The organism is Ruegeria sp. HKCCA5929, from assembly GCF_013034525.1.
Classification (GTDB): Bacteria; Pseudomonadota; Alphaproteobacteria; order Rhodobacterales; family Rhodobacteraceae; genus Ruegeria.
In genome coordinates this window covers 402,643-496,281 of sequence record NZ_WQGE01000003.1, presented here as the reverse complement: position 1 = coordinate 496,281, position 93,639 = coordinate 402,643, and the positions used below count along the sequence as shown (strand labels likewise).

76 protein-coding genes, 1 tRNA gene, 2 pseudogenes and 1 riboswitch (1 of these 80 only partly in view) are annotated in these 93,639 nt (G+C 55.7%); of the genes and pseudogenes, 45 read left to right on the top strand and 34 right to left on the bottom strand.

Annotated features, from left to right (window positions below; all coding sequences use genetic code 11):
- Positions 1-2,144, bottom strand: a 2,144-nt coding sequence (locus tag GOV90_RS11015; RefSeq protein WP_171172848.1) for a M10 family metallopeptidase C-terminal domain-containing protein, incomplete at its 3' end; no start/stop codon positions are given.
- Between the two features lie 328 nt (positions 2,145-2,472).
- On the opposite strand from GOV90_RS11015, the gene GOV90_RS11010 reads away from it, so the two are divergent.
- A complete protein-coding gene (locus tag GOV90_RS11010; RefSeq protein ID WP_171094949.1) occupies positions 2,473-2,691 on the top strand; it encodes a transposase in 219 nt (72 codons plus the stop codon).
- 495 nt (positions 2,692-3,186) lie between these two features.
- Here the strand turns inward: GOV90_RS11010 and GOV90_RS11005 are convergent, their stop codons facing one another.
- Both GOV90_RS11005 and GOV90_RS11000 read right to left on the bottom strand, forming a co-directional pair.
- Positions 3,187-3,873 (bottom strand): bifunctional 2-polyprenyl-6-hydroxyphenol methylase/3-demethylubiquinol 3-O-methyltransferase UbiG, encoded by a 687-nt coding sequence (locus tag GOV90_RS11005; RefSeq protein ID WP_171094947.1) that lies wholly within the window; start codon positions 3,871-3,873, stop codon positions 3,187-3,189.
- Between the two features lie 72 nt (positions 3,874-3,945).
- Entirely contained in the window at positions 3,946-4,656 is a 711-nt protein-coding gene (locus GOV90_RS11000) for a class I SAM-dependent methyltransferase (RefSeq protein WP_171094945.1), read from the bottom strand.
- A gap of 692 nt (positions 4,657-5,348) precedes the next feature.
- Here GOV90_RS11000 and GOV90_RS10995 point away from each other — a divergent pair.
- Positions 5,349-8,321, top strand: a complete 2,973-nt coding sequence (locus GOV90_RS10995) for a glycoside hydrolase family 99-like domain-containing protein (RefSeq protein ID WP_171094943.1) — start codon at positions 5,349-5,351, stop codon at positions 8,319-8,321.
- Positions 8,322-8,545: 224 nt separating this feature from the next.
- Here the strand turns inward: GOV90_RS10995 and GOV90_RS21175 are convergent.
- Positions 8,546-8,723 (bottom strand): annotated as a pseudogene (locus GOV90_RS21175) (IS3 family transposase); the annotation flags it as partial.
- Positions 8,724-8,986: 263 nt separating this feature from the next.
- On the opposite strand from GOV90_RS21175, the gene GOV90_RS10990 reads away from it, so the two are divergent.
- Positions 8,987-10,156, top strand: a complete 1,170-nt coding sequence (locus tag GOV90_RS10990; RefSeq protein WP_171094941.1) for a hypothetical protein — start codon at positions 8,987-8,989, stop codon at positions 10,154-10,156.
- A gap of 255 nt (positions 10,157-10,411) precedes the next feature.
- Here the strand turns inward: GOV90_RS10990 and GOV90_RS10985 are convergent.
- Both GOV90_RS10985 and GOV90_RS10980 read right to left on the bottom strand, forming a co-directional pair.
- Positions 10,412-10,488 (bottom strand) — tRNA-Pro (locus tag GOV90_RS10985).
- 106 nt (positions 10,489-10,594) lie between these two features.
- Positions 10,595-11,710, bottom strand: coding sequence for a class I SAM-dependent RNA methyltransferase (locus GOV90_RS10980; protein WP_171094940.1), 1,116 nt, complete (start codon positions 11,708-11,710; stop codon positions 10,595-10,597).
- Positions 11,711-12,008: 298 nt separating this feature from the next.
- Between GOV90_RS10980 and GOV90_RS10975 the strand changes: the two genes are divergently transcribed.
- From GOV90_RS10975 to nqrF, 6 genes are read left to right on the top strand one after another with little or no spacing between them, the layout of a single operon-like run.
- On the top strand, positions 12,009-13,352 hold the full coding sequence (locus GOV90_RS10975; protein WP_171094937.1) for a Na(+)-translocating NADH-quinone reductase subunit A: 1,344 nt from the start codon (positions 12,009-12,011) through the stop codon (positions 13,350-13,352).
- Between the two features lie 5 nt (positions 13,353-13,357).
- The gene (locus GOV90_RS10970; RefSeq protein WP_171094935.1) at positions 13,358-14,566 is read left to right on the top strand and encodes an NADH:ubiquinone reductase (Na(+)-transporting) subunit B; all 1,209 of its coding nucleotides are present in this window, start codon (positions 13,358-13,360) and stop codon (positions 14,564-14,566) included.
- Positions 14,559-15,386 (top strand): Na(+)-translocating NADH-quinone reductase subunit C, encoded by an 828-nt coding sequence (locus GOV90_RS10965; protein WP_171094933.1) that lies wholly within the window; start codon positions 14,559-14,561, stop codon positions 15,384-15,386. The genes GOV90_RS10970 and GOV90_RS10965 overlap by 8 nt, the downstream gene beginning before the upstream one ends.
- Complete coding sequence (locus tag GOV90_RS10960; RefSeq protein WP_152460184.1) at positions 15,386-16,039, top strand: NADH:ubiquinone reductase (Na(+)-transporting) subunit D; 654 nt, start codon at positions 15,386-15,388, stop codon at positions 16,037-16,039. Before GOV90_RS10965 ends, GOV90_RS10960 begins: the two co-directional genes overlap by 1 nt.
- Positions 16,039-16,647 carry an NADH:ubiquinone reductase (Na(+)-transporting) subunit E gene (nqrE, locus tag GOV90_RS10955; protein ID WP_050603817.1) on the top strand — a complete coding sequence of 203 codons (609 nt, stop codon included), beginning with the start codon at positions 16,039-16,041 and terminating at the stop codon, positions 16,645-16,647. The genes GOV90_RS10960 and nqrE overlap by 1 nt, the downstream gene beginning before the upstream one ends.
- A gap of 10 nt (positions 16,648-16,657) precedes the next feature.
- Positions 16,658-17,881, top strand: coding sequence for an NADH:ubiquinone reductase (Na(+)-transporting) subunit F (nqrF, locus tag GOV90_RS10950; protein WP_171094931.1), 1,224 nt, complete (start codon positions 16,658-16,660; stop codon positions 17,879-17,881).
- Between the two features lie 57 nt (positions 17,882-17,938).
- Here the strand turns inward: nqrF and GOV90_RS10945 are convergent, their stop codons facing one another.
- Positions 17,939-18,952 carry an NAD-dependent epimerase/dehydratase family protein gene (locus tag GOV90_RS10945; protein ID WP_171094928.1) on the bottom strand — a complete coding sequence of 338 codons (1,014 nt, stop codon included), beginning with the start codon at positions 18,950-18,952 and terminating at the stop codon, positions 17,939-17,941.
- Positions 18,953-19,234: 282 nt separating this feature from the next.
- Between GOV90_RS10945 and GOV90_RS10940 the strand changes: the two genes are divergently transcribed.
- The gene (locus GOV90_RS10940) at positions 19,235-19,900 is read left to right on the top strand and encodes a metallophosphoesterase (RefSeq protein ID WP_256367937.1); all 666 of its coding nucleotides are present in this window, start codon (positions 19,235-19,237) and stop codon (positions 19,898-19,900) included.
- Between the two features lie 2 nt (positions 19,901-19,902).
- Here the strand turns inward: GOV90_RS10940 and GOV90_RS10935 are convergent, their stop codons facing one another.
- On the bottom strand, positions 19,903-20,427 hold the full coding sequence (locus GOV90_RS10935; RefSeq protein WP_171094924.1) for a CBS domain-containing protein: 525 nt from the start codon (positions 20,425-20,427) through the stop codon (positions 19,903-19,905).
- 375 nt (positions 20,428-20,802) lie between these two features.
- Here GOV90_RS10935 and GOV90_RS10930 point away from each other — a divergent pair, with 375 nt between their 5' ends.
- The 6 genes from GOV90_RS10930 to GOV90_RS10905 all read left to right on the top strand — a co-directional run bounded on the left by GOV90_RS10930 (position 20,803) and on the right by GOV90_RS10905 (position 27,914).
- Complete coding sequence (locus GOV90_RS10930; RefSeq protein ID WP_254429073.1) at positions 20,803-21,828, top strand: FAD:protein FMN transferase; 1,026 nt, start codon at positions 20,803-20,805, stop codon at positions 21,826-21,828.
- A 14-nt stretch (positions 21,829-21,842) separates the two neighbouring features.
- The gene (gene nqrM / locus GOV90_RS10925) at positions 21,843-22,079 is read left to right on the top strand and encodes a (Na+)-NQR maturation NqrM (RefSeq protein ID WP_171094920.1); all 237 of its coding nucleotides are present in this window, start codon (positions 21,843-21,845) and stop codon (positions 22,077-22,079) included.
- A gap of 70 nt (positions 22,080-22,149) precedes the next feature.
- A complete protein-coding gene (locus tag GOV90_RS10920) occupies positions 22,150-23,820 on the top strand; it encodes a sulfatase-like hydrolase/transferase (RefSeq protein ID WP_171094917.1) in 1,671 nt (556 codons plus the stop codon).
- A 102-nt stretch (positions 23,821-23,922) separates the two neighbouring features.
- The gene (gene gpmI, locus GOV90_RS10915) at positions 23,923-25,440 is read left to right on the top strand and encodes a 2,3-bisphosphoglycerate-independent phosphoglycerate mutase (RefSeq protein WP_171094915.1); all 1,518 of its coding nucleotides are present in this window, start codon (positions 23,923-23,925) and stop codon (positions 25,438-25,440) included.
- Positions 25,437-26,567 (top strand): murein hydrolase activator EnvC, encoded by a 1,131-nt coding sequence (locus GOV90_RS10910; protein ID WP_171094913.1) that lies wholly within the window; start codon positions 25,437-25,439, stop codon positions 26,565-26,567. Before gpmI ends, GOV90_RS10910 begins: the two co-directional genes overlap by 4 nt.
- 6 nt (positions 26,568-26,573) lie before the next feature.
- A complete protein-coding gene (locus tag GOV90_RS10905; protein WP_171094911.1) occupies positions 26,574-27,914 on the top strand; it encodes a S41 family peptidase in 1,341 nt (446 codons plus the stop codon).
- A 112-nt stretch (positions 27,915-28,026) separates the two neighbouring features.
- Here the strand turns inward: GOV90_RS10905 and GOV90_RS10900 are convergent, their stop codons facing one another.
- The 3 genes from GOV90_RS10900 to GOV90_RS10890 all read right to left on the bottom strand — a co-directional run bounded on the left by GOV90_RS10900 (position 28,027) and on the right by GOV90_RS10890 (position 30,764).
- Positions 28,027-29,553, bottom strand: coding sequence for an MFS transporter (locus GOV90_RS10900; RefSeq protein WP_171094908.1), 1,527 nt, complete (start codon positions 29,551-29,553; stop codon positions 28,027-28,029).
- Between the two features lie 78 nt (positions 29,554-29,631).
- Entirely contained in the window at positions 29,632-29,991 is a 360-nt protein-coding gene (locus GOV90_RS10895) for a hypothetical protein (RefSeq protein ID WP_171094906.1), read from the bottom strand.
- An 11-nt stretch (positions 29,992-30,002) separates the two neighbouring features.
- Entirely contained in the window at positions 30,003-30,764 is a 762-nt protein-coding gene (locus GOV90_RS10890) for a DUF6478 family protein (RefSeq protein ID WP_171094904.1), read from the bottom strand.
- Between the two features lie 249 nt (positions 30,765-31,013).
- Here GOV90_RS10890 and GOV90_RS10885 point away from each other — a divergent pair, with 249 nt between their 5' ends.
- From GOV90_RS10885 to GOV90_RS10870, 4 genes are read left to right on the top strand one after another with little or no spacing between them, the layout of a single operon-like run.
- The gene (locus GOV90_RS10885) at positions 31,014-34,121 is read left to right on the top strand and encodes an ABC transporter transmembrane domain-containing protein (protein ID WP_171094903.1); all 3,108 of its coding nucleotides are present in this window, start codon (positions 31,014-31,016) and stop codon (positions 34,119-34,121) included.
- On the top strand, positions 34,114-34,998 hold the full coding sequence (locus GOV90_RS10880) for a CPBP family intramembrane glutamic endopeptidase (protein ID WP_171094900.1): 885 nt from the start codon (positions 34,114-34,116) through the stop codon (positions 34,996-34,998). The genes GOV90_RS10885 and GOV90_RS10880 overlap by 8 nt, the downstream gene beginning before the upstream one ends.
- A gap of 60 nt (positions 34,999-35,058) precedes the next feature.
- The gene (accD, locus tag GOV90_RS10875; protein WP_171172847.1) at positions 35,059-35,988 is read left to right on the top strand and encodes an acetyl-CoA carboxylase, carboxyltransferase subunit beta; all 930 of its coding nucleotides are present in this window, start codon (positions 35,059-35,061) and stop codon (positions 35,986-35,988) included.
- Positions 35,985-37,259 carry a folylpolyglutamate synthase/dihydrofolate synthase family protein gene (locus tag GOV90_RS10870; protein ID WP_171094896.1) on the top strand — a complete coding sequence of 425 codons (1,275 nt, stop codon included), beginning with the start codon at positions 35,985-35,987 and terminating at the stop codon, positions 37,257-37,259. Before accD ends, GOV90_RS10870 begins: the two co-directional genes overlap by 4 nt.
- Before the next feature lie 62 nt (positions 37,260-37,321).
- Here GOV90_RS10870 and zapE read toward each other — a convergent pair whose 3' ends face one another.
- Complete coding sequence (gene zapE, locus GOV90_RS10865; protein WP_171094894.1) at positions 37,322-38,380, bottom strand: cell division protein ZapE; 1,059 nt, start codon at positions 38,378-38,380, stop codon at positions 37,322-37,324.
- A gap of 148 nt (positions 38,381-38,528) precedes the next feature.
- Here zapE and GOV90_RS10860 point away from each other — a divergent pair, with 148 nt between their 5' ends.
- Positions 38,529-39,764 carry an MFS transporter gene (locus tag GOV90_RS10860; protein ID WP_171094892.1) on the top strand — a complete coding sequence of 412 codons (1,236 nt, stop codon included), beginning with the start codon at positions 38,529-38,531 and terminating at the stop codon, positions 39,762-39,764.
- A gap of 98 nt (positions 39,765-39,862) precedes the next feature.
- Here the strand turns inward: GOV90_RS10860 and mtnA are convergent, their stop codons facing one another.
- The 5 genes from mtnA to GOV90_RS10835 all read right to left on the bottom strand — a co-directional run bounded on the left by mtnA (position 39,863) and on the right by GOV90_RS10835 (position 44,860).
- Positions 39,863-40,957, bottom strand: a complete 1,095-nt coding sequence (gene mtnA, locus GOV90_RS10855) for an S-methyl-5-thioribose-1-phosphate isomerase (protein ID WP_171094890.1) — start codon at positions 40,955-40,957, stop codon at positions 39,863-39,865.
- Positions 40,958-41,078: 121 nt separating this feature from the next.
- Positions 41,079-41,534 (bottom strand): YaiI/YqxD family protein, encoded by a 456-nt coding sequence (locus GOV90_RS10850; RefSeq protein ID WP_171094889.1) that lies wholly within the window; start codon positions 41,532-41,534, stop codon positions 41,079-41,081.
- Entirely contained in the window at positions 41,531-42,988 is a 1,458-nt protein-coding gene (sthA, locus tag GOV90_RS10845) for a Si-specific NAD(P)(+) transhydrogenase (RefSeq protein WP_171094887.1), read from the bottom strand. Before sthA ends, GOV90_RS10850 begins: the two co-directional genes overlap by 4 nt.
- A gap of 3 nt (positions 42,989-42,991) precedes the next feature.
- Positions 42,992-43,825: an S-formylglutathione hydrolase gene (gene fghA / locus GOV90_RS10840; protein ID WP_171094884.1), complete on the bottom strand. Its 834-nt coding sequence runs from the start codon at positions 43,823-43,825 to the stop codon at positions 42,992-42,994.
- 105 nt (positions 43,826-43,930) lie between these two features.
- A complete protein-coding gene (locus GOV90_RS10835) occupies positions 43,931-44,860 on the bottom strand; it encodes an AEC family transporter (protein ID WP_171094882.1) in 930 nt (309 codons plus the stop codon).
- A 147-nt stretch (positions 44,861-45,007) separates the two neighbouring features.
- On the opposite strand from GOV90_RS10835, the gene GOV90_RS10830 reads away from it, so the two are divergent.
- On the top strand, positions 45,008-45,640 hold the full coding sequence (locus GOV90_RS10830; RefSeq protein ID WP_171094880.1) for a TetR/AcrR family transcriptional regulator: 633 nt from the start codon (positions 45,008-45,010) through the stop codon (positions 45,638-45,640).
- Between the two features lie 93 nt (positions 45,641-45,733).
- Here GOV90_RS10830 and GOV90_RS10825 read toward each other — a convergent pair whose 3' ends face one another.
- The 3 genes from GOV90_RS10825 to GOV90_RS10815 all read right to left on the bottom strand — a co-directional run bounded on the left by GOV90_RS10825 (position 45,734) and on the right by GOV90_RS10815 (position 52,125).
- Complete coding sequence (locus GOV90_RS10825) at positions 45,734-47,104, bottom strand: HlyD family type I secretion periplasmic adaptor subunit (RefSeq protein WP_171094878.1); 1,371 nt, start codon at positions 47,102-47,104, stop codon at positions 45,734-45,736.
- Entirely contained in the window at positions 47,101-48,861 is a 1,761-nt protein-coding gene (locus GOV90_RS10820) for a type I secretion system permease/ATPase (RefSeq protein WP_171094876.1), read from the bottom strand. The genes GOV90_RS10825 and GOV90_RS10820 overlap by 4 nt, the downstream gene beginning before the upstream one ends.
- Before the next feature lie 63 nt (positions 48,862-48,924).
- Positions 48,925-52,125 carry an S-layer family protein gene (locus GOV90_RS10815; protein ID WP_171094874.1) on the bottom strand — a complete coding sequence of 1,067 codons (3,201 nt, stop codon included), beginning with the start codon at positions 52,123-52,125 and terminating at the stop codon, positions 48,925-48,927.
- Between the two features lie 362 nt (positions 52,126-52,487).
- Between GOV90_RS10815 and GOV90_RS10810 the strand changes: the two genes are divergently transcribed.
- Complete coding sequence (locus GOV90_RS10810) at positions 52,488-53,462, top strand: LysR family transcriptional regulator (RefSeq protein ID WP_171094872.1); 975 nt, start codon at positions 52,488-52,490, stop codon at positions 53,460-53,462.
- A 126-nt stretch (positions 53,463-53,588) separates the two neighbouring features.
- Positions 53,589-55,037: a phosphonoacetaldehyde dehydrogenase gene (phnY, locus tag GOV90_RS10805; protein ID WP_171094870.1), complete on the top strand. Its 1,449-nt coding sequence runs from the start codon at positions 53,589-53,591 to the stop codon at positions 55,035-55,037.
- On the opposite strand, the gene GOV90_RS10800 is transcribed toward phnY, so the two are convergent.
- Positions 55,031-55,732, bottom strand: a complete 702-nt coding sequence (locus tag GOV90_RS10800; RefSeq protein WP_171094868.1) for a GntR family transcriptional regulator — start codon at positions 55,730-55,732, stop codon at positions 55,031-55,033. The two genes, phnY and GOV90_RS10800, sit on opposite strands and share 7 nt — an antisense overlap.
- Positions 55,733-55,812: 80 nt before the next feature.
- A complete protein-coding gene (locus tag GOV90_RS10795) occupies positions 55,813-57,174 on the bottom strand; it encodes a formimidoylglutamate deiminase (RefSeq protein WP_171094866.1) in 1,362 nt (453 codons plus the stop codon).
- 84 nt (positions 57,175-57,258) lie between these two features.
- On the opposite strand from GOV90_RS10795, the gene hutI reads away from it, so the two are divergent.
- From hutI to GOV90_RS10730, 13 genes are all read left to right on the top strand, one after another.
- Positions 57,259-58,470 (top strand): imidazolonepropionase, encoded by a 1,212-nt coding sequence (gene hutI, locus GOV90_RS10790; protein ID WP_171094864.1) that lies wholly within the window; start codon positions 57,259-57,261, stop codon positions 58,468-58,470.
- Positions 58,467-60,005: a histidine ammonia-lyase gene (hutH, locus tag GOV90_RS10785; protein WP_171094862.1), complete on the top strand. Its 1,539-nt coding sequence runs from the start codon at positions 58,467-58,469 to the stop codon at positions 60,003-60,005. The genes hutI and hutH overlap by 4 nt, the downstream gene beginning before the upstream one ends.
- On the top strand, positions 60,002-60,796 hold the full coding sequence (gene hutG, locus GOV90_RS10780; protein ID WP_171094860.1) for an N-formylglutamate deformylase: 795 nt from the start codon (positions 60,002-60,004) through the stop codon (positions 60,794-60,796). Before hutH ends, hutG begins: the two co-directional genes overlap by 4 nt.
- On the top strand, positions 60,793-62,475 hold the full coding sequence (hutU, locus tag GOV90_RS10775; protein WP_171094858.1) for a urocanate hydratase: 1,683 nt from the start codon (positions 60,793-60,795) through the stop codon (positions 62,473-62,475). Before hutG ends, hutU begins: the two co-directional genes overlap by 4 nt.
- 143 nt (positions 62,476-62,618) lie before the next feature.
- On the top strand, positions 62,619-63,668 hold the full coding sequence (gene nadA / locus GOV90_RS10770; RefSeq protein ID WP_171094971.1) for a quinolinate synthase NadA: 1,050 nt from the start codon (positions 62,619-62,621) through the stop codon (positions 63,666-63,668).
- 6 nt (positions 63,669-63,674) lie between these two features.
- Complete coding sequence (locus GOV90_RS10765) at positions 63,675-65,243, top strand: L-aspartate oxidase (RefSeq protein WP_171094856.1); 1,569 nt, start codon at positions 63,675-63,677, stop codon at positions 65,241-65,243.
- Positions 65,240-66,088, top strand: a complete 849-nt coding sequence (gene nadC, locus GOV90_RS10760; protein WP_171094854.1) for a carboxylating nicotinate-nucleotide diphosphorylase — start codon at positions 65,240-65,242, stop codon at positions 66,086-66,088. The genes GOV90_RS10765 and nadC overlap by 4 nt, the downstream gene beginning before the upstream one ends.
- A gap of 114 nt (positions 66,089-66,202) precedes the next feature.
- Positions 66,203-67,183, top strand: coding sequence for a biotin synthase BioB (bioB, locus tag GOV90_RS10755; RefSeq protein ID WP_171094852.1), 981 nt, complete (start codon positions 66,203-66,205; stop codon positions 67,181-67,183).
- Positions 67,180-68,313, top strand: coding sequence for an 8-amino-7-oxononanoate synthase (locus tag GOV90_RS10750; RefSeq protein ID WP_171094850.1), 1,134 nt, complete (start codon positions 67,180-67,182; stop codon positions 68,311-68,313). The genes bioB and GOV90_RS10750 overlap by 4 nt, the downstream gene beginning before the upstream one ends.
- On the top strand, positions 68,310-68,930 hold the full coding sequence (gene bioD, locus GOV90_RS10745; protein WP_171094848.1) for a dethiobiotin synthase: 621 nt from the start codon (positions 68,310-68,312) through the stop codon (positions 68,928-68,930). The genes GOV90_RS10750 and bioD overlap by 4 nt, the downstream gene beginning before the upstream one ends.
- Entirely contained in the window at positions 68,927-70,213 is a 1,287-nt protein-coding gene (gene bioA, locus GOV90_RS10740) for an adenosylmethionine--8-amino-7-oxononanoate transaminase (protein WP_171094846.1), read from the top strand. Before bioD ends, bioA begins: the two co-directional genes overlap by 4 nt.
- Positions 70,210-70,830 (top strand): DUF452 family protein, encoded by a 621-nt coding sequence (locus GOV90_RS10735; protein ID WP_171094844.1) that lies wholly within the window; start codon positions 70,210-70,212, stop codon positions 70,828-70,830. The genes bioA and GOV90_RS10735 overlap by 4 nt, the downstream gene beginning before the upstream one ends.
- Entirely contained in the window at positions 70,827-71,582 is a 756-nt protein-coding gene (locus GOV90_RS10730) for a methyltransferase domain-containing protein (RefSeq protein ID WP_171094842.1), read from the top strand. Before GOV90_RS10735 ends, GOV90_RS10730 begins: the two co-directional genes overlap by 4 nt.
- A 4-nt stretch (positions 71,583-71,586) precedes the next feature.
- Here GOV90_RS10730 and GOV90_RS10725 read toward each other — a convergent pair whose 3' ends face one another.
- Positions 71,587-72,360 (bottom strand): DeoR/GlpR family DNA-binding transcription regulator, encoded by a 774-nt coding sequence (locus tag GOV90_RS10725; RefSeq protein WP_171094839.1) that lies wholly within the window; start codon positions 72,358-72,360, stop codon positions 71,587-71,589.
- A gap of 215 nt (positions 72,361-72,575) precedes the next feature.
- Here GOV90_RS10725 and GOV90_RS10720 point away from each other — a divergent pair, with 215 nt between their 5' ends.
- The 7 genes from GOV90_RS10720 to GOV90_RS10690 all read left to right on the top strand — a co-directional run bounded on the left by GOV90_RS10720 (position 72,576) and on the right by GOV90_RS10690 (position 80,934).
- The gene (locus GOV90_RS10720) at positions 72,576-73,511 is read left to right on the top strand and encodes an ABC transporter substrate-binding protein (RefSeq protein ID WP_171094837.1); all 936 of its coding nucleotides are present in this window, start codon (positions 72,576-72,578) and stop codon (positions 73,509-73,511) included.
- A 74-nt stretch (positions 73,512-73,585) separates the two neighbouring features.
- Positions 73,586-74,608 (top strand): glycine betaine/L-proline ABC transporter ATP-binding protein, encoded by a 1,023-nt coding sequence (locus GOV90_RS10715; RefSeq protein ID WP_171172846.1) that lies wholly within the window; start codon positions 73,586-73,588, stop codon positions 74,606-74,608.
- Positions 74,605-76,596 carry a proline/glycine betaine ABC transporter permease gene (locus GOV90_RS10710; protein ID WP_171094834.1) on the top strand — a complete coding sequence of 664 codons (1,992 nt, stop codon included), beginning with the start codon at positions 74,605-74,607 and terminating at the stop codon, positions 76,594-76,596. The genes GOV90_RS10715 and GOV90_RS10710 overlap by 4 nt, the downstream gene beginning before the upstream one ends.
- Position 76,597: 1 nt before the next feature.
- Entirely contained in the window at positions 76,598-77,479 is an 882-nt protein-coding gene (locus GOV90_RS10705) for a phosphotransferase (protein ID WP_171094832.1), read from the top strand.
- An 8-nt stretch (positions 77,480-77,487) separates the two neighbouring features.
- Positions 77,488-79,932, top strand: coding sequence for an FAD-dependent oxidoreductase (locus tag GOV90_RS10700; RefSeq protein ID WP_171094830.1), 2,445 nt, complete (start codon positions 77,488-77,490; stop codon positions 79,930-79,932).
- Positions 79,933-79,942: 10 nt separating this feature from the next.
- The gene (locus GOV90_RS10695) at positions 79,943-80,182 is read left to right on the top strand and encodes a hypothetical protein (RefSeq protein ID WP_171094829.1); all 240 of its coding nucleotides are present in this window, start codon (positions 79,943-79,945) and stop codon (positions 80,180-80,182) included.
- Positions 80,161-80,934 carry an inositol monophosphatase family protein gene (locus tag GOV90_RS10690; RefSeq protein ID WP_171094827.1) on the top strand — a complete coding sequence of 258 codons (774 nt, stop codon included), beginning with the start codon at positions 80,161-80,163 and terminating at the stop codon, positions 80,932-80,934. The genes GOV90_RS10695 and GOV90_RS10690 overlap by 22 nt, the downstream gene beginning before the upstream one ends.
- A 49-nt stretch (positions 80,935-80,983) precedes the next feature.
- Here GOV90_RS10690 and GOV90_RS10685 read toward each other — a convergent pair whose 3' ends face one another.
- Entirely contained in the window at positions 80,984-83,395 is a 2,412-nt protein-coding gene (locus GOV90_RS10685; RefSeq protein ID WP_171094825.1) for a YbcC family protein, read from the bottom strand.
- 14 nt (positions 83,396-83,409) lie between these two features.
- Positions 83,410-84,960: a proton-conducting transporter membrane subunit gene (locus GOV90_RS10680; protein ID WP_171094824.1), complete on the bottom strand. Its 1,551-nt coding sequence runs from the start codon at positions 84,958-84,960 to the stop codon at positions 83,410-83,412.
- Between the two features lie 115 nt (positions 84,961-85,075).
- Here GOV90_RS10680 and GOV90_RS10675 point away from each other — a divergent pair, with 115 nt between their 5' ends.
- Entirely contained in the window at positions 85,076-85,954 is an 879-nt protein-coding gene (locus tag GOV90_RS10675) for a LysR family transcriptional regulator (protein WP_171094822.1), read from the top strand.
- 14 nt (positions 85,955-85,968) lie between these two features.
- Here the strand turns inward: GOV90_RS10675 and GOV90_RS10670 are convergent, their stop codons facing one another.
- From GOV90_RS10670 to GOV90_RS10635, 9 genes and pseudogenes are all read right to left on the bottom strand, one after another.
- Entirely contained in the window at positions 85,969-86,979 is a 1,011-nt protein-coding gene (locus GOV90_RS10670; RefSeq protein WP_171094819.1) for an iron ABC transporter permease, read from the bottom strand.
- Position 86,980: 1 nt separating this feature from the next.
- Complete coding sequence (locus GOV90_RS10665) at positions 86,981-87,931, bottom strand: ABC transporter substrate-binding protein (RefSeq protein ID WP_253284769.1); 951 nt, start codon at positions 87,929-87,931, stop codon at positions 86,981-86,983.
- A 12-nt stretch (positions 87,932-87,943) separates the two neighbouring features.
- Positions 87,944-88,720, bottom strand: a complete 777-nt coding sequence (locus tag GOV90_RS10660) for an ABC transporter ATP-binding protein (RefSeq protein WP_171094817.1) — start codon at positions 88,718-88,720, stop codon at positions 87,944-87,946.
- Complete coding sequence (locus GOV90_RS10655) at positions 88,717-89,073, bottom strand: DUF1636 domain-containing protein (protein ID WP_171094815.1); 357 nt, start codon at positions 89,071-89,073, stop codon at positions 88,717-88,719. Before GOV90_RS10655 ends, GOV90_RS10660 begins: the two co-directional genes overlap by 4 nt.
- Before the next feature lie 238 nt (positions 89,074-89,311).
- Positions 89,312-89,510: riboswitch (cobalamin riboswitch) on the bottom strand.
- 99 nt (positions 89,511-89,609) lie between these two features.
- The gene (locus tag GOV90_RS10650) at positions 89,610-90,275 is read right to left on the bottom strand and encodes a D-lyxose/D-mannose family sugar isomerase (RefSeq protein ID WP_171094813.1); all 666 of its coding nucleotides are present in this window, start codon (positions 90,273-90,275) and stop codon (positions 89,610-89,612) included.
- Positions 90,276-90,290: 15 nt separating this feature from the next.
- A complete protein-coding gene (locus tag GOV90_RS10645) occupies positions 90,291-91,217 on the bottom strand; it encodes a carbohydrate kinase (protein ID WP_171094811.1) in 927 nt (308 codons plus the stop codon).
- A gap of 39 nt (positions 91,218-91,256) precedes the next feature.
- A complete protein-coding gene (locus GOV90_RS21170; protein WP_371732126.1) occupies positions 91,257-92,237 on the bottom strand; it encodes an ROK family protein in 981 nt (326 codons plus the stop codon).
- A 45-nt stretch (positions 92,238-92,282) separates the two neighbouring features.
- Positions 92,283-93,584 (bottom strand): annotated as a pseudogene (locus tag GOV90_RS21165) (GH1 family beta-glucosidase); the annotation flags it as partial.
- Between the two features lie 2 nt (positions 93,585-93,586).
- Positions 93,587-93,639, bottom strand: partial view of a LacI family DNA-binding transcriptional regulator gene (locus GOV90_RS10635; protein WP_171094807.1) — the 3' portion only. Its footprint extends 979 nt past the window's final position; the window shows 53 of its 1,032 coding nt (coding positions 980-1,032); its start codon lies off the right edge, out of view — the gene reads right to left on this strand; its stop codon occupies positions 93,587-93,589.

The following is a 93,639-nucleotide window of genomic DNA, read 5'->3' as shown; positions in this document are numbered from 1 at the left end:
TGTATGGCCTGCCATCCGGGGTAACTGTTGGGGCCAGCGTTTGCCCCGTTGAGTGTCAGATCGATGGCGTTGTTGATCACGTACACACCACGGGTCGATGCATCGAGAGTTGTCGCGCCATTTGACTCGATGGCTGTCGTCGTGTGGCCGATCGTGCTGTCGTTGTTCAGATCGACGTTGTAGAAGGCCTCGACATCTACAACGTTGGAAACGGCACCACCACTGACAAATTCACCGGTCCCGTCCACAATCCATTCGCTGTAGCTGCCATCGGATTTCTTCCAAAGAACCCGGAAGTCACTGCCGTCGGCCTCGGCCTGTATGGCCTGCCATCCGGGGTAACTGTTGGGGCCAGCGTTTGCCCCGTTGAGTGTCAGATCGATGGCGTTGTTGATTACGTAAACGCCACGGGTCGACGCATCGAGAGTTGTCGCGCCATTTGCCTCGATGGCTGTTACCGCGTGGCCGATCGCATTGTCGTTGTTCAGATCGACGTTGTAGAAGGCCTCGACATCTACAACGTTGGAAACGGCACCACCACTGATAAATTTGCCGGTCGCGTCCAAAGTCCATTCGCTATAGCTGCCGTCGGATTTCTTCCAAAGAACCCGGAAGTCACTGCCGTCGGCTTCGGCCTGTATGGCCTGCCATCCAGTTAAGGAAAATTTGCCTAAGGCCTGACCTTGGTAAACCACGCCCAAGTTCAAACCACCCGCATCCAACACGTAGAGACCATGCGCCGCATGTTTGAGTGTTGTACCCTGAAGGTCGATATCTTCAGTCAGTTGCATCGCTGCCTGGATATCGTTCTGAGTGTACTTCTGGTTTCCGTTAAGGAATTGAATTCCCTCAACATCGCTTTCGACGGTAAAGGAAACACGCGATACGACGTCGAGAAACACATACGAGGTGCCGTTGTCGAAGAAAAGGTAGTTGCTGACAGCGCTGACAAACCTGACGGTGTCTGATCCGCTACCTCCGGAGAACGAACCGCCATTCACAGTAACGATGGCAAGATCACTTCCTTGGCCACCAAGCACTCGGTCAGCGCCAGAGCTGACGGCGAGGTAGAATACGTCGTTGCCTAGACCACCGTAGAGCGTATTGTCGTTAGTCCCATTTGACTGCGACACAATAACGTCGTTTCCGTTGTTCCCCCATAGAATATTCTGAGCGGCGTTGCCGATAATGGTGTCATTACCTGATCCACCGGATGCGTTCTCGATGACAACGCCGTGCGCAATTGTAAAACCACCCTTTACTCCGCTAACGTACGAGACAAGCCCACCGCCTTTGTCGCTGTAGTCCAGAGTGGCGGGCCTTAAGTCGATATTGGCCCCCGTTCCGCCAACATGCTGAAGGGTGTCGTTGCCACCTGCGTCCCAAATCGCCTGATAACCAGTACCTGCGACGTTTGCGGACGGCAGAACATAGGTATTGTTACCCGTATTATATGTCGTATTTGCACCGTACATTGCCTGCAGTGCGGCAATATCCAATGCTCCGAACCCCGTTGATCCGCCATATGTAGCATCAACTCTCAGAGACCCGTTTTGAGACGTCCAGCCATCATTGTAGGACATCACGGTGAACACACCCTGATTGAGGTTCCCGGTTCCAAATGAATCGAACGCCGAGGTTACTCCGTTTAGTATCGTTGTACCCAGGCCGGTGTCGTGGGGGTGTCCCAACCCCAGTGCGTGGCCTAATTCATGGATCAGGGTAGTAAAGAAAAAACCGCCCGGATCCCCGTTGCCACCAAGGCCAGAATTGGCCTTCCAATACGCGGTGTTATAAGCTCCAAAAAAGGGGCCAGAGTTATAGATGCTTGTTGGCACAAAATGGTAGCCAAGGGTATTGGCGTTGCCGAAAAAACTCCCTGGCGCGATGACTTCAACTAAGTCTGCGCTGGCGCGGCCGGTTTCCACGAACCTTATGTTGGCAACCTTCTCAATTTCCGCCAGAGCTACGCGAAACTCGGCTTTGTAAGCTGCTGTCCAAGCCTGCGAACCGGACTGCGTGGAAAAGGAATAATTGATGTAAGTGACCGTAGACGGATTCCCGTCACCATGTGCCACTCCGCCTTGAATCGAGCTGACAGGAGAACTGGAAGGGGGTTTTGGAATTGTCGTTAAGGATGTCATGTCACAGCCTTGAATTTCGCTGACTCTGTTCGCGCTCTAGTTGCTCGACCAAGTTGTTCTTAATGTGGCAAGCTCCCGAGAATGCAAAAAATGTTCAAGAGCCTGCGGTGAATATAGAGTAGTCCGCCTGTTTTAGAAAACCCGTTTAACAGGACGGTCGTCGCTACTGAATAGTTTATGTTCAGTTCCGATGGATTTTTTGCGGCTTCTTCGGGGCGTTACGTTAAGGCGTTATGAACCGAAACCGAATAGGAGATGTTGGAATTGACCTGAGCCGCTGGATCACCTCCAGTTATGTTTTAAGTCTGCCCAACTTTACGACGGACCAATGAAGACGAGATTCACCGATGAGCAGATCATTCAGATGATCAAGCAACAAGAGGCTCGCGAGAAGACAGTTGACGTGTGCAGACGCTATGAGATCGGCCCAAGCAGTATCTACAAATTCAAGAGTAAGTATGGGGGGATGGCACCATCGGATGCGAAGGAGCTCAGTGCGCTGGAAGCCGAGATCAAGCCGCCCATCGACAGCCTCGGATGTAGTTAAGGTGACGTTCTCGCAGAAACGATCAATAGGTTATCCAAGGCAAGAGCTGTTCAAAGACGTTTTCCATAGCGCTGCAAACATCGGCGCAACGAAGATCTATCAGGTGCTGAATCGATCGGTGCAAATTTTTTAGACAGTCGTCTGGCAGCAGCTATTTGTACCACCGGAACGCGACAATCATGGCCTCTTCTTCGCCGCTGAGAACGGTTCTATTGGGCCGGTCTTCAGATCTTATACAGTTTGGCGTTTACACCACTTGGCGATCGATTTTGGATCGATCTCAAGTTCCCGGCGCCGCTCCGTGATCGAAGCATGCGCCTCTCGGGGTATTGTTTCGCCATACCCTGCAAGCCAATGGGCTGTAGTATTTCTACCGTGACGGCAGGCATGGTCCTGACGCTACCAAGACGAGTTTATCCCACTAGGTTTCCTTCAATTCCAACGAAAGGATCACACCATCAAATAGTGGGGTCAAACAGCTGGTCTTCACCATCTTTAGGGTGTTTTTCGCGCCGTTAGTGCGTGGGCTGCAGGGAAGGATACAACTTGAATTCCAAGCTGAGTAAATCCGGCGCGTGCAAGATATGTCCAAGCATCTGCTCCGAACTCAGTGTGAACAACATAGTCATCGTTGCCCATGGACGGGTCACCGTGGAAGCTCTTCGGCATGCCTGCTCGGGATCGGGTTGCACGGCCAACCACGATTGGAACAGTGTAGCACAACCACCCGCCGGGTCGCAGTACGCGCATGCATTGATTTAGGCCAACGAGAGGATTAGGAACATGTTCAAGGGTGTCAGAATGAAGTACTACGTCAAAGCTGTTTTCCGCATAAGGAAGGTTTTGCATGTCAATTTCCGGGTAATCCCCTCGAACATAACCGGAGAGTCCGGACAGAACTTCAGAAATAACCTCGGCACCATTCAGATCTAGAATAGTGATATTTGGTTTTGCCTCGACAATTTCCCGAATTGTTCTTTGGTCGCCAATTGCAGTTCGAAACGCGTTGCCAAGAGCGATATGCCTTAAGCTCGCGTTGCAGTTGATGCATCGTTCGCCCTGCTGTCTGTCAATGTAGTCGGCTTCATGGGGCTCCAATTCCCATTCAGCGATCAAATCCGGCCAAAGAACACGATTGCTAACAAATTTTTGGCCACCGCAAATCGAGCAAGTCAATGTCATCTCTTCATTTCCATTCTACGGGAATAGTGCAAAGTTGTTCTTCGATCTTTCGCGCCGAAGTCTACCAGACGTTTATGCGTATTTGGTAACTACAAATACTTCACGGAACTTTCCGATGACACCCATTCTGGTATCGTTCAGCGTAACCATGTTGACTCCAAAGTTCGGAACCCAATCCTGAATTAGGTCGGCAAAGTCTGAACCATAGTGGAACGTCACCAACGCACCGGACTGATCAATTGGATTGCCATGGTACTCTGGCTCGGCAAGAAATTCGATCCCGTCATCCTTGTAGCGGGCGCGCCGTTCAGTCTTAACTTTACCCTCGTAAATCGGAGTAGTGAATATCAATTTCCCACCTGGTTTGAGCGTACGGTCCATTTCTTTGAAGCAGCTTTCCGGATTGTTGACGTGTTCTAACACATCCAAATGACAATGCAGGTCAACGCTGCTATCCGCAAAAGTCAGATTTTCGAGATTTTCACAGCGGAACCCATTGAGTACTTTGCCCAAAGGTACATCCGTAAAATAATGTGTACCAATGTAGTGCGGCGCTTGCCGCATCATTATACCGGAAATTGAACGATCAACCGGTGAGCTTTCGTGAAGAATCAGCTCCCTCCAGTTTGGCGCAAAGGTATCCAGAGCCCATGCAAACGCGCGCTCTCTGGGGATCGACTTGCAGTGGTCGCACAGCAGGAAATCCCTAAACCAATCTATGTCGCTGCGAAACACCGTTTCTTGGCGACAGACTGGACACCAACCTTCAAACTCAAATTTCATAGTCTATCTCTTGTGCCATTCTTGTAGGCTTTGATGGTCTGTTGGCGTTTGAAGTCAAAAGCAAGTTAGAGACGGCTCATCGCAGTGACCTTGCCGCTCCATGAGTTCAAAGGCAAAATGAGCTCAAAGGCAAACTGTTTTTCCAGCAGCCACACTTTTGGCGTAAGCAGCGTGGGGCACATGTACACCAAATGACCCTGAACCTTGTGAAGGATCTCAATGGCCTGCTTCAACCCGTGAACTTCCTTTCTAGCGGGTTCATATTCTTTGCCTGCTCGGTTACGACGCCACCACACTAACCAGTGTCAATCTCGACCAACTTGACCTGCCCATTCAGCGAATGCTGTGCGCATGCAATATTAACGAAATTCGCAAGATTGCCGCCCAAATGTTCTCTGACTACCCGGTGCCGTCCAATACCATCCGTACACCACGCTCGCGTGCTTTCGGTGAATACTTGCCCAGTGTCATTTTAGTGATCCTCGTTTCTGCTCAAGAGTTGGCACCTACGGTAAACCCAGCACGGTTCAAAATATTCGTGGTACTCTCCTGAGTTCAGTCTACAAAGCCTGAATAGAGAATCGCACCACTCACGGTAAGTGGCTGCGAACTAAGATTGCGCTGTTGCATACCGCCCATTCAGCGGATTATTAGCGACATTCAGGACGAAGATTTGTTAAGAAAGAACTTCAATGACTAAGGACGGCAAGGATCAACCTGCGAAGCTTCCAGCTGATGGAGAGCGGTATCTTCCTGAATTCCAAGGGACGATTGAGCTAGAACATCTTCATCGATATCAACTTGCACGTAGTCTGGCCGATGGATTGGACGTCTTGGACATTGCCTGCGGCGAAGGCTACGGCACAGATATTATTGCCGCAAGTGCTAAGTCGGTTATCGGAGTGGACGTGAGTGCGTCGGCTGTCGAACATGCAAAGTTCCATTACCGCGATCCTCGTTTGTGCTTTCGCGCCGGAAGCGCCACGGATATTCCCATTCCAGATCAGTCTGTAGATTTGGTCGTTTCTTTCGAAACGATAGAACACCTTGAAGAGCACGACCGCATGATCCAAGAGGTGCGTCGTGTACTTCGACCTGGCGGTCTATTGCTCATCTCAAGTCCCAATAAGTATGAGTATTCAGACAAGCCTGGTTATAGTAACCCCTTTCACGTAAAGGAGTTGTATACAGACGAATTTTTGGAACTTATTGGCCGCTATTTCCCAAATACATGCCACTATGGTCAGCGACTTAGCGCGGCGTCGCTCATCGCGAATAAACAGACTTTGCCATTTCGTGTTTTTTCTGGCAGCGGTGTCCGGGATGGTATCCCGAATGCGCGCTATGACCTTGTTCTCGCCTCTGACAGCGAATTACCAGAATTGCCAAACTCGGCTTACGAAATTCCTGGTGGTTCGCTCGAGCCCTATGCTGCTGAAGAAGCGCTAAAACACACGGCTGAACTGCAACGTGCTCAGATTGAGCTCAAAGAGACTCTCTCAGAGCGCGACGAGATTATTTCAGAGCGCGACGAGATTATTTCTCATTTGATCGGATATCTTCAGAATATGACGATTTCCGCCAACGAAGTGGTGCAAAGTAAATGGTGGCGCGGCACTCGCCTGAGGCGCCGATTGTCAAACAGCCTACGTAAACGCCGAGGGCGTCCCAAGAAAATTTGGCCCAAAAAATTCGAAACACCGGAGCTCGTCGACCGTATCGTCGCCGGTGCTACCGGTGTGGAATTGGGCCTAACAGACCGGCGCGCTGCAGCAGCCGAGGGAGTTGTTTCACCATTTGGTCGCTACGGAACAGGACCGGATGTACCCGTAGTTCAATATTCTGAGGTTCAAGAACGCTTTGTTGACTATGTCTCACATGACAAGCTGGAAACCGACGTTAAGGCAATAGCCTTCTATCTTCCGCAATTTCACCCCTTTCCTGAGAATGACAAGTGGTGGGGCAAAGGCTTCACAGAATGGACTAATGTAGGTAAAGCACGTCCTCTTTTTTCAGGGCATTATCAGCCACATTGCCCAATCCATTTGGGATACTACGATCTTCGCCTTCCTTCAGTTATGGAAGAGCAGGCGAAATTGGCTCGCAATTACGGCGTATCTGGATTCGCTTATTATTTCTATTGGTTTGCCGGTAAGCTGCTTATGGAAAAACCGCTGGAAGCCATGCGCGATAACCCCGACGTGGACATGCCGTATTGCATGATTTGGGCCAACGAAAACTGGACCCGCCGATGGGACGGTTTAGACCAAGAAATCCTGATTTCCCAGGATCATTCTCTGGAAGATTCACGTGCTATGCTCCTGTATCTTGAAACTTACATGAAAGATTCAAGGTACATCCGCATCAACGGGAAGCCTCTGTTCATCGTTTATCGGGCCCACCTGATTCCTGACTTTAAGGAAACCGTTCAGATGTGGCGGGAGCAAGCAAAAGAGATGGGTTTAAGTGGCTTATATATTGTATCGGCGCAGACAGACGATGGTGTAACTGCGGAAGAACTTGGGCTAGACGCGGTTATGCAGTTCCCACCCCATGCAGTAAATGCCAAAGATGTCACCCGGCTTGTTGATAACCTAACGAGTGGATTTGAAGGTGGCATCTACGATTACGATGATATCGTTTCTAAGGAGGTTCGAAAGAAACCCTCTGCTAAAAAGACTTTCCGAACTGCAATGTTATCTTGGGACAACACTGCCCGGCGTGGTTTGAAAGCATCTGTGTTTACTGACTTTAGTTTGACTCGATACAGTCAGTGGCTATCGGCGAACATTGAAAACACGGCCAAAAACCCTGTCCTCACGGATGATGAACGTATCGTTTTCATCAACGCATGGAATGAATGGGCCGAAGGAACTCACCTGGAGCCTGATCAACACTACGGGTACGGATACTTAGACGCCACGCGTAAGGTACTGGCCGACTACGATTCTTCCGCGGCGCGTTTCCTGCGCCCTGAGATTCCTAAGACTACGGATGCAAAGTATGCTATCGTCGCGCATGTACACTACGCGGATACATGGCCGGAACTAAAGGAACTCATTGATGAGCTTCCTCAAGGTATGGTCGACGTTTATGTAACGGTTACAAGCTTGGAAACGGCGTTGACTGTAAGTAAAAGCATGCCGGAGGCACATGTTGAACTTGTAGACAACCGTGGCCGAGATGTTCGCCCGTTCCTGTTGACGATAAAGCGCATCGCGCATTTGAACTACAGAGCGTTGTGCAAGGTTCATGGAAAGAAATCAGTATACCGTGTCGATGGGGATAAAATCCGCAAGAGCACGTTGAGCGCGCTAATCAATAAATCGGCTTTCACAAAGTTTGAAACAGACCCAAGCTTGGGAATGCTTGCGTCGCCAGAATCAATCCATAAGCACGACTCAACCAATATGCATCACAACCTTGAAAACGTTAAAAATATTTCTCGTCAGATAGGTATTGAATACAAAAAGGGAAAATTTGTTGCTGGAACCATGTTTTGGATCACTCCTGCAGCGATCGAACCTCTTTTGAAGCTAGATACTGACGATTTTGACGTCGAGCGTGGTTTGGCTGATGGGACACGTGCCCACGCTATAGAGCGAATATTCGTCAACCTTGTTGAGAATTTGGGATTTCGTTTGGAACCCTTTGAAGGTCGGTAATTTAGTTTCCCAGCATGTGGAGGTGCAGACCGGTGCGTGGCATTGGTCTCTTGCTTCTTAAGAGCAGAGCGGATTGTCTCTTTGCACGGCTCCAGTTTTCTGACAGCTGATTTTGAGCCTACCCAATTTAACTGGCCCACTGCTATGAACTGTATCGGGTTTAACGGAGGCGCCAACTCTTGAATTGGACGGAGCATCGTAGATCTTTCGCGTTTTCGTGCCGCTCACTTGCTCATTTGGGTCGCTTTCCTCTCGAAAGCGATCGGGCTTCCAGCCTAATGCTGGGCGCCGCCGACTTGGAATGTAGAAGCCATTGATGTGCTTGAAGATGGCCATTTCAGTGCTTTGGCGCATTGGCCATGAAGTACGCTTGATAAGGTCTGGTTTGATCGTTTTGAAGAACATGTTTGTCCAGTGATCGAAGCTCGCGCTTCTCGCGACACTGCGCCGGCTAGTAGATCGCTGTATTGCTTTTCCGACGACTTGCTTGGACGCGATGCTACCATGACGAACTTGCCCAAAAGGCTTCCTTCCATTCCAGCGAAAGGACCACAGTCGAAATTTGGGATCGGCCAACTAGGCTGACGTGTACGTTCACTAAGTTTGACCTCGCAACTATTGCGTTCTTATACTAATGAAACCCCCAATGGTATGGGACAAGTGCATTGCAAGAAAAGCCAAAAACTCTCTTCTTTCACATAGGACATGGAAAGACCGGCACCACCGCTACGCAAAACATGTTATCTATAGTTTCTCCGGAATTGAAAGAGCAAGGCATTTGTTATCATGTGCCGCCTGAAATGAAGGCCCTAGCTAAATCTGGAAAAATCCAGAGCGGTAACTTAATGGTTCGTTTGGATTTGGATATTGAAGATGCAGATCGGGAAGTCACCAAACGTATCACAGACGTTACTCGAGAAAATCCTGATTGCGATGCTTTCATATTTTCCAGCGAGTATCTTTTCGACAGATTTCCGAATACTCTTCCGAAAATTCACCAAGAGTTTGCGTCAAAATACAATATTGTTGTAATTGTTGTGGTTCGTGAGCCAACAGAAATGCTCACGTCACTCTACTCTCAATTAGTAAAACGTCATGGTTTTTACGGCGAGGTGGAACAGGCCGCCGAATTGGTTTTTCATCTTACTGGCGCGGCCAATGTTTTAACAACCTGTAAATCTCTTGGGGTGCAAGCTAACGTGCTCAATTATTCTGTTGAAAAGAAAAATATCTCAGCGAGATTAATGTCTATTTTTGGCGTACCTGATTTGCTACAGGCTGAAGCCGAGAAGGTTTTGGTGTCTCCCAGCAATCGATCATTAACGTATTGGGAGACGGAGATTATTAAGTCAATAAATCGCGTATTTGGGGCTAAGCACGGCTTAAAAACCTCCGATGCCCTCGTGGAGGGCTTGCCAGATATTTCAAGCGAAGTGATTGAGGTCTCCTCAAGTGCTGTTGAAAAAGTTATTAGACAAAATGCTGAAGCCGCCAAAGTGGTAAACGAGTATCTCGATGCGAACAAGAAAATAAGACTTTTAAATAAGGTAGGCCAGAGTCCCGCAAAACACGCGGACCTAACTGAAAAACAATTCGACACAGTCTTTGAGGCTCTGCATCAGAGTATTGGCGATGAGGAACAGTTGCAGCGCGATAATGAGCAGTTGCAGCGCAATAATGAGCAGTTGCAGCGCGATAATGAGCAGTTGCAGCGTGACAATGAGCAGTTGCAGCGTGACAATGAGCAGTTGCAGTACGAAAAAAGACACGCACAAAAGTACCCGTGGAAGTATATCAGAAATGCGTGGCAGGTTCGTTTTGGGAAAGGCAGCTAGGTGTTCAGTCTTGGTGAACCAGCCCCCTGAAATCAGGCAATTGAGGTGTTCGTAATTCTTCCAATCAAAGGATGGGCTATGAACTGCAGAATTTCAGACGAACAGATCATCAGAATGATCAGAGAAAATGAAGAGAGTGTTAAGGCGCAAGAACCGTGCCGCCACTAAGGCCGCTGAGAGCAATTTATCTTGGGCTGGCCTTAGATAGCGCCAGCGGCAGAATCTACAAAGGCGCCCTTGGGCGCCTTGTTTTATTGGTCGGAGTGAGAGGATTCGAACCTCCGACCCCTGCCTCCCGAAGACAGTGCTCTACCAGGCTGAGCTACACTCCGACCGTGGCGGGTGATCTATACCCGGCGTTTGGGATGCGCAAGAGGTTTCTGAGACGTGGGTGCTGGAAATCGCGCGTGAAAAATACTCGGGCTCGAATGTTCGGAATCAGCGAAGCGGATCCGTTTTGTAAAGGCGGATTTTTGTTCCGCCATGGTCGACGACCGGGCCGGGCGCTAATAACGGCAGGCGCGTTGACCTTGCCAGGGACGGGGCGCTTGTCACTATTCCAACCCGCCACCCCTGAAATCGGCTCATCAGGGCTTTGCCCATTGCACCATAGACCGAGCGCAGCCTTTTTTCGTCCCCGATCCGCGCACCATAAGGCGGGTTCACAATTACCAGCCCCTTTGGGCCTTCCGGGGGTTTCATGTCACTGACCGACTTTAACTGAAACTGTGTCGCTTGGCTCACTTGCGCTCGCTTGGCGTTCGCAATGGCGGCTTCAATCGCACCTGCATTTCTGTCTGAGCCGTAGAAGGTTAGCCCAGTTTCCTTGCTGGTGGTTCCATCTCGCATTGATTGCCAATGGCTGCGATCAAAACTGGCAAGATCTTCAAAAGCAAAGCTGCGCAACCGGCCGGGCAGCAAGCCCAGGGCGATTTCGGCGGCCTCGATCACAAATGTGCCTGACCCGCACATTGGATCAAGGACAGGTTCGTTACCGGTGTAGCCGCAGTCGTGCAGAAACATGGCGGCCATCGTTTCCCGCATCGGCGCTTTGGCTATCGCTTCCTTATGTCCGCGCTTGTGCAAAAGCTCGCCTGAGCTGTCGATCGACAATGTGCACATGTCTTTTTCGATTCGCAGAAGGACCCTTAGGCTGGCTTCAGATGAGATCGGAGCCCCCAATGTCTCGGATATCGCGCGTTCGATCCTTTGTCGGGCGGCTCCGGCATGGTAAATCCGGGATTTGCGGCTTGTTGCCTCGACCTTGATAGGAACGTCCGGGCGCAGGAACTCTTTCCACGGAAATTTGCGGGCCCGTTTGTCCAGCTGAGCCAGATGCACCGCCGGAAAGCTACCCAATCGCACAAGAACCTTGTTCGCACCCCTCAAGGTCAGGTTGGCTCGCCAGGCTTCGGACCAAGATCCTCGGCACGTTACGCCACCTCGAACCTCTTTCGCCTGGGCGAATCCGTTCGACTGCGCCTCGGCGCATAAAGGCGCTTCGAGGCCCGGCGTCGCAATTAGAAAGATGTCGAGGTCTGCGTTTTGTTCCATTCTGGTTGCTTACACCGGAACCTTCGCGGGTGCGACACGCTTTTTTTGGCGCTAGAAATGTGTCACTTTGCCGAATAAATAGCGGGAAAGTGCGGTTTCAAGATAACTTTTGGCGGTAACAGGTTTGCGTTTAGAAGCGTCCCCGCGTAAAGGGTCCGTGATCGGAATTATGCCTGCGGAATTTGGACCCATTTTGTCGCTTTCGCGACAAGTGGTATGAATTTCCGCGTTATTGCATGGCCCCAACTGGCGTCAGCAATGCAGGCGCAGCAATGAAGGCTTGGAAGAACGTAGCGACATGCAAACTTTCAAACTTAAAAAAGGGTTGGATCTGCCGGTTGAAGGCGCTCCTGACCAGACCATCCATCCGGGGCCGGACTACAAGACCGTCGGCGTTTTGGGTGGAGATTATATCGGCCTGAAGCCCAAGATGTTGGTGCAAGAGGGTGAGGAGGTTCAACGGGGTGCACCGTTGTTCTGTCACAAGGACGCACCAGAGGCGATGATGGTTGCGCCGGTAAGCGGTAAAGTGGTTGCCATCAACCGGGGTGCCCGCCGTGTCCTGCAAAGCGTTGTGATCGAAGTGTCGGATGCAAATGACAACGGCGTCGATTTTTCGAACGTTGGCGATGCAGACAGCGCAGAAGGTGTGACCGCCAAACTGTGTGCCGCTGGCCTGTGGACCGCGTTTCGCACGCGGCCCTATTCGAAGATGCCGCAGCCGGGCAGCGCGCCGACGGCAGTCTTTGTAACTGCCATGGACAGTGATCCGCTGGCCCCAGATGCCGCGTCGATCATCGCTGAAGCGCCCGAGGCGTTCAACTCGGGTCTGGCAGCGATCACCAAACTGACCGAAGGAAAAACCTTTCTGTGCCAGAAGGACGGCGATGCGATCCCCGGAGCAGATGTTCCCGGCGTAGAAGCGGCGGCGTTTTCTGGTCCGCACCCGTCTGGTCTGGCGGGTACCCATATCCATTTTCTCGAGCCTCTGGCTGGTGAAAAGCAGGTCTGGACCATCAGCTATCAGGATGTCATTGCAATCGGCCGCCTGATGCAAACGGGTCATTTGGATCCCAATATTGTGATTGCTTTGACCGGACCCGGGGCGCGTCAGCCGCGCCTAGTACGCACCGTTATGGGTGCATCCACGGATGACCTGACCCGTGATGAGGTGAACGTGGACGGCACGCCGCGTATCATCTCGGGCTCAATCCTGTCTGGTCAGCAAGCTGATGGACCGACAGCCTATCTGGGTCGTTTTGCGCGCCAGATCAGTATCATACGTGAAGATCACGATCAAATTCCGATGGGCTGGATTCGTCCAATGCCGTCGAAGTTTTCCGTTCAACCCGTTCTAGGTTCAGCGTTTGCCAAGAAGCTGTACGCTTTTACATCCAACCTGAATGGCGGGCGTCGCGCGATGGTGCCAACCGGTGTCTTCGAGGAACTGATGCCGCAGGATTACCTGCCGACTCAGCTGCTGCGCGCTTTGTTGGTTATGGATACCGACACGGCCCAAGCCTTGGGGGCGTTGGAGCTGGATGAAGAGGACCTGGGCCTTGTGGGCTTTGCCTGTCCAGCGAAATATGAATACGGGCTGGCGCTACGCGACTGCCTGAGCAAGATTGAAAAGGAGGGCTGATCCAAATGGGTTTGCGCAGCTTCTTCGATCGGATCGAGCCGAACTTTACCAAGGGCGGCAAGTACGAAAAGTATTTCCCCATCTACGAGATGGTCGAAAGCTTTATCTACACTCCGAAAACTGTGACCACCGTTGCCCCTCATGCGCGGTCTTACGTGGATATGAAGCGGATCATGACCTATGTCGTGATCGCGACGATCCCGTGTATCCTGTGGGGAATGTACAATACCGGCTATCAGGCCAATTCGGCTATTGCCACGCTTGGGCCTGATTCCGCAACTGGATGGCGGATCGCCATTCTGCAGATGTTTGGCATTTCGCTGAACCCGGAAAGCATTTTTGCCAATGTTATGCACGGGCTGATGTATTTCCTACCGATCTATATCGTCACGCTGGTCGCCGGTGGTATTTTCGAGGTCATCTTCGCAACCGTGCGCGGGCACGAGGTGAACGAGGGTTTCCTTGTCACATCAATGCTCTATACGCTGATCATGCCCGCAACCACGCCCCTGTGGCAAGTTGCTTTGGGGATTATCTTCGGTGTCGTGATCGGTAAAGAAGTGTTTGGTGGGACAGGCAAGAACTTCCTCAACCCGGCGCTGGTTGGCCGGGCTTTCTTGTACTTCGCTTATCCTGCGCAGATGTCGGGCGATGCGGTTTGGACCCCGGTTGATGGGTTCTCGGGTGCAACTGCACTGGCGGTTTCGGCGGCTGACGGCGTTCAGGCGCTGGCGGCTGAAGGCATCACCTGGTCAAGCGCGTTCTTCGGACAGATCCAGGGCAGCTTTGGTGAGACATCGACCTTGGCGTGTATGATCGGTCTGGCCTTCCTGCTGACGACGAAGATTGCCAATTACCGGCTGATTGTGGGCTGTCTGGCCGGAACTATCGGCTTTACCCTGCTGCTGAACCTCATCGGCTCGGACACGAACCCGATGTTCGCGATGCCATGGTACTGGCACATCGTTCTGGGCGGTTATGCCTTTGGTCTGGCCTTTATGGTAACGGAACCTGTTTCGGCCAGCCACACCAACGTGGGTCGCTATATCTACGGCGCTCTGATCGGTGTCATGGTTGTGATGATCCGCGTGATCAATCCGGCTTTCCCCGAAGGTATGATGCTGGCAATCCTGTTCGGGAACGTCTTTGCACCGTTGATCGATTACTTCGTCGTTCAGGCCAACATTAAACGGAGGGCGCGTCGCTATGTCTGATACGCAATCCCCAGATCAAAACGAGGCACCTAAAGGCGCGATTGCCAAGTTTCTGGCGGCCTCGCCGGACTCGGTTGGCAAAACGATCTTCATCGCCGTCGCCGTTTGTCTTGTCGCCTCGATGGTCGTTTCCGCCGCTGCGGTCAGCTTGCGCCCGGTACAGGAAACCAACCGACTGAAGGATAAACAGGTCAACGTTCTGCAAGTTGCGGGCGTTTTTGAACCCGGCATCGACGTGACCGAAGCCTTCGCTGCGTTTGAGCCGCATGTGCTGGAACTGTCCACCGGCGACTTCGTTGATGACCAGTTCGATCCGGCCACCTTCGACGACATCGCTGCTGCCAGCGACCCCGAGTTGAGCGTTGCGCTGGATGATGATCCCGCAGGCATTGGCCGAAAGTCGAAATACCGTGTGATCTATCTGCTGCGCGACGACGCAGGCGATCTGGACAAGGTGATCCTGCCGCTGCACGGCTATGGTCTATGGTCCACGCTTTATGGCTTTATTGCGCTGGAGAATAACGGCAACGATATCTACGGCCTGCAATTCTATCAGCACGGCGAAACCCCCGGCCTTGGGGCCGAGGTGGATAACCCGCGCTGGAAAGCGTTGTGGAATGGCAAGAAGTTGCGCGATGACAATGGTGATCTGCAAATCACTGTGTCCAAATCGCAACCTGCGGCCGGACCTGATTTCTATATCGATGCTCTGGCAGGGGCGACCCTGACCTCGGTAGGTGTCGATAACCTGGTGAAATTCTGGATGGGCGACGCGGGCTACGCTCCGTTCCTGGCCAAACTGCAAGCAGGAGAGTTCTAATGTCTCAGACCAAGAAAGAGATGCTGGTCGACCCGCTTGTCGACAATAACCCGATCACTTTGCAGGTGCTGGGCATCTGTTCAGCGCTGGCGGTGACCTCGTCACTGCAGGTGTCGATGGTGATGGCGCTGGCGGTGATCTTCGTGACCTCGTTCTCGTCCTTCTTCATCTCGTGCCTGCGCAACCAGATCCCCGGTTCGATCCGGATCATCGTACAGATGGTGATCATCGCCTCGCTGGTGATCCTCGTGGATCAGATCCTGAAAGCCTATGCGTTCGAGATCTCGAAAACCCTGTCGGTTTTCGTCGGCCTGATCATTACCAACTGCATCGTGATGGGCCGCGCCGAGGCGTTTGCGATGAAGAACCCGCCGGTTGCGTCCTTTATCGACGGCATGGGCAATGGCATGGGCTATGGTCTGATCCTGCTGCTGGTCGGCTTCATTCGTGAGTTGTTCGGCGCCGGGTCGCTGTTCGGCGTCACCATTCTGGAGACCGTCAACAACGGTGGCTGGTATGTGCCCAACGGCATGCTGCTGCTGCCACCGTCAGCGTTCTTCATCATCGGTCTGATCATCTGGGCCTTCCGCACATGGAAGCCGAACCAGGTGGAAGAGCGTGAATACAAAATTCAGCAGGTAGAGGCCCACTGATGGAAGGTCTGATCTCACTGGCCGTAAAGGCCATCTTTGTCGAAAACCTTGCGCTCAGCTTCTTCCTGGGGATGTGTACCTTCATCGCCGTGTCCAAGAAGATTTCAACCGCGCTGGGTTTGGGTATTTCGGTCATGGTCGTGCAGGCCATCACCGTGCCCGCGAACAATCTGTTGCTGAACTACTTGCTGAAACCGGGCGCACTTGCCTGGGCTGGCTTCCCGGATGTGGACCTGACTTTCCTTGGCCTGATCTCGTATATCGGCGTAATCGCGGCGATGGTTCAGATCCTCGAGATGGTTTTGGACAAGTACTTCCCGCCGCTTTACAACGCGCTGGGGATTTTCCTGCCGCTGATCACAGTGAACTGCGCCATTCTGGGTGGCTCGCTGTTCATGGTGGAACGTGATTATAACTTTGCCGAGGCCGCAACCTATGGTCTGTCTTCCGGCTTTGGCTGGGCGTTGGCGATCACTGCGATGGCGGGTGTTCGCGAAAAGCTGAAATATTCGGACATTCCCGACGGCCTACAGGGTCTGGGCATCACCTTCATCACCGCAGGATTGATGGCCATGGCCTTCATGTCCTTCTCGGGCGTGAAACTGTAAGGAGGCGTCAATGGAAACCTTTACCCTAGGCGTAGCTCTTTTCACCGTCATCGTTCTGGCACTGGTGGCCGTCATCATGGCCGCCCGGTCCAAGCTGGTGTCGACCGGCAACGTGAACATCACCATCAATGGCGAGAAAACCATTTCCGTACCAGCTGGCGGCAAATTGCTGCAAACGCTGGCGGCCGAAAAGCTTTTTGTTCCTTCGGCTTGCGGGGGTGGTGGCACCTGTGCGCAATGTCGGGTGCGCGTGCATTCGGGTGGTGGGTCGATCCTGCCCACTGAGGAAAGCCATATCACCAAACGCGAAGCCTCGTGCGGTGACCGACTGTCCTGTCAGGTGGCCGTGAAGCAGGATATGGACATCGAAGTCCCCGAAGAGGTCTTTGGCGTCAAGAAATGGGAATGCACGGTGCGTTCGAATGAGAACGTGGCAACCTTCATCAAGGCGCTGACGCTGGATCTGCCGGAAGGCGAGGACGTGAACTTCCGCGCGGGTGGCTACATTCAGATTGAAGCCCCTGCGCACGCGTTGAAATACACTGATTTCGACGTGGAAGAGGAATATCGCGAAGACTGGGACCGCTTCAATCTTTGGCAGTACGAGTCGGTTGTCGCGGAACCGATCGAGCGCGCCTATTCGATGGCCAACTACCCGGACGAGAAGGGCATGATCATGCTGAACGTCCGCGTAGCTTCACCGCCTCCGGGCTCGGAAGGTATCCCTCCGGGTCAGATGTCATCTTACATCTTCAACTTGAAGCCGGGTGACAAGGTCACAATCTCGGGTCCATTTGGCGAGTTCTTCGCGCGCGAGACCCAAAAAGAGATGGTGTTCATCGGCGGTGGTGCGGGCATGGCCCCCATGCGCAGCCACATATTTGACCAGCTCAAGCGCCTCGAAAACCGCGATCGCAAGATCAGCTTCTGGTATGGTGCGCGGTCGAAGAAAGAGATGTTCTTTGTCGAAGATTTCGACCAATTGGCCGAAGAGTTCGACAATTTCGATTGGCATGTTGCGCTTTCGGATGCGCAGCCCGAGGATGACTGGAAAGGCTATACCGGTTTCATCCATAACGTCCTGTTCGAAGAATACCTCAAGAACCATCCCGCGCCAGAAGACTGCGAGTTCTACATGTGTGGTCCGCCCATCATGAACCAGTCGGTCATCAACATGCTGCTGGATTTGGGCGTGGACCGAGAAGACATCATGCTCGACGATTTCGGCGGGTAAGAAAACAAGAACCGGCGCTTCAAGCGCCGGTTTTTTCGTTTTGGCCGTCACACGACGCTATTTTCCGTAATAATCCCGATACCAGGCAACAAACTGGGCTATGCCGTCTTTCAGGTCCGTCTGTGGACGGTAATTGGTCAGCCGCTGCAACAAACGGTTGTCAGCCCATGTCGCATGAACGTCGCCCATCTGCATCGGCATAAAGTTCTTGATGGCCTCCTGTCCAACCGCCTCTTCGATAGCTTCGATGAAATCCATCAAGCGCACTTTGTCGCCGTTTCCAATATTGACGATACGATAGGGTGCTACGGGTGACAGGCTGTCGCCGTCCTCAATGTCTTCACGGCTGGCCGGCCGGACCGGGGGCACATCGATTAGCAATCTGATCCCGCGCACAAGATCCTCAACATGGGTGAAGTCCCGATACATGTCTCCATGATTGTAGATATCAATGGGACGACCTTCCAATATGGCCGCCACAAACTTGAAATAGGCCAGATCGGGCCGACCCCAGGTGCCATAGACCGTAAAGAACCGAAACATCGTGGTCGGCAGATTCCACAGATGTGCATAGGAATGCCCCATCGCCTCATTCGCCTTTTTGGTGGCAGAGTAGATGGTCAATTGCGTGTCCGCTTTTTCCGTTTCGGTAAACGGCATTTCTTCGTTGGCACCATAGATGGACGAGGTCGAAGCCATCAACAGATGCTCGACCTCATGCTGACGCGCGATTTCCATTACGTTGAACGTGCCAACGACATTAGATTCGATATAGCTTCGGGGGTATTCGAGGCTGTGCCGAACACCTGCTTGGGCCGCCAGGTGGACGATGACATCGGGCTGGAACTCGTCCGCCACTTGCACCAGACGGTCATAGTTTTCCAGCCGATCTTCGGTCGCGGTAAACCCCGGGGTTTGCAATAGGATCTGATGTCTGCGCTGTTTCAGGGTCACATCGTAATAATCGGTCATTCCGTCATAGCCATGCACCCGGAACCCTTCTGCCAGAAGCAGCTTGGCCAGATGGAAACCGATGAACCCCGCAGAGCCCGTAATCAATACCCGCTTCATAAAACCCTCTGAACGCTCCGCAAAACCATGACTGACCAAACGGCTTTGGCCCACGAACCAGACCAAGGGCCATGACCATTTTCAAGGCCATATCGGACAACCTAAGGCCGTTGGTCAACACTTTGCCTGTTCAATCAGTTGTTCATTGCCGCCAATAGGCGAGAAGGGTAGGGAACAGACCGTATGATAAGCAATTGGATCAGACAGCGACTTCAACGCAAAACAGGGCGAGCAACCGATACCTTCCCCTGTGACATCGCCCCCACCACGCGAGTGACGGCGGTGGCTGATATTCATGGCCGTCTGGATTTGTTGCATGCGTTGTTGCCACGCTTGGATGATCAAAGCCCTCTGGTTTTTGTTGGAGACTACATTGACCGGGGGCCTTTCAGCGCGCAAGTGTTGCGCCATCTGCACCATCTGAGCGACGCATCAGATCGGCGCGTCCATTGCCTTCTTGGTAACCATGAAGAGATGTTGTTGCATTTCTTGGATGATCCAGAACGCCATGCGAGGCTCTGGTTTCGAAACGGAGGTCTGCATACGCTGGCGTCATTCGGGCTCAAACCAACTGGAGATCTGGAAGACAGCCGGAAAGTCAAGGAACTGGCCGAAGGCCTGCGAAAAGCGATGGGTCAGGAATTGCTGGAATGGCTGACAAAGCTGCCCCTGACCTGGACCAGTGGCAACGTCACTATTGTTCACGCGGCTTTGGACCCTCGTCGCGCTATCGAAGCTCAGGACCGTCAGATCTGCCTTTGGGGACATCCCATGTTCCCAAGGACCGCGCGCGGCGATGATCAATGGGTGGTGCACGGTCACACAATCGTAAACCAGCCCCGTGTCAGAAACAGGGTCCTGTCGATTGACACGGGCGCTTTTGCCTCAGGCCGGTTGACGGCCGCGGAGATCGAGGACGGAGGCGTCAGGTTCCTTTCGACAGGCTGATCCTAGCCGACGATCATCTGCTTCATCCGAAGGGCTTCGTATTCCAGCTCTTTCAAGCGGAAATGCACGACGTCTCCGATAGTGATGACGCCACTCAAATGGCCGTCACGCAGAACGGGCATATGGCGGAAACGGCCTTCGGTCATCGTCTTCAGGACATCGTTTAGCAGATCGTCTGGTGTACAGGTCTTGACCTCTTTGGTCATCAGGTCTTCGACCGCTTGCGGCAAGGTCTGGCCGGGTGTGTCTGCCATGCGCCGTACAATGTCGCGCTCTGACAGGATGCCTTGCAATGCACCGTTCTGATCGGTCACCAAAACGGCCCCGATCCGCTTGTCCTTAAGCGTGTTGACCACGGAATGGATCGTATCGTTTGGCCGTACCGAAAATACCGCGTCCCCTTTTCCCTCAAGCAGTTTGGCCACGGTGGTCTGTGAGTGCGACAAGTTCGATTCTGCCGATTGGCTATACGTCGTCTTGTCTGCCTTGTCGCCGCGTGTTGGTGACTGGTAAGAGGTTGGGGCCATGGGCAATCTCCTTATGGTTCTTGCAATGTCTTTCCCTTTCACCTTAGCGCAGCTAAACGACCTGTATAGGGTGCAAATGCCCGAATGCTCGAAATCTGTGGTCAACAAAGGACGATCAAGCTTGTGAGTGGACTCTACCTTACACCGCCTGTGGCCGCTTTGATCTTCTTTGCGGTTGTCGTGTGTGGTCACAACTTTCGCATGGCCTGGAAGCAACAGGCCCCGGGGTGGCAGAAGCGAGCGTGGTTGTTTGGAGTTCCGGCTGGGGTTGGGCTTTTGGTATTGGGTTTTCTGCCGTTAAAACTCTAATGTCGATTTGACTCTGACGAGGGTCACTGGCATATGCCGGGCACAGAAATTCCCGGAGCTCGCCCTATGCGTCTTTTGCCTTTTGTGGCCCTTGTTGCCCTTCTTTCCGGCTGCTTTTTGGACAAGGAGCCCGAAGTGGTTCGCCTGTCCGGTGAAACGATGGGGACAACCTTCAATATCACTGCCATAGGCGAAGATCTGGACGAGGCCAAACTTGCAGCCTCGGTCGATGAGACATTGGCTGAGGTCAACGCGAAGATGTCGAACTGGGACCCGAATTCCGAGGTCTCTGTCTTTTCGGCGTCGGCCAGTACAGAGCCGATGACTATCTCGGACGAATTCGCTTTGGTCATCGCTGCTGCCAACGACGTGCACGAAAAAACCGGTGGAACTTTCGATGTGACCCTTGGCCCACTGATCGAATTATGGGGGTTTGGCCCTCGTAAGCCCGAAGATCCGGTGCCATCTGATGCTGACATCCAAGCCGCGTTAAACGGCGTCGGCCAAAGCCGTCTGCTTACGCTGGATACCGAAGCCGGAACTCTTGCGAAATCTGACGCCAGCGTCGGTATCAACCTGTCTGCAATTGCCAAGGGATATGGCATCGATGCGGTAGCCGAAACCTTAAGGGACGCCGGAATCGAGAATTACCTGGTTGAAATTGGTGGTGATCTGGTTGCCATGGGTCAGAACGAAAAGGGCGAAGCTTGGCGCATCGGCATCGAAAAACCGGAAACGGGCAGTCAGAGCATTCAGCTGATCGTGTCAGTGAATGACCTGGGCATGGCCAGCTCGGGCGACTACAAGAATTTCTTCGAACAGGACGGCGTGCGCTATTCGCATATTATCGATCCCACGACCGGACGCCCGATCACGCACCGGACAACCTCTGTCACTGTTTTGGCCGAAAACGCGATGATGGCCGATGCCTGGGCCACCGCGATGCTGGCCTTGGGTCAGGAAAAGGGCCTGAAACTGGCGGAAGAGCATAAACTTGCCGTGTATTTCATCTCGCGGGATGTGACAGGCGGTGAAGAAGCTTATATTACTGCCCATAGCACCGCGTTCAAAGACGCGCTGGAATCGAACTGACTGGAGGAGCTGAGATGAGCACTTTTATTCTGGCTTTTATTCTTCTCGCCCTCGTTATGGTGGGTATGTCACTCGGCGTCATGCTGATGGGCAAGACCATCAAAGGCAGCTGTGGTGGTCTGAATGCCATATCGGGTGCTGATAAATGCGTTGTCTGCCAAAAAGACGTGGATCCCAACAGCCCGTTGCGCGATCAGCTGCAATGCAAGCGCGCCAAGAAGATGCTGGAGCAGATGGAACGTCAGGCCTGAAGCAAAGTTTTGCTTCGCACTGCGGACGGAAATGGCTAACTAAGTTTCTGTAAGGTTTAGGGGCGTCGCGTTGGCCAAGGCGAAAAACATCCTGTTCATCATGTTCGACCAGCTACGCTGGGACTACCTGAGCTGTTACGGGCATCCGCACCTGCACACGCCAAACATAGATCGCCTGGCAGCCAAAAGCGTGCGGTTTAACCGGGCTTACATTCAGTCACCAATCTGCGGCAGCTCGCGCATGTCTACCTATACCGGGCGCTATGTGCATTCGCATGGGGCGTCTTGGAACGGTATTCCGCTCAAAGTCGGCGAGATCACGATGGGTGATCATCTTCGCAAGGCGGGAATGGACTGCTGGCTGGTCGGCAAAACTCATATGCGGGCGGACGCAGAAGGCATGGCGCGGTTAGGGCTGGAACCCGACAGCCTGATTGGTGCCCGGGTTGCCGAATGCGGCTTTGACGTGTTCGAACGCGATGACGGTATGCTGCCCGAGGGTCCCGACGGGTTTTACGATCCGCACGGAGCGAAGGAGTACAACAAGTTCCTCAAGGCCAAGGGGTATGAGAGCGACAATCCATGGCATGATTTTGCCAATTCAGGTTTGGATGAAGACGGCAATGTTCTGTCCGGCTGGTTTTTGAAAAACGCGCCGGAAGCCGCAAATATCTCCGAAGACGACAGCGAAACGCCCTATCTGACAGGGCGCGGTATCGAGTTTATGGAAACGCATGATGGCCCGTGGTGCTGCCACCTGAGCTTTATCAAACCGCATTGGCCTTACATCGTGCCAGAACCTTATGCCTCAATGTTCGGTCCAGAACATGTTTTGCCCGTAGTGCGATCCGAGGCTGAACGGCAAAACGCGCATCCGGTACTCAAGGCTTTCATGGACACAAAGATTGGTCAGACCTTTTCCCGACAGGATGTGCGTGAGGCGGTGATCCCAGCCTATATGGGCTTGATCAAACAAGCCGACGACCAGATGGGGCGTCTGTTCGACTGGATGGAAGAAACCGGGCGGATGGACGACACGATGATCGTTCTAACCTCGGATCACGGTGACTTTCTTGGTGATCATTGGATGGGTGAGAAGACGTTTTTTCACGATGCTTCGACCAAAATGCCGCTGATCATTTATGATCCATCGCCCGAGGCTGATGCGACTCGTGGGACGGTCAGTGATGCGCTGGTCGAGTCCATCGATTTGGCTCCAACCTTTGTTGATCTGGCAGGCGGTGACGTTGCCACTCATATCCTTGAAGGTCATTCGTTGCTGCCCATCCTGCATGGGTCCGCAGAAGAGGTGCCCCGGGACTTTGTCATCTGCGAATACGATTACTCAGGCTCACCGATCGCTGATATCGTAGGAGTGTCGGTTCGCGAAGCGGTGATGTTCATGGTGGCCAACAAAAAGTGGAAACTCATCCATTGCGAGGGCGGGCACAGACCGATCCTGTTTGATCTGGAAAACGATCCTCAGGAACTGAATGATCTGGGCAACAGCACAGAGCATGCAAACGTGATCGCTGAAATGTATGATCACCTGTTCGCATGGGCGCGGCGACCGTCACAACGCACCACGAGGTCGGAACAGCAATTGATCGACATGCGTACCAAAAGCAGAGGCCGAGGCATTGTCTTGGGTGTGTATGATGAAAATGACGCGCCTTTGGACCTTACTGTGAAGTACCGCAATCGAAAGGCACGTCCATACAAGAGCTACCTCAAGGGATAGAGCCTCTGCGTCTATTAAATCTTTTTCACCTGCCCAAAGGTGGTTCACCCGCCGAAGGCAAGGCGATAGAAGAAGCGCACGAGCAGTAATCGGAGAAACTCTATGGCCGCGCCCAAACCTGTTGTCTTGTGCATTCTCGATGGGTGGGGGCTGTCCGACGACACCAAAGCCAACGCGCCGTATCTGGCAAATACGCCGACTTTTGATGCGATCATGGCCAATAGCCCTCATGCAACGCTGATCACCCATGGCCCCGATGTAGGTCTGCCAAGTGGACAAATGGGCAATTCAGAAGTTGGCCACACCAATATCGGCGCAGGTCGCGTTGTCGCCATGGATTTGGGTCAGATCGATCTGGCTATCGAAGACGGCTCATTTTTCGAAAATGAAGCCCTGCAACAGTTTATCTCCAAAGTGAAAGCGGCGGGCGGGACAGCGCATCTGATGGGGCTGGTCTCGGACGGGGGCGTGCATGGGCATCTGAACCATATCGTCGCCGCAGCGACTGCGATCACCGATGCGGGTGTCCCAGTTGCGCTGCACGCAGTCACCGATGGGCGGGACGTAGCACCAAAATCGGCGCTGACCTATATCGCGGAACTGGAAGAGCGCTTGCCTGAAAACGCGCGCATTGTGACCGTCTGCGGACGTTATTTTGCCATGGACCGGGACAATCGCTGGGAACGTGTCAGCGAAGCCTATGACGCGATGACCAAAGGGCAGGGAAGGGCGGCGCACAGCGCCCATGGTGCGGTCGATCATGCCTATAACCAGTCTGAGTCTGACGAGTTCATCACCCCGTCTGTTGTTGAAGGTTACACGGGCGTTCTAGATGGCGACGGGTTCTTCTGCCTTAATTTTCGTGCTGATCGGGCGCGGGAAATCCTGCGGGCCATTGGAGAGCCCGGGTTTTCCGACTTTGACACAGGGCCGCGGCCCTCTCTCTCGGCGCTGCTGGGCATGGTCGAATATTCGGACGGACACAACGCCTATATGACCACCGTTTTTCCCAAACGGGCCATCGTGAATACTTTGGGGGAATGGGTGGCCAAACAGGGGCTGCGCCAGTTCCGGTTGGCTGAAACCGAGAAATACCCACACGTAACCTTCTTCCTGAACGGCGGCAAAGAGACGCCTGAACAGGGTGAAGACCGTTTTATGCCGAAATCGCCAAAGGTTGCGACCTATGATCTGCAGCCCGAAATGTCGGCGGCTGAGGTGACCGCCAAATTTGTCGAGGCTATCGAAGACGGCTATGACCTGATTGTCACGAACTATGCCAATCCTGATATGGTGGGCCATACCGGTGATCTGAATGCGGCGATCAAAGCGTGTGAAGCCGTGGATCAAGGTCTGGCGCAAGTCGTAGCGGCACTGAAAAAAGCCGGAGGTGCGATGATTATCACTGCCGATCACGGCAATTGCGAAATGATGGTTGATCCCGAAACGGGTGGACCGCATACCGCCCACACACTGAACCCTGTGCCTGTGGCGCTGGTCGGTGGGCCTGAAGGGGCGCAATTGCGGCAGGGGCGTTTGTCGGATCTGGCCCCCACACTGCTTGAGTTGATGGGCCTGCCAAAACCCCCCGAGATGACTGGGGAAAGCCTATTGTCATGAAACTGGTGGCCTTTACGGCTTTTCTGATCTCAGCAACTTCAGCATTGGCCCAGACCGACTCGTCGCAGGCGGCGCTTGAAGCGGCAGAGATGCTGGAAGCAGCCTCTGTCTCGCTTGCCGACGCTGACAGTGCAAGAGATCGCGTGCGCGCGCTTACCCAAACGATCCAGGCCTACGAGGCGGGATTGAGCGCGATGCGGGAAGGGCTGCGCCAAGCTGCAACTCGCGAAGCTCAGTTAAGCGCCGAACTTCGGGCTAGCGAAAAGGATGTCCGACAGTTGATCGGCGTCTTGCAAACCATCGAAACAACAGAACCTCCGGTCTTGATGTTGCACCCTTCGGGCCCATTGGGTGCGGCGCGGGCCGGTATGATGCTGTCCGAGGTCACTCCTGGCTTGAACGCCAAAGCGCAGGCTCTGGCAGATGATTTGAACGAGGTGCAGACATTGCGTCTGTTACAGCAAAGCGCTTCGGAAACTCTGACCGAAGGTCTCAGTGGGGTGCAAGATGCGCGCACGCGGCTGAGCGAGGCCATCGCCGATCGCACGGATCTGCCCAGACGATTTGTCGAAGATCCGGTACGCACGGCCATTTTGATCTCTTCAACGGAAACGTTGGATGGGTTTGCTAGTGGTCTGTCCGAAATCTCGGAAGGTGAGATTGTTGAAACCGATGCGAATGTTTCAGGTCAGAAAGGGCAGATTTCTTTGCCGGTTCAGGGCGTCTTGTTGCATAAGGCTGGTGAAACGGATGCCGCAGGGGTGACACGCGCCGGTTTGGTGCTGGGAACACGTCCGCGCGCCTTGGTCACATCACCCACGGCGGCCACGATCCGTTATCGAGGCCCCTTATTGGATCTGGGGAACCTGGTCATTCTTGAACCGCAGCCTGGGCTGCTTTTTGTGTTTTCCGGCTTGCAAGAGGTCTATGGCAACCCCGGGCAAGTGATCCCCGAAGGCACTCCGGTGGGTTTGATGCCCGGTGAAACGCCAGAAATTGGCGCAATATTGTCAACAAGCGGTGATGGCACTGGAACTGATCGCTCAGAAACGCTCTATATAGAGGTAAGAGAAAACAATAGCCCCGTGGACCCGGAAACATGGTTCCGGACCGACAAGGATGGATAAGCGAGTATGAAGAGATTTGTGATGGCCGGTCTGGCCGGAACTTTGGCAGGTATTCTTGCAACGACACAGATTGCAGGACCCCTGCTGGCGCAGGAGGCCGAAAACAAGGCCAGCGTCTATGAACAACTGGATCTGTTTGGCGACATTTTTGAACGCATCCGCGCGCAATATGTCGAAGAGGTCGAACCCGAGGAACTAATCGAGGCCGCCATTGACGGCATGTTGACCTCGCTTGATCCGCATTCCAGCTATCTGTCGCCCGACGATGCCGAACAGATGCGCGTGCAGACCCGGGGTGAGTTCGGCGGGCTTGGTATCGAAGTCACGCAGGAAGACGGTTTTGTCAAAGTCGTATCGCCGATTGACGACACCCCTGCCGACGCAGCCGGAATTGAGGCTGGTGACTTCATCACTCATGTCGATGGCGAAAGCATTCTGGGCCTTACGTTGGATAAGGCTGTTGACCTGATGCGTGGCCCGGTGGGTTCCGAGATTGTGATCACCGTCGTTCGTGAGGGTGAGCCGGACCCGTTCGACGTTACAATCATCCGGGATACGATCAAACTGACGGCTGTTCGTGCGCGCACCGAAGGCACCAGCGTGGTTCTGCGAGTGACCACGTTCAACGACCAGACCTTCCCGAACCTTAAAGAAGGTTTGCAGGAACAGATCGAAGAAGCCGGTGGCATTGACAAGGTCAATGGATTTGTCCTGGACCTGCGCAATAACCCGGGCGGTTTGCTGACGCAGGCGATCAAAGTGTCGGATGCGTTCCTGAACGAAGGAGAAATCGTTTCGACCCGCGGCCGCGACCTGGAAGAGGGTGAGCGCTTTAATGCGTCGCCGGGCGATCTGGCCGAAGGTAAACCAATCGTTGTTCTGATCAACGGTGGCTCAGCCTCGGCGTCCGAAATTGTGGCAGGCGCCTTGCAGGACCACCGACGCGCAATCGTGGTGGGTACGAAAAGCTTTGGTAAGGGGTCTGTGCAGACAGTCATGCCGCTGCGCGGTGACGGGGCCATGCGCCTGACAACGTCGCGTTATTACACTCCATCGGGTCGTTCTATTCAGGCCCTGGGTGTCAGCCCGGATATCATCGTGGAACAACCGCGTCCGCAGCCCGAGACTGAAGAGGAAGAGGACAGCCGCTTTACCCGGTCCGAGGCCGAGCTGCGTGGCAGCCTGGACAATGACAGCCTGAGCGAGGATGAAATTCGCCAAATTGAAGAAGACCGCGCCAAGGCTGAAGCGACGGCTGAACTGCGGGAAGAGGATTACCAACTGGCTTATGCCATTGACATCCTCAAGGGCCTGTCCGCGTTCAACCCGAATGGACCTTCTCAATAACTCAATCAGGGCCGCGATGAACGCGGCCCTTTTTATTTGAATGCGCAGTTGGTTGCTTTTCTGAATAGGGCGCTGGTCGGGATCGCGAGAGTCAGCGGGTCTTGAAAGCGCCCTAGCTCTCGATCTTGTGCAGTTTCTTTTCGTCCAACAACAGCGCCAGCACGATACCCACCGATACGGATATTGTCGAAAAAACAAACGCCATGCTCATGCCACTGTTAAAAGCATCGGACAAGGCGGATTGAACCTTTGCCAAATCGCCGGCGCTCAAACGGCTGATCACCGCATGTGCAGAAGCCGTATCCAGTGTACTGCCGTTGATTGCCCTTAAATCGGTCTCAGATAGTTTGATACCGGCGGCATGCAGGCCATCACGCAGTTTGGACAAGCTGACGACGTACATAACAGCAGTGGCACAGGCGACGGAAATGGCTCCGTAAACCAGATGGGTCATAAAGCTTAGCCCGCCGACCAGTCCGGCCCGCTCAGGCTTGACGGCGCAAACGGCAGCTGTACCCGATGGTCCGACGGTCAGGGTCGCTCCCAAACCGATCATCGCCATGCCCGGAAGAATGCTGAAGTAACCCAGATCGCTTGGCAGAATGACAACGGTCGCGGCACCGATTGTGGCAATCATATAACCCCAGAACAGCAGCCGTTTGGGTCCGAAATCATTGTACAGCGTGCCTGAAACAATCGACCCCACCGCCAGCAAAACGGTCAGCGGAGCAAGCCCCAATGCGGATTCAAATGCCGACCAGCCCAGCACTTTTTGCATATACTGAGGAAAATAGAGCAACCCAACAAAGGCGGCTGAAACGTTGAACATATTCAGGCCAAGCGTGATCTTGAATTGACGGTTCTGCATCATTTGCGGCAGCAGCAAAGGCTCGGTAACGCGTTTTTCTACCTTGGGGAACAAGAGGAAAAGCACGGCGCTGATGAAAAAAAGCATCAACAACGGTACCGACGTCCATCCCCAATCCGCGCCAACATCCAACCCATACAGCAGGAACAAAACGGCAAACGCCAACAGGCCCATGCCAGCCAAGTCGAGATGCTCGTCCTGTTTGTGCTGCGTTTCGCGCTCCATCAGGATTAGGGCGGTAGCCATCGAAATGCAGGAGAAGACGACGTTGGCCAGGAAGAAATACCGCCATTCGCCCAAGTTTACAGCCAATCCGCTGATCATTGGGCCAAATACATTGCCGGTGGTCACACCTGCCAGAATGAGCCCCATTACAAGGGCCCGATGTTCAGGTTTGGACACTTTAGTCGCCCCAAACGCAAGTGTGCAGGGCCAAACACAGCCAGCGCCGATGCCTTGCAACGCACGCGCCAGGATCAAAAAATCAAGGTTGGGCGAGACAAAGCACATCACCGACGAAAACAGGAAAATGCACAGGCCGATGATCATCATCTTTCGATGACCGTACATATCGCCCAGTCGTCCTCCGGCGACCATGGTCATCGCAAAAAACAGGGCGTAGATATTCAAAACCCATTGGGTGCTGGTGATATCGGCATCAAAGCTGTTTTCAATCGCGGGGACCAGCATCAGAGCACCGGTAAAATCGATGCCGATGCCAAAACCTGTCACCATCAACGCGATGACTTTAACAATACTACTGCGATCCATATCGGGCGCGATCCGTTTTGAATACGCCCATGATGCACGGAAATTGGTATAAAAGATAGAGACTTGGCTTAGTCGGGCTTAGTCGTCGCCCCGACAAACCCGGCGGAACGCGCGTTTCAGCATGTCCAGTTCAGCCCGCAGCAACGCGACTTCGGCTCTTAGGTCTTCTGCCGCGGGTTCACCGGCGATGATGGTGAAACCTCCAAGCTTGTCCGCTGTTGCTGCATCGGCGATGATAAAGCTGTGGACACCCTCAGACAGAGCTGAGACAGGCACCGTTATGTTCAAATCCCACCCGTTTTCGTTGGGTGCCAGATTAACGTTTTCCAGCAGTTCGCCGCGATATCGCACCTCAATCGTAGGTTCCTGTCCAGCCTGAACATGTGCTTGCCAGAGTCCATTTTCGAACCGGATGAAGGTCAAGTTGGTTTGTGTCATATCCGATTGCCTCACAAATCGGCGCGATGGAAGCGGCAGAACGTCAGGTCCCGCACCACCATCCGGTTCATGCTTGGGGTCTCAAAGATCAAATCTACCCAGATCTTTTCGATCCGGCGTTCATTCAGGGGCAGATGGGCCAGATCGAAATCTACGGTGTTTTGGGCGTCAGACGCGCTCAACTGGCGCAGTACCTGTTCAGAATTGGGACCGTGTTGAATATTGAGGCGCGCGAACAGCCCGGTGGATCGTTCGCAGTCAATTACGGTCTCCATCCGTATCAAATGCTCACGCGTAAGGTTCTGCGTTGCGTCGCCCGGCAGATCGACGGACACCGAAAGAAATGAGCCTTCGAAACTAAAGACTTCAACGGACAGACTGAACGGGGCCAGATCGCCTGTATCCCGATTTCGGATTTGGCGCACTGTAATCTCGGACAGGGGGCAGTCATGAAACAGGTTGACGTGCGCATCAAGTGCCGTTTTGCGCAGGGCCGAAGCAACGCCGGGTTGCGCCAACGGTCCGCGCCACAGGTCTGGTCTGCAACTCCAGTCCGTGCCGACAGGCTTGGCAAACTGCATGGACCCAATCTTTGGGCGAATAAGACGAGAATCGGCTGTTTGGATCAACTGATCAAGATGGCTTCGCAATGCGCGCGCCTGATCACGCTGCTGACGTAGGTCCGCTTGTCCTGCGTTTTGCACACGCTGTGCAGCCCGCCGCCAACGGTCCAGAGTCTTGCGATAAAGATAGCGATCCAGAATCCTGCCCATGGCCTCGTCGTCCGATACACAGCCTCTTTAGTCAAGACGCCTTCGGGAACAAACCCGCAATAACGAAATTGCGATCTTCGACCCGCGTTTTTCAGTTGGGCGCAAAGCAAAATTCGGTTAGGCGCGAACGGATGCGTGCGTGCCGGTCTTGCCTTGCAAAGCGCAGGGTCAGAGCGTACCGTCGGGCCCTGCAACATGGGTCACCCAGTTTTAGCCACACATCCGTTTAGCTATCGATAAGGCCAGTTAATGGAGCCCACTTTATTTTCTTTTATTTGGAAGTACTCGAAGAAACAGCAATTGGTCTTGTTGTTGCTGACAGTGCTGTCATTTCCGTTCCTCTATGCTTCGTTGGAACTGCCCAAGCAGATCATCAATGATGCCATCGGTGCTCCGGGTGATACGGTTACCATTTGGGGTATCACGGTATCGCAAGTCCACTACCTGCTGATACTATGCGTAGCGTTTCTGGGCACGGTGATCGCCAGCGGCTTGATGAAGATGCGCATCAATACGATGAAGGGTGTCCTGGCCGAGCGTATGCTGCGTCGATTGCGTTTTACGCTGATTGAGCGTTCGATGCGCTTTCCAAAATCCTATTTCGCTACGACCAGTCAGGGTGAGTTGGTTTCGATGATCACATCCGAGGCTGAGCCGATGGGTGGACTGATGGGCGATGCGATTGCTCAGCCCGTGTTTCAGTTCGGCCAGATGATGACCATTGTCACGTTCCTGTTCATGCAAAGCGTGTGGTTCGGGCTGGCCAGTATCGCATTGATCCCGTTACAGGCTTGGCTGATCCCCAAATTGCAACGACAAATCAACCTGCTGAACAAAGACCGTATTCAGGAAGTCCGGCGTCTGAGCTCGGAAATCGGTGAAAGCGCTGCGGGGATCAGTGACCTGCGCACCAATGGCGGCTGGCGTTATCGTCTGGCCCAGTTCAGCGACCGTTTGGGGAAATTGTTCGAGATCCGTTTCAAGATCTACAACAAGAAATTCTTCATGAAGTTCCTCAACAATCTGATCACTCAGATGACGCCGTTCCTGTTCTATTCTGTGGGCGGCTATCTGGCGATCACGGGTGAGGTGACGGTGGGTGCTTTGGTTGCAGCACTTGGGGCCTATAAGGACCTCAGTGGCCCATGGAAGGATTTGCTGACCTATTACAATCAGGTTCAGGACATGTCTCTGCGGTGGGAGGTCGTTACTGAACGGTTCGCCCCCGACAACATGATACCCGAAAAGCTGTTTTCCGGAGAACCCGAAGCGATCCCGCGCTTGGATGGGGCAATTGAGCTGCGCAACGTGACGGTGCGCGATAGCGACGGCAAAACAATTCTCGAAGATCTGGACCTGACTATCCCGCACGGCGCGCGCGTTGCGATCCAGTCTTCTCACGCTGCGGAAAGAAGTGCCTTGGGTCAGCTTTTGACCCGTGAGATTTTGCCTGCACAGGGGGACGTAATCGTTTCCGGCCACAACTTGAATGACTTGCACCAAGCTGTGATTGCGGCCCGGATTGGCTATGCCTATTCGCGGCCCTATCTGTTTGATGGAACGCTGGGCGATAACCTGATGATGCCGTTGCGGACACATCCCCAGCATGGCGCTGAAACTCAGAGAACGCCGTCCCGCAAGCAAATTGAAGCAGTCCGGTCCGGTAATCCCCCAGATTCGCTGGACGATGAATGGATCGATCCCGGTCTCGCAGGTCTGGACGGTATCGAGGATATTCGCGATTGGTGGTTCCAGCTTGTCGAAGCCATGGGCATCGACGAGTTCATGTTCCGTCGTACACTGCGCACGCAGTTTAATCCTGAAATTCACCCCGTTTTGGCGCAGGAAGTGGTCAACCTTCGGGAAACGATTGCCGAGCGTTTGAAAGCCAAAGGTCTGGACCGGTATGTCTATCGTTTCGATCCGGAACGATTTAATCCGGCGGTTCCATTGGGTGGTAACCTGCTTTTTGCCGCGCCGTCCCGCGATATCTCTCCTGACTTTCTGGTCGAGGACGCCCGTTTTGTAAAAATGCTCAGCGTACATGATTTGGCGGACGAGGCTCTGAGCATTTCCAACGCGGTTCTGGACACACTCGGTAAAACATTCGGACGGGACGGCGCGGATCACCCCCTGTTCCTGCGGCTTGGCATGTCGAAAGACATGTTTCACCGGTTGCTCGACATAGAAGATCAGCGCAAAGCCAAAGGTGAAACGGAACTCAGCCAAGAAGACCACGCCTTGCTGCTGACTGTGCCTTTCCTGCTGACAGCCGAGCAGATCGGCCCGGATTTCCCCGAGGAATACAAGGACAAGATCCTGACGATCCGCAAAAGCCACGCCGAGAGGTTGCGTGACGCAATGGATGGGCTGTTTACGCCTGTCACTCCTGATCTATATGTCCCGCGACTGACAGTGATGGAAAATGCGATCTATGGGCGCGTGTCCTTATTGGCGGGCGCACATGCGGAAGAAATCGAAGACGTGGTGGCCGAGGCTATGAACGAAGCGGGCCTGCGCCGCAGAGCTGCCGCCATTATCTATGATCTGCCCTCTGGTCTGGGCGGGAACAACCTGCCGACTGTCTTTCAGGAACGCGCCGCATTTTCACGCGCCGGAATTAAGCGCCCCGATGTTTTGATTCTGGACAAGGCGCTGGCCAGCCACGATTCAGAAAGCCGGTTGCGGACCCGCCTGAAACTGCGAGAGCTTTTGCCGGACTCAATCATGATCTTTATGGAAGATCATTTCGCCCATCCCGAAGCCTATGATCTGTTTGTAGAAATCAAGGACGGAAGGATCGACGGAGTATCCCGAACCAAACATGAAGATACCGCTGGAACAACTGACGATCTGAGCCGGAAGCTTGAAATTCTATCGGCCACAGAATTGTTTTCAGGTCTGGACGGGCGCAATCAACGGCTGCTGGCTTTCTCGGCCCAATGGTATGAAGTCAAGGCCGGGCAGGTCATCTTCTCGCGTGGTCAGGCCCCGGACGCCGCTTATCTGTGCATTACGGGTCAGGCTCGTTTGGATTGGTTCAACGAAGACGGAACACGACGCCCAATCTCGATCATTGAACCGGGTCGCCTTATTGGTGACTTGTCGATCATCACAGGTGAAGACCGTCAATTGGATCTTGTCGCGACAGAGGATTGTCTTTTCCTGCGTATCGGGGCCGAAGAGCTGCGCGCAGTGGTGGAAAGCGACGCAAACGTTGCCACGCAGTTGCTTCGAACAGTTGCGGGTTACCTGACAACGCTGTCCAACAGAATATCCGCTGCCCAAAACCCAGAGGAATTGCTGCCTACAGTCACACAGGAAGAAGAGCCAGAGAGTTCGAATAACCATGTCTAAGGCCTATTTCCCGCATGCTTATTTGACGGAAACCGCGCGTAGGCGGCCAGAACTGTGGCGCCTGCTTGTGGGTCTTTTGCTCATCGGTGTGTTGGTAAGCCTGCTGAACATGGTTTTCTTCGCTGCACTCGTGGCGATGGGCCCGAACGAATGGGCGCAGGAGCTTTTGGCGGGAAGCTCGCCTCTGGCGTTGATTCTGTTGTTGGTCAGTTTCGGGTTCATAACGTTCGGTGTCGCCGTGGCGGCACGCAAGATGCAACACCGAACACTATGGTCCATCTTAGGTGAACGACGTCTGGCCGTGACGCAGTTTGTAAGCGTTTTGAAAGCCTTGCTGATACTCGGTGTCATCGGATTTCTGCTGCCTCCCTACGGCATGGGAGGGGAACTGACCCAAAAATTGCCGCTGACCACATGGGTGCTTTTGCTTCCAGTTGCGGCATTTGCCGTCCTGATTCAGGTCAGCGCCGAAGAAATCCTGTTTCGCGGCTATATCCAGCAAACCCTTGCAGCCCGGTTCAACTCACCGATCATTTGGATGGGTGTGCCATCTATCTTGTTTGCGGTGGGTCACTATGCGCCCGACGCGGCGGGTGGAAACGCGCTGTTGATTGCGCTTTGGGCCTTTGTTTTTGGTCTGTTAGCGTCGGATCTGACGGCCCGAGCTGGAACTTTGGGTCCTGCCATAGCCCTGCATTTCTTCAACAATGTCATCGCTTTGCTGTTCATCTCTCTACCCGACAGTCTGAGCGGGCTAGCTCTGTTTGTCTTGCCCTTTGACACGTCCGACGCAGAACAGCTGCGGCCTTGGCTGTTGGTGGATCTGGTCATGATGTTCGTTTGTTGGCTGGCCGCGCGACTTGCGCTCAGGCGCTGATTGCATTTCCTTCCGTTGCGTCTTATTTGACGTCAACACCGTAAAAGCCAAGGTTCCGACATGAACTGGATCACAAACTACGTCCGCCCCCGGATCAACTCGATTTTCTCGCGCCGTGAAGTGCCGGAAAACCTCTGGCACAAATGCGACGAGTGCGGGACGATGCTGTTCCACCGCGAACTGGCCGAGAACCAGAACGTCTGCACCCAATGTGGTCACCACATGGCGATTACCCCGCGTGACCGGTTCAAGCACCTGTTTGATGGCGGTGTTTTCACCGAGGTTGACGTCCCGGCCCCCAAGGACGATCCGCTGCAGTTCCGCGATCAGAAAAAATACCCTGACCGCATGAAGGCAGCCCAGAAGAAGACTGGCGAAAAAGAAGCGATGCTGGTTGCTTTGGGCGAAATTGGCCGCACCCCAATTGTCGCAGCAGCGCAGGACTTTTCTTTCATGGGCGGGTCGATGGGCATGTATGTCGGCAACGCGATCATTGCCGCCGCGCAAGAGGCCGTAAAGCTCAAGCGCCCGCTGATCCTGTTTTCTGCCGCAGGTGGCGCTCGGATGCAGGAAGGTATCCTCAGCCTGATGCAAATGCCGCGGACAACCGTAGCTGTTGAGACGCTGAAAGAGGCGAACTTGCCCTACATCGTCGTTCTGACCCACCCCACCACCGGTGGTGTGACCGCGTCTTATGCCATGTTGGGCGATGTCCATATCTCAGAACCCAACGCGCTGATTTGTTTTGCTGGCCCACGTGTGATTGAACAAACGATCAGGGAAAAGCTGCCCGAAGGGTTCCAACGCGCCGAGTACTTGTTGGATCACGGCATGCTGGACCGTGTTACCAAACGCACCGAAATGCGCGAAGAGCTGATCACCATCACACGGATGCTGATGAACCAACCCCCGGCGATCAAGGGAGATCTGCCTGCGCCGGAACCGGCAATAGCCGAAGAAGTCGCTGCTGAAGAGACCGGCCAGAAATGACCGCTCAGACATCTGACGCCATTCTTGATCGAATGATGGCGTTGCACCCCAAGATCATTGATCTGACCTTGGACCGCGTCTGGCGTTTGCTGGCAGCGCTGGATAATCCACAGCTCAAACTACCTCCTGTCATTCATATTGCCGGAACCAACGGCAAAGGTTCGACTCAGGCCATGATCCGCGCGGGGCTCGAAGGGGTAGGGCATTCAGCACATGCCTATACTTCGCCCCACTTGGCGCGGTTTCATGAGCGTATCCGTCTTACCGGAGACCTGATTTCAGAAACCGATCTGACCGCAGTTCTCGACGAATGTTACGCCGCCAATGGCGGTGAAAACATTACCTATTTCGAAATCACGACCTGCGCGGCTTTGTTGGCCTTTGCCCGAGAGAAAGCTGACTATACTCTGCTTGAGGTTGGCCTGGGCGGGCGTCTGGACGCTACCAACGTGGTCGAAAACCCTGCAGTGACTGTGATTACGCCGGTTTCGATCGATCATGAGCAGTTTCTGGGCAACACTTTGGGCAAGATCGCCGCCGAAAAGGCTGGGATCATAAAACCCGGCGTGCCCTGCATCGTTGGGCCTCAACAGGACGAAGCCCTCGAAGTCATCGAATACACGGCCGCACGGCTCGGCGCGCCTCTATTGGTCCATGGTCAACATTGGCACGTGCATGAGGAAAACGGACGCTTGATCTATCAGGACGAAACCGGATTGCGGGATCTTCCATCGCCCAACCTTCTGGGCGCGCACCAAATTCAGAATGCGGGCGCAGCCCTGGCCGTTTTGCGCCATCTGGATATGGGTGATGATGCCTATGAGGCTGCCGTGACCAAAGCCGAATGGCCCGCCCGTATGCAGCGTCTGAAAACCGGCCCGTTGATCGAACAGGCACCACAGGCCGAGCTGTGGTTGGACGGCGGTCATAACGCGGCTGCAGGAATTGCGCTGGCTGATGTGCTGGCCAAACTGCCACAGAAACCGACGCATATGATTTGCGGTATGCTCAATACCAAAGACGTGACAGGCTATCTCGCACCGCTTGCCGGACAAGCCGCAAGCCTGACTGCGGTATCAATTCCGGGTGAAGCCGCGACACTCAGCGCAGAAGAAACGGCGACTGCTGCGGCAAAAGTTGACTTGCCCGCGTCTACGGCAGGCAGCGTGTCAGACGCGCTGGCGTCAATTACAAGCCAAGACCCTCAAGCTCGTGTGTTGATCTGCGGCTCGCTCTACCTTGCAGGCAATGTTTTGCGCGAAAACGGCTAACACTTCTTCTGTTTGAAAATACCTTGGGGGAGGCGCGCGCAGCGCGGCGGGGGCAAAGCCCCCTATGAGCCCCAATCTTTGTCCTGCATCTCTCGCAGGCGCGACGCGGTGCGTTCAAATTCGAACGTCCCTTCACCTTCCACATACAGCATTTCGGGCTCGGCCGCTGCGGAACAGATCAAGCGGACCCTGGCCTCATAAAGTGCATCGATAAGGGTTACGAACCGTTTGGCTTCGTTGAAGTTGTTCCGCGACAAGCGTGGGATGTCTTCCAGCACCAGCACTTTCACAGCGTCGGCAATTGCCAGATAATCAGCAGGTCCCAACATCCGCCCGCACAGATCGTAAAACGACGCCCGTGCAACCCCATTGCGAAAAGCGGGCAGCTCTACCGCGCGGCTATTGACTTGCAACACAAGCGGTTCGGCAGGGCCGCCCGCAAGATCTTTCCAGACCTCCCGAATATTCTGCCGGGCTTCCGGGCCTATTGGTGCAAAATAAACCGGCGCGCCTTCCAACCTGTTTTGGCGGTAATCAGTTGGGGAAACCAGTTCCCAAACCCGTAGCTGTTCTTTGATATGCGCAATGAAAGGCAGGAACAGCTGCCTGTTCAGCCCGTCTTTATACAGATCGTCCGGGTGCCGGTTTGACGTTGTAACAACAACGACACCGCCCTCATGCAACAGATCGAACAGACGTCCAACAATCATCGCATCGGTGATGTCGGTGATCTGCATCTCATCAAATGCCAGCAAACGGACGGATTTGATCACGTCCTTCGCCACCGGAGCCAGAGCATCTTCGACATTCTCTTGCCGGGCTTTATGCATACCTGCGTGGATTTCCTGCATGAACGCGTGAAAATGGACACGTCGCGCCGGAATATCGCCCAACGTTTCGACGAACATGTCCATGAGCATAGATTTCCCACGCCCGACTCCGCCCCATAGATACAACCCCTTGGGGGGTGGGGGTGCTTTACGGAAAAAACCACGTTTGACGGGCTCGGACAGCGCCGCACGGATGCGTTCGAATTGGGGAAGAACGGCCTCTTGCGCGTCGTCGCGGGTCAGAGTTCCATCCGCGACGCGGGCCTCGTATAGCGATATCAGATCCGTCATAACTCCGAGCCTTACCCGCCCCACCGCGCGTTGAAAAGAAACCATTTTCTCAACACATCAAATTTGGTTATCCGTGACCACAAATCTGCTGAATTGACGCCATCCGGAAAAACGATACGGTCCATCGGAAGAAACGCCCGAGGTCTGAATGCCGCAATCCGCCCGCCTGCTGAATCCAATCCTGATTGTCGGATGTATCATCATCACGGTCAGCTTTGCCGTGCGCGCCTCTTTCGGCGTGTTTCAGATTCCAATCGCGGATGAGTTTGGCTGGCTGCGTACTGATTTCTCATTGGCGATTGCCATTCAAAACCTCGCTTGGGGAATTGGCCAGCCGATCTTTGGTGCAATTGCCGAAAAAGTCGGCGACCGCAAGGCCATCATATTGGGTGCTTTGACCTATGCTGCTGGCATGGTGCTATCGGCGTGGTCCGTCACACCTTTTGAACATCAGATCTATGCCTGGTTGGTGGGTTTCGGCATTGCCGGAACCGGGTTTGGCGTGGTTCTTGCTGTGGTCGGGCGTGCATCTTCTGATGAAAACCGATCCATGTCGCTTGCCATTGTCACAGCCGCAGGTAGCTTTGGGCAGGTGCTCGGGGCGCCTACCGCTGAATGGTTGATGACCTTCTTGCCCTGGCAGCAAGTCTTTATCGTGTTCGCGGTTGCGATCTTGGCACTTGTTCTTGTTCTGCCTTTCATGCGCGCCCCTCAGACCGCCAGCAAGGCGGAACTGCATGAAAGCATGGGAGAGATTTTAGGGAAGGCATTCCGTGATCCTTCCTATGCGCTGATCTTTCTGGGTTTTTTTAGCTGCGGGTATCAGCTTGGGTTTATCACCGCGCATTTCCCGGCATTTGTGACCGAGATGTGCGGCCCGATCCAACCTGGTGGCGTTTTGCATTCCGTTGGCATCACCTCAACCTCAGCGCTTGGGGCCGTGTCGATATCGCTGATTGGTCTGGCCAATATCGGTGGTACGTTGCTGGCCGGCTGGGCAGGAAATCACTTTCCCAAGAAATACCTGCTGGCTGCAGTGTATACAGGCAGAACATTGGCTGCAGCCTTGTTCATCCTGCTGCCGATCACCCCAATCTCGGTTATTGTGTTTTCTCTGGTGATGGGATCACTTTGGTTGGCCACTGTGCCACTGACCTCGGGCCTTGTAGCGCACCTTTACGGCTTGCGGTATATGGGCACGCTGTACGGCATTATCTTTTTCAGCCATCAGCTTGGCAGCTTTCTGGGTATCTGGCTGGGCGGTCGTATGTATGATCAGTTCGGCGACTACAGCATGGTTTGGTGGATCGGCGTGGCAATTGGCGCGTTCAGCGCGATCGTGCATTTGCCCATCCGTGAGAACCGCACGGCTGTTCCGGCCTGACGCTTTTTGTCCTGATCTGCCAACGGAAAGAGAGCCGGGGCAGATCAAGAACCTTTGTGTTTACGCTGACAAGCGACATACGGCTTGTGCGGTATCAGTTAGCCAGCCCTGTCCGGGAACAAGCCTGCCAAACCTTCTGCAGAGGCTTCGCACACGCCACGCTCGGTAATCAGCCCGGTTACCAACCGGTTGGGGGTGACATCAAAGGCAGGATTGCCCCCTTCTGTCCCTACCGGAGTCACGCGAACATCTGTTATGGCCGAATTCTCATCCACGCCAAGGACATGCGTCACTTCCCTTGCGTCGCGTTCCTCAATTGGGATTTCAGCCACACCGTCGCGCACCGTCCAGTCAATGGTTGGGGAGGGTAAGGCGACGTAAAAGGGCACTCCGTTGTCATGCGCGGCCAAAGCTTTGAGGTAGGTGCCGATCTTGTTGCACACGTCGCCCTGAGCTGTCGTGCGGTCTGTGCCTGTGATGACCAGATCAACCAACCCATGCTGCATCAGGTGCCCCCCGGCATTGTCCACGATGTAGCGATGGGGGATGCCATGCTCTCCCAGTTCCCATGAGGTTAGCGCACCCTGATTGCGGGGCCGGGTTTCATCCACCCAAACATGCAGAGGGATGCCTTCGTTATGCGCATGATACATCGGGCTTGTGGCTGTGCCCCAATCTACCGTCGCCAGCCAACCCGCATTGCAATGGGTCAAAAGCCGTACCGGTTCGCCAGCGGGCTTGCGCGCGGCGATCTCTTTGATCAACGCTAACCCATGTCGACCAATCGCCGCGTTGATTTCGACATCTTCGTCCGCGATCTCTTGTGCCAAGGCCCAGGCGCGTTCGGCACGATCGGACGCAGCCAGCGGCATCAGAGCCTCTCGGCATCTGTCCAAAGCCCAACGCAGGTTGATTGCGGTGGGCCGCGTTGCGTGCAGAACATCATATGCAGCATCAAACGATGCTTCGGAACTGTCACTGGACATCTGTTCAGCTATGCCAAAAGCGGCCGTCGCGCCGATCAAAGGTGCACCTCTGACCCACATATCCCGAATTGCCGCTGCGAACTCGTCCAGAGTTCTCAGGGTCACAACCCGGAAATCATGCGGCAACCAGCGTTGATCGATGATCCGAACCTCACCCTCCGACTTGTCCCACCAAATCGATCGATAGTGAGTGCCCTGTACTTGCATAACGCAGTCTCCCTGTTCGAATGGTCTGATCAGAATTCAAACACAAGGTGCGTTCTTACGCAGGGCTTGTAAACGGGCGTTTCCAATTTTGCGACAGTATTTTCAACGGTTGCTGGTCGAACTAACCGCGCAGAGCAGCACGAATTTCCCGTTCCAATGCATCCAGAAACCGAGACCGATCAGCTTTACCGAACGGTCGTCCCCCACCACCCGCACCAAGCGGGTTGGCCGCACGCAGGTCTGCCATAAGGTCACGCATCGCCAGTTGCTGACCAATATTTGCGACTGTGAAGGCTTCACCGTTCGGGCGCAGAACCCGCGCGCCTGCCTCGACACATTTGGCAGCCAGAGGGATGTCGGACGTTATCACGACATCCCCTGCGCCGCAGCGCTCGGCGATCCACTTGTCGGCCTCATCAGCGCCTTCCGAGACGATAACAACCTGGACCAGCGGATTGGCCGACGGGCGCAGCCCGCCATTGGACACCAGTGCTATGGGCACTTTGTGTCGCGTTGCAACCCGTTCAGCTTCGGCTTTTACAGGGCAGGCATCGCCATCGACATAAAGCGTGGTCACGCCTTCTTGGCCTCTTTCCTGGCGGGTTCAGCCGGTTTTTTGCGCACCTTGAACTCTTCAGGGATCGGCATCCGATTGAACGCATCCAGCCCAGCGATCTTGTAAGCCTCTGCCAGTGTCGGATAGTTGAAGGTGTTCTGGACGAAATAATCCACTGTGCCCTTAAGGTTCAACACAGCCTGCGCAATATGGATCAGCTCTGTCGCGCCTTCGCCGACGATCTGCACACCCAAGACCCGGCGGGTTTTGAGCGAGAACAGCATTTTCAGCATCCCGTGTTCTAGCCCCATGATGTGCCCGCGTGATGTCTCGCGGAACCGGGCGACGCCGACCTCATAGGGTATACCGCGTTCCTGCAGTTCTTCTTCGGACATGCCGCAGGTGGAAATCTCGGGTACTGAATAGATGCCATAGGGATACCACGGGCTTTCCGGCAGTGTGGGTGTTTCAAGTGCGTGACAGGCCGCCACGCGTCCTTGTTGCAGAGACGTCGAGGCCAGAGATGGGTGCCCGATCACGTCGCCGGTCGCATAGATATGCGGCACTGCTGTCTGGTATGTCTTACGATCCACCTTGATCCGGTTGCGGTGATCTGTTTCCAACCCAACAGCATCGAGATTGAGTTTTGATGTCTCGCCCATACGCCCGGCCGCAAACAAAAGCATTTCTGCCCGAACATGGCGACCGTTTTCCAATGTCACTTCCACGTGCTCACCAGCATCTTCGATCTTCTCAACAGCAGATCCCAACCGCAGGTCAACGCCGTTTTCACGGATCTGGTGGGTGAAATCGTGAATCAAACGGCTGTCGATGAAGTCCAGAAACGTGTCGCGCGGTTCGATCAATGTCACCCGCACGTCCAGGGCGGAAAACATCGTGGCGTATTCGACCCCGATAACGCCCGCGCCAATGACGACCAGCGACCGCGGGATCTCGGCCATTTCCAGAAACTCGTCCCCGTCAACCACGGTCTTGCCGTTGAAGGGTACGTACTCGGGGCGATAGGTTTTAGTTCCTGTGGCAATCAGAAACTTGTTGGCCGTCACCCGCGTGGTCTCACCGGCATCGGTGGCGACTTCAACCTCATGGGGTCCGACGAACTTGGCCAGACCATCCAATGTATCGACGTGATTGCGGTTGAACTGGTGCTCAAGCACATCGACCTCATGGTCGAGTGTCATATGCAGACGGGCTTTCAGATCTTCGGCGCGGATCTGGTCCTTGACCCGATAGGAACGGCCGTAAAAGCTGCGTTCGCGCCAGCCCGAGAGGTTCAGCACAGTCTCGCGCAAGGTCTTGGACGGGATGGTGCCGGTATGAACCGACACGCCGCCGAAGCGATCCTTGCGGTCGATGACCAGAACGCGACGTTTTAGTTTTCCCGCCTGAATGGCCGCTGACCGACCCGAGGGGCCAGACCCGATGATGATCAGGTCGTAATCGTATTTGCTCATGCCTCAGTCTCCGTACAGCGCTTCAGCATGGAATGTGATGTGGTCTTCCATAAACGTGGAAACGAAGAAGTACGAATGGTCATAGCCGGGCTGGAAGCGATAGGTTGCCTGCTGACGGCGTTCGGCGATGGCTTGGGCCAGCGCTTCGGGGCGCAGCAGGTCCATGAACTGGTCATTAGCGCCCGTGTCGATCAGGATCGGACCGTCGAAGCCTTTGTCCTTCATCAACAACGACGCATCATGCTTGGCCCACAGGGTCTCGTCGTCACCGAGATAAGCGCTCAACTGTTTGCGCCCCCAATCTGCACCCGTAGGGTTCGAAATCGGAGCAAAGGCCGAAACCGAGCGGAACCGGCCGGGCAGGTTCATCGCCAGTGTCAGGGCCCCGTGACCGCCCATGGAATGCCCGGTGATGGCCTGGCGTTCGCTGTCGATTGCGAAGTTTTCAACCAGCAAGGCGGGCAGTTCTTCTGCGATGTAGTCCCACATCTGGAAATGTGGAGCCCATGGATCTTGCGTCGCGTTCACATAGAACCCCGCGCCCTGTCCCAGATCATAGTCTTCATGGTCCGCGACCCCCTCGCCACGCGGGGAAGTATCAGGGAATACGATGGCGATCCCTTGTTCTGCAGCCCAGGCCTGTGCACCCGCTTTGGTCATGGCGTTTTCATGTGTGCAGGTCAGGCCGGACAGATACCACAGGATGGGAACCGGCCCGTCCTTCGCTTCAGCCGGAAGAAAAAGGCCAAAAGTCATGTCGCATTGGCAGACCGAAGAGGCATGGCGGTACACGCCCTGCACTCCACCGAAACAGGCGTTTTCCGAGAGGGTTTCCATCAGGCATCGTCCTTACATTAGAGTCGCGACATGGCTAACGATCCAGAGACGCGGCGTAAAGTCCGCGACCGCTGGTCGCGAGAGTATTTTTCGAAAAGGTGAAGGTCAGAGACCACTCAGCCAAGCGATGACCAAGGGTACAGTTAGGATGCTGGTTGCAGTCGAGAGCAGAATGGCCGCCGAGACCCGCTGTGGCGCGACGCCGTAATGGGCGGCCAGCATGTAAACATTGCCGGCAACAGGCAAAGCGGCTGCCGCGATTGCAACGGTGGCTGGAAAGATGTCGATCGGCATTAGCCATAACAGGACAACGGCAACGCAAACCGGATGTATCACCAACTTGCAAAAGCTCAACCAAGCGGCGATTTCGATGCGTTCGGCCGATTTACCAGCCAGAGACGCCCCAATGGCGAACAAAGCGCCGGGGGTGGCTGCGCCGCCCAGAATAGTCAGAAAGTCGTAGAAAGGCCCGGGCACAGGGATTTCCAACGACGACCAGACCAACCCGGCCGAGATGGACAAGATCATCGGATTTTTAACCAGCCCAAAACCGATCAGCTTGAACGTGCCCAAGGTAAGCTCACCGTCGCGGCCTCCGTTGATCAGGATTACAATGAGAGAGGAAAATACAACGAGATCCACGGTAAGGACCACCATCACCGGTCCGATGGCGGCTTCGCTGAACAAGAGCGCCAGCATCGGTAGTCCCAAAAAGCCTACGTTGCCAATGGCTGAGCATTGTGCCTCGACTGCTGCTGTTGGAACATCCAGCCCTCGCAGCGAGGCAACGCATGTTGCCAAAACGTAAACAGCAACTGTACCGCTCAGATATCCAAGCACCAGACGAGCATTGAAGATTTCGGCAAACGGCAAGGTGGCCGCAAAGCGAAACAGCATGGCTGAAAGCGCAAAGAAGAAGACAAATTTGGTAAGGTAAGCAGTAGCCTCGGCGGTAAAAAACCGAGTGCGACCCGCCCAATATCCCAGGCCGATAATCGCAAAAAAGGGAAGGGTGCGCAGAAAAACTTCGACCATGGACAGACTCCTAACATGGTTTGTCTGCGCCGCAAGCCTTTGACATCACGGCGCGCGCCCTGGGTTACGGTTTCATGGAGTGCGAAAATCGTTGTATCTGAACTGAACGGTTTATAAACTACAGCAAAGACCAATCCCGGAGATGATATGACCCAAACTGCCACCATCCTGCGCACAGGCCGTAAGTTCGATCAGGTTTTGCGCGGGGCCCGAGAGGTTTTCATGGCAGATGGGTTCGAAGGTGCAAGCGTAGACGACATTGCCCGCGCAGCAGGCGTGTCAAAGGCAACGTTATACAGCTATTTCCCGGACAAGCGCCTGTTGTTCATGGAAGTTGCGCAAACAGAATGTCGTCTGATGTCTGAGCGCATTTTGTCAATGATTGATGAGAGCAAACCTGCGCGCGAGGTGCTGCAGATCGCGGCCACGCAGCTCACTGCTTTTCTTGTATCCGAATTCGCACAACAAGTATTTCGGATCTGCGTAGCCGAACGGGACCGGTTCCCCGAATTGGGCCGCGCCTTTTATGAGGCAGGTCCGCAAAACGGCCAAAGGCAGATGGCAGCGTATCTTGAAAAGGCGGTGGCAAAAGGCGAACTGTGCATCGAAAATGTGAACATCGCGGCGGAACAGTTTTCCGAGCTGTGCAAAGTACGCATCTGGGCGCGTGCTGTATTTGGAATTCAAAACAGCTTTAACCAGAGTGAGATCGATGAGGTCGCGACGCAAGCGGTGGATATGTTCTTGGCCAGCTACGGCTGCGAAAATTCGAAAAAGTGATGGCCCGCGGCCCGAACAGGCTCGCAGACCATCGCTCACTCACCAAAGCACTCGATACTAATAGGCTTTATTCCAAAAGTCTTTTGAAAGCCTTTACTCGATAAATGTTCGTGCAAGGCGTTCGCTTATGGGCTGAGCCAGATAGGCAATAACAGCGCGTTCTCCGGTGGTGACAAACAAGTCTGCCGGCATACCGGGCACCAGATTCAAGGCTGCTACCTCTTTGGATTGCTGATCATCCAGTTTGACCCGCGCTTTGTAGTAGGCCTCGCCCGTGCGTTCGTCTTCCAACGCGTCGGCAGAGATATCGACAATGGCTCCTTGCGCTTCGGGAACGTCGGCTTGGGCGAAGGCAGACAAACGGATACGCGTGGTCTGACCGATCTTCAGCTTGTCGATGTCGCCGGGTTTCACGCGCGCTTCGACAATCAAAGCTTGGTCTGCGGGCACGATTTCCATGATGTGTTCACCGGGTCTGATCACCCCTCCTGTGGTCGAAGCGGCAAGGTTCACGACACGGCCACTGACTGGTGCAAGGATTTCGATTCGTTTACGGCGCTCCACGGTCCCTGAGAACTGCGGGCGCAGCAGATCAAGCTGGGCATCGACGACAGCCAGTTCTCCGGCCAGAACTTCATCGCGCAGCTTTTTCTGACTGATCATTGTCAGTTTCAACTCGCTGACCTGGTTTTCTGCTTGGGCTATCTGTGTCCGAAGCGACGCATCGACGCCCGAAAGCCGTTCAACCTCGATCTGGCGGGCGCTGACCCGCGTGATCGCAACCAGGCCTTTGTCCAAAAGGGTCTGCAGGCTTTCCAACTCTGCACGTGTGATGGACATCTGGTTTTGCGTACTGATCCGCTGCTCGTTCAGACCTTCAATCTGATCCCGCAGCGCCGAAATGCGCTGTGCGTTGATCTCCGCTTCGGTCGCGCGGGCGCGATGTTCGGCGTCAAACAGTTGTTTTTGTGTCAGAAAAGCTGAAGCCCAGTGAAGACGATTCATATCTTCTTCAAAGTTCTGGAAGGCGGTGGCTTCGTCAAACTGAGACTGTCCCTGTAGCTGCGCAATCAGTCGCGCGTGACGGACAGAAAGCTCGCCGATCTGGCTGCCCAGCACGCTGAGGTCGACGTCAATCTCGGTGCTGTCTAGCCGGATCAGAGGTTGCCCCTGTTCAACGGCCTCACCATCGGCGACCAGAATGGACCGGACGATGCCACCGTCGAGATGCTCAACTGTTTTGCGATCCCCTTCGACGACAAATGACGCAGGGGCCACGACGGCGCCGTCAAGTCTGGATGCGAAGGCCCAGTAGATGCTGCCACCGACAAACGCGAGCAATGTGAAAAAACCAAATAGTACATACAGCCGGATGTCGGGTGTCGCTTCGGTCACGTCGACAACCCGCGCATCGTAAAGGTCTGGTGTTGTGTCGTTTGAAGCATAGGGAACGATACGGGTCATTGTGCGGCTCCTGTAATGCGGGCGTTTTCTGATAGTTGCAGGGTGGGCTTGCCGGAGGTTGCGCGTTGTGCGGGCGATTTGAGAACGTGTTGAGTTTTGACCTTCAAAACGTCACCCTGGTCGCCAAACTGGGCTTGTGATCCGTTGCGAAGAACCATGACCTTGTTGGCCGCCTGCAATGTGGCCGGGCGGTGGGTCATCACGATACTGATTGAGCCCCTGGCCTGAGCTGCCAGAATGGCGTCACGCAGAGCCTTTTCGCCATCTGCATCCAAATCCGAGTTCGGTTCGTCCAGCACCAGCACAAACGGATCACCATAAAGCGCGCGCGCCAGGGCAAGGCGCTGTCGTTGTCCGCCAGACAGGAAGAATCCCTGACCGATGCGTGTTTCATACCCATCTGGCAGGCTGCTGATCAGCTCATGCACTCCGGCCTCGCGCGCGGCGCGCAGAACCTCGGCATCATCGATGGCAGCCGCAAAGCGACCTATGTTTTCACGGATCGTGCCGTCAAACAGGTCCACATCCTGCGGCAGATAGCCGATCTGCTTGCCCAGATCCTCATGGTTCCATTTCGACATCGGGCTGCTGTCCAGCAGAACCTCACCCCGTTGCGGGTGCCAGATGCCTGTCAGCATCTTGCCCAGTGTTGTTTTCCCGGAACCGCTGGGGCCGATGATTGCCAGCACATCGCCAGCAGCCAAACTGAAATCAATGCTGCGCAGAGTGGCATTGACCGCGCGTGGCGGACCCGCTTGCGCAATTCTGACATCCAGAGATTTGAACGCACGAGGCAGGTGTAGATTGGCAGGCGTTTCCGCGAAATCCTCGGTGAGTTTTGTGATTTTGGCGTACGAGCCGCGTGCGGCAAGGAATGTGCGCCATTGCCCAATCAACTGATCGATTGGGGCAAGAGCGCGGGCCAAAACAATGGTCGCCGCGATCATGACGCCAGCTGTGGTTTCACTAGTAATCGCCAGCGCCGCGCCAAGGCCAAGAGCCGCGGATTGCAACCCCATGCGCAGAGTTTTGGACATGACCGAGAAACTGGCGATCCGGTCGGCTACACGGGTCTTCTGACGATGCGCATCGACCTGAAGGGCAGTCCAGCGCCGAACCAGATCGGACTTCATGCCCAGCGCGTGGACCAGTTCGGCATTGCTGTCTCCGGTTCGAAACAGTGCCTCTGCACGGCCGCGTGCGTGCGCTGCCTGCTGCATCGGCTTGTGTGCACGGGCGTTGTTGATCAGGGCCATTACGGTCAGTGTCAGAGCTCCGGCCAGTCCAAGCAGCCCAAGAAGGGGATGCAAGACATACAGGACCAACAGATACAGCGGTATCCACGGTGCATCGAAAAAGGCGGTCAGTGTTGTGCCTGATATGAACTCGCGAAAGCCGTTTACGTCTTCGACCAGATTGTCGCCGGGGGTGGATTCCCCCTGCACACGACGTTTCATCGCGGCCCCCAGAACGGGCGCTCCGACTTTCATCTCGAACCGGGCAGCTAAGCGGCCCAGGATGCGCATCCGTATCAGATCAAGGCAGGCAATCACCACAAAGACCCCCGCCAGCAGAAGCGACAGGGCGATCAGTGTGTCGGCATTCTGGCTGGTCAGGACACGGTCATAGACCTGCAGCATATAGATCGGTCCGGCCAGCATCAGCAGGTTCAGAAACAGACTAAAAAAGGCAACTGCGACAAATCCTTTGCGCAGCGACCCCCAGGCGGCTTTGACGGGATTGGTTTTCTGCAACATCGTGTTGATCCTTTCCGGTTTGGAAAAACGGGGCGACCACAAGCCGCCCCGCCAACTGTTTGCTTATGCAACGAAATCGTTGTCGTTCAGGTCGGCGACATTGATGCCAACCAGGCGGACCGAACCCTCATCTCCGAAGCTGATTACTGCATCGCCACCGTCCTGAGCCACGTTGACTTGCGCCCCGAAGTCTGGACCGAAGTCACCAAATTGCAGCTGATCCAGACCTACTTCGAAGTCCTCGATGGTGTCGTTGCCGAAGTTCGCGCCAAACTGGAACGTATCCGCCCCGGCGCCGCCGATGAGGACGTCGTTGCCGCCTTCACCGTTCAGCAGGTCATCACCGTCAGCGCCATTCAGCACATTGGTCTGATCGCTGCCGAAGATCACGTCGCCATCATCGGATCCGACAACGTTTTCAATGGACTGCAGGATGTCGGTTTCGATCTGATTTTCGATGACGTCCTGCCCAATGACACCAGTCCCACCCTGCGCATCCACATCAAGCGTGGCACCTGCATCGACCAGCGTGTCCTGCACGACCGGGCCATTCTGACCGGCAGGTGCGTTGTGCAGATGGATGGCGGAAACGACACCGGGGATCGGCGTGTTCAGGTCGGCTTCGTTCAGGCCCACAACACTCAGGTCGCTGGAATAGCTGACGTCGCCCGTTGCCAGATTCTGAGTGATGACAACAGTTGCATCGCCGGTCGCTAGGCTGTCCGAAGTTGGCCCAGGCTCCTGTGCCGCGTCCAGACCGCCGCTAAGTGACACTGTGCGAATACCGTTTTCGGTTACATCGCTGTCGACCAGCAGCTGTCCGCGGATTTCACCAGCAGGGAAATCGGTCGTGTGGATGTTGTAGTACAGGTTGCCCTGAACCGCTTCCTCTACAAACCAAGCGCCGTCCGGAATGTTTGCTCCGAATTGGTCCGGCGCCGCGACTACCGAATCCGTGATTGACACGTTGAAACCGGTATCGCGGGTAGCGGTGCCGTTGCCATTGGCGTCCAGACGAACATTGACTGCGACATCCAGATCCGAAAAGTCTGCGGTGTCGATGCCTTCTCCACCGTCGATGAAGTCATTGCCCAGACCACTGGTCAGAACGTTGTCTGCATCGCCGGCGATCAGAACATCATCGCCTGCGCCACCGTCGATATCGCCATTGGTGGTGCCCAGATCAACAAAGATGTCATCACCGTCGCTCAGCAGAACATTGCCGTTGATCACACCTTCGTCGTCGTTGACGATTGTAACGGTGCCTGCATCAGACGCATCGATGGCATTAACCGTGCCACGGATTTCACCTTTATTCAGGATTGCACCCAGCAGATTCAGGCCGCCATCCACGCGGATACCGGCGGCGGCATCCGAACCTTCGGACCCTGCGATCAGACCTTCGTTGACCACAATACCGGCAAAAGAAGCGTCATCCTGGCTGGTGAACAAGCGCAGGCCATCGCCAACCTGATTGCCTTCGGCCGCGTCACCACGACCTTGCAGCGTACCTTCGTTCACAACAACCGCCGATACAACGTCGCCCGACACGTCACCGGTTTGCAAAGACACGGCAGAGCCATTGTTGCCTTCGCCCGCATCCACCAAGCCGGTGTTTGTGAACGCGTAGTTGTCGGCTGTGCCATCCGCATAAACAGTGCCATTGCGCTGATTTCCGGTGCCAATGATTTGGCCTTCGTTGAGCACCTCAAGCCCAACGCCATCGATGTTCAGCGCGCGGCTGTCCGAGGTGACGAGACCGCGGTTAACGAACGATCCGCCGGAATGGTCACCGGTTCCAAAGTAGACGCCGTTCTGACCGCCTGCGAACACACCAGTTTCTTCATTGATCAACCGGCCTTGGAAATTGACATTGTTCACTGCCCGGAACGCGCCAACCGTACCGTTTCCACCTTCGGACGTGACACTCCCGCTGTTGGTGATGGTGCCAGTAAACGAGGCAGGCGCAAAGCCACTGTCCTGACGCACACCTTCCAGACGAATGCCGTCGCCCGCCGTGCCCAGCGCGGCACCCGCGTTGCCACGTCCGGCGATGACGCCTGCGTTCTCGATTTCAATGTCACCATTGCCGTCTTCAGCCAACGACAGAGAGATACCCGCACCGTTATTGTGCTCACCTGCATCGATCGCGCCTGTCGCCAGGTTATTGATCGAAAAATCGCGTGCAGTATCATCTGCGTAGACGGTGCCGTTGCGCTGGTCACCGGTGCCAAGGATATCCCCGCCGTTGATCAGATCGACACCAGATCCGTCGATATTAACCGCGCGGCTGCCCGACTGGATGGTGCCAAAGTTCAGTACGTCCAGATCATGTTCACCATTGCCAATGTAAAGGCCGTTGCGAGGGCCTTCGATCACACCGGTTGAGGTGTTCAGGATCTCACCTTCGGCATTTGCGCCATCTGCAATGCGAATACCAGCCGCTGTGCCCTGATTGCTTTCGGTCGAGATCAGGCCGCTGTTAATGATCTCGGTTTCCAGGATGGTGCCTTCAGCGCCGTCGTCGATCCGGATGCCGTCGCCCGCCAGCGGGGTGTTGGCAGCCGCTTGACCGCGACCCTGTATGGTTGCGCCAAAGCCGTTGAATACATCGGTTTGCACGCGGTCACCGGCTTGATCACCGATCTGCAGGGAAATACCTGCGCCCTGGTTGCCTTCGCCAGCATCAATCGTACCGCCGGTGAAGTTCGAGATCGAGATGTCCTCGGCCGTTGCGTTGGTATAGATGGTGCCATTGCGCTGGTCGCCAGTGCCAACGATGTCGCCAAAGTTGCGCACATCTATGCCCTGGCCCTGAATATCAACCGCTCGGCTGTCGGAAGAGATGACAGCACCGCGGAAATTGTCCAGGCTGCCCGAGCTTTCGGCACCAGCAAACTGCACGCCGTTAAACTCACCCGCGATCTCGCCGAAATTGCGAACCGCAGCGCTTCCGGTGACTTGGACACCAGTGGCCAATGCGTCAGGCCCGCTGTTCGCTTCGATCCGGCCCGAACGGAAGTTGAAGACATCGACGTCCTGCCCCTGAGCCTGAACAGCGGCAACAGCGTTATTGGTGACGATCTCGCCAAAGTTCAGCAGGCGCGAAAAATCATTTGCTAGAACAAAAGCGGGTGTGTCGTCCACGACCGTGGATTGAAAGAAATTATTGATGAGGGTTTGGCCATCGCGGGATGTCTCTTGCGCCAGGGTTGACGTAGTCAAGAGACGGGCGCGCAGGCTTTCTGCGAATTGGGACAGCATGGATCACTCCGTCATTAGGTTGCGTTTGTGCTGGCGGCCCATCTGTCCGGGCTACCGACGCAACAAAGGACTAGGCCGCCCCGCGCGGCGGCTGAAATTCATGGTTCAAATCGGGTGTATAACCGGCGCGAATACTCACGAATTTCGTGAGGTGGGCGCAGGCAGAATCACTATAAACAAGGGGCTTGCGGTAAATCCGGGATCGGGTGGTCATCTATTCGATTTCGAATTCTGACAGATTTGTCAGCGGATGTGATCGGCATTCGGCCTCGATTGACCCCAGCGGCCTTCTGAATCCAGCCGCCAGATCGTATCTTGATAGCTGACTAAGCCGAGCACTTTACGTCAGAACTGGATGCCCGTTGAACCTCAGAGATCTGGAATATGTCCTTGCCATCGCAAAACACGGGCAGTTCAGTCAGGCCGCTGCGGCCTGCAACGTGTCGCAGCCTGCGATGTCGAACCAGATAAAAAAGCTGGAACAGGAACTGGGTGCTGAGTTGTTCCTACGTCTAAACAACGAGGTGCGCCCAACGCTGTACGGGGAACGCATTGTTGAGATTGCGGACCGTATTCTGAAGGACGCCCAGAAAATCCGCGATACAGCGATCGAATTTCGAGACCCCGAGGCGGTTCCGCTGACCATCGGCATGACGCCGACGCTCGCACCATATCTGACAGGTTACTTTTCCGAACTGTTCAGCGTCCTGTTTCCAAGGATGCGCGTCACTCTGGTCGAAGATCTGCCCCAAAATATGCTGCGCATGGTTGAGGATCACGAGCTGGACATGGCGCTGGTGGCCAAGGTCAATAACAGCGCCAATTTAGACTTCACTTCAATCTGGTCCGAGCCACTGTTCTTGGCTTTGCGCCAAGGGCATCCGCTGTCCACGCTTACCTCCATTACTCCTGAAGAGGTGCCGCCGCATGATTTTATCCGTCTGCCGCACAGTTTTGGCTACGATCTTGAGGATCGGCTTCCAAAGCAGGACGGGACAACCCGGATCAGTAAGCGTTTTGATCTGACAGCGTTGCGGTTTGAAACGATCTGTCGTCACATTTGCCATTCAGACGATTGCACAATTGTCTCGGCTCTGGCTGCGGAACAGTTCAAACGGGATAATTGGCCGTTACACTTCATTCCATTTGAGGCACCGGGACATTTACGAGATCTTGGTGCAGCCACGCGCCCCAATTGCCCAAGAAAACCCATGCTGGCGCGGATTGGGGCCTATATCCTTGAAAACCCGCCCGTGGGCGTGATCCCGACCTTTAAGCCCGATGCATCGTCTAAAGGCAAAACCAAACTTGCAAAACCACTGCCCGAGAAAGCCTGACAGAGACGCGAATTGCCCCTGACAGGCGGTACAATCTGTTGACGCAAGGCAAAGGGCGGCTCTATCGCTTGGCGTATCGAAATCCGCAGGAATCTGCCTGCGGCTCTCAGAGCGATGGGGCACGGCATGAGCAACATGGAAATTCGCCACGAAGGCATGCGTATCGGGGGACAGGTGGTGTTCACTGATGGCGTCGTGCCCGTACACTACCCTTACACAAATGACGTGATTGGCACTGTCCCCGCCGGTACTGCTGAACATGCGCGGCACGCGTTTGAAATCGCGGCGAGTTACAATGCCAGCCTGACGCGGTATGAGCGCAGCCAAATCCTGCGCCGTGCTGGCGAGTTAATCGGAGAGAAGCGCGATTATCTGGCCAAGTGGTTGACGCTTGAGTTGGGTATCTGCCTTCAGCATTCGATCTATGAAACCAAACGCGCGCAAGACGTGTTTCAGTTCGCCGCCGCCGAAGCCCTGAAAGACGATGGTGAGGTATTTTCCTGCGATCTGACCCGTAACGGGAAGGCTCGGAAGATCTTTACCAAGCGCGAGCCCGTCAAGGCGATCAGCGCGATTACACCGTTCAACCATCCTCTGAATATGGTCAGTCACAAGATTGCGCCTTCGATTGCGACCAATAACTGTATGGTTTGCAAGCCGACTGAACTGACGCCACTGACAGCACTGACACTGGCCGATATTCTATACGAGGCGGGCCTGCCCCCCGAGATGTTCCAGATCGTGACAGGTTGGCCACAGGACATTGGCGACGAAATGATCACCAATGATAATATCGACATCATCACCTTCACCGGTGGTGTTCCTGTTGGGAAGCTCATTGCATCAAAAGCAGGTTATAGACGACTGGCGCTTGAATTGGGCGGGAACGACCCGCTGATCGTATTGAATGATCTGAACGACGCGGATCTAGAGCGCGCCGCGACAATTGCCGTTGCCGGGGCCACTGGGAATTCCGGCCAGCGCTGTACCGCGATCAAACGTATTTTGGTGCAACACAGCGTGGCGGATCGCTTTGTTCCAATGGTGTTGGAAAAGGCAAAGGCCATCCGGTTCGGTGACCCTCAGGACCCCGAAACTGAACTCGGTTGCGTCATTCATGCTGACGCGGCAGAGCTGTTTGAAAACCGCGTGATGAAGGCGGCAGAGCAGGGGGCGGAAATCCTTTACCATCCCGGTCGGCAGGGCGCATTGCTGCCGCCGATTGTCGTCGACAAAGTGCCTCATTACAGTGAGTTGGTCATGGAAGAAACCTTCGGCCCGATTATTCCGATTGTGCGCGTGCCCGACGATGACACTGCGGTTATGCAGATATCAAACAGCACCGCTTTTGGCTTGTCGTCAGGTGTATGCACCAATGATCTGAACCGGGCCATCGCATACATCAATGGTCTGGATGTGGGCACCTGCAACATTTGGGAGCAACCCGGCTATCGGATCGAAATGTCACCCTTCGGAGGGATCAAGGACAGCGGTAACGGAGTAAAAGAAGGCGTGATTGACGCAATGAAGTTTTTCACCAACGTCAAAACCTATTCGCTGCCCTGGCCTCAGTAGGTTGTGCGCATTTGGTAGCCTTGGTGAAAGGTCATACGCACGAAAGTCACAGGGTCTTTGCGGAACCAAGTTGTGCGTTCCAACTGAAACAGGGGTGTTCCAGGAGGGACTGAAAGGAAGTCCTGCAAGAGTGCAGTGGCCGGAACAGCGGAAAACGCGATCTCGGCGTTTGAAAAAGGCACTTCGGACAACAGCCATTCGTTTGGGCCGGTAGTCAGAAAATCTTCGTTCACGACCTGAGGCACAGCTTCGATGTTGATCCAACGCTCTTCAAATTGGAAAGGGCGGTTGTCGGCGTGGTGCATGCATTGCAGATGCACGACTTGGGTGCCTTCGGGAATGCTCAACTTGGCCTGAAGCCAAGCGGGGCAATCAATCACGCTTCTGCTGACAAGCGCATAGCGATATTCGGCGTTCATCTCTTCGATGGTTTGGCGCACCACTGTGATCGGCAGTTTGGCTTGCTTTACAGGCGTGGTCACGACACGCGTGCCCCCCTTGCGCTTTCGGGTCACGATACCTTGTTCTGCCAACTCGCGCAGCGCGCGGTTAACCGTGGCCCGCGCAACGCCAAATTCGGCCGCCAGTTCCAGTTCCGTTGGCAACAGACTGCCCTGCGGCCAGACGCGGGTTTGAATTCGGTTGATGACCTCATCCCGAATATCCTGAAAGCCGACATGTTTTTGATCGGTCACGCTGTGGTTTTTCCGTTAAGCATATTCATAAACTTGTTATGAGCGTTTTTGGTGTGCTGCGTAAAGGGCAGAGCGACCCGTTACAGTTTTGCAAGAAGATCCGCCATGGTTCGTTGATAATTTGATACGATCTGATCCCTTGCAACGTGGCGACCCCCTCGCACCTGATGGCGGCCCGCCGACCACACATCGGTGACGACCTTATCTTTTGCTGAAAACACCAGCCCATCAAGCAATTGTTCAGATGTCAGTGCACAAAGCGCAGGGTTCTGGCTGTCGATGGCCATCAGGTCGGCCAGTTTGCCTTTGGCTATCACACCAGCTTCACGACCGAGCGCTTGTGCTCCGCCTTTGGCTGCGCCACAATACAGCGTCTGTCCCACCGATCCTTCTTTGACCACCATCACGTTGCGCGCCAAATCCCGCAGACGCTGTGAATATTCTAACGTCCTCAGTTCCTCGGTCAGCGAAATCAGGACGTTTGAATCCGACCCTACGCCAAACGAGCCGCCTGCGTTTAAATATGCGGGGCCATTGAATGGGCCGTCCCCCAGGTTGGCCTCGGTTACGGGGCACAGTCCCGCGACGGCACCGCTGGCGGCCATGGCCTGTGTTTCGTCTTCGGTCATATGCGTGGCGTGAATCAGGCACCAGTTGGCATCGACATGGACATTGTCCAACAACCACTCAACCGGGCGGGCGCCCAGACCGGCCATCACCTCGGACACTTCCTTGGGTTGTTCGGCGATGTGGATATGAACAGGACCTTCACCTTGCGTCGCTAAAACCCGCGCGAGATCGCCAGGACAGGTCGCGCGCAATGAATGCGGCGCGAAGCCGACCCGGCAGTCTTCGGGCAAATTTCCGAGCGCGTCCTTGGCCTGATCCACCAACATGCAGAAACGATCCACATCGTTACCGAACCGAGCTTGCCCCGTCTCCAGAGGTTTTTTGCCCACCCCGGCATAGGAATACAGCACAGGAAGATGGGTCAGTCCTATCCCTGTCTCGACAGCGGCTGCCATGATCCGGTCAGACAACTCGGCCAGTCGGTCATAGGGCGAGCCATCTGGTTGGTGATGCAGATAGTGGAATTCTCCAACTGAGGCGTATCCGGCCTCTTGCATCTCCATATACACCAAGCTGGCGATCTTCTGGATCTGGTCTGGTGTAAGGTGCGTCGTAAAGCGGTACATCAGATCACGCCATGTCCAGAAGCTGTCGCGACCTGCCATGCGGTATTCGGTCATTCCGGCCATGGCGCGTTGAAATGCATGGCTGTGCAAGTTGGCCAGGGCAGGCAGCAAAGTATCCACAGACACATCATCGGTCTGGGCCGATGTCTCGGCGTGCAAGGCTGCGATTCTGCCGTCTTCAATCTCGACCCGCAGGTTATTTGTCCATCCCGTACTCAACAGAGCACGTTTCGCAAAGATCGCCATGAATTTCACCTCATTTTATGGATAGACATATTACATATAGAAATGTACGAGAAAAGAGAGAACTGCAAGGAGGCGCAGAGTCGGATGCACTCGCAAGATCGGGTATTTTCAGATCTGAACGCGACAACGATGATCGCGGGATCTACGGCCTATGGGCTGATCGAAGATGCGGCGATTGCAGTCGAAGACGGCCGTATTGCCTGGGTGGGTCCTCGGGTTGAACTGCCCAGCAAATTTGCCGCGCTGCCCCGAACCGACTTTGAAGGTCGTCTGGTGACGCCCGCGCTGATCGATTGCCACACCCATGTGGTGCATGGTGGCCACCGCGCCGTCGAGTTTGAGATGCGATTGAACGGTGCAAGCTATGAAGAAGTGGCGCGCGCGGGTGGGGGTATCATCTCGACGGTAAAAGCCACGCGTAACGCCAGCATTGATGACCTTATTGCACAGGCGTTGCCTCGCGTGGACGCAATGCTGGCCGAGGGTGTATCGGTGATCGAAGTCAAATCCGGCTATGGTCTGGATCGTGATACGGAATTGAACATGCTGCGCGCTGCCCGCGCGTTGCCGGATCATCGCCCGGTACGTGTCGTAACCAGTTTTCTGGGCGCACATGCAGTGCCAGAGGAGTACAAAGACCGGCCCGAGGCCTACATTGCAGAGGTCTGCATTCCAACCCTGCGCGCAGCCCATAAAGAGGGTCTGGTGGATGCGGTGGATGCCTTTTGCGAAGGTATCGCATTCCTTCCCGATCAACTTGTTCCGTTGTTTGATGTGGCGAAAGAACTTGGCCTGCCGGTCAAATGCCATGCCGAGCAGTTGTCCAATCTTGGGGGCGCAAAACTGGCCGCCTCTTATGATGCGTTGTCCGCCGATCACATCGAATTCTTGGATGAAGAAGGCGTTCGGGCCATGGCCGATGCCGGTACTGTCGGGGTAATCCTGCCGGGGGCCTTCTACACTCTGCGCGAAACGCAGGCCCCGCCAATAGATCTGTTGCGCAAACATGGTGTGCCAATGGCGCTTGCCACCGATTGCAACCCCGGATCAGCTCCGGTCACTTCACTGTTGCTGACCATGAATATGGGCTGCACCCTGTTTCGTATGACACCCGAAGAGGCTCTGGCCGGGGTCACCGCCCATGCGGCGCGCGCGTTGGGTCTGCAGGATTGCGGGCGGATCGTCGCTGGATTGCGCGCGGACTTGGCTGTGTGGAACATCACCCATCCGGCGGAACTGGCCTATCGCGTTGGCTTCAATCCCCTTCACACCCGAATACTCGGAGGCGTAATTTGACGACCCTCACGCTCATCCCCGGCGCTGTTACTCTGCTGCAGCTGGAACAGGTTTTCCGAGAAGAGTTTGCCGTGCGGCTGGATCCGGGTTGCCGGCCCGGTATCGACGCGGCGCATGCCCGTATTGCCGATGCAGCGGCGGGCGCCGCTGCGGTTTACGGGGTCAATACCGGTTTTGGCAAGCTGGCCAGCGTCAAGATCGCGGCCGAGGACACCGCGACGCTGCAACGCAATCTAATTCTGTCCCATTGCTGTGGTGTTGGTCCCGCCATTCCACGCGCGGTTGCGCGGCTGATGATGGTGCTGAAACTGCTCAGCCTCGGACGCGGTGCCTCTGGCGTGCGGCTGGAACTGATCGACCTGCTTGAGGCTATGCTGGACGAAGGTGTGACCCCGCTGATCCCCGCGCAAGGATCGGTTGGTGCGTCAGGCGATCTGGCACCGCTGTCGCATATGGCCGCCGTTATGATGGGCGAGGGAGAGGCCGAATTCGGCGGAAGTGTTTTGCCCGGTGGTGAGGCGTTGGCGGCGGCGGGTTTAACACCCGTTGAGTTGGGCCCTAAGGAAGGGCTGGCACTGATCAACGGCACTCAGTTCTCGACGGCTTTCGCACTGGCAGGGCTGTTTGGTGCGTGGCAAGCGGCGCAGAGCGCATTGGTCACTTCGGCTCTCACCACAGATGCAATCATGGGATCTACCGCGCCATTGCAGCCGGAGATCCACACACTGCGCGGTCATCGCGGCCAGATCGAGGCAGGCGTAACGATGCGTGCCATTCTGGCAGGCTCGGTAATCCGAGAAAGCCATCGAGAAGGTGACACCCGCGTACAGGACCCGTATTGCATCCGCTGCCAACCTCAGGTGGTAGGTGCCGCCATGGATGTGTTGCGCCAAGCAGCAACCACGCTTGAGATTGAAGCGAACGCAGCCACCGACAATCCTTTGGTTCTGTCCGAGGCCGGGCTGATCGTCTCGGGTGGAAATTTCCACGCCGAGCCGGTGGGATTCGCAGCGGATATGATCGCACTGGCCGTGGCCGAAATCGGGGCGATTGCGCAACGCCGTATTGCGCTGATTGTCGATCCGGCACTGAGTTTTGACCTGCCGCCTTTCCTGACGCCAAATCCCGGCCTGAACTCGGGCTATATGATAGCTGAGGTGACAACCGCCGCGTTGATGAGCGAGAACAAGCACTTAGCCAATCCCTGCGTTACAGATTCAACGCCCACATCGGCCAATCAAGAAGATCACGTCTCGATGGCCGCCCATGGCGCGCGGCGATTGGGACAGATGGTCACCAATCTGGAACGTATTCTGGGTGTCGAATTGCTTTGCGCGACGCAAGGTGTCGAGTTCCGAGCGCCATTGCCCACAAGCGAAACGCTACAAGGCGTGATGGCGCGCCTGCGGGCGGTCGTTCCAGCCTTGGGCGATGATCGATATATGGCGACCGAGATCGAAGCAGCCTCGGCCCTGATTGCAAGTGGCGAGATCGCCCATGGCACAGGTGTCGCGATGCCGGAGCTTGGCGCGTGAGCGGCCCGGTCGAAGTCACGCGGGGCGATGGCCCTATCGTTCTGGGCCTGCCACATACCGGCACCGATGTGCCCGCCTCGATCGAAGCCAAGTTGAATACACGGGGCAGGGAGTTGGCGGATACGGATTGGCACATCCACACGCTTTACGAGGGGCTCCTGCCCGGTGCGACCACTGTGCGGGCAACTTTTCATCGTTATGTGATTGATGCAAATCGCGACCCGGGCGGCGTATCGCTTTATCCCGGTCAAAACACGACGACCTTGGTGCCGCTTACAGATTTTGACGGGCAAAACATCTGGGATATCCCGCCAGCAGAGAAGGATATTGTCGAAAGACGCGAGGCGTTTCACGCGCCTTATCATGCCGCGCTGCTGGCCGAGCTTGAGCGGGTCAAGGCGATCCACGGGATAGCCATTTTGTATGATTGCCACTCGATCCGCAGCCACATTCCGTTTCTCTTCGATGGCATTCTGCCTGATCTGAACATCGGAACAAACAATGGCGTGACGTGCGCGTCAGTTATTGAAGCCATCTCACATGAGTTCGCGTCATCCTCACCTTATAGCACCATTTTGAATGGCCGTTTCAAAGGCGGATGGACGACTCGGCATTATGGCCGCCCTACCGAGGGCTTCCACGCCATTCAGATGGAACTAGCGCAGTCCACCTACCTGAGCGCTGAAACTGCGCCTTGGACATATGACACCACCAAAGCCAACCGGCTGCGCCGATGGCTCAAAGATATACTGGACGCCATCCAGGACACCGCATTGGAGATTGCTGCATGACCGATCCTCGCAAGAACACCCGCGACGTCTATCCGCCCACAGGGCCGGAACTGAACGCAAAAAGCTGGATGACAGAGGCACCAATGCGGATGCTGATGAACAACCTGCATCCGGATGTGGCCGAGAACCCGCATGAGTTGGTGGTCTATGGCGGCATCGGGCGCGCGGCGCGGACGTGGAGCGATTTTGATACCATCGTCGCCAGCCTCAAGGATCTAGAAGAGGATGAGACGCTTGTCGTGCAATCCGGCAAGCCGGTGGCCATTGTGCGCACGCACACGGATGCGCCTCGGGTGCTGATCGCGAACTCAAACCTTGTGCCGCATTGGGCCAATTGGGATCATTTCAACGAGCTCGATAAGAAGGGTCTGATGATGTATGGCCAGATGACCGCTGGCTCGTGGATCTATATCGGAACGCAAGGTATCGTTCAGGGCACTTATGAGACCTTTGCCGAAGCCGGGCGTCAGCATTATGACGGGGACCTGACCGGCAAGTGGATCCTGACCGGGGGTCTGGGCGGCATGGGCGGCGCGCAGCCTCTGGCTGCTGTCTTTGCCGGGGCCTGCTGTCTGGCGGTTGAATGCAACCCCGACAGCATCGACTTCCGCCTGCGGACCAAATACCTAGATGAAAAGGCCGAAACGCTGGACGATGCGCTTGAGATGATCGACCGCTGGACAAAAGCGGGCGAGGCCAAATCCGTTGGCCTTTTAGGCAATGCGGCTGAAATTTTCCCTGAGATCTACCGGCGAATGCAGGCCGGTGGGATGCGCCCCGATATCGTTACCGACCAGACCAGCGCCCATGATCCGCTCAATGGCTATCTGCCTTTGGGCTTGACCTTGGCCGAAGCAGCCGCCAAGCGTGAAAGCGATCCCAAGGCCGTTGAGAAAGCCGCACGCGCCTCGATGAAACAGCACGTCGCTGCAATGGTCGATTTCTGGAACGCGGGCGTACCGACGCTGGACTATGGCAACAACATTCGTCAGGTGGCGCAGGATGAAGGGCTGGAGAACGCGTTTGCCTTCCCCGGCTTTGTCCCCGCCTATATCCGTCCGCTTTTCTGCCGTGGCATAGGCCCGTTCCGTTGGTGCGCGCTTTCGGGCGATCCTGAAGACATCTACAAGACCGATGCCAAGATGAAGGAGCTTTTCCCCGAGAACACCCATCTTCACAATTGGCTCGACATGGCGCAGGAACGCATCGCGTTTCAAGGACTGCCCGCGCGCATCTGTTGGATCGGGTTGGGCGACCGCCATAAGGCTGGGTTGGCATTTAACGAGATGGTCAGAAACGGCGAACTGAAAGCGCCCGTTGTCATCGGCCGAGACCATTTGGACAGCGGCTCGGTCGCTTCGCCCAACCGCGAAACCGAGGCAATGAAAGATGGTTCTGACGCTGTCAGCGATTGGCCTTTGCTAAACGCTCTGGTCAATACCGCGTCAGGTGCCACTTGGGTGTCGCTGCATCACGGCGGCGGTGTTGGCATGGGCTTCTCTCAGCACGCAGGTGTTGTCATTTGCGCCGACGGCACGGATGCAGCAGCCAAGCGGTTGGAGCGAGTGCTGTGGAACGACCCGGCCTCGGGCGTCTGGCGTCACGCGGATGCCGGTTATGAGGATGCCAAAGCCTGCGCACGTGAGCATGGGCTGCGTTTGCCGGGCATTCTGGGCTGAATTGCTTATCCAACTTTGAATTTGTCTGTTTGGCTTAGCGCTAACGCTGAAATTTCCGGTTTCGAACCGGGTGGCTTTCGGCTAGGGCTAAGCCGTTAAGCGGCCCGCAAGGCTTACGACAACTGACAAAGGTGGCTCGCCCGTTGCTCGATATTACACATGTCCGCTCGGTTCTTTCGGACGTCTATGACCTCGCTCCATCGGCCACGCTGGCCAATGAGATGAATGACACGTTTGCCCGTATGGACCGAGTGGTCAGCCCACCGGACTGGGCGATTTACGCGCCTTATGTTCGGGCCATCAACGTGCTCAAGAAAGAACGTAACGCTGTGATCCTTGGGCACAATTACATGACGCCCGAGATTTTCCATGGTGTTTCTGATTTCGTCGGCGACAGTTTGCAATTGGCGATCAAAGCCAGCGAGGTGGAAGAGGATGTGATCGTTCAGGCCGGTGTACATTTTATGGCCGAGACGTCGAAAATCCTGGGCCCTCAGAAAACCGTTCTTATGCCTGATATGGAGGCTGGCTGTTCGCTGGCAGAATCGATCACCGCAGACGGAATCGAAGAGATGCGGGCCAAATATCCCGGTGCACCGGTTGTGTCTTATGTGAACACCACAGCCGAGGTCAAAGCGGGTTCCGACATTTGCTGCACATCATCCAACGCGTTGCAGATCGTGAACGCGATGGAAAGCGACACAGTTATTATGACGCCGGATCAATATTTGGCGCAGAATGTCGCAAATCAAAGCCACAAGAACGTGGTTTATTGGCCTGGGTCCTGCATCGTGCATGAACAATATACAGCTCAGGACCTGCGCGATTTCCGCGAATGGAATCCAGGCACACGGCTGATCGCTCATCCCGAATGCCCGCCAGATGTGGTGGCCGAAGCGGACTATTCGGGTTCGACCAGCGGTATTATCAAATACGTGCATGACGAGAAGCCCGAAAAGGCGATGCTGATCACCGAATGCTCGATGGCGTCGAATATTGCCGACGAGCTGCCCGAGGTCGATTTTGTGGGCCCCTGCAACATGTGCCCGTACATGAAGAAGATCACGCTGGAAAAAATCCTCTACGCCCTGCACACGATGGAAGGTCAGGTCGAAGTTGCAGAAGACGTGGCGGGAAAGGCACGCAAATCCGTTCAGGCCATGATCGATTTGTCCCGCAAGCTGGGCATCTGATTTCAAATGACCGACGTTACCACGGATCGGGTCATCATTGTCGGGGCCGGTATCGGTGCGCTTTATGCGGCGTTGAAGCTGGCACCGTGCCCTGTGGTGGTGATCTCACCTGATCCGTTGGGGCAGGGGGCAAGCTCAGCCTGGGCGCAAGGGGGTGTCGCGGCGGCGATGGATTTGGCGGACAGCCCGAAGAGTCACGCTGTCGATACCGTGAATGCCGGCGCAGGCACCGTCGAGCCTGATGTGGCCGACCTGGTCACTCGCGAAGCACGAGAATACATCCTTGACCTGACCGAGATTGGCACGCCCTTCGACCGCGCTGAAGATGGCGGTTACGTTCTTTCGCGAGAAGCCGCGCATAGTTACGCCCGTGTTGTGCGCGTGAAAGGCGATCAGGCGGGCAGTGAAATCATGGCTGCCCTAATCGAGCGCGTGCGCGAGACTCCTTCGGTTCAGATATTGGAAGGCGTCCTTGCGGTGGCTTTGGACGTGGAAAAGGGCAAAGTCTCGGGGGTGGTGCTGCAGGAGGCAAGACAGACTGGCTCTGCACCCATTACTTTACGTGGACCTGCGGTGCTGCTGGCGGGTGGCGGCTCGGGCGGGCTTTACGCGCTGACAACCAACCCGGCACGCATTCGGGGGCAAGTTATTGGCATGGCCGCACGCGCCGGGGCGCTTATTGCTGATGCCGAGTTTGTTCAGTTTCACCCAACAGCCATCGATGTGGGCGAAGATCCTGCGCCTTTGGCCACCGAAGCGCTGCGTGGGGAAGGCGCGATCCTGATCAACAAGCAGGGCAGCCGGTTCATGCAGGCCGTTCACCCGGACGCTGAACTGGCCCCGCGCGACGTCGTGGCGCGTGCGATCTTTGCCGAAGTGCAGGCAGGCAATCGACCCATGCTGGACACACGCGACGCTTTGGGTGCGCGAATCCATGAGTTGTTTCCTGCGGTCGCAGCCTCCTGCGCGCGCAGCGGTATTGACCCTGCAAGCGACCCGATCCCGGTTGCCCCCGCGGCCCATTACCATATGGGCGGCATTGCGACGGATACAGATGGTCGGGCCACAATGGACGGGTTGTGGGTCTGTGGTGAGGCGTCTTCGACGGGTCTGCACGGGGCCAACCGTCTGGCATCGAATGGGTTGCTCGAAGCGCTGGTCTTTGCCCGAATCTGTTCTGAGAGCATAGCGAAGTCGCTGCCCGCCGGTACAAATACCGACCCGATAAACTTGCAGTTCGCTCCCTGCGAGGCATCTGATACGGCGCAAGCAGTCCAAGAGTTGCGCGATACCATGACCCGTGATGTCGGTGTCGTCCGGGAACGTTCAGGACTGACCCGCGCATTGAAAACCATAGCCGAGTTAGAGGCGCGCCATGGTGATTGTCCCTCGTTCAGGAACATGTGCGCGACGGCGACGCTGATTGCGGCCTCTGCTTTGCAGCGCGAAGAAAGCCGCGGGGCGCATGAACGCTCTGACTTCCCGGAAACTGGTGGCGAATCCGGTGAACGCTCCAAAATGTATCTCTCTGAGGCCCTGCGTATTCGGGCCGAAGCTTGCAAGGAACTGACATGACATTTTCAACCCTGCCAGATCTGATCCTTGAGCCTGTGATCCGCACGGCGCTGATGGAGGATTTGGGAAGCTACGGCGATGTGACCACACGCACCGTGATCCCGCAGGAGACCACGTATACGGCCCGGCTGAATGCACGCGAAGATGCTGTCGTGTCCGGAATGCAGGTCGCCGAAATCGCGTTCCGCCTGGTGGACCCCGCGCTTGAGGTTGAGGTGCTGGTCAAAGACAGCGCGCCCTGTCGTCGTGGTGACACGCTGATGACCATTAAAGGATCTGCTGCATCAATCCTGTCGGGTGAGCGGGTCGCGCTGAACTTTGCCGGACGCCTGACCGGCATTGCCACCAAAACGGCCACATTTGTGGAACAGACCAAGGGCACCAACGCTCGTATTACCTGCACGCGCAAGACCACGCCTGGCCTGCGTATCGTTGAAAAGCAGGCCGTGTTGCATGGAGGCGGTTACAATCACCGCTATTCCCTGTCCGACGCGATCCTGATCAAGGACAATCATATCGCTGCTGCGGGCGGTATTCGTCAGGTATTGGAAGCCGCCAAGGCCCAGGCCAGCCACATGATGGCGGTTGAAATCGAAGTTGACCGTCTGGATCAGTTGGCCGAGGTCCTGAAAGTTGGCGGAGCCTCGGTCGTGTTGCTGGACAATATGGACAACGACATGCTGCGCGAAGCTGTTGCCATGGTAGATGGTCAGATGAAAACAGAAGCTAGCGGGAACGTAACCCTTGAGCGCGTGGCGTCCATCGCAGCAACCGGCGTGGACTATATCTCGTCCGGTGCCTTAACCCATTCCGCGCGTACTGTGGATCTGGGGCTGGATTTCTGAAGGCGCGGCATTTCCGCTTGATTTGGGCTCGTTTGCGCCAACACGGTTGCGCAATTCAGTTTTATCGATAATAAATCTGCGGCAACGCAAGCTGCAGGAAGTTTTATAGATAAAATGATCATCCCTCATTCCGGCTGGACCCGAAAATCTGCGCAAGCTGTTCATGATCTTCCCTTGATGGACCTTCTGTTCCGGGCACAAACCGTGCACCGTGAAAACTTTGACCCCAACAAGGTTCAGACCTCGAAGCTGTTGTCGATCAAGACCGGTGGGTGTGCCGAGGACTGCGCTTATTGCTCGCAATCGGCCCGCAACGGATCGACCCTGCCAGCGTCCAAGCTGATCGAAGTTCAGCGTGTTCTGGCCGAGGCTAAGAAAGCCAAAGATGGCGGAGCGACCCGGTTCTGCATGGGGGCCGCATGGCGTGAGCCCAAGCCGCGCGACATGCCTGCTCTGGTTGCCATGGTTGAAGGCGTCAAGGCGATGGGTATGGAAACCTGCATGACGTTGGGCATGCTGGATGACACTCAGGTGGTCCAGCTGCGCGACGCCGGGTTGGACTACTACAACCATAATATCGACACTTCTGAGCGCTATTACTCCGAAGTGATCACCACCCGGACATTCTCAGACCGGATCGACACGATGAACCGGGTGCAGGAAGCGGGTATCAAGGTTTGCTCGGGCGGTATTCTGGGTATGGGCGAACATACCGGTGATCGTATCGACATGCTGCTGACCCTGGCCAATATGACCCCTCCGCCGGATTCGGTGCCAATCAACATGCTGATGCCGCAGGCGGATACACCATTGGCCGATGCAGAGCCGATTGATCCCATCGACTTTGTGCGGATCATCGCAACCGCCCGCATTCTGATGCCCAAATCTTACGTTCGCTTGTCTGCTGGACGTAGTGACATGAGCGATGAGATGCAGGCGATGTGTTTCTTCGCCGGTGCGAACTCGATCTTTGTGGGCGAAACGCTCCTGACAGCGGAAAACCCCGAGGAAGACACCGACTCGGTCCTGTTTGCGAAACTTGGCATTCAGGCCGAAACGGCGGAAGAGCATAAACGCACGGAAGCTGCCGAATGAAAGCAGTCGATCGGCTGGAATCCATGCTTGATGCGCTTGAAGCCCGGCACCGCCGCCGGGCTTTGATCCCTGCGCAGGGTTTGGATTTTGCGTCGAACGATTATCTGGGTTTGGCGGGGTCAAAACTGCTGCAAGATGCAGCGCAGGCCGCCTTGGCGCGCGGTGTGCCGGTTGGGTCCGGAGGCTCGCGCTTGCTGCGGGGTAATCACTCTGAACATGAGGCACTGGAACAGGAAGCTGCCGCTTTCTTTGGATCTGAAGCCGCGCTTTTCATGGGCGGAGGGTTTCAGGCCAATCAGGCGATCTTTTCCACCCTGCCAGCGGCTGGAGATCTGGTGCTTTATGACGCTTTGGTTCATGCCAGTGCCCATGAAGGGATGCGTGCCAGCCGCGCGGATCTGCGTGCCTTCCGCCACAATGACGTAGAAGATGCGCGCAATGTTTTAACCGAATGGCGGTCAACGGGTGGTGCGGGCCACATCTGGATTGCTGTGGAAAGCGTTTATTCCATGGAAGGCGACCTTGCTCCGCTAGAGGACCTGGCTTCCTTGGCGCGCGACACTGACGCTATTCTGATTGTGGACGAGGCGCACGCCTCTGGCGTTTTTGGCCTGAATGGCAAAGGTCTGGCCCATGATCTAAGCGCAAACCTCTTAACCCTGCACACTTGCGGTAAGGGTCTGGGTGTTGCGGGCGGGTTGATCTGTGGCCCGCGTGTGATGATTGATACGCTGATCAATCGCGCGCGACCCTTTATCTTTGCAACCGCGCCTTCGCCTTTGAACGCTGCTTTGGTGCGGGCCACTCTGCAAGAGCTGGCTGCCAATGATCGTTTGGTTGCTGCTGCACGCGAACGCGTTGGCCATGCGCATGATGTGGCCCGGCAAGCAGGACTGCCGGCTTCGGCCCTGACCAGCCAGATCATCCCGGTTATTTTGGGGGACGAGGCCAGAACGATGGCGACAGCCTCTGCCTTGCAGCAACAGGGCTTTGACATCCGAGGCATCCGTCCCCCCACCGTTCCCAAGGGAACGTCCAGACTGCGTGTTTCGATCACCGGAAATGTCGCCCACGAAGACATCTCGGCACTGTTTGCAACCATCGCCAGCTATCAATCGGAGGCCGCATGAGCGCGCTGATCGTTGCCGGAACCGACACAGGCGTCGGGAAAACCGTTTTTTCCGCTGGTCTGGCGGCGGCTCTGAATGCCCGGTATTGGAAACCCGTTCAGTCGGGCCTGGAAGATGCGACGGACACAGAAACCGTTCTAAACTTGTCGGGAGTCGAAGTGCTGCCCGAGGCGTATCGCCTGAACATGCCCGCCTCACCCCATCTGTCTGCCGAAGACATGGGTGTTGAGATTGATCTGTCGCGCCTTGCTGTGCCGCAAGTTGACGGGCCGCTGGTCGTTGAGGGGGCAGGGGGCCTGATGGTGCCGCTGAACCGTAAAAGCTATTATCTGGACCTGATCGCGCAATGGCGGGCTCCGGTGGTCTTGGTCGCACGCACCGCGCTGGGAACGATTAACCACACGACATTGTCCTTGATGGCCCTGCGACGAGCGGGATGCGAGGTCGTGGGTGTTGCTTTTGTCGGTGAGGCTGAGCCGGGTGTTGAACAAACTATCGTTGAGATGAGTAATGTTCGTCACCTTGGGCGGCTTCCGATGCTCAGCGATTTGACACAGCAAAGCCTGGCAGATGCCTTTTCGGCGATTGACGTTGCCACCATTCGGAGGTTCCTGTGACCCCGCTCGAATTTGACGCCCGCCACCTGTGGCACCCTTACACCAACGTGGCCAACCCCGGCGCGATGCACCTAATCGACCGGGCCGAGGGCGTTTATCTGTACCGGGAAGACGGCGTGAAAATGATCGACGCCATGTCCTCGTGGTGGTGTGCAATCCACGGCCACAAACACCCTGCGATAACATCTGCGATGCAGAAACAGCTGGAGAAGATGCCCCATGTGATGTTCGGGGGGCTGACACACCAACCGGCCGTAGATCTGGGGCGCAGGATGGTCGACATGCTGCCCGAGGGACTGGACCGCATTTTCTACTGTGACAGTGGCTCGGTCTCGGTCGAAGTGTCGATGAAGATGGCGGTGCAATACCAAATGGCCCATGGCCGCACCGGTAAATTCGAGTTCGCCACCATTCGGGGCGGCTATCATGGCGATACCTGGAAGGCGATGAGCGTCTGCGACCCGGTCACTGGTATGCACGGGTTGTTCCGCGGGGCTTTGTCGATCCAGCACTTCCTGCCGCGCCCTCATGTGCGGCTGGGTGACGAATGGCCCGCAGATTCTGCGCAGAACGGGTTGGAGCCGCTGGAACGGTTGCTTGCCGAAAAAGGCGACCAACTGGCGGCCCTGATCCTTGAGCCTGTGGTTCAAGGCACAGGTGGCATGTATTTTTATCACCCTCAATGGCTGCGCGCGGCCCGCGCTTTGTGCGACGCCCATGACGTGCTGATTATCTTCGATGAGATTGCAACCGGCTTTGGCCGTACCGGCAAGTTGTTCGCCATCAATCACGCTGACGTCAAACCCGATATTCTGTGCTTGGGCAAAGCGCTGACCGGTGGACATATCTCGTTCGCGGCAACGGTTACCAGCGAGCAGGTGGCTTATGGCATCGGCAACAGTGAAGCGGGCGTGTTCATGCACGGCCCGACTTATATGGCCAACCCTCTGGCCTGTGTCGCGGGATCGGCCAGCCTCGGTCTACTGGCCGAGGGAAATTGGGAACGCCACGTGTCTGATATTGAGGCCCAGATGCGCGCCGAACTGGAGCCAGCCCGCGATTTGCCCGGCGTAGCGGATGTCAGAGTCCTTGGTGCCATCGGCGTCATCGAAATGAAGGATACGGTTGATCCTTCTGTCGCCCATCGGCTGGCCCCAAAGACCGGAGTGTGGCTGCGCCCCTTCGCGCGCAACATCTATTGTATGCCCCCTTACGTCATCTCTCCTGATGAGCTCAGCCAGGTCACGAGCGCAATGGTCGGGCTGGCTGGGGGGCAGGGATGAAGCACAGGTGGCTGGAGCAATCAGACGACGGCACTCTGATCCTTGTGTTCGGGGGTTGGGCGCTTGGTGCTGCACCGTTCCAGGGTCTGACCGGTGACGCGTCTGTTTTGCTGATTGATGACTATACCGGGCTTGATGATCCCTTGCCTGATTTGACAGGTTTTGACCGTGTCGACATGCTCGCGTTTTCCTTTGGCGTCGCATCCGCTGCGCATTGGTTGGCCAACACTTCGTTTCGTCCCGACCGGCTGGTTGCGGTCAGCGGCACGTTGCACCCGTCTTGTCCTGACCGCGGAATAGCGCCTGACATGATCCGGGCTACGGCGGATCAACTTACGACCTCCAGCTTTGCCAAATTTTGCCGCCGCGCGGGCTTGCGCGGCGACGCACCGGACCTGGACATTGCCGCCGCGCAAAAAGAGCTGCATTCGGTGATTCAACGCGGACCGGCATCGGACCCTGGGTTTGATCTGGTGTGGATACCCGAGCGTGACCGCGTCATTCCGACGAAGGCGCAAGAGGCGGCCTGGGCTCATTCTTTCAGCGAAGTCAGATCCATCGCCGGGCTCCATGTGCCTTTCCAAGCGGGTCAGACCTGGGCGGAGTGGCTATCATGATCGTGCAATTGGCGGATAAGGTGCAACGAAGTTTCAGCAGAAGCTTCGAAACCTATCACGACACAGCCAGTCAACAGGCTTGGGTCGCGGAAAAATTGGTTTCCGAACTCTGCCGTGTCGGTGCTCCGGCTCAGTTTCACACAACGTTTGAAATGGGATGTGGTACCGGGCACCTGACCAGAATGCTGCGGCAAAACTTCGATCTTCCCGATTTCATCGTGAACGACATCGCGCCACAAGCCCAAGTGACGGCAGAGGCCGAAGCAGCAGCATTCATCTCAGGCGACGTGCGCTCGGTGCAATGGCCCGATCAGATTGATCTGGTCGCCTCGGCCTCGATGATCCAGTGGATGGAAGACCCGGCCGGATTGTTGCAGCAGGCAGTCGATGCCTTGGCCCCCGGTGGTTGGTTGGCCATTTCAGGATTTGGACCGCAGCAATATCAAGAGTTGTCCCGCATCGGATCAACTGCACACGCACCCGGACTTTGCGAAGCCCGTTCATTAGTCGCAGCTGTCGAAGGGTCGATGCAGGTTCTGGCCGCTGGAGAATGCATCCGGCCATCTTTCTTCAAAACACCAAGGGACGTTTTAAAATATCTGCGCAGAACCGGGGTGAATGGGCGTGCAAAAGGGACATGGACCAAGTCCACTCTGGCCCGGTTTGAAGAAGACTATGTGCGAAATTTTGGAACGGCCAACGGGGTGTCTTTGACATATCACCCGATTTGGATTGTCGCTCAAAAGCGATAGGCACCTATTCGGCGACAACAAGATCAATTTCGTTTGCAGACAACATCTGGCGGATATCCTCTGACGGACGGGTGTCCGTAAAGAACAGATTGATCTGTCTGGCAGAGTCCAAAGTGACCGGCGCGCGCTTACCCAGCTTTTCTCCGTCAGCGACAACGATGCGAACCTGGGCATTCTGAGCGGCGATACGCGCCAGGTTGGCCTCCTGCAGGTCATGCAGCATAAAGCCGGACTCGGCATTGACCGCCCCAACCGACAGAACAGCAAACCGGACGTTCAGACGTTTGATTAGGTCCTGTGCCTCAACACCAAACGCGCCGCCGTCATGGGGGCGCAGTTCACCGCCTGCCATAAACACCCGGTTATTGTTCCGGGACGCCAGAGTCTGGGCAACAAAAACCGAATTCGTCACCACAAACAGGTTGTTATGGTCACACAGAGCCTGCGCCACATAAGCTGTTGTCGAGCCAATATCCAGAAAGACCGAGTCTCCGTCGCTGATGACTTCGGCCACTGCTTTGGCCAGCTTTTCTTTTGCATCAACCTTCTTGTCTAGCCGACTTTCCAGCGACGGCTCCAGGATGTCCTCCAACAGATGGACGCCACCATGAACCTTACGCACGATGCCGCGTTCCTCGAGATTGCGCACATTGCGCCGAATGGTTTCCAGCGTAACGCCCAACTCATTCGCCAGGATGCTTACGCGACAGGATCCGCCTGTGCGAAACAGCGCGCGCAGAATCTCTTCTTCTCGTTGGTTGGTGGTTTTAAGGTTCATGTTTTTCGCTCTGATAGTCCCGTCATACGGGTAGTTTAGGGATACCACAACACCCACAGAAAGCAACATTACGCCAAAACATAGTAGAATATTTGAGCTCAGAATTAAAAATATGTGGCTTTACTTGGTTTTTATTGACACAAAACCCCACAGTGTGTTGGTCTGTCTTCAATGCCACCGATTCATCAAAAAATTCACGACAGGGAGATGGTGTTATGAAATGCAAACTGGGACTTTCGGTACTTGCTGTTGCGGCTGCTACGTCAGCCTGGGCGGTGGAATCCACTGATCCGATCAAGCTTACGCTGCACGACTGGTCCGGTCAGCTGATCAATACCAAGATCATGGGTTCGATCCTTGAAGAAGCGGGCTACAACGTCGAATACGTTCAGGCTGACTACATTGCCCAATTCGCTGGCCTGAAAACGGGTGACCTGCATCTGGCGATGGAAATCTGGGAGACAACCGGCCGCGAGGCATTGGACGAAGCGACGGCTTCGGGCAATGTCGTAAATGTCGGGGAAACCGGTCTGATGGCCATCGAAGAGTGGTGGTATCCCAGCTACATGAAAGAGCGTTGTCCGGGGCTGCCGAATTGGGAAGCTCTGCGCGATTGCGCGGAAGAATTCTCGACCGCTGAAACCGCACCAAGCGGCCGCTATGTCGGTGGGCCCGTGACCTGGGGCGGCTTCGACGAAGAGCGTGTCGAAGCTCTGGAGCTGGATTTCGAGGTGGTACATGCGGGTACCGATGCAGCTTTGTTTGCCGAGCTTGAATCTGCCTATCAACGGCAAGATCCGATCGTTCTGTGGGTTTACGTACCCCATTGGGCGCCGGCCAAGTATGAGGGTGAATTCGTAGAATTCCCGCCATTTTCGGCCGAATGCTATAGCGACCCTTCGGTTGGTGTGAATCCCAACATGGCTTATGACTGCGGCAAGCCGCGTGGGCCAATCTGGAAGGCTGCCTGGTCCGGCTTGCAGGAGAAATGGCCCGGTGCTTATGACATCATCGAGGCGTACAACATCAACAATGACGAAATGAGTGCGATGGTCGGCAAGGCCGATCTGGACGGCGTGGAAATTGACAGTGTTGTTTCAGAGTGGATGGAGGCCAACAAAGACCGCTGGTCGGGTTGGATCTCAAAATAATCCACTGGCCAGAGCGGCCCTTTCGCTCTCTCGGACCGCTCTGGCCTTTTTTGCAAACTTACCGGACCACACCGATGCCCCCCAAGACGAAACTGTCCTGCCGCAACGTTTGGAAACTATACGGGCCAAACGCTGAAGCGCTGTTGAAGCAAAACCCCAACCCGTCGGCGGATGACATCCGTGATGCAGGTTTGATTGGGGCCGTGCGCAACGCCAATATCGACATCGCGGAAGGCGAGATCTTTATCATTATGGGGCTGTCCGGGTCGGGGAAATCGACTTTGGTTCGTTGCCTGTCGCGCTTGATTGAACCCACAGGTGGTGAGGTCATTTTTGACGACGCTGATCTGTTACGTGCAAACGACAAAGAACTGATTGAAATTCGACGCCACAAGATGGGCATGGTGTTCCAGCATTTTGCATTGCTGCCACATCTGACCGTCTTGCAGAATGTGATGTTCCCTCTGACCATTCAGTCCACGCCCAAAGCCGAAGCTGAAACCAAGGCGCGGGACGTGGTGGAACTGGTTGGTCTGAAAGGGCGCGAGGACTACTATCCGCGTGAGTTGTCCGGCGGCCAGCAACAGCGTGTGGGTATCGCCCGTTCGCTGGTGACCGAACCCGATCTGTGGTTTCTGGATGAGCCGTTTTCGGCCCTCGACCCCCTGATCCGGCGCGAGATGCAGGACGAGTTTCTGCGGCTTCAGGAACGCCTGCACAAGACCATCGTCTTCATCACGCACGACTTTGAAGAGGCTGTCCGCCTGGCAGACCGCATCGCCATCATGAAAGATGGCGAAGTGATTCAGATCGCCACTCCGGAAGAGCTGGTGATGCACCCTGCCACGGAATATGTGGCGGAGTTCACAAGACATATCCCGCGTTCGAAGGTTCTGACCGTCGGCGGGGTCATGACCCCCGGCGCCGCAGGTGAAGGAGAGCCAATTGCGCAATCTGCTCGCGTTTCTGACGTGGCCGAACGCATCATCGCCGCCGATGCGCCGATCCCTGTTGTGGATGCAGAGGGGCAACCCATGGGAGCGATTGATCGCAAAGCTGTTGCGCATGTTCTATTCGGCGACGGAGACGCGGCATGATCCGGTTGAACCGGGCGCAGGCCATTGCTCTGGCCCTTGTTCTGATCACAATCGTGCTTGGGTACTATGGCCGCGATCTGGGCAAAGCGCTGGATGCACGTTGGCTGACCAAGTTCCCCTCGGCCTGGGTGATCCCATTCAAGACCTATATTTCCTCGGCGATGACGTGGCTGATCGAGGACGCTGCCATCGGGCCTGTCTCGTTCACCGATGTCACCCGCGCCATCGCGTGGATGATTGAACAACCTTATAATCTGGTGCTTGCCTTATTGGCGGACGGGTTTGTCAGCGGTCAGGGCAATGACGCGCAGGTCATCCTGCCTGCGATCAGCTGGATCGTTGTGATTACCGCTGTCATCGCTTTGGGGCAATACTGTCGTGACTGGGCACTTGCCGCATTGGTCGGGGCCTGTTTCATCTATCTCGCTGTCTTCGGGCAATGGGAAAGCGCGATGGTGACGCTGGCCTCGGTCCTGATTGCGGTGCCGATTGGAGCGGGTGGAGGGCTGCTATTGGGTATCCTCGCCTATCGCCATCCGCTGTTCGAAAAGATCATCTCTCCCATTCTGGACCTGATGCAGACGATTCCGATCTTTGCCTATCTAGTACCGATCCTGTTCATGTTTGGCTTTGGTCCGATCTCGGCTTTGGTTGCCACGATTATCTACGCCACGCCGCCAATGGTGCGGATCACCACGCTGGCGCTCAAGGGCGTGGACCCCGAGATCCTCGATTTTGGTCGCATGGCCGGCACAACCCAGCGGCAGTTGATGTGGCGCGTTCTGGTCCCATCGGCCAGTCACAGCCTGATGGTGGGCGTCAATCAGGTGATCATGCTGACGCTGAATATGGTTATCATCGCCTCGATGATCGGGGCCGGAGGGCTGGGGTTCGACGTCCTCGCTGCACTGCGCCGTCTGGACATTGGTGCGGGGTTCGAGGCCGGGATTGCCATCGTGGTTCTGGCCATCGCTGTCGATCGGCTTAGTCAGGCATTTGCCGAACGCATGGGGCAGGTGCATCACGAACAACCGGGTTCGTGGGTCGCGCGCCATCGCCGGACTGTTTTGGTGCTGATCCTTTTGGTTGTGACCTGGGTGCTTGGCCAGTTCTCGCCGCTGCTGTTGGAGTATCCCGACAGCCAGACAATCACCACGGGCGCGTTCTGGGATAACACCGTCGAGTATCTGAACGTCAACTATTTCGACGTGTTCGAGGCGATCAAGGTCTTCTTTCTCACGTGGTTCATGATCCCGATAAAGACGGTTCTGCTGGGCATCCCGTGGCCCTGGGCCATTGCGATGCTGACCTTGTTGGGCTGGCACGCGGGCGGCTGGCGTCTGGCACTGTTGTGCGGAGGAATGGCCTCATTAATCCTTGTGTCAGGACTGTGGTCCAAAGCGATGGTGACGGTCTATCTGTGCGGAGCCTCGGTGATCCTTGCTACGCTGATCGGGGTGCCTCTGGGGGTGCTGGCGGCTTTGAACAAACGCGCCGGAGCGGTGATCAACCTGCTGATCGACACGCTGCAAACCCTGCCCAGCTTTGTCTATCTGATCCCCGTTGTGATGTTGTTCCGGGTCGGAGATTTCACTGCGCTGATCGCAATCGTCCTTTATGCGCTGGCCCCAGCCGTGCGCTATGCGGCACATGGTGTGCGCTCGGTCAGTGAGGAACTGATTGAGGCCGGTTTGGTTTCCGGCTGCACCCGTGCGCAATTGCTGCACCATATCCGCCTGCCCATGGCGCTGCCTGAGATTCTGCTGGGCATCAACCAAACCATCATGTTGGCCCTGTCGATGCTGGTCATCACTGCACTCGTCGGTACGCGCGATCTGGGGCAAGAGGTCTATATCGCCCTGACCAAGGCAGATACGGGCAGGGGTCTGGTCGCGGGTTTGGCCATCGCGTTCATTGCCATCATTGCCGACCGCCTGATCAATGCAGGTGCCCGTCAGGCTAGCATCCGCTTTGGACTGGAGAGTTAAGATGAGCCAATCCGATTTGATGACCCGCATCCGCGCCCTGCCGATCTGGCAAAGTGAGATCGAGGCCGCGCCTCTGACCGGCGGTATCACCAATGTGAACTACAGAGTCACCGACAGCAGCGGATCTTATGTGGTGCGTGTGGGGGACGATATCCCGCTGCATCAAGTCATGCGGTTCAACGAACTGGCCGCCAGCAAGGCCGCCCATGCGGCGGGTTTGTCGCCGGCGGTTGTACATTCGTCTGGCGATCTGACGGTACTTGAGTTCATCGAAAGCCGCACACTGACCGAGGAGGATGTCCGCAACCCGGATATGCTGCCGCGCGTGCTGGAACTGGTGAAGGCGTGCCATACCGAGGTACCGAAGCACCTGCGGGGTCCATCGCTGGTGTTCTGGGTCTTCCACGTCATCCGCGACTATGCCGCCACACTCATCGAACGCGGCAGTGCCCATTCAGCGCTGATCCCTGACCTGATCAACGCAGGCGCTACGTTGGAACGCGAGGCCGGGCCGTATGACATGGTGTTTGGCCATAACGATCTGCTCTGTGGCAACTTTCTGAATGACGGCAATCGCCTTTGGCTGATCGATTTCGACTATGCCGGGTTCAATTCGCCGCTTTTCGATTTGGGTGGGCTGGCTTCAAACAATGGTCTTTCCCCCGAACAGGAAGACTGGGTGCTTGAGACCTATTTCCACGCTCCCGTAACCGACGATCTGCGCCACCGTTACACTGCGATGAAATGCGCCTCGCTTCTGCGGGAAACCATGTGGAGCATGGTGTCCGAGATCACCTCGGACATCGAATTCGACTACGCAGCCTATACGGCCGAAAACCTCGCGCGGTTTCGCGCAGCCCTTTCCGATTTCAAAAATACCTGAGGACAGACATGACCGACCTTCCGAAAACAGCCAAAGCCGTCATTATCGGCGGCGGGATCATCGGCTGCTCGACCGCCTACCACCTGGCCAAACTGGGCTGGACCGACACGGTGTTGTTGGAGCGCAAAAAGCTAACCTCGGGCACCACCTTCCACGCGGCAGGACTGGTAGGGCAGCTGCGTTCGAACGCGAATATTACGCAGCTGCTGGGTTACTCGGTTGATCTGTATAACAAGATCGAAGAGGAAACTGGGCTTGGTACCGGCTGGAAGATGAACGGCGGACTGCGTCTGGCCTGTAACGAGGAACGCTGGACCGAGGTAAAACGTCAGGCCACCACCGCGCATTCCTTTGGTCTGGATATGCAGTTGCTGACGCCCTCTGAGGCGCAGGAACTGTGGCCGCTAATGGATGTCTCGGACGTGATCGGCGCGGCTTATTTGCCAACCGATGGACAGGCGAATCCCTCGGATATCACTCAGGCACTGGCCAAAGGCGCACGTATGGCCGGTGCAAAGATTTTCGAGGACACCAAAGTCACGGATATTGAAATCGAAGACGGCAAGATCCGTGCGGTGATCACGGAACATGGCCGGATCGAATGCGAAAAGGTAATCTGCTGCGCCGGTCAGTGGACCCGCACCTTTGCCGGGCGCTTTGGTGTCAACGTGCCGCTGGTGCCGATGGAGCATCAGTATATGGTTACCGAACCTTTTGATGTCCCTTCGAACCTGCCGACGCTGCGCGATCCGGATCGACTGACCTACTACAAGGAAGAGGTCGGTGGCTTGGTTATGGGCGGCTATGAGCCCAACCCGATCCCTTGGGCGACCAAAGGGATTCCGCAGGGCTTCCACTACACGCTGCTCGACAGCAATTTCGATCATTTCGAACAGTTGATGGAATTGGCTCTGGGTCGTGTTCCAGCGCTGGAAAACGCAGGCGTCAAGACGCTGACCAACGGGCCAGAAAGCTTCACGCCAGACGGCAACTTCATCATCGGCGAAGCGCCCGAGTTGAACAACTTCTTCGTTGGCGCAGGCTTCAATGCCTTCGGCATTGCCGCTGGTGGTGGGGCGGGCATGGCGCTGGCTGAATGGGTCCACAAGGGAGAACCCCCCTTTGACCTGTGGTCCGCCGATATCCGCCGCTTTGGCCGCCCGCATTTCGACACCGATTGGGTGCGCACCCGGACCGTCGAAGCCTATGGCAAACATTACACAATGGGCTGGCCGCATGAGGAGCATGACTCGGGCCGTCCGTGCCGCAAGTCACCGCTCTATGACACGCTGAAATCGCAGGGCGCGTGTTTTGGTGAGAAACTGGGTTGGGAACGCCCGAACTGGTACGCGGATGCGTCGCTGGGAGAGACCGCCAAAGATGAATACAGCTTTGGTCGCCAAAATTGGTTCGATGCGGTGGGCCGCGAACATAAGGCCGCGCGCGAGGCGGCGGTGCTGTTTGACCAAACCTCTTTTGCCAAGTTTGCGCTGAAAGGCCCCGATGCGCTGGCGGCGATGAATTGGATCTGTGCCAATGATGTCGACAAGCCGGTCGGCGCGTTGGTCTATACTCAGATGCTGAACGACAAGGGCGGAATCGAATGTGACCTGACCGTTGGTCGATTGGCACATGACGAATTCTACATCGTCACTGGCACTGGCTTTGCCACCCATGATTTCGACTGGATCAACCGCAATATCCCGGAAGGCATGAACTGCCAGCTGTTCGACATCACCTCATCGAATGCGGTGCTGTCGCTGATGGGACCAAAGGCGCGGGATATTCTGGCGGCGGTGACGCGAGATGATGTTTCGAATGACGGGTTTAAATTTGGAACGATCCGCACAATCGGCATCGCCGGTTGCCCGGTCAAGGCGCTGCGCGTCACCTATGTGGGTGAGCTGGGCTGGGAACTGCATCTGCCAGTGGAATATGCCCAAACCGTTTATGCCGCGCTGATGGAGGCGGGCGCGTCTCATGGTCTGGTGAATGCAGGATACCGCTCTATTGAATCGCTGCGGCTTGAGAAGGGCTACCGCGCATGGGGCTCGGATATCGGGCCGGATCATACACCGTTCGAAAGCGGGCTGGGCTGGGCCGTCAAGCTGCGCAAGGATGTTGACTTCAAAGGCCGTGCCGCATCCGAAAAGCAGAAAGCAGAAGGCGTCAAAAAGATGCTGGCCTGTTTCACAGTTGACCCCGACATCGTCCTGTTGGGGCGGGAAACAATCTATCGAAACGGTGAAAGGGTCGGTTGGCTGACCTCAGGTGGTTATGGCTATACCATCGGGAAATCGATTGGATACGGTTATATTCGCAACCCCGAAGGCGTTGATCCAGAATATGTCACGTCCGGAGAGTATGAATTGGACGTGGCGACTACGCGAGTACCCTGTCAGGTGACTTTGCAGCCACTTTACGACCCCAAGATGGAACGCGTGAAGGTTTGAAGCCCCGAACGTGATCCGTAATCTATGCGGTAAGCAAAAGCTAGTGGCGGGGCACATCCGTGCCCCGCTTGGTGATTGGCTTGCAGCGGAAAAATGGCGTGAAAACAGCCCGAAAATGACGCCCGGACCGTTTAATGTAGCTGATACTGATCGTGTCATGTTCCCCATTGCAACTGATGAAACCCGTCATCAAAAACAACGCAGAAACATCCGTCTGAAAGGATTGAAATGGTCGTCGCACATACGCTGAAGGAACATGCCATTCAGATGGCTGACATTGCGTCGTCGTCTGCGATGCGGTTTTTCCGTGGATCTCTGGGTGTCGAGTTCAAACTGGATGAAAGCCCTGTGACGCAAGCTGACAAAGCGGTGGAAGCCGCGGTTCGGTCCTACCTGAACCAGCATTTTCCCGAGCATGGGGTCTTTGGCGAAGAACACGGGCAAGAGGCAGGTGATGGTCGGCACATGTGGGTCATTGATCCAATCGACGGAACCCGATCATTTCTGTCTGGGCATCCATTGTTCGGGTTCCTGTTGGCACATCTGGTTGATGGGCAGCCTCAGTTAGGCTTGGTCGGAATGCCCGCTTTGAATGAGGTGTATGTGGGTGCCATTGGTGAAGGGGCCACATTGAACGGTGAACCCATACGGACCTCGCAACAAAAGCGTTTGGATCAATCTATTCTATACGTAAACGAGGGGGACAAGATCCATCGCGATCACCTGGACCTATTCAACCGTTTGATGCAGGCCGGGCAGACGCGTCGGTTTGCCTATGACTGTTATCCGCATGCGTTGCTGGCCGCGGGGCATGTGGACGCTGTAGTGGATTATGACCTGCAACCCTATGACTACTTGGCGGTAGCGCCGCTTGTTGCGGCAGCTGGTGGTGTGATGACCGATTGGCAGGGCAGGGCGTTGACACTGGAGTCAGATGGCGCGGTCGTATTGGCGGCAACCCCTGATCTGCATGCAGATCTTCTGAAACTTATCAACACATAGTCAGTAAAAAGAAGGCCCGGCACTGTGGCCGGGCCCTTCCGTTTTTTGCTTATTCGGCAGCGATGGCTTGTTCAGAGCCAGCGGGTTTCGCAATCGGGCCCCATTCCAGATCACCTGTGTAACGCCAAGCCAGATCACCATTTTCATCCATTGCGATCAGGTGAAGCCAGCGGTTGTCAAACAGGGCTTTGACATTCGCATGCCGTTTCAGAATGTCGTTCATGGCTTCACGCGGCGCTTCGATTACAACGGACAGGCGCAGAGGATCATGCTGGAACGCTTCGCCATCATGGACCGATTGCCAAGGCAGACCTGGGCGCAAAGCACCTCCGTTCCCCTCGACAACACCAATCCCGCCGACCACGTTGTGCAGCAGCTTGTTGCCACCGCCAAACAAGCCCGGCGCGACGGACGACCCGTAATACTGCAGGCTGATCCAGCTTGCCACAACCACCGGGGCGGTCATGATCAACTCAAGCACGCCAAACCCATCATCCGAACGCCAGTCATAGCTATGCAGAAAGGACTGTCCGGCCAATCCGGTCCCATCGGTCCGGCTGCGTGGGGCAGCTATAAAGGCCCGACAGCCTGCCAAACCCCATTCAGGCCGAAGTTCGGCCCAATCCTTGGCACGGCGGGCGATATCGTCACCTCCGTTGGCACGAGGCAACCGGGCCGAACGCTCGGCGCGCGCCAGGCGTCCGGCTTCATTCAGCCAGGTTTTCAACTTGGCGATCTGCGGGGCCCACAATCCTGCCGGATGGTCCTGATCAAACAGGGTGACGTCATCCGTCGTCGTATTGTGCAGCGCTGGAAGGAACAGCGTGTCAGCGGGGATGTCGATCCCTTTGTTCCGCAGACCCTCGCGCACCTTGTTGTCGTTCAGGAGGCTGGCCAAGAGCCGGGCGCTGACGTCCCCTGCATGACCACCGCAGGCACCGCACTGCAACGCGCTTTCATGGGGGTTGTTGGTGACGTCCGCCCCATGTCCTGCCAGCATCACGATACGAGCAAAATTACCCGTCAGAGACATAGCGCCCAGGATGGCCTTGGCGGTATCGATGCGTGTGGTCAGATCCATCGAAGGATCCAGCTTGGGTGCAGGATCAAACTTGGTTCCCTTGCGGCTGGCTGCCAGCGAGTCCCGAAGCAATTTACCTGCGTAGATCGGTCCGGTCGCTTCGACAAAGGCAAAGGATGATACAGCGGCCAGTTTGAACCGACCCCAAGCACGTTTCGCGCGGGCCGTGTAGCGCCGGTCGAGATCGGACAGTGTGTCTTCTGCTGCTTTAGATGTGACATTGGGGTTCAGAAGAACGGGCCCCCGCAGCTCGGTCACGTCTGATCCTGCGCATTTATGCGCGCTGGCCAACCCAAAGAACCCGGCAAAGCCTATAGTTTCAATGCCTGCATCCTGTGCTTCCAGCGCCCTGCGGAAGACCTCGGACCGGACGTCAATACAGAATGCGGCCTGAACCATGGGGCGGCCTTCGGTTGTCCTTGGCTGAGATCCGGACAAAGACTGCCCCAACTTGCGCTGTTGTGCTCGTTCAGCAGCATCTTGCAGAATGGCGTCAATCACCATGTCACGGGACGGTGTGATCGGCGTTTCGTGTGCTGCGATGGTTTCCGACCAACGTGACGTGATCTGATCGCGGTACTGGTGGAACAGCGCTTCTTCAAACACCATCCGAATGGCAAGTAGTTCAGCCGTTGTTGTGTCGGTCTGTCCCTGAAGCTCGGCCTGCCACAACAAGTAGCGTGCATATTGTGCCCATCCGCCCAGCGTGATCAGCCAGCGATGAAAGGTTGTTCCGGCCGCCTCTGGCGTCACGCCCAGCGTTTCCGCGGCCCGTCCGATGGCCCGCCATTGGGAACGGTTGGTGGCCGCCACAAATGCGCCAAAGCCCTTCAACCCATTGATTTCCGGCGTAAGGTCGCGCGAGGCGAACTCCCGCCATGCGCTGAATGTACCGCCAGCGCGGCTGGGCTGCCACAGGGCTTGGCCTTCGTCGAAATGACTTGCGGCCCAAGCTCCGATACGTTCTTCGATCAAACCCGGCCAGTCGATGCCCGACACGTCGGCGGCGAGATCCGCAACTGTTGGCAACGGGGCAAGAGGTGCCGCGCCCGTGGTCAAAGCAGCCGTTACATCTTCCAGCCTTGGCGGATCAAAGCGGCTTTCGACATGAGAAATTGCCTCGACCAGATCACTGTCAACCATCTCGCCGGTCTTCAGCTTTTCGGCCATGGCTTGCCGGTCAGGTGTGATGCGTACACCGGCGACACGACCAAGGCGCGCAGCTGTCACGGCTAGGGTGTCTTCAGTCTGCCCCAGGAAGGGGTTTACGGCGACGTTGGCCGCCAGCGGAAACAGAGGAGGGATCTGACGCACAGCGTCATTTGCAATCGCGACCAGTTCCAAAAGCGGAGCAGGATAGCTTTCGTGTTTCATATACATGTCTGATCCCCTTTTCATACAGACCGCCGCGTGGACCATCCGTCCAGCAGCCGATCAAAGATTGCGTTGGCATAAAGCCCGTTGGACAGATGCACCCGGATACCAGCCGCTGCCGGATGAGACGCCCAAAGCGGGAAGGTTGACTGAGCCAGTGCCACTGCACCAAAGCTGATGAGCGCCAGAACGATCAGAGCCCATTCCAGCGGCCCCGCGGAAGGTGTAGCTGGCAAAGTTCCGGCGGTCAGATGCTGCGCTGCAATTTGCAACACGAAGTAGCTGACAGATGTTGCTCCGGCATAGATGACGGTGCGACGGGTCAGGGCACCCGGGGCTGCATCAGCAAAACCTTGGGCCAGCAGATAAGCGACGCCGAAGATCAGGATAACGCCCAGTGCGATGGCTTGAACCGATTTCCCATCGATCCCGAACACCGAAGCCACCGCGCCGTAGATCAGAATGCCGGTTGCGAAAGCCAGCAATACGTTGCGTGCGCTTGGCACAGCCACTGGCCCCGGCCGACGGATCGCCGCAACGTTGCGCACGGCTTCACCGGCGCTTAGGAAAGCATGCGCTTTGTAAAGTGAGTGCGCCACGATGTGCAGCAGCGCCAACGGGAACAGTGCCAGCCCGCATTGCATGATCATGAACGCCATCTGCGCGATGGTGGACCATGCCAGAGACGTCTTGACCGCTGGTTGTGTCAGCATCACCAACCCGCCAAACAGGGCAGTGAACCCGCCCAGCATGACCAGCAAGGCCATGATGCCCGGTGCAACCAGCATCACATCGGCAAAGCGGATCAACAGGAAACCGCCAGCATTAATCACACCGGCGTGCAGTAGTGCAGAAACCGGCGTCGGTGCTTCCATAACCTCGGTCAGCCAGCCATGAACAGGGAACTGAGCTGACGCCAGCACGGCGGCCACTGCGATCAACAGGGCCGCTACAATTGTCACCATGGTTGGCTGTGCGGATGACAGGATCGTGGCGATATCGGTTGTTCCGTAGCCGATGATCAACAGGACTACGGCCAGCGCAAGTGCGGCCTCGCTTAGCCGCGCCACAACCGCCTTTTTGCGCGCTGCACGCTGTGCCGTTGTGCGTTCCGGGTAGAACAGCAGCAGTTGATGCAGCGCCAGGCTTGTTGCGATCCAGGCTGCAAGAAGTTGAGTGAGGTTGCCGGACATGACCAGCAAAAGTACGGAAGCAAGCGCAACGGACATCCATCCGGTGAAGGCGCCCTGTTTCTGTTCCCCATCCATGTAAGTCGCTGAATAACGCAGGACGATCCAGCCAATAAAGCTGACCAGAACCAGCATCGTGGCGCTTACCGCGTCCAACCGTACTGACAGTCCGACGCCCCAGAACCCGATCAGTGCCGATGTTCCGGATCCATTCGCAATCAGCAACACTGCAGATAGCGCAGACACAGCAAAAGCTGCCAACGCAGCCCATTCTGCGATTTTAGGTAAGTTGCCCGGGCGCATCCCCGGATGACGGCTGCAATAAAAAGCCGACCCTAAAAAGATCAGCGGACTCAGGAGGGGTAGAAGCAAATAGCTCATGCGTGTGTCCCTTGACGTTCGATACTGACTCGAATTGTTCAAGGAGACATATTTCGCGTGCCATCATATGAAAAATACATTGTTTGATTAAATACGTTCGGTTAAATAGAACGATATGCCGCTTAACTATCATCATCTCCGCTATTTCTGGGCGGTTGCCCATGACGGCAATCTGACCAGGACTGCACAACGTTTGAATCTGTCACAGTCCGCCTTGTCCGTGCAGATAAAGGAATTGGAAGATCGCCTTGGCCATCCCCTGTTTGAGCGCAGAGGCCGCAAGCTGCACCTGACCGAAGCCGGACATATCGCGCTGGACCACGCAGATGCGATTTTTGCGACCGGTCAGGAACTTGTGGCAACCTTGCAGGATGCTGGAAACACGCGGCAGGCGCTTAGGGTGGGGGCGCAGTCCACCCTGTCGCGGAACTTTCAGATTCGCTTTTTGCGACCCATATTGGCGCGTGTTGATGTCGAGGTCATCTTGAGGTCTGGCAGTCCAAGTGAGTTGCTGGAAGGGCTGGAAACGTTGAATTTCGACTTGGTCCTCATGAACCACGAACCCGCGAGTGACAGCCTGACCAGCTTTGTCACTCATCATCTGGCCGAACAACCGGTGAGTATCGTTGGAACCCCGGATCGCCTTGATCCGACGCGCCCGATACGGGATCTGTTGGAAGAACAACCTTTCATCCTGCCCACAACCAACAACAGTGTTCGTACTGCGTTTGACGCTATGGCCAGCCGCATGTCGGTACGGCCTCAGGTAGCTGCCGAGGTGGACGATATGGCCATGATGCGGCTTTTGGCGCGCGAGGATATCGGCTTGGCTCTGGTGGCTCCGATCGTTGTTCAGGATGAGCTGAACTCGGGCCGTTTGGTCGAGGCAAATGAGCATCCGAAGATCAAGGAAAACTTCCACGCAATTACGTTCAAGCGCCGGTTCCCTAATCCCTTGGTGCAGGAGCTTTTGTCACACGGACCAGACACGTAGGCCAAAATCTGACGTCAATCACCGCGCGCGGATTTGAACAGATATAGGAACACAAAAAGAGACCCGATCGACGTTGTTACGATACCTACGGGCAGTTCTTGAGGGGCCAAAAGCAGGCGGGACAGAATATCCGACATCGTCAGCAGGATCGCCCCGACGATAGCTGAGGTAATCAACAGGTTTCTGTGCAGCGTGCCGGCAATGCCCCGTGCAATATGAGGGACCATTAACCCGACAAAACCAATAACGCCGGCCACGGAAACAAAGCTCGCCGTCGCCAATGCCGCGACAAAGAACATACTAAATCGCAAGCCCTGAACGGGTATGCCAAGAGAGGACGCCGTGAAATCTCCGGTTAAAAGGGCATCCAGCCAGCGACTGCGGTAAAGAGCATAACTCAGGATCAGAGCCAGTCCGGTCAGAACCAGTGGGAATGTCTCCCACCGTGCAAGGCCCAACCCGCCAAGCATCCAGAAGATGACCGAATGCGCCGCGCGATTGTCGCCGGAAAAAATCAAATAGTTTGTGATGGCCGAGAACAGAAAGGACACGGCCAAACCGGCTAGAATCAGTTTTTCCGGCGCACTTGTGCGCAGGCCCTGAACCAGTGCCAGAACAATGCCCGAAGCAATCAAGCCTCCGCAAAATGCCGCCAAGGGCAGGGTCCAAATGCCCAGTACATCACCCGTGACAGTGATCACCAACACCGCCCCGGCAGCCGCGCCCGAGGACAGGCCAAACAAGAATGGATCGGCAAGATCGTTGCGCGTGGTTGTTTGCAAAACCACACCAACAACCCCCAATCCTGCCCCGATGACCGCGGCAAACAAGGCGCGGGGAAGGCGCAAGTCGAAAACGATCCGGTGAAGCGGGGACATGTCGCCATCGATCAGGCCTGTTCCTAGACCAATCGCGGCGACCACGTCCCGCACAGGAATATTTGTTGTTCCATAAACGATGGACAGCAGCAAAAGGGCGATCAGAACGATCGCCCCCAGCAAGATCGAACGGCCCAAATGGGCCATATCAGTTGGTCTCCGGGTGCATTGCCTTGACCATCTTTTCGATGGCCTCAATGTTTGCCGGGCCGGGTGTCAGCTCTTCGTAGCGCAGGCCGATCCAGCGCTCGTTCTTGACTGCATCGGTTTGAGACATGACGGGATGATCTTTCAGGAACTGGAAGGTGTCTTCTGCACCGTTTCCTGTCTGATAGTCCAGCAGAACCAGGAATTCCGGGTTTGCAGCAGCCACAGTTTCCCATGACGTACGACCCCAGCTGGTGTCCATGTCATGGGTCACATTCTCTCCGCCTGCTGCGGCGATCATCGCGTCCGGTATCGCAAATTTACCAGCGGTAAACGGCGCATCTGCCGGCCCGTCCAGCAGGAAGACACGTGGTTTGGGCAGATCAGCTGTTTTGGCTTCGATAGCGGCCAGTTGGTCTTTCCAGCCCGAGACAAGCTCTTGCGCCTTGGCTTCGACGCCCATGACCTGACCCAAACGCAGAACGTCGCCAAACAGCAGGTCCATGCTGGCCTCTGGCCGATCTTTGTTCAGATGTACGCAGCTTTCGGTCAGAACCATGGTCTTGATGCCGAAGGGCGAAAGGGTGTCCGGAGTAACCTCGCCACCCGGCTGCATACCGTAATACCACCCTGCAAAGAACATGTCGGGTTCTACTGCGATGAGGTTCTCAACAGTAGGGTATTTTGGTGCAAGCTCTGGTATATCACCGCGCTGTGCATCAAAATCAGGGCTTGTCTTGTACCAGCCCGTGATGCCGGTCAGGCCCACGATCTTGTCTTGCAGACCCAATGCGAAGGCCATGTCGGTCATGTTCATGTCGTGGACAACGATCCGCTCGGGCGCGGTTTCAAAAACCAGCGGTTCGCCGCAATTGTCCACTGTGATGGCTTCTGCGACCGCGCCGCTTGCCAGGCCAGTGAACAGAGCCACAGGCCAAAGTTTCTGCATCATTGTAAGCTCCTGTTATGATGACAGTTTTCTTTTTCGGATATCCAGCGCAGGGATCATGCGGCCTTCATGCTGAAAGCATAGATAATCCACACCAAAGGTGTCGCGGACACGTTCTGAGGTCAGCACGTCGCTGACCGGGCCATAGCCCGTCAGGCGTGTGGATTTCATCAAAGCCACATGCGTGGCGAATTCCGGGATCATGACCAGATCGTGGACGATCATGACCACCGTGACGCCCAGCTCGGCCACCAAGGACAACATGTGCCCCTTGGCGTCTGGATCCAGGTGATTGGTCGGCTCGTCCAGAAACAACAAGGATGGGTTTTGTGCCAAAGCGCGCGCGATATGAGCGCGCTGTCGCTCGCCACCCGATAGCTGGCTCATCGGCTTGCGGGAAAGATGAGACAATCCGGTTGTTTCCAGAACTCGATCAAGATCTACCTTATGCTCGGTTGCCGATTTATCCGCCTGAATCGGGATTTGCCCAAGCGCAACATAGTCTCGCAAACGCAACCGGCCGTCTGGCATTTCTTGCTGGCCTACGACCGCGATGGTTCGGGCACGCTCATGCGCGGACAGGGTGCGCAAGCTTTTGCCTCTTATAAGCACATCACCCAGAGCAATACGTTCTATTCCGCAAAGCAACTTGAGCAGTGTTGTTTTTCCCGCGCCATTCGGTCCCGCAATTGCCAGAATCGAGCCCTCCTCCAAGCCGAAGGACACGTCCTGCAAAAGGACATCGCCGTTCAAAGCGTAATATTCGAGACCCTCGACCGACAGAAAACTCATGACACCCTCTCCGTTGGAAGGGCCGGTATTCGGGACAAGGTCTTGGTGAATAACGCGGGCGGGCGTTCGGTTGCACTTGTCCAGCCATCGGAACTAAGGCGGTATTGTCCGGCGAATTCCGCCACTGCGTCCAGATCCAGTTCCGTGTCGATGTCTCCAAACAGATACTGCGCCTTGCCCGGTGCCTGAAGGCCAATGGTGGTTGGTCGGGAACAACCTGCCATGCAATCAACTGTTCGAATTGCAAATCCTTCGGGCAATGTTTGCGCCAGTGCGCCAGTCACTTGATCGGTGGACATGGCACCTGTGCAGGTCGCGCACACAAGAATGAAATGATCAGCGGTTTTCGTCATTACTTGTAGCGCTTACTGCGGGTTGGACTGAGATGCAATGTTATAACGTTACGTGTCTCTGAATTAACGGCAAAGCAGGATGCCTCAGCGCAGTAGGTATTGAAGAAGAGCTTACTTCTGTCAGTCACCTTTAACACTGTCCGCTCCGCTTGAAACCAAGCGCGGACAGAAGGTGCTACCAATGTAAACACGCGAAAAACGTGCCATCAAAGCCTCCTTCCAGGACGCCCCGCCCCGGGTTGGTTGAACATCGGATGGCAGGTCTCCTGACTTGCGGGTCAAGGCTCGGCCCACCTTCCCAACCCTTTCGGTGTCAGTGGCGTAATGGCGTCGCTCTCCGCTTACAGTTGCGGGGGCAGTCACGGACTTGGCAAAAAACTGTGCCGCACCGTATTCCCATTTTCATCCCTTACGGAACCATCCCGCTCAGCTAGTCTCGTGGTGCTGGGCTTGTCAAGCAAGAGAATGAGTGGCGTTTGACGAAATCACTTGGGCTCAGCCCAGTTGTCTGTCTGTTATTGTCAACCCGGTCTACCTCAGTAGTCGGAAACCAATAGGAAATCTGGCGCGGCATCTTCCTCGATCTTTGAAAATCGAGGGATCGGATCTTCGAACACATTATCCGTTCGATCATCATTCACAGTCGAAACCTCGCCGATAAGGCAATCACCGTGCTCGGCCCAGAACGCGTGCCAAACTCCGGGCATCAGGGTTACGCTTTGCCCTGGTTTCAGGCGTAGATGCTCACCTGGTTGCAACGTAACAGGGCAGGCATCGCTGGGCACTGTGACAGGCGTATGCCGGTCGATGCCACCTTCTGGGTCCGATGCATAGATCTCCATCACCAGATCGCCGCCGCCACGGTTGATGATGTCCTCTGCCTTGATGATGTGGCGATGCATCGGAGACAGTTGTTTGTCTTTCGAAATCAGCAATTTTTCTGCGTAAAGCATCCCGCGCCCAGACTGCAAATCATTCACTTCGCCGTTGCGCAGCGTGAAAAGAAACAGGCCCAGTTCATCGAACCGGCCCTGAGCGTAGTCGGTGATGTCCCACCCCAACCCGCGGCTGCGGACCGTGTGCGCCACTGGGCTGCGCATCTGTTCGGGCGACCAATCTGCAAAAGGCGGCAGTACAGCGCCAAAGGACTGGATGAACGCCTGCGCTTCGGATTTGATGCGATTTATGTCAGATCGTTTCATTGGTTTTTCCAAGAATTATAGCTCATGAGCCCAGGGGGGTTCCGCCCCGGCGCGAGATACGGTTACAGCGGCAACTTCGGCGCCCAGTTCCATGGCCGCGTGCAAAGCGCTAGAAGTTAAGTTGCGTACAGCGGGTTTTGTCAGATGCCCGGCGCGGCTGAGACCAGTGAGCACACCTGCATTGAACGTGTCCCCCGCACCGATCGTGTCCACGACCTGCACCGGTTTTACCGGCACCGTCACTTGCGATCCATCCGCCAGATACCCGTTCGCGCCGTCGCCGCCCCGGGTCACAATCAGGGCTGATGGACCGGCTTGCAACAACAAGGCTGCTTTGGCTGCTTCGGGTTCCGCACCGGGAATGATCCAGTCCAGATCCTCGTCCGACACTTTGACGATATCGGATTGCGCGATCATGCGGTTCAAACGCGTTCGAAATCGGGTTTGATCCTGAATAAAACTCGGACGAATGTTGGGATCCAACATGACAGGGCGGTCGTTTCCGTGTTGAGCCAGCAAAGATGCATAAGCATCTGCACATGGCTCACACGCCAAGCTTATACCCCCAAGATACAATGCCGAGATGGCAGGGAGTTGGTCTGGCATATCTTCGGGTGCCAACATACGGCCAGCCGTGTTTTCATCAACGAAACTGTAGGTTGCGTGCCCATCTTCAAGTTGTACAAACGCAAGTGTAGTGGGACGATCCGAGACAATTACATGCGAAACGTCAACGTGGCTGGCCTTTAACGCGTTGATCAGTTGCTGACCAAACATATCCGTAGAAACACCGGTCAACATCCCCACGGACTCACCCAAGCGCCCCATGGCAACAGCGGTATTCAGGATCGCGCCACCCGTATGGGGCACAAAGCCGTGCGCGCCGGACACTGTCGGCTCGGCAATCATGTCAATCAGGGCTTCCCCACAGCACAGGATCATTCCAACGTCCTCTCCCAGAGCCTCAAGCGCAAAAGTCGTTCATCGCTTTAGTGCGTTTTTGCAAAAATTGTTCGCCCCGATGATGCCGAACTCGGCCTGTTCTGAGACGTAAAGGTTCAAGGATTTACGAAGCTCGCTGAACCGCCCGCCGCCATTGAATGCGTCCTTGAAGTCCTGATCAAACAGCCAGCGGTTTTTCTCGGCGACCCCGCCGACAAGAAACACTCCACCAGCAGGCATAAGCGTGACAGCCATATCACCCATAAGCGCGCCCAGATGCGTTGTGAACATCTGCGCAGTTTTGACTGCGATGGGGTCCGAAGCATCGCGGGCTTCCGTCAAAATGTCTTTGGCCGAACGAAACGATGACCGCCCGGTGCCCGCTGCCAGCCCAACGGCCTGATACAGGATAGGAAGGCCAGTTCCGCTCAGAAACATCTCTGCTTCCAAAGCAAGGCTGTCGCCAAAGAAACAGTCAGGAGCAATGTGACGGGCGGCTTCAAAGACGTCGACCTCGTCCCGGTGACGCGGGTACAGCCCAACATGCCCACCTTCGCCGGAAACTGTGTGATAGTGACCTTCGGAAAAAAGCAATGCTCCGACGCCAAGTCCGGTGCCGGGGCCAACCACCAAACGCGTGCCTGCTGGTGGTTTCGCCTGACCTTGCAAAACCGAAACTTCGTTCTGTGTGACGTCAGCAACTGACCATGCCGCGGCCGTAAAATCATTGATAACAAAAGTATGTTCCGCCCCGGTCGCCTGCGCCAGTTCCAACTCGGACAAGTCCAAATTGGCGTTTGTAAGGCGGATGACGCCGTCTCTGACAGGACCAGCCCCGGCGGCAACAACCGCCTGAGGATTTGTGCCAACCTCATCGCGCAAAGCGTGAAATGCGTTCAGCAGATCATCCAGAGTTCCCGTTGGGTGCTTGCGCAGGTCTGTCAGTTCGCCGTTTGTCACAACGCCCAGACGTGTATTTGTTCCACCGATGTCCGCAACCAAATTCCAGTGCTCATGCACAGATCCGGATGGTTGCGCTAACGGCTGAGAGACGTTCTGCCCCTCTGAAAGGGCGGATGTAAGCGCCACGAACGACGCTTTGGGCGTTCTTTCCAGAGTTTCAAAATCCACGTCCACCAGTCCAAACCTTTTCTCGTATCCGAAGGCCCATTCGTAATTGTCCAGCAGAGACCAGACAAAATAGCCTTTAACCGGAACACCTTGTGCCAAAGCGTCCTGCACGGCTGCAAGGTGTGTATCAAGATATTCGATACGGTCCTCATCCCGCACGCGCTCTGCGCTCGCCATTCCGTTTTCGGTGATATAGATTGGTAGCCCGCCCGTATAGTCCTTCTGTGTGCGAACCAGGAAACGGTTTAGGGCGGAAGGTTCTATTTCCCAACCCATTTGCGTTTTTGGCAATGGTCCTGGAACATCCGTCAAGCTGGGCCATGCGGAATCGTTGGGGGCAATCAGCTTTCGCGTGTAGTAGTTCAATCCGCACCAATCGACCGGCGTGCCAATTGTCTCGAAATCATCCTGCCAGCCAGAGGGCAAGTGCGGTTCAAGGCCGTCCAGTACCAATTTAGGATACTCTTTCCTGAATACACCACCAAGAAAGAACCGATTGTAAATCGCGTCATACCGGTCCGCTGCAAGTCGCGCTTCGACGCTCTCATCGGCGGGTTCTGCCCATTCAAGGTTGAACACCGCACCAAGGTTGCTCATGCCAAGGCTGCGCATGGCTTGAATGGCGCGTCCATGAGCAAGCAAAACGTGATGCATTGCGCGGGCCGTGGCGCGAATATCGCGCAAACCGGGCGCATGATGGCCCTCGAAATGGCTGAGCCAACTGACACACCATGGCTCGTTGATTGGGGCCGCACTGAACATCCTGTCACCGATGCGGCCCATGATGATTTCGGTGAAGTCTGCGAACCATCCCGCGATGTCTCGGTTGCACCAGCCCCCCTGATCCGCAAGAGCGGAGGGCAGTTCCCAGTGATACAGCGTCACACACGGGCGGATTCCGCGGGCCAGCAGCGCGTCTGCCAGCCGGTCATAGTAATCCAGCCCGGCTTGATTGATCTGGCCGCGACCTTCCGGCATGACACGCGCCCAGCTGGTTGAGAACCGATAACAGTCAAAACCGGCCTCGCGCACCAGATCGAAATCCTGCTCGAACCGGTTCAGGTGGTCGCAGGCCAGATCGCCGTTTTCCTCACGCACCACATTGCCGGGCGAGGCCGCAAATGTATCCCAGTGCGTTCGCCCGGCACCACCCTGTGCATGCCCTTCGATTTGATAAGCCGAGGTTGCGACCCCGAAAAGGAAATCTTTTGGGAAGTCAGCGCGAGAATGTTTCATGATTACGTCCTGTTGGGCGCAGGGCCAGTCGAGCGGCCAACAACCAGTTCGGCCT

Coding starts and splice junctions, on each gene's coding strand:
- GOV90_RS11010 (WP_171094949.1), top strand. CDS start 2,473: ATGAAGACGAGATTCACCGATGAGCAGATCATTCAGATGATCAAGCAA.
- GOV90_RS11005 (WP_171094947.1), bottom strand. CDS start 3,873: ATGACATTGACTTGCTCGATTTGCGGTGGCCAAAAATTTGTTAGCAAT.
- GOV90_RS11000 (WP_171094945.1), bottom strand. CDS start 4,656: ATGAAATTTGAGTTTGAAGGTTGGTGTCCAGTCTGTCGCCAAGAAACG.
- GOV90_RS10995 (WP_171094943.1), top strand. CDS start 5,349: ATGACTAAGGACGGCAAGGATCAACCTGCGAAGCTTCCAGCTGATGGA.
- GOV90_RS10980 (WP_171094940.1), bottom strand. CDS start 11,710: ATGGAACAAAACGCAGACCTCGACATCTTTCTAATTGCGACGCCGGGC.
- GOV90_RS10975 (WP_171094937.1), top strand. CDS start 12,009: ATGCAAACTTTCAAACTTAAAAAAGGGTTGGATCTGCCGGTTGAAGGC.
- GOV90_RS10970 (WP_171094935.1), top strand. CDS start 13,358: ATGGGTTTGCGCAGCTTCTTCGATCGGATCGAGCCGAACTTTACCAAG.
- GOV90_RS10965 (WP_171094933.1), top strand. CDS start 14,559: ATGTCTGATACGCAATCCCCAGATCAAAACGAGGCACCTAAAGGCGCG.
- GOV90_RS10960 (WP_152460184.1), top strand. CDS start 15,386: ATGTCTCAGACCAAGAAAGAGATGCTGGTCGACCCGCTTGTCGACAAT.
- nqrE (WP_050603817.1), top strand. CDS start 16,039: ATGGAAGGTCTGATCTCACTGGCCGTAAAGGCCATCTTTGTCGAAAAC.
- nqrF (WP_171094931.1), top strand. CDS start 16,658: ATGGAAACCTTTACCCTAGGCGTAGCTCTTTTCACCGTCATCGTTCTG.
- GOV90_RS10945 (WP_171094928.1), bottom strand. CDS start 18,952: ATGAAGCGGGTATTGATTACGGGCTCTGCGGGGTTCATCGGTTTCCAT.
- GOV90_RS10935 (WP_171094924.1), bottom strand. CDS start 20,427: ATGGCCCCAACCTCTTACCAGTCACCAACACGCGGCGACAAGGCAGAC.
- GOV90_RS10930 (WP_254429073.1), top strand. CDS start 20,803: ATGCGTCTTTTGCCTTTTGTGGCCCTTGTTGCCCTTCTTTCCGGCTGC.
- nqrM (WP_171094920.1), top strand. CDS start 21,843: ATGAGCACTTTTATTCTGGCTTTTATTCTTCTCGCCCTCGTTATGGTG.
- gpmI (WP_171094915.1), top strand. CDS start 23,923: ATGGCCGCGCCCAAACCTGTTGTCTTGTGCATTCTCGATGGGTGGGGG.
- GOV90_RS10910 (WP_171094913.1), top strand. CDS start 25,437: ATGAAACTGGTGGCCTTTACGGCTTTTCTGATCTCAGCAACTTCAGCA.
- GOV90_RS10905 (WP_171094911.1), top strand. CDS start 26,574: ATGAAGAGATTTGTGATGGCCGGTCTGGCCGGAACTTTGGCAGGTATT.
- GOV90_RS10900 (WP_171094908.1), bottom strand. CDS start 29,553: ATGGATCGCAGTAGTATTGTTAAAGTCATCGCGTTGATGGTGACAGGT.
- GOV90_RS10895 (WP_171094906.1), bottom strand. CDS start 29,991: ATGACACAAACCAACTTGACCTTCATCCGGTTCGAAAATGGACTCTGG.
- GOV90_RS10890 (WP_171094904.1), bottom strand. CDS start 30,764: ATGGGCAGGATTCTGGATCGCTATCTTTATCGCAAGACTCTGGACCGT.
- GOV90_RS10885 (WP_171094903.1), top strand. CDS start 31,014: ATGGAGCCCACTTTATTTTCTTTTATTTGGAAGTACTCGAAGAAACAG.
- GOV90_RS10880 (WP_171094900.1), top strand. CDS start 34,114: ATGTCTAAGGCCTATTTCCCGCATGCTTATTTGACGGAAACCGCGCGT.
- accD (WP_171172847.1), top strand. CDS start 35,059: ATGAACTGGATCACAAACTACGTCCGCCCCCGGATCAACTCGATTTTC.
- GOV90_RS10870 (WP_171094896.1), top strand. CDS start 35,985: ATGACCGCTCAGACATCTGACGCCATTCTTGATCGAATGATGGCGTTG.
- zapE (WP_171094894.1), bottom strand. CDS start 38,380: ATGACGGATCTGATATCGCTATACGAGGCCCGCGTCGCGGATGGAACT.
- GOV90_RS10860 (WP_171094892.1), top strand. CDS start 38,529: ATGCCGCAATCCGCCCGCCTGCTGAATCCAATCCTGATTGTCGGATGT.
- mtnA (WP_171094890.1), bottom strand. CDS start 40,957: ATGCAAGTACAGGGCACTCACTATCGATCGATTTGGTGGGACAAGTCG.
- sthA (WP_171094887.1), bottom strand. CDS start 42,988: ATGAGCAAATACGATTACGACCTGATCATCATCGGGTCTGGCCCCTCG.
- fghA (WP_171094884.1), bottom strand. CDS start 43,825: ATGGAAACCCTCTCGGAAAACGCCTGTTTCGGTGGAGTGCAGGGCGTG.
- GOV90_RS10835 (WP_171094882.1), bottom strand. CDS start 44,860: ATGGTCGAAGTTTTTCTGCGCACCCTTCCCTTTTTTGCGATTATCGGC.
- GOV90_RS10830 (WP_171094880.1), top strand. CDS start 45,008: ATGACCCAAACTGCCACCATCCTGCGCACAGGCCGTAAGTTCGATCAG.
- GOV90_RS10825 (WP_171094878.1), bottom strand. CDS start 47,104: ATGACCCGTATCGTTCCCTATGCTTCAAACGACACAACACCAGACCTT.
- GOV90_RS10820 (WP_171094876.1), bottom strand. CDS start 48,861: ATGTTGCAGAAAACCAATCCCGTCAAAGCCGCCTGGGGGTCGCTGCGC.
- GOV90_RS10815 (WP_171094874.1), bottom strand. CDS start 52,125: ATGCTGTCCCAATTCGCAGAAAGCCTGCGCGCCCGTCTCTTGACTACG.
- phnY (WP_171094870.1), top strand. CDS start 53,589: ATGAGCAACATGGAAATTCGCCACGAAGGCATGCGTATCGGGGGACAG.
- GOV90_RS10795 (WP_171094866.1), bottom strand. CDS start 57,174: ATGGCGATCTTTGCGAAACGTGCTCTGTTGAGTACGGGATGGACAAAT.
- hutI (WP_171094864.1), top strand. CDS start 57,259: ATGCACTCGCAAGATCGGGTATTTTCAGATCTGAACGCGACAACGATG.
- hutU (WP_171094858.1), top strand. CDS start 60,793: ATGACCGATCCTCGCAAGAACACCCGCGACGTCTATCCGCCCACAGGG.
- GOV90_RS10765 (WP_171094856.1), top strand. CDS start 63,675: ATGACCGACGTTACCACGGATCGGGTCATCATTGTCGGGGCCGGTATC.
- nadC (WP_171094854.1), top strand. CDS start 65,240: ATGACATTTTCAACCCTGCCAGATCTGATCCTTGAGCCTGTGATCCGC.
- bioB (WP_171094852.1), top strand. CDS start 66,203: ATGATCATCCCTCATTCCGGCTGGACCCGAAAATCTGCGCAAGCTGTT.
- GOV90_RS10750 (WP_171094850.1), top strand. CDS start 67,180: ATGAAAGCAGTCGATCGGCTGGAATCCATGCTTGATGCGCTTGAAGCC.
- bioD (WP_171094848.1), top strand. CDS start 68,310: ATGAGCGCGCTGATCGTTGCCGGAACCGACACAGGCGTCGGGAAAACC.
- GOV90_RS10735 (WP_171094844.1), top strand. CDS start 70,210: ATGAAGCACAGGTGGCTGGAGCAATCAGACGACGGCACTCTGATCCTT.
- GOV90_RS10730 (WP_171094842.1), top strand. CDS start 70,827: ATGATCGTGCAATTGGCGGATAAGGTGCAACGAAGTTTCAGCAGAAGC.
- GOV90_RS10725 (WP_171094839.1), bottom strand. CDS start 72,360: ATGAACCTTAAAACCACCAACCAACGAGAAGAAGAGATTCTGCGCGCG.
- GOV90_RS10720 (WP_171094837.1), top strand. CDS start 72,576: ATGAAATGCAAACTGGGACTTTCGGTACTTGCTGTTGCGGCTGCTACG.
- GOV90_RS10715 (WP_171172846.1), top strand. CDS start 73,586: ATGCCCCCCAAGACGAAACTGTCCTGCCGCAACGTTTGGAAACTATAC.
- GOV90_RS10710 (WP_171094834.1), top strand. CDS start 74,605: ATGATCCGGTTGAACCGGGCGCAGGCCATTGCTCTGGCCCTTGTTCTG.
- GOV90_RS10705 (WP_171094832.1), top strand. CDS start 76,598: ATGAGCCAATCCGATTTGATGACCCGCATCCGCGCCCTGCCGATCTGG.
- GOV90_RS10700 (WP_171094830.1), top strand. CDS start 77,488: ATGACCGACCTTCCGAAAACAGCCAAAGCCGTCATTATCGGCGGCGGG.
- GOV90_RS10690 (WP_171094827.1), top strand. CDS start 80,161: ATGGTCGTCGCACATACGCTGAAGGAACATGCCATTCAGATGGCTGAC.
- GOV90_RS10685 (WP_171094825.1), bottom strand. CDS start 83,395: ATGTATATGAAACACGAAAGCTATCCTGCTCCGCTTTTGGAACTGGTC.
- GOV90_RS10680 (WP_171094824.1), bottom strand. CDS start 84,960: ATGAGCTATTTGCTTCTACCCCTCCTGAGTCCGCTGATCTTTTTAGGG.
- GOV90_RS10675 (WP_171094822.1), top strand. CDS start 85,076: ATGCCGCTTAACTATCATCATCTCCGCTATTTCTGGGCGGTTGCCCAT.
- GOV90_RS10670 (WP_171094819.1), bottom strand. CDS start 86,979: ATGGCCCATTTGGGCCGTTCGATCTTGCTGGGGGCGATCGTTCTGATC.
- GOV90_RS10665 (WP_253284769.1), bottom strand. CDS start 87,931: ATGATGCAGAAACTTTGGCCTGTGGCTCTGTTCACTGGCCTGGCAAGC.
- GOV90_RS10660 (WP_171094817.1), bottom strand. CDS start 88,720: ATGAGTTTTCTGTCGGTCGAGGGTCTCGAATATTACGCTTTGAACGGC.
- GOV90_RS10655 (WP_171094815.1), bottom strand. CDS start 89,073: ATGACGAAAACCGCTGATCATTTCATTCTTGTGTGCGCGACCTGCACA.
- GOV90_RS10650 (WP_171094813.1), bottom strand. CDS start 90,275: ATGAAACGATCTGACATAAATCGCATCAAATCCGAAGCGCAGGCGTTC.
- GOV90_RS10645 (WP_171094811.1), bottom strand. CDS start 91,217: ATGATCCTGTGCTGTGGGGAAGCCCTGATTGACATGATTGCCGAGCCG.